Raw genomic sequence first — 115,343 nt, 5'->3', positions numbered from 1 at the left:
TTCACTTACAAACCGGTAGTGAAAGTTGGCTGAAAAATGACTGAGCATATTAACATTCAGCATTTGATTAAAGGTATGCTGAGGTACACCTGTTAATAAATTTCCAGAGAAGTCTTCCTCTTCTTTGCGGTAATCTTCAAAAGTAAAATCATAGAAATTGTAGCTTGTTCTGGTGGAAATCTGATTAATCATAGATCCGCCTTTCAACCAAACTACATTAGCTCCCCACTCTGTTCCGAACTGTGCTGTTTCACCTGCATTCTGAAAAAGCACTACTCCATTAGAATCGGTTCTGGTGGTAATAGTTTCCTGCAAAGCTGAATAAAAAACAGTTGCATCAAGCTGTACCTTGTTGCTATATAATTTATGCCCCAGCTCAAGAGTCCTTCCTCTTTCTGCCTGTAATTCTCTGTTAATACTTCCTTCGTTGGTTCTGATTTCATCTAGTGTAGGGCTTGAAAAACCTTCGCTTACAGAAGCAAAAGTCATGTTCTGCGCATTCCACTGATATTGAACCGCCAACCTTGGAATTATTTCATTATCAAACTGCCTTTCAAACTCAAATGGTGCCGCAAAAGCATTTATATTCCTGTTTACATTATAGGTGAGTAAATTACTGCTTAAACCTAGAGTAACCTTCCACTGGTAATAAGAAAGCTGGCTTTGTAGAAAGAAAAACTTCCTGTCAATTCTCAGTTCATCTGAAAATCGAATAGTATCTTTTTCTCCATCCTTGTTACCGAAATTCTCAGCCAGATTATCAGCAAACTGCCATTCAAAACCTGCATCCAATTGTAGCGCTGTATTTTGCCAATTCACCTCGTAAGTCCATTGGTTTCTTATCGCTAATTCTTTGTTAATATCTTCTTTGTAATCAAGAATAAAAGGGTTTTTGAAATCCGTATAAGTAAAACCAACGTGAGTTGTTTGGCTAAGCTGAGAAGTAAAAAAAGAAGTATAGCCGGCACCTGCCAATAAGGTCTTCTGATCGATAGAGGCATTTTGGGCAGCGCTTCCCGGCCGCGCTTGTCGAGGGTTTTCATCAAATTGCTCCTTATTTAACCCTCCGGGGATTTCATAATACAAGTCGCTTAACAACACATGTAAATCAAGTTGATTATTATCATTTATTTGATAGCGCCCTGATAATTGGTATACCTGCCTGTCTAAAGCATTATGGTCACGGTATCCTTCTGCTTGTTGATGATCTAATGCGTAAAATCCAGTCCACTTGTCTTTCTTTAACTGACCATTTATTTTCGCATGAAACTGCTCAAAACTGCCTGCGCCAATTCCTATTTTCAGCTTCTCCTTAGTTTCAAGAGGAAAATTCTTTAACTGGATCACACCACCAAGTCCTGCGCCAAATAAACTACCAGCAGGTCCTTTTAAGATTTCCACTTCCTGCATTTGCGTATTGCTCAATAAATTTAAAGCAGTAGATCCATTCGCTTCTGTAAAAGGAATTCCATTCCAATATACTTTCACATCTCGCACACCAAATGGCGATCGTATTGAACTCCCTCTAATACTCACTCTGTAACTTGCCACGGCACGTTGCTCTAAGTTAACTCCTGGAAGGCTGTTCCATGCCATTACGGGATTGACCGGAGAGTAATTGTCCATTTCCTTCGGGCTTAAATGTGCAATGGGTGCAGACTGTCTATTAATTTGCTCTCCTCTATCGAAACCTGTTACAGTTACTGTTTTTAAAATCGAATCATTTCTGATGCCTTCCTCCTGAGCAAACAGTTCATAATTAAAAATTGTAAAGGAGGTTATTAAGAGTAAAGCTTTGAACATAATTTTAAATAAAATTGTAGAATCTATTTTTAAGGAAGATGTTTTTGAAAAATGGCCAAAAAAGCCTCTACATCATAATTTGTATTATAAACATGAGGTGAAACCCTAATTGATCTTCCTCTGGCCGACACATAAATTTTATGAAGCTTCAGGTCTGTAATCAGCCTTTCTATATCAATTTGCTCAGGCAAATAAATTCCTACCAAGTGGGAAGCAATATTTTCCGGCTTTTCAGCTGGAATGCCATTTACCTCAAGGCATGTAAAAAGAGGTTGCATTAATTGCTTGCAATACTGCTGGATATTTTCAGGTTTCCATTCCAAAATTTGCTCAATAGCAGCTTTCAACATCGGCAAAGTAATAAAGTTGCTAAACTCTCCCACGTTGTACCTACCCGCACCGGGCGAATATTCTTCAGGGTACTTTGTTAAAGTAGAAAAATCAGACGCATCATTACGGTTCATCCACGATTCTTCAATTGGCTTCCCAATGTTGAAACGTTCCGAATAATACGCTAAGCCAGAAGAATAAGGTCCCATTAGCCACTTATAGCCGGCACATATTAACGCATCAATATTAAATTGAGCCACATCCATGGGTAAAGCACCTACAGACTGTGTGCCATCTACAATAAAAATTGTATCTGTTTCTCTACACTTCGCCCCAATAGCTTCTAAATTAAATAAGGTGCCATCCATCCAATGAACGGATGACATCACCAGTAAAGCTGTATCTTTATTAATGGCTTCAATAATTTGATCATTCCATTTTTCTGTTCGTCCCTGCCGCTCTTTAGAGGGAAATAGTACTTTTAACTCCGCATTATTTTCATTGCACCATCTTTGCAATGTCAGGTGAGCACTCGGAAATTCCTCAGACACCACCAATGCATGCTGACCTTTGCCGCATGACACATTAGAAATGGCTGACATTAATCCATAAGATGCAGAAGGAATAACTGCTATTTGCGCTGCAGACCCATTAATCAACTTACCAAAAAGTGACTTCAACTCTTCGGCAGGCTCAAAGAAATCGGATTCCTGTATAGTGAGAGGATTGCTTTTTCGTTGCACAGCGGCAGTACCTGCAGCCCTTACACTAATCAGGTTAGGAGACATATATGCACCATTGAGGTAGTGAATATCCTCAGGCAGCTCAAAAAGATGTTTTTGATCAATCATGTACAAAATATATTGCTAGAGTAGTATGTACTTGAAAGATAGCAAAAAGTTAAGCTGATAGAATTATATTATTGAATTGCCGCTAAAATTTGTGAGTTGAGTACCCTTTAAAAATTCACTCAAAATGAAGAATGTTAGTTACTTCTCCAGCACATAAAATAAATCAAGGCTTTCTTTAGGGTCTTCATGAACAGAGTAGTCTGCCACGGAGATGGATTTTACTAATTTTGTATCCTGCTTATCCAGATTATTTCGATTTACCCTGTTCAAAAACTCATAAGGTATCCTCAGTAAAGATGCAGGCAGTCTGTACTGGAGGTTTAGAATATCGTACTTAGTGATTTTTTTAACTGCCTCCCGGTTTTGCTCATGGTAGGTCATAATTTTATCGTTCCCTGCTATTCCATTTGCCTCCACTTTAGAGAAAATAGATTTACAAAGATCAATTAGCTCATCAGCAAAATACTCTCTTACATGCCAGGGGTTTCTGGTAAGAGTCATTTTCTTGTTGGGTGTACTTATAATTGCTTTACCTCCCGGCTTAAGCACTCTATGGATTTCCTTTAAAAAGGCTTTGTCATCCTTAATGTGTTCTATCACTTGAAAAGACACTACAGTATCAAAAGAATTATCTTCTAATCCTGAAAAAGGAGGAATTACCATTGCCTTAAATGTAGCCTGAGGATACTTCTCCTGTAAGTCATCCGTTAAGCTTTTATACTTATCAATTCCCGTGTAATGGTCCGATGTTTTTACCAGTATTTCCAACCCGCGGCCTGTACCACACCCTACTTCCAAAAGTTTACCACTTATTAATGGCTGAGCATACACATAGGCTGCCAATAATCGCTGATGTATCGGGTTGTCTGAGGCAATAGAATCAGAAGTGATTTCGGTTGTAGAGTGTTTTGACATGGTTGATTTAAAATTTACCCAACTTTAAGGGCTTTTTTTATAGACTCAAAAAAAGATGCTTTAGGAGTTTCTTCTTTTGTTTCAGCAAAAATAGTATCATGAAAGGTAAGGTCCTTTTCCTCTTTATTTGTATAAAACGAAGCTGAAAAAACTTTTCTGTCGGCCGTATCCGGGCATTCAAGCGGTTTAGTATAGCCGTAGTAAGAAGTATCTTTTACTTCAAAAATTAAGGCTCTGTTAAATCTGCAGGAAACTGCCTTTTTACATTTTGACACACAGCCATTCCACATTTCCAATGCCCCATTCCACTCTGCCTTCCACACGGGTGAAAGAAAAAGCTGAAAGTTCAATCTGCGCTGCACATCTTTTACAGGGTGAATATTGAAGTCAATATGCACATCCTCAAAAGAGCCTTTCTTTCCCTTTTGAATCCCCACTCCATAGGCATCATCGGTAATAAAAGTATCTTTTATACCTGTTACCTCTTCAATAAATTTTGAAAAATAAGGCTTTGCGATCTCCTTTTTTAATTGTGAGAAGATTTCAGGATATAAATCAAACCGATCTCCCTCCAACTTATTTTCATGCTGATCTTTTTTATGTTTATTAAAAAGTTCATCAGCAGGAAAAGACTGACTCAACTTTTCAGCAAGGTCCTCTGTCAAAAAATCATCTATCATCACATGGTGATAGGGCTTTGACAGCTTGTATTCTTCTTTATATAAATTAACTTGTTCCTTAGTAAAATGCTTACTCTGAATAAATTCCATAGAGGAAATTAAATTTTAATGGCACAAATATACACTACTCATTCCGGCGAACATGAAAAAAATTGAATAAATTAATCATGCTTTTTAAAATTTATACAATACTTCGATAAATCGCTGTTTACACCGCATTAGCAGGTAGATTAGGTGCTAACAATTTAAAATGAAAAAAGTGCTCAAAACCTGTATTTATCTCCTGATTGTTTATCAAATTGTAAGTTTTTTCCAGAAATTCCATTATTAGAGTAATCTAAAGCAATATAATTGCTGAATAACCATCAGAATCAACGATAGATAATTACTTTTGCAAAGGGAAACTAAATCCTAAAACCACAATAAAGCATTTTACCATGGCAGCATTTCAAAAGCGAGATTTTAATCAATCCAATAAAGCATCTGAAAAAGATTTTATTTTTGGTACCCGTGCTGTAATGGAAGCTATCAATTCAGGAAAAGAACTTGATAGTATTTTTATTCAGAAAGATATACATAATGAGCTAATCAGTGAGTTGATTGAGCTTTGCATTAAATTAAAAATACCATTTACAAAAGCTCCTGTTGAAAAACTGAACCGTACCACCAGAAAAAACCATCAAGGGGTAATCGCTTTCTTATCTGCTGTTAGCTATGCTTCCCTGGACAATATTATAAATGAATGCTTTAGCAAAGGTAAAGACCCTCTTATTTTGATGCTTGACAGGGTGACTGACGTGCGTAACTTTGGAGCTATTGCCAGATCAGCAGAGTGTGCCGGAGTGGATGCTATCGTTATTCCTTTTAAAGGCAGCGCGCAGGTAAATTCCGATGCTGTAAAAACTTCGGCAGGAGCATTACATCATATTCCTGTTTGTCGGGAAAATAGTCTACAAACCACTGTGGAATACCTTCAAAAAAGTGGATTGCAGGTAGTAGCTTGTACAGAAAAAGGCAAGGATCTGATTTATGATGTCCCCCTGAACCAGCCTGTTGCCATTATTATGGGTTCTGAAGAAGATGGCATTAGTAATGAGCTACTGCGCACTGCTGACTACCTGGCGAAAATACCTATGAAAGGAAAAATAGCCTCCCTTAATGTTTCAGTTTCAGCCGGGTTGGTAGTTTTTGAGGCAATTAGGCAACGTTTACAATAATATTTCAGTTGATTTTCAGCTTCACTTTAGGTTTGCCTGTAGTGGCTTCTTCTGATTCTTTTGCTTTAGGATCAGGCAAACTCATCTGTTCGTCCAAAATCTGTTCGTTGATTACTCTGTTTCGCAATTGTGCTGCATAGGCCTGGCCCTTTTTTTCCCCATAATCAACATATGCTTTTCCGGCCCACTCCTGTGCAGCATATAAATCCCCAATTACTTCATAACCTAATGCGATGTTATAGGCCATTCTGCCCATCAGCTTGCCATCACTACTGTTGTTGATCCCCATTTTCCAACTGCTAATTGCCTCTTCCCACTGATTTACCTCTGCCTGACGCGCACCTTTACTCATATAAACATTTTTCTTAGGCTTAGCATAATAGCTTCTGGATAAGTAAACAGGCATTGGAGCAATTTTACCTGCGTAAGTCCCTCCAATAGCAGAGCCTAAGTATTTTGTAGCCTGCGACTTTTGCACTAAACTGGCCACTGCATCTCTGATGCTGGTACCTGTGGCTTCCCACGTTCTGTTTTGCGTATATACATCCTGATCAATAATAGCTCTTTCTTCAGGGTAATAAAGGCGAATTCCTATTCTGGCTGAACCTACACCCTCCGCAAAAAATTCTGTAAACTCTTCCTCTATCTCTTTGCCATCAGCATTCTTCACCTTTCTGGTTTTCTTCCTCTTGCCGTTGGTTACAATGAAATTAGTGTCAAATAATTCCACAGCCAGCAAAGCATCCACTCCATATTTTCTTGTTAAATTATTTACTTCTCTCCAATCTAACGGATCAGGGAATGATCCTAATATGGAATTAGCTTTAAGCTTTTCAGAGGCCAGTTTCACCTCATATCTGGGTGAATTCCTTAAATTATTCTGAAGAGAACTAAAAAGTGCCATCACCCCATCACGATCTTCATTGATTCCTTCTCCCGACAGAACGCCTTCAATAATTCCTAATGTTTGCCTCTGCTGCAAAGACCTGTCCACCATTACAATAGACTGAACACTATTGGGTACATTAATTTCTGCAGGCCGCATTGTACTAATTGAGACAGATTTCATACAACCTGAGAAAAGAATTAGTGTCACAAAGAAAATCCCCCTTCTTATTATCATCTTTTTGATTAGCTTCGTTAATTAACTCAAATGTTAAGGTGATAATAGCTCACTTCACATCTGAAATTTTATTAAATTTATAAAAATCCCACAATTTTACTCTATGTCTTTGGTCAATTTTTTTCAGCCTGAAAATGTTACTATTCAGAAAGTACATTATGCAGGCTTAATATTTGACGTCCTCAGGTTAGACAAAATTCATTTAAGTGCTTCAGGAAATAAATTTTTTAAGCTTAAATACAACCTCCAGAAAGCCCAGAATGAGCAAAAAAAAATGGTATTGACTTTTGGAGGTGCTTTTTCTAACCATATTATATCAACAGCATGTGCAGCCAATGCTTGCGGGTTTTCATCTGTAGGAATAATCAGGGGAGAAGAGGTGGAAAACCCTACACTCAGTGCTGCAAAAGCACAAGGAATGCACTTAAAATTTGTTAGCAGAGGACAATTTAGGGATAAAAATGACGCTGACTTCATTCAGCAATTGAAGGAGGAATTTGGCGATTTTTATTTAATCCCTGAAGGTGGGACCAACGACCTGGCCATAAAAGGAACGCAGGAAATATCCAGTCTTATTCCTGAAGAATATGATTTAATAGGTGTATCTGTGGGCACAGGTGGCACAATGGCCGGTTTAGTTCATTCAAAAAGAGAACATCAGCAAATACTTGGTTTTTCTGCTTTAAAAGGAAACTGGATAGAGCAAGAAATGCTTGAAATGGCAGCCACTCATGAAGGATGGCAGATTCATCAGGACTTATTTTTTGGCGGATATGCCAGATGGAAACCAGAACTAATAGAGTTGATTAATGACTTTTACCAAAAAACCGGAATTCCCCTTGATCCTATTTATAATGGAAAGATGATTTATGGATTACTGAGTGCCTGGAAATCAGGCCAGATTTCTCCTGACCATAATATTTTAGCTATTCACACAGGAGGATTACAGGGTATTGCAGGTTTCAATGCGAGATTTGGAAACATCATTGAAATCTAATACCATCAGGTTCAATGTGGTGCTGTCTCTCTATCTCTTCAAAAGATGCTTTCCTTACCGAAATAATCTGACCTTTAAAGAACAAATCATTTCCTGCCAAAGGATGATTAAAATCTACTATGATATACTTTTTAGTTTTATCAATAATTTTTCCACTTTGTGCTTCTTCCGCATTTTCATATCGGATGAACTCGCCAACCTGAAGTGTTTCCTTTGTATAACCTTCCTTTTCCAGGAATTTATCTATAGAAATTTCTTTTATGAGTGATTCATCTTTCTTGCCATAAGCAAAATCAGCTGGTAAGCGAAAGGCAAAGTTATCGTGGTTACTCTTTCCCATTAAATGTTCCTCGAAATAAGGTAGCATTTTACCAGCACCAATAAGAAACCGTAAAGGATAATCCTGGCCTGAATAATCAACCAGCACACCGTTTTCATCATCTTTTCTTACGTGATAAGAAAGTGTAACTACCGTGTTTTTCTGAATCTCCATAGTAATACTAACTAAAGTGATAATCTGATGTTTGAAAAACCAAGGATTTGTAGCTCTCAAAGAAATATGCGCTATTTCCTCTTGAAGTTAAGCATCTTACCTAAAATCACGCCTTTATTCTCCTTCACCACCAAGTCTTCATCACTTACTCTTTTCACTCCTTCAATGGTGAAAAATGCCTTCGGATTATAAGTTTTGATTGTCGGAATCAGGGAAGGAAGTACCTCACGCTTAACTACGGTAAAGATAATATTTACCTTACCATCATTCCCTGTAGCATCTATATTGGAGTACCGATAGTTATTGCTTTTTAAGTATTCGATTAATTCAACAGCAGGCCTACCTGTAATTACCCGAACTACTACCCTGCCTAATGCCAGCTTTTCTTCAATAAACATGCCCACAAAAGTACCTGTAGCAAAACCACCTGCATAAGCTATATAGCTAATAGGGTTATCAATGTGCTTAATGATTTGTCCTATAGCCAAGAGCCAGATCAGGGCCTCAAAAAAACCTAATACGGGAGCTACTGATTTTTTACCCTGCAATACAAATATTACCCTTATAGTAGCAATTGAAACATCTGCTACCCGGGCAAAAAATATGAGAAGAGGTAATACTACAAATGAAAAAACTTCAGGAGAGACTCCAACATTTTGAAAAAAATCCATCTAAAAAAATTTACTATCCAAACAAATAGCTCACCACCTCAGACAAACGAGAGCAAGCTTTAATTTCAATGTTATATTTTGACTGATCAATACCTTTTAAGCTAAACCTGGAAACTATTATTACTTCAAAACCTAATTTCTCAGCTTCCGCTATCCTATTATCGATCCGGTTAACGGCTCTTATTTCGCCACCCAAGCCTACTTCTCCCGCCATACAAGCTTTAGAGGATACCGAAATCTCTTCAAGAGAAGAAATTATAGCCACACATACTGCTAAATCAATTGCAGGGTCTTCCACTCTTATTCCTCCGGCAATATTCAAAAACACATCCTGAATGCCTAGCCTAAATCCTCCTCTTTTTTCCAGAACGGCTAGCAACATATTTAGCCGTTTACTATCAAAGCCTGTAGCACTTCTTTGCGGTGTGCCATAAGTAGCTGTGCTAACCAAAGCCTGAATTTCAATTAATAATGGTCTGTTTCCTTCCAGCGTTGCACCAATGGCAGTTCCGCTTACATCGCCTTCTTTTTGGCTGATCAAAATCTCAGAAGGGTTGCTTACTTGTCGTAGTCCATTATTCAGCATTTCATAAATACCCAATTCATTGGTGGAGCCGAATCGGTTTTTGGTTGTCCTCAAAATTCTGTAGGAAAGATGCCTGTCCCCCTCAAATTGAAGTACTGCATCTACCATATGCTCCAAAACTTTAGGCCCGGCAATGGCTCCATCCTTAGTAATATGACCAATGAGGAAAACCGGTATTTTATTTTCTTTAGCAAAGCGCATTAACTCTGCGGTACATTCTTTCACCTGGCCCACACTTCCGGCCGCTGATTCCATTTTAGGGGAAGTGAGTGTCTGAATAGAATCAATCACTAAAATATCAGGATCCAATTCCTTTACCTCTTTAAAAATATCTGTTGTTGCTGTTTCTGTCAGGATAAAACAGTTTTCAGAACTGTGTTCCATCCTATCTGCCCGCATTTTAATTTGCTGTGCGCTTTCCTCACCACTTACATAGAGCACCCTTTTATGGGAAAGATTGAGTGCTATTTGCAACATCAGAGTTGATTTTCCAATTCCTGGTTCGCCACCAATTAAAACTAATGAACCTGGCACAATGCCTCCTCCTAAAACACGGTTCAGTTCTCCATCAGGCACAATAATTCTGGCTTCCTTAGAAGCTTCCACTTCCTGAATGGCTATTGGCTTATTGACAGTGTGTCTTGAAGAAATATAACCTGAGGCAGATTTTTCTTTTTGTACCACTTCCTCCACAAAAGTATTCCACTCGCCACAAGCAGGGCATTTACCCACCCATTTTGGTGATTCCGCACCGCAATTCTGACAGAAGTATAATGTTTTAGTTTTAGCCATGTCCTGTTAAAAATTTAAAGTTAAGGCTTTTTTATGGAGCTGTTTAAAGAAGAGAGAGTTAAATATTAAGAGAAAGTATTAATGATGAATCTTGATAGGCTAACCTTCTATTTCAGCCTCCATCTTCTTCAAAGCGCTAATAAATTCCTCCATAAATAATTTTCTCTTTGTGGCATTCAATAAGCCTAGTGATAGAAACGGATTCAAATCTTCTAATTCCACCAAAAGGAGGGAGCCATCTTTTTGCCTGCAAGCATCTACTCTCATGATCCCTCGTTTCATATTATTCCATTGAATAAATTGTTCAGCGAAGCTTAAATCCTCCTTGGTAGACTCATACTCTACTAATTCCCATCGTTTTTCTTTAATAGGGGCATGCAGCGCATATTGAAAGGAGTTATTGAGGTAGTAAAAGGAGATCTCATATTGAAAGTCGATAAAAGGCTGGATCAGTTTGTCTTGGGGGTTGTTCAGAAATAATTCTTTATGGGTTAAGATTTCCATTCCAATAGAATCTGCTCCATTTCGTAGCTTAACAACATATTGATCAGATACAGGAAATTTAGAAATACCTCCAAAATGCTCAACCGTTGGAATTACGGGATAACTCAACTCATATAAATCCAGTAAATATTGCTTGCCTCTCATGTCTGCTTTTCCATCAAAGGAATTAAAAGTACGCAAGTTCTTTTCCTGAGCAATTCCCATAAATCGATCGAAATACTCCTGGTAAGCACTCACTGGCCCTGTATTTCTGAAAACAATCAAATCTGTATGTTCAGAAAGGGCAATTGCCTGCTGTGGGTGACCAATGAGTACATTAAAATGCTCCTTTAATTGAGAAGTTATAAATAAATCCTCTTCATAATACTTTCTGCCTTTAGCCTGGTAATAAAGATCTGTGAGGTAAAGTAATGTATGCATTTACACGGTAAGTGAAAAGTAGAATGAAAACTTAAGCTAAAATAGATTGAATGTCCTCCTGGGTTAAGTTTTTCATAAAGTTTTCTTCAGTGCTTATCAGGTCTCTGGCAAGATTCACTTTCCGCTCCTGCAATGCCAAAATTTTCTCTTCTACCGTATTTTTAGTAATGAATTTATAGGTAAACACTTGTTGTTTCTGACCTATCCTGTGCGCTCTGTCTACTGCCTGCTGCTCAATAGCCGGGTTCCACCACGGATCCAAGAGGAATACATAATCGGCAGCAGTTAAATTTAAACCCAACCCACCTGCTTTTAAGGAAATAAGGAACACAGGAATATTGTCATTATCCTGAAAAAGTCTTACTTGTTTTTCCCTGTCTTTTGTACTACCATCCAGATAAGCAAATTTTATTCTGCTCCGTTCCATATAGTCTTTCATCAAGCTCAAATGCTTCACAAACTGACTAAATATTAACACCTTATGCCCCTTGGAGATGATGGAGCTTAGCATATGAGTTACATCTTCCATTTTGCCGGAATCTCCTTTATATTCCTTATCCACCATTTTAGGATGATTGGCAATTTGCCTCAGTTGCGTAAGGCCCTGAAGAAGCACCATTTGAGATTTTCTTATTCCATTTTGTTCAATATGCTCCAGAATTTTATCTCTGTAGAAAGATTTTACCTCCTCGTATTTATCTTCCTGCATGGTTGTCATAGTGGCATAATGGATTTTCTCAATTTTATCCGGGAGTTCTGTGGCCACCTGTGATTTATGCCTCCGAAGAATAAAGGGTTTTATGAGTGTGGCTAATTTCTGAGATTTCGTTTCATCCTGCTTCTTTTCAATAGGCACTACAAATTCATCTTTGAAAAACTTTTTGTTCCCCAGCAACCCAGGGTTCACAAATGACATCTGCGACCATAAATCCATTGTGCTGTTTTCAACAGGAGTACCGGTCAGTACTAACCTTCTGCGAGATTTTAATTTTTTAACAGCCTTTGCAATATTAGAATCCGGATTTTTAATGGCTTGAGATTCATCCAGAATAATAAAATTGAAATAATAATCAGAGAGCACATCAATGTCCAGTCGGGTAATGCCATAGGAAGTAAGTATCAGATCATAATTCTCAAACTGACTGGCATCTTTTACACGGTTAGTACCTGTATAAATAAAAATCCTCAAATCAGGAGTAAACTTGGCTGCTTCATTCATCCAGTTATAAATTAATGAAGTAGGCATAATCAGTAAATTTGCATTCACTCTTCCCTCTTCCTTTTCTGACTGGAGCATAGCTAAAGTCTGCACAGTTTTACCCAAGCCCATGTCATCAGCAAGGCATCCCCCAAAATTATATTTATTAAGGAATTGGAGCCAATTAAAACCTGCCCTTTGGTAAGGCCTTAGCTCTCCATTAAATGCTTCCGGCAGAGGATGGTCATCAATCTGGTCAAAATCTCTGAGTTTCGCCAGCTTTCTATCCATTTGTACAGAGGCCAGCTCACTATTCTCAAGATCCTGAACCAAAGCCAGGTGATGCTTCTTGATTTTCATTTTATCATCAGCACCTTTTTCCATAAAGCTGAAAAGTTCTGAATAGTCCTCAAACCAGTGGGAAGGAATAACCGCATACTGATTATTAGGTAATTTAAACTCAGTTTGTTTATTATTTATATGCTCTCTTAATTCCTTAAATGAAATCTGATAATCACCAAACATGATTACCGCGTTAATATCAAACCAATCTATCCCCTCAGAAATATCTATTGAAATAGAAGACTGCCCAAGGAAATACTGCTTTGCATTGCTCGCTTTATCCTGTTCTACCTGAATGCCATTTTCCTTCAGCCAATCTGTATTTTTTGAAAGCCAGCTAAAGGCCTGAGACTTGGGAAGAGTTAATTTACCTTTAAGAATATTTAAGCCACGACTCACCATGGCATCCCGCAAACTCTTTTCTTTTACTATATTTCTAACTAAACGCTTAAATAAAAACTGACCATCCTCCTTCTCTACTTTAACCGAAACTGATTGATCAGTACCCAATAAAAAAGTGTGCTCACCATATTTAAATTTAAGTTCAATCAATAACTTCCCCTCTTCCCTCACCTCTTTTTTATCTTCTTCAAAAAGGCTTAAAGAAGCACTTGAAGTAGCTAATTCAGAAATTTTTAATAAGGGGTTAGGCTCTTCCCTTATAGTTTTAATTTTAAATCCTTTTGCAAAAACATCGAATGAGGCTACTAGAGGAGCTACAAATTTCCTGAAATACTGATCCTCAACTTTTTCAGGTATAGCAATGAAATATTTGTTCAGAAATGGCTTAAGTTTTTTACCATCCGGGTTTTTAGCAAATGAATAAAGTTTCTGATTTACAACCATGTAAGCAGGCTCATGGCAAACTAAATACGCCCCTTTGTATTGAAAATCTACCTTTTCCCCTTCATGTTTAATTGTAGGGAAATAATGCGTGTTATCTTCATTTTTAACAAAATGAAAAAGTACTGTGGCCTTTTCTTTCTGAATGTGGATTTGGCGCCATGCAGGCTCACCATCATTCCCCATTTCAAAAAGCATTTTATCGGTCAGCTTGGACAAAATTTTCGCCCTTCTTCTCTCTAAATATCTCTGTATTTCCTCCTGAAGTAGCTGATTGCCTTTTTCAGGGTGGTAAACTTTATCAAAAAACTCAGCTGTTTTAACCTTGGTTTTATAGAATTTTCGTGCAATGGCATCCTGCTGAATAGAATCCATCATTTCTATTAGTTCATAATCTACCTCATCCAATCCTTTCGCAAACTCTTTAGCATTTTTGGAAGAAATATTCTGGTGGGCAAAAGTAAGCTCTCCCCTGCTGTTTTTCTGTACAACAAATGATTCAAATATATAGCCTAAAAACTCATGTTCAAATAATGAATAAATTATCTGGAAAGGTTGAGTAGTAAATACCTTCATAGCTGAAAACTTGTCTTCTCTTCAGTTTAGTGATCCATTTAAAAAAATCAAGTTTGAAATTTAGTAAATAACTCGTTATTTTTTGTGAAAAAACTGAAAAATCTATAATCTGTGCACTTCTAAAGACTTTACTGCCACTGATGCTGGCTTAAATGAGGCTAGCATAGTAATCAGAATAATGCTGCCCATTGTGAAAATAAAATCTGAAAGGAGCATTTTTACCGGATAAGCTTCCTGCACAGCCGAAGCCATTCCCATTGAAACCAAGCCATACTGTTGTTGAAGAAAGCAAATAATGAGTCCCAGTGCTGCGCCTACTATTGCTCCGGAGAATGAAATAATAGAACCTTCCACCAGAAATATCTTCCGGATGATTTGTTTCGAAGCCCCCATAGCATAAAGAATACTTACATCTCGTTTCTTATCAAGTGCCAGCATGGTAAGAGAGAAAAAGATATTAAAAGAGGCTACTGCCAAAATAAATGTGAAAGTAAGGTAAACGAACAGCTTTTCAATTTTTATAGCCTGTAACAGGGAGGCGTGTTGTTCGTCAGAATTAAGAATTTCGAACGTCTCTCCGAACTGTGCCACCATCTGTTCCTGCACTTTTTCTACTTCCTTATTTTCATCAAGGTTAACTTCAATAGCTGTCAGCTTACCCTTTTTACCAATTAATTTTTCCGCAAACCGAAGGGGCACAAAAATATATTTCTCATCATATTGTTTTTCAATAGCAAAAACCCCGGCTGGCATAAGAATACCTGAATTGTACATGCTTGATGGGTTGGTAACACCGGGCTTTATATTTTTTGGGTAGTAAAATTGAAGTGCTAAAAAATCATTTCTGGGGTTTATGGCCAGGTCATAGCGAATTCCCCTGCCCACTATTGCAAAGTTCTGCTCCTTTTCCTGCAATTTTATTTGCCCTTCAGTAATGTAATCCTCCAGTTTGTTATGTTGGATAAACTCAGGGCTTACACCCTTCATTCTCACCACCGTTTCTCCGTCATTGTACCTCACCAACACGTTATCTTCCATTACACGTGTAATGCTTTCCACCCCTTCAATGGCCAAAAGCTGTTGCGCCATTTCTTCCTCATAATCAAAAAACTTCCCCTCCTTTAGTGAGATCTGAAGGTCTGCATCAAAAGACCTGTATAAGGATCTGATCAGATCTTCCAGACCATTGAAAACAGATAGCACTATAATTAAGGACATAGTACCAATAGCCACGCCAACCATAGAAATAATGGAAAGTACGTTGATAAAGCTTTTCTTTTTTTTAGAGAAAAAGTACCTCTTGGCTATAAAGTAAGAAAGATTTTTCAAAAGGAAGGGTTAGTATTAATTGTCTTCTTTTTCTTCATCATCAGCTGGCGGAATATCCAGTTTTGATAAAATAGATTCTATCCTGTTTGCCTGATCAAGAGTTTCATCTAAATAAAAAACCAGCTCGGGTACTATTCTCACCTGTTTACCTATTCTATTACCTAAATGCTTTCTGATTTCACTTTTCTTCAGTTGTATTTCCTCCATAGTTGCCTTAGGATTCTCTGCAAGCATTAAGCTTAAGTATACTTTTGCCAAGCCTAAATCCGGTGACATCTCCACTTCTGTTATAGTAATAAAGGTTTTACCGAAGGCATTTCCCATATCTTTTTGGAATATTTCCCCCAGATCCTTCTGAATTAATCTAGAAAATTTCTGCTGTCTTGTTCCTGCTGCCATAATATTCATTCTTTTCACTACAAATATGCACGATATTTTATACAATTTGTGCTTTATACTCTAATTTAGCATTTGTAGTTTAACTTAAAAACTTAATTAATTGATTGGCTTTTTCCGAATAAATGACCCCTATCGCCTGATTGTACTTTTTTTGGCAGTAGTTCTTATTCGTTTACCCTATTTTATATCTTCTGAGCCTCTGCAATATGAGCTCAACTGGATGCTGATAGGAGAAACGCTGAACCAGGGAAATATTTTATATATAGATTTATTTGAACCCATTGCCCCACTGGCGGCATGGGTGTATAGCGCCATCGATTTTGTTTTTGGGCGCTCAATTCTGGCTTATCAAATTTTGGCTACTCTTCTGATGGGTTATCAGTTTGTGTTATTCAATAACATCATGTATAAAAATAAAGCTTATAACGAAAATTCGTATGTTCCGGCTTTTGTATATGCTTTATTGATGCAAGTGTTTTTTGATTTTTTCACGTTGTCTCCGGTATTAATCAGCATGACCTTTATTTTGCTGGTGCTTGATAATATTTACCTTAGAATTGAAAATAAGCTGGATGACCTCACTATTTTTAAAACAGGTTTTTTTATGGGATTGGCAGTGTTGTTTTACCTGCCCTCCATTGTGTTTGTGATAGCTACCATTTTATCTTTTATCCTTCTTACAGGACTAATATTCAGACGTTACCTGATGTTCCTGTATGGATTCATGTTACCAATAGCAGTTGTAGCTTTATATTATTTTTGGCATAATGCCTTGGGCGAGATGCTTTATCAATGGATTCTTTTTACTTTAATTCACGATAAAGAAAATGTGCTTGGACTGACCTCTCTGTCTTTAATTATAGGAATTCCTACTCTTGTTTTTGTGGCATCATTATATAAGACTTTCACCATCTCCCGCTTTACAAATTACCAGGTACGTGTTCAGCAGGTTATGTTTATGATGTTTATTGCCGCCTGGTCTGTCTGGATTTTATCTGATGTAAAAGCACCTTATCAGCTAATAGTATTTATTCCCTTTATGGCTTTTTTCATCGCCCATTTTTTATTACAAATCAAAGGCAGGTTTTTAGCTAATATCTTTACCCTTCTGTTTACTGCTAGCCTACTGGTAATTAATTATTCTCTTTTCTATCAAAATTTTTATATCCACAAATGGGGAAATTACGGCACACTAAAAATATATGAAAGCTTATATGATCAAGAGGTAAAAGGCAAAAACATACTGGTATTAGGTGAAGGAAAATCCATTTATAATGATGCTGCCAGCGTAGCTACCAAATTCTACAACTGGCCGTTAAGTAAGAAAGTCTGGACTGAAACGGATAACCCTCAGCAATTAGCCATGATTTATGATGACTTAATAGCGAATGAGCCGGAAACCATCATTGATTTGGATGGAGTGGCCGAAGAGGTTTTAAACAAGCTTCCGGGAATAAGAAAAAAATACAGGAAGACAAACGCAAAGGTGTATGTTTTAAATAATGAAGAATAGATGCAAAGATAATTCACCTCTAGTTCAAGCATCCTCCTCGTGCAATCAACTTAATACCCCAGATGCTTTTTTAACCTGTAATCCAACTTGTTAGCCTGGCAACCTATATTAACAAGGAATTTTGTTCACTCTTCTTTCATGTCTACCTCCTTCAAAGTGTTCTTTTAGAAAAGCAAGGGTAATAGTTTCTGCATCTTCGTAGCTAATAAAGCGTGCGGGGAGACATAAAATATTAGCATTATTGTGCTGACGGGCTAATGTGGCCAACTCAACTTTCCAGGCGATTGCCGCACGGATTTTCTCGTGTTTATTGGCTGTTATTGCTACACCATTCGCACTTCCACAAATTAGCACACCCATTTCCTGCTCCCCATTTCCCACAGAAGTGGCCAGAGGATGAACATAATCAGGGTAATCAACTGAATCATCATTAAAAGGACCAAAATCTTTTACAGTAAAACCTTTCTCTTCCAAAAATTTTACGAGCTTTTGTTTGTACTCGAAACCTGCATGGTCTCCTCCTATAGCTACTCTCATATTTTAATTTATAATGGATTTATTTAATCAGTTTTAAATATACTTTCAGTCCTGTTAGCTCCGAATGCAACTGCAGACCGTATAGATTCATTAATTACTTTCCCAAAACCTGTCACTTATGCTTTCTTCATGATGATGTGTCATAATCTGTTGCTCACTTTCATCAAACTCAACATTTCTTCTTTGCATTACAATTGAAGCTACTTCCATAGCTTTACTTAACTTGAAAGTAGTAAAACCGGAAGCTCCGCCCCAGGCGAATGATGGAATAAAATTTCTTGGGAAACCACTTCCAAAAACATTGGCGGATACTCCTACCACAGTTCCTGTATTGAACATTGTATTTATGCCCGATTTTGAATGATCTCCCATCATTAATCCACAAAACTGCAAGCCAGTATCCTCAAATTTCTGCTGACCGTAGTCCCAAAGCTTCACGTGAGCATAGTTATTCTTAAGGTTAGATGTATTGGTTGCAGCTCCAAGATTGCACCATTCGCCTATCACTGAATTACCGATAAAACCATCATGTCCTTTGTTTGAATATCCGAAAAAGACAGTATTACTTATCTCACCACCCACTTTACAATAAGGACCTACAGTACTATCTCCCTTAATAATTCCTCTCATACTAAGATGAGCACCTTCGCATAATGCAAAGGGTCCTTTAATAATAGCACCTTCGTTTACAACGGCATTTTTTCCAATGTAAATGGGGCCATCCTCTGCATTTAGAATGGCCGCCTTAATGCTTGCTCCTTCTTCAATAAAGATGTTACTTTCATTATACACAATGGAATGAGGATCATTAATATGCTGAGTATTACGACCAGCTGTAATCAGGTTATAATCTGCTTTAATTTCCTTACCATTAAACTGGAAAATATTCCATTTTTCAGAAATAATAGTGAGCTCGCCATCAAACTCAGCAGCCTCTTGCAGCTTTTCAGAAACATTAAAAAAAGAAATCTCTTCATCCGAAGCATGAGCAGCAATCAATATATTGCCTTTTTTTAAAGTTGCCCCTAACGCTATAGCATTTACTAACTCCGGTGTAGGACAAACCGAACTGTTGATTAAAACATTTTGCTTAGCTAATTTTTGAGGAAACTTTTGCTGAAGGTGGGGTACAGCTATATGTGACAACCCGGTCTTAAGATACTTTTCCCATTTCTCGCGGATAGTGAGGATACCTACTCTTATTTCCGCTATAGGACGAGTAAATGTAAATGGTTTAAGCTTATTACGAGTTTCAGCCTGTTCAATTAGCAGATAGTTCATAGGTACAAAAATAAAAAAGTCTCTTGGATATGACTATCCAAGAGACTTTTAAAATGAATTTTAAACAAAAAAAATTATTTCTTTTTGTACTTCTGGTTAAATTTCTCAACACGACCAGCAGTATCCAAGAAGATTTTCTTACCAGTATAGAACGGGTGAGATGCAGAACTAACTTCGATTTTCACAACCGGATATTCTTTACCATCTTCCATTGTTATTGTCTCCTCTGAAGTCATTGTAGACTTAGTTAAGAATTTTGTATCTGCCTGAGTATCCCAGAAAACAATGTCTCTATACTCCGGATGAATGTCTTTTTTCATGATATTGTTAATTAAAAGTTCTTGATTTCCAACCAATTTCTTACCCTTTTTGAAAGGGAATGCAAAAATAGCAGATCAATTCTATCTTTCCAAATAGATGATGAAATAAGAATCAGGCACACAATGCTTTAAAGACAAATTTAAAAAATTAAACCTGTAATCATGGCGCTTGAACGAAGATTTAATAAATAGCCACCAGAATTTAGCGTTCATCTATACTATTGTTTTTATCTTGCTGTCATATTGTACCAATTATGAAATATTTATTCACAGGCTGTCTCTTCTTCTGTACAGTTTTGGCTTACGGACAGGCAGTTAATGCCCCACTCAGCAAAGATTATTACCATCTTATAGAGCGATTAGAGGTGAGGAAAGGTTCATTTTCTGAAAGTTTTCATGCTTCTGTTAAAGCTTATAACAGAAAAGAAATCGGACAGTTTCTTGACAGTCTTTCAACAGAAAATTTCAACAGGAAAGACATATTTAACTATACCTACCTGAAAAATGACAATTGGGAATGGGTAGATAGTATAGACTATAAAAGAGAAAGGGCTTTTTTGAAGCACATTTATAAAACTAACACTGATTTCTTTAATGTAAATACTGATGAGTTTGATCTACATGTAAATCCGGTTTTGGATTTTACGCTTGGCAGAGAGTCAATAAGCGACAGGCAATTATTCATCAATACCCGAGGAGTTGAAATAAGAGGATTGATCAATAAAAAAGTAGGTTTCTATACATTTTTAACAGAAAATCAGGTTCGTTTTCCTCAACATGTTGACAGATACACAGCCATGTTTGATGCGGTTCCGAATGAAGGTTTTTGGAAACCTTATGGAGATGATGAAACCGGAAGAGACTTTTTCACTGCCAGGGGGTATATTTCTTTTCAAGCTACAAAAAACATCAATCTTCAATTTGGACACGATCGCTTTTTCATCGGTAATGGCGAAAGATCCATGATTTTAAGTGATTTTTCTCCGGGTTACCTTTTCCTAAAAGCCGAAACCAATATTTGGAAATTAAATTATACCAATATTTTTGGGCTTCAAACCGCTAATCTGGATAGGTCAGGTAACTCTCTGAGAGGCACCGGAGATAGGTACGACAGAAAGTTTATGTCCTTACACCATTTAAGCTACAATATTACTAAAAACTTAAATGTAGGCATCTTTGAAGCTATCATGTCAGGTGATTCTTCACGAGCACAGAACCCCATTGACATAACTTACCTTAATCCTATAATTTTCTACCGCTCTTTAGAGCAGCAGGATGGCAGCTCAGGAAATGCATTGGTAGGGATGGATTTTCGCTGGATATTCCTGAAACGTTTTTCGATGTACGGCCAATTTGTGTTGGATGAATTCCTGATAGAAAATATTAGAAAAGGCGGCTGGTGGGCCAATAAATATGCACTTCAAGGAGGACTGAAATATTTTAATGCATTTGAAATCCCTAATCTGGATCTGCAGGCAGAATATAACCTCTCCAGACCTTTTATGTATGCCCATGATAATAATTTTACCAACTATGCTAATTATAAGCAGTCATTAGCCCACCCTTTAGGGGCAAATTTCAAAGAGCTTATTGGTATTTTACGCTATCAAATTACACCTAAACTTACTTTTCAAGCAAAAGCTGTATTTGCCGATTTTGGAACTGATACAACAGGAGTTAATTTTGGCGGCAATATATTTAAAGCTAACAACACCCGATACAGATACCCCGACCAGGGAGATTTTGGACATGTAATTGGTCAAGGAGAATCAAATCAGCTTACATACTACCAGTTTTTGCTTACTTTGATGCCAAAATATAATTTATTTATTGAATTAGGTTACACCATGAGAAATCAGGAAAGTGAGTTTGGCAATAACACTTCTGAAAATAATTTTTACAATGCTACGGTAAGGTGGAACATTCCGAGAAGAGAGAATATTTTTTAAGACAACTTCAAATCTGGCTAAATTTATTACAGCTGAAGGTAAAATCTAACCATTTTTACGTAAAAGCGTCTTTATACTCTTAACTTGCGAGCAAATTCAGCTTATTAATTAATGAAGACTTATTTTAGAGTACTTTCTTATGCCAGACCTTTAGGTCTACTGGCTCCTCAATATATCTTATATGTATTTCTACAGGCTATATTCAGTGTGATAAGCCTTGCTGTTTTAGCTCCCGTATTAAATACTCTTTTCCAAACAGAAAAAGCTGAGAAGATACCTGAATCTGCTCCTCATTTTGAGTTTGATATATATTATTTGAAAGATGTATTTGATTATCAATTTGGGCAATTAGTGCAGCAAGACAGATTTGAAGCCCTGCAGTTTGTTTGCCTTCTGCTCGTAATATTTATTTTTCTGGCCAATGTATTTCGTTATTTGGTTGAAGTGATTTCTGCTATTGTAAAGGCGAATGTAATTTCAAATCTGAGAAATGCTCTATTTGATAGGTTAATGAATATGCATATAGGCTATTACACAGAAGAACGAAAAGGTAACATCATGTCAAAAGTAATGAGTGATGTGCAGGAAGTGGAGGGTACTGTAGTAAATAGCTTAAAAGCAGTTATCAAAGAGCCAATAATGATCATTGCTTACTTCACAGGCTTATTTTTCATATCAGTGAAGCTAACCTTAATCACTTTGCTGGTTCTTCCTCTCTCAGGTTTTATTATCTCTTATATCTCTATTAAGCTTAAAAAGAAGGCACAGCAAAGTCAGGAAACTATAGGAAGAATTTCTGATATACTGGAAGAGACCTTGGGCGGCATGCGCATAGTGAAAGCTTTTAATGCAGTAGATTTCTCAAAAAAACGCTTCGGTAAGCAAGTGAAAAATTATGCTACCTTCAACATTAGCATGAGAAAACGCTTTGCTTTAGCTGGCCCAATTTCTGAGTTTTTAGGAGTAACGGTTGTAGCCGGAATTCTCCTTGTAGGTGGCTCTATGATTTTAGAAGGTAACTCTACATTGGATGCAGGGAGCTTCATTACCTTTATTGCCTTATTTTCGCAAGTCCTTAATCCTGCTAAATCACTTTCAACAGCATTCAGTAATGTACAGAGAGGGTTAGCTTCAGCAGATAGGATATTCACTATTCTGGATACAGAACCAGGCATTACAAATAAGCCTGATGCAGCAGAGTTTAAGCATTTTACAGACTCAATAGAATTCAAAGATGTATCTTTTTCTTATGCGAAGGATCCTGTTTTAAATCACATTAACTTAAAAGTGAATAAAGGAGAAATGATTGCTTTAGTAGGACCTTCAGGAGGAGGAAAATCTACTTTAGCTGATCTAATTCCGAGATTTTATGATGTAAATTCCGGGGCTATTTTAGTAGATGGAAAACCCATTCAGGATTTTAAAATTGAAACCCTGAGGAGCAAAATGGGGATTGTAAGCCAGGAGTCCATCCTTTTTAACGATACAATTTTCAACAATATAGCTTTCGGAAAGCCGGAAAGCACGCTGGAGGAAGTGCAGCAGGCAGCAAAAGTGGCGAATGCGCACGAATTTATTACTCAAATGAAGCATGGTTATGATGCTATCATAGGTGATAGAGGCACTAAACTTTCAGGAGGCCAACGTCAGAGAATCAGCATTGCCCGGGCCATTCTGAAAAATCCTGACATCCTCATTTTAGATGAAGCCACCTCAGCACTTGATTCCGAATCTGAAAAATTAGTACAGGAAGCACTATCCAATCTAATGAAGAATCGTACTTCTATAGTAATAGCGCATCGCTTAAGTACTATTCAGGAAGCTGATAGAATTTATGTGATGCAAAATGGTGAAATAATAGAAACTGGCACACATCAATCGCTGGTAGAAAAGCAAGGAGTATACAATAAGTTGATTGAAATACAGTCAGTATCCTGATTGCTAATTATTTTTCTATATTTGTTTTATTCAAAATCCATTAAAATAGTCACCCGTAATGAAGACTTTTAAAATTATTGTTTACTCCGCCCTTCTGATTTTTCATCTATCAGCCATCATCCTCATTTCAGTGGGAAAAAATGACCTTAACTTTTTGTTAGATCTCTTTAAAAGAATGGATTTAATGATGTATGGTGCCTATTTTGGATTTTTATTGTTCTTAATAGTTTTGGTATTCGAATGGAAACATCAAAAACATTTGGAAAAGGTAGAAAAAAACCATTCAAAAGAAATCAACGAATTAAAAGCAAAGCTTTACGACCAAAAAGAAACTACCTCTTCCTCCATACCTCCTAAAAACAATCCCCCTGCTAAAGATTTACCTTCCTCAACAAAAAGTGATGGGGATGACAATCAACTAAAAAGCTGACAATTATTAATTTGCATCAATGACATCAACCATAAAACAAGAGTTAGTAGAAGCAAAAAATGTTTTAGATAGCTTTATTAATAATGAAGCTAATCTGAATGCTATAGAAAATGCTGTAGCAACCATTACAGATTCCCTCAAAAACGGAGGAAAAGTGATAAGCTGCGGTAATGGCGGATCCCATTGTGATGCCATGCATTTTGCTGAAGAATTGAGTGGCAGATACCGGGATGACCGGCCCGCCATGGCTGCTATTGCTATTTCTGATGCAAGCCACATCACCTGCGTAGGAAACGACTATGGGTTTCAGTACATCTTCAGCCGAGGAGTAGAAGCTCTCGGTAAAACTGACGATGTATTATTGGCGATTTCAACCAGTGGCAATTCCGCAAATATTATTGAAGCCGCTAAATCAGCAAAGAAAGCAGGTATGAAAGTGATAGGCCTAACCGGAAAGAATGGCGGTGAGTTAGCAGAGCTTTGCGATGTGGAAATCAGGGTAGCTCACCAGGGTTATGCAGACAGAATTCAGGAAGTACACATAAAAATAATCCATATTCTTATTTTACATATAGAAAAACAAATGGCTTATGCTAGCTAAAACTTATGGAAGCTCAGTTTACGGAGTGGATGCCAGTGTAATTACTATTGAAGTAAATGTAAGTCAGGGTGCAAAATTTAATATGGTGGGCTTGCCGGATAATGCCATCAAAGAAAGTGAGCACCGTGTGGATGCCGCCATAAAGTACAGCGGTTTCCGAATGCCTCGCCAAAAAACAGTGGTGAATCTTGCTCCTGCAGATGTTAAGAAGGAAGGATCTGCCTATGATTTGCCAATAGCTCTGGGGATTCTGGTGAGTTCAAACCAGATTTTCAGCGAAACTTTAGGGCAATATATGATTATGGGAGAGTTAGCTCTGGATGGCCAGCTAAGACCAATAAAAGGAGTACTTCCTATTGCCATTGAAGCACGAAAACAAGGTTTTAAAGGTTTTATCCTGCCAAAAGAGAATGCTGCTGAAGCAGCAATTGTTAATAACCTTGAAGTTTTAGGGGTAGAAAATCTGAGAGAAGCTATTGATATACTAGAAGGGAATTCATCTATTGAACCACTTTCTATTGATACCCGAGATATTTTCTTTACTAACCTGAACGATTATGACGCTGACTTTGCTGATGTACAGGGGCAGGAAAATATTAAACGTGCTCTAGAAATAGCCGCTGCCGGGGGACATAATGTGATTATGATTGGTCCACCAGGGGCAGGAAAAACAATGCTGGCAAAAAGATTACCCTCTATTTTACCTCCTCTTAGTTTGCCTGAGGCATTGGAAACTACTAAAATTCATTCTGTAGCCGGCAGATTGGGCCCCGATGCTTCACTAATTGCTACAAGGCCATACAGAAGCCCTCATCATACGATTTCTGATGTAGCTTTAGTAGGAGGAGGAGGTCTGCCTCAACCGGGAGAAATTTCGTTGGCTCATAATGGTGTTTTATTTCTGGATGAATTACCAGAGTTCAAAAGAACCGTGTTGGAAGTAATGAGGCAGCCTCTTGAAGAAAGACGAGTGACAATTTCCCGCGCTAAAGTTTCTGTAGATTTTCCTGCCAACTTTATGCTAATGGCCAGTATGAACCCATGTCCGTGTGGCTATTATAACCATCCTGAAAAGGAATGTGTTTGCCCTCCGGGAGCAGTTCAACGCTATCTCAATAAGGTGAGTGGTCCTTTGCTGGACAGGATAGATTTGCATGTAGAAGTGACGCCTGTGTCATTTGAACAGATGACTGCTGACAGAAAAGCGGAAAGTAGCGACATTATTCGCGAAAGAGTAATTGCTGCCAGAGCTATACAGGAGGAGCGCTTTAAGAAGCATCCTGAAATTCATTCCAATGCTCTAATGCCATCTCAGATGGTAAAAGAATTATGTGTGATAAATACTGCCGGTAAAGCCTTATTAAAAAATGCAATGGAAAAGCTAGGTTTATCCGCCCGTGCTTATGATAGAATTCTCAAGGTGTCTCGTACTATAGCAGATTTAGCTAATAGTGAGGACATTAAAATTGAACACCTGGCCGAAGCTATTCAATACCGTAGCCTGGACAGAGAAGGCTGGGCGGGATAGTAATTTCAATGCCTTACTTTTATCAATATTTAAAGTATATTGAAATAATTTCTTATTACTGAAGTTTATAACAGTTAATTACTTAAATATTATGTTGAAGCATTTTCTGTTAGCATCCGTCTTACTGTCCTTTAATTTTTACCTGAATGCGCAGGAGCTTAGCTATGACATTACTGTGGCAGGAAAAAATGTTGGAAGCATGCTGGTTACCCAAAAAAAGCTTGCTGAAGGAAAAACTTATTACTCTGCAGTTTCAGAAGTGGAGTATTCACTTTTCAGAACAACCAATTTAGTATTCCTCTATGAGGCAATCTACCAAGATGGAACGCTTCAGAATGCGTATTTTATTCACAAAAAAAATGGAGAGAAAGAAGAAGAGGCTAAATTGGAGAGAATTGGTATGCAGTCAGCTTACCTCGGCAACAAAGATGGAGAAAAAGAGAAAATCGATGGCTTGTTAAACACAAGTATGCTTCAGCTATATTTCTCGAAGCCTAAACAAAGAGATGCGGTCTTTTCAGAAAGATTTCTGGATTATGTTAAGATTGCAAAACTTCCGGACGAAAACAGGTATATGTTTGAAATACCTAATGGTGATAAAAGTATTTATGATTATAATGAGCAAGGTATTTGTACAAAAATAACGATTGATTCTTCCTTTTTGAAGTTTGAAATCACATTAAAGACTGAGGGGGAAAAATAACTTAAAAGTGGTGCCTAAGCCGGGTGTACTTTCCACTTTCACATCTCCTCCTAAAATACTCATCTGACTTTTTACCAAAAACAACCCCAGCCCTTTACCTTCAATATGGGGATGAAATCGCTTGTACATACCAAAAAGCTGATTTCCATATTTGTCCAAATTTATTCCAACACCATTATCCCTTACTGATACCAAAAGATTCTCCTCCAGCCTTTCGGTTTTTATCTCAATATATGAGTGATCTCCTGGAGCTTTGTATTTAATTGCATTTGAAATAAGGTTATAAAGTATGCTTTCTATGTAAGTAGGGTTACTTTTAATCTCTGTAAATGCTTTTGTATTTAATAGTATCTCAATCTTACTGACAGCTATAGAATTTTTTAATATTCTTTTTACCTGATTTACTTTTTCCTCAATATTTACCCATTCAAGCTCAACATCTGCAGCACTCCTCAGCTGAATGATAGCATTCATATCCTTAATTACTGCATCCAGGCTATTTCCCTCTTCCTTAATTTTGGAAAGGATCATCATCCACTCCTGTTTATCAGTATCAGGACTAAGTTCAAGCAGATTGGTAAGCCCAAGGAGCCTGGCGACAGGTGCCCGTAAATTGTGAGCCGTCATAAAAGCATATTGCTCCAACTGTTGCACATTTTGAGCAAGTTCCTGATTACTTTGTTGTAAATCATTTGTTCTGGTGGCCACCTGGTTTTCCAGGTCATCATTATATTTTCTTAAAAGAATATTTTGCTGCTCTATAATAGTTTGCGCTTCAGTCAGTTTTTCATTCTTCGCATTCAGTTCCTCATTTTGTTGGAGTACTTCATCCTGCTTTTGCTTTAACTCCTGCGTTCGCTCTTGAATTCTATGTTCAAGGTCATCGTTTTGAAGTTGGATTAACTCCTGACTGCGAGTCATTATATCCAAAACATTTTTTTGCGCTTTTTTCTTATCCACCTCCAACAATCTGTATTTATATCCGAAGGAGATGGATAGAAGAATAACTTCACTTACAGCTCCAAACTCAAGCACATGAGTCGTCATGAAATTAACAGGAAGGAAGCCAAGGTTTCTGAGCGTGTAAAGCAGAATTCCTATTAAATACAATGCCCAGGCCATAGTGAAAATTTCAGCTACTTTAACGCCTTTTCTCCAAAATAGTATTCCATTGGCAAGAAGATAAACACAGTTAAAAGCAAGGGTATAATTTGCTATAACCAGGCTGATTTCATAATCCAGCACAAAAGCCAGGACTATAATAATGAGCCCCATAAATCGCATCACTTTAAAACCAATATGATAGCCTCTCGAGTTTTTATTAGACTCCAAAAACCTGATAGCAAATAAGTTGCCTGAGAATATCCAAAAGCCTATGCCGAAAATAATCACGTGGTTAGCCCACCAGGGATTATTTGGCCACAAATACTGGAAAGCATGTCCGTTAAGTGCCGAAAGTGAAAATAAATTTCCCGCAATAATTCCTATATAATACAAATAGCTTAAGCTTCTTGCTGCAAAAGCCAGGAATAAGTTATAAAGAAACATGACAATCATAATCCCATAAAAAATCCCATACAGTAGCTCTTCTTGTAAATCAGCTGCAAAAAAGCCCTCCTTAGGTGCTATTTTTATAGGAAGAATAATAGATCCTTTATTTCTTATCCTAAGATAGACTGTAGTGATTTTTCTAGGAGCGGGCTGGATAGGAAATACAAAGTTTTTATGATCTATTTCTCTTTCACTAAACGGTATTCTGTCCCCTGCAAACATTTCCCCCCATCTGTCTCCATCCTGATAAAAATAGAATATGGAATCTAAGGTCGGGAATGCTATTTCTAACATATAAGGCACGCTTTCACTATGCTCTAATTCCACATTAATCTTAAGCCAGAGGCTTATATCCTGTAATCCAAAACTGAGTACATCCTGGTTTCCCCTTTCAAATTGTTTCTGATATTGTTCTGATAAGATTTCCTGAAAGGAAACTTGATGAGTATAATCTTTAAAAATTAATATATCCTGACCAATCTCTTCATATTTCTGCCCTGCCAGTACCTTTAGTACCGGCTCCCTGGCTGCCGTGGAATGGGCTAAAAAACCTATAAATAGTAAGACAACAGAAAAGATTCTGATCAAGGCTCTCATTAATTTTGTGTAAAAAGTATAACGATGAAAGCTACATAATTAAACTCACAGCCACAATTTAAAAATAAAGTAAAGAGCATAAAAAAGCTCCATATAGGAGCTTTTGATAAACTTTTATTTTAAATATTCTTCTGCCAAATTGCTCTTAGCCTTTTAGCTTCGGCACTGGCATCTTCATCAATAGTGAACATGTGCTCTTTTACCTCTTCTTTGGCTATGATCTTTGCTTTAATCTCTTTCTCCTCATCTCCTCTTAATACAGTAAGATCATATTCATAACCGATGGGCTGTTGAGACAAAGTGCCAATCACCATTCTGGCATTTTGCAAGCTCACTTCTGTACCGTTAACTTTTAGAAAAATATCGTTAGCTTTTACTCCCATCCCACTCAAAGAGTCTGTTGGCTCAGTAATAATTATTTTGCCTTCAGGGGCAGCCAGTCCATAACCTAAACTTGGCACCATTTTACCTGTCTTTTCTTTTCGCTTATAATCAATCCCTATTTTTTTATAATACTCTTTAACAGGCAAAGGATTTGCATTTTTAATGTATTTATCAAAGAAATCAGCAATCTCAGGATAAGTCATCTCAACAAAAATGTCGAAAAATTTATCTTCCGGAAATGCATTATCCGGACCATATTTTTTAGAAAGTTCATTTACCACTTCTCTAAGTCCACGCTTCCCGTCAGAAAGCTCTAAAAGTCTGATGTCTAACAATCCTGCCACAAGTGCTCCTCTCATGTAAATATTACCGTATTGTTCCTGACCTTCTGGAGTATAAGAGGTTAAACTTAACTTACTTAAGCTGTAGGCTGAATCATAGCGACCATCCACATATAATTTTTGTTGCAGCTCATTGAACAGATCCTTCAATTCAATCATTCCACCTCTCAGTTGCATCATGTCGGATGCCCATTCAGTAACACCCTCATACATCCATAAGTGTTCGGAAGGGGTTGGCTCAATAAAATTAAATTGCTCAATTATTTCACTATGAATATTCAGCGGGGTAATAATATGAAAAAATTCATGTGCGGCTGTGCTGGTAATTCTTGCAGCCAGCTGAGGAGTCCATGGCTCTTCAGCATAAATATATTCAGAGCTATAGGAATGTTCCCAGGCACCCCAGGTTTCATCTTCAAAATGAAAAAGGAAAGTATATCTATCCACAGGAAATTCCACTACAAAGGCATCTGCTGCTTTTAGCATTTCCTCCATGGCTCCTAACAGATCCTCTGAAGTGATCATATCAGTTTTAGAATAAGTATAAACATCAATGTTTGTACCTCCTAAATCCGTATTAGCTTTGGTTAATCTACCCAATAAAATAGGGGAATCAACAATGTGGTCGTAGTTATCTGCTATGTATAAGCCTTCAGCATTCTTAGTTAATGCAGTACCTACTTTCCAGTCAGCAGGGTATTGCAGTTTAATGCTTAATGGAGCGGATTGCATTCCTGAAAAATATCCAAAAACAGTTTGCCCATTAATCAACACGTTGTCATCCTCTATAGAGGAACCGCACATTTTATAAATAGTATTTTCTTCTACTTCAGTGTCCCATGTTTCAGCTATTTCATAGGTAATGGTTTTTACCTTTTTCACCTTTTTAGCATCCACAATCTTAAATTGATTGGTGGCAATTTGTTCAGTTTCTATTTCTCTGCCCTTCTTATCAAAAGCTTTGAAGCTTCTCACAAAGCGTCCCATATCCATTACCTGATAAGTTCCCGGAGCAGTTGCAGCAAATTGATAAATGTTATTTTCTTCACCTAATTTCGTGTCAATTGTAAGGCTTACTTTAAAAGTATCTCCTTCCCTGTTGTTCAGGTTAACAGTATAAGCCAAATCCTGTGCCAGTAGTCCACTGCCAATAAAAAGGAGACTTATAAAAAAAATAGTTCTTTTCAACATCATTATTCTGTTTAGTTTTTACAAATATAGCAGCCAATCCCTTTAAATAAAGTACCATTTACATAATTCTGTATTCATTAAAACAATAGTAATTCAAACTTTCTCTCATTACTGATCCTTGAAAAATTTATATCACGCTTTTATGCTGTAAAACAATGTTCTAATTTTACCCAATGGAAAAAATGGAATGGATTAAACTCTTGAATCCTGACAGGTTAGGTCAGTCGGGTAAAAATGCACAATCAAGCGCCCGCTCATTTTTTGAGCAGGATTACGATAGAATCATCTTTTCTCATCCATTCAGAAGACTTCAGGACAAGACCCAGGTAGTACCTCTCCCTGAAGAAGATTTTGTACACACACGTCTGACCCATAGTTTAGAGGTAAGTAGTGTAGGGCGCTCTTTAGGAAAAAAAGTAGGAGAAGTGATTACTGAAAAATATCCTGAATTAAAGGAAGCAGGTTTTTCAGCATTTGATTTTGGAGCTATTGTGGCTGCTGCTTCACTATCACATGATATAGGCAACCCTCCATTCGGACACTCAGGGGAAGATGCTATTTCCGATTTTTTTGAGAAAAGCACTATTGGTAAAACCATTAAAGCACAGGTAAGTGAGGCTGAATGGAAGGATTTAACCAATTTTGAAGGAAATGCGCAGGGTTTCCGCCTGCTGAACAGACCTGATAACCAAGGGATAAAACTTACCCTAAGTACATTAGCTGCTTTTACCAAATACCCCAGACCCTCTCTTATCAGCGAAAGAGACAAAAGCAGAAGAAGCCAGAAAAAATATGGCTTCTTTCAGAGCGAAAAAGACATATTTACTGAATTGGCAGAAGCTGTAGGACTTTTGCGCTTATCAGATTCAGAAGCCATCTATTCACGTCATCCTTTAACCTTTTTGGTGGAAGCCGCTGATGATATTTGCTATCATATTATTGACCTGGAGGATGGATGCAGGCTAGGCTGGGTGCCTTTTGAACAGGCCAGAGATTTACTGGCAGAAATTCTGGGGGAAAGCTATATGCCTGAAAAACTGGAAAAAACGAAAGGTAAAAACGAAAAAATAGGGTATTTGCGTGCCCTGGCTATCAATGCTTTAATTGAACAATGCGTAAATATTTTTAAAGAAAATGAAGCTGAAATACTAAGCGGTCAGTTCGATACAGCATTAATGGACTTAGTACCTTCTAAAAAAGTGCTAAGAGATATTATAGCCGTATCAGTTCAAAAAATATATCGCTCTCGCCTGGTGCTGGAAACGGAAGCTGTAGGCCATGTGGTTTTGGAGGGTTTGCTCAGTTCATTTTTAGAAGCCGCGATTGCGCAAAAGGGAAAAGAAGATTCCGGGCAGAAAGATTTGACAGTTTTCAGATTATTGCCTGAAGCATATCAGGAAATGATTACAGAAACCGGAAGCTTCTATGAAATCAGTATGATATGTATAGATTATATTAGTGGAATGACTGACAGATATGCCATAACATTATACAGAAAATTAAAAGGAATTAGCCTACCCGGTTAATTCAATTTGTCTAAACTGAAACGAGCCAGACAAAATATCCGGCTCGTTTCAATCTTAAGTTTTAAAGCAACCTATAATATCTCAGATTCAATAGAGAACTCTACTTCATCTTTCATAATCATTTTTTGCTTACCATAAATCCTGTACTTTGATAATGTGCTTTTACCATCTACATTCTCAAAAGCCATTTCCAGATTTCTTTCAGATGTGTAGAGTGCATTGTCCTCATTATAGCGTGCTTCCAATTTTTTAAGTGTGCTATCGCTTCCAAAATAAACATGCAAAAACTCAATTCCTAAGGATTGCTTATCTGCCGTATAACTCCATATTTTGGAGTCATCAAGTGTTTTTTCCACTGCTTCATACTCACCCCTCAAATTAGGTTTGTTAATATTAGCTAGTTTAAACACTTCCAACTCATTCACCCAGCCCAGGGAATCAAAGTTAATAGTATCTCTTTCGGACTGGCCGTCAATTGATATTTGCTTTGCCAACAAAGGATCTTTTTGGCGTAGTTGCTCAATCTGCTCATCAACGAGTGCCTCTACATCAAAATAAGTATTAATCGGTTTCTCTTTTACAGACTCTACACAAGAAGTGAGCAAGAAAAAGAAACTAGCAAGAAAAACCAATGAACTATATTTCATGTGTATATATTTTAGCTTTTTACTTATCACATGCAATCAGAAAGATCGGAGTTGCTACCATGCCCAGGGTTATTATATTTATCCTCGGTTGGAGCCTCTCCTTAATCATGCTGATTTCATGTATATATAATTTATTCGTACCAGTGAAAAAGACATTTCACGTGCTTATAATTTCTAACTTCTCTAATTATAAAAGTTCTAATTGTACTTTAATTGATCAGTATATCTCCTGTCATTTCTTTAGGAACTTCAATTCCTATCATTTTAAGAATAGTAGGGGCTAAATCTCCTAACTTACCATCTTTAATTTGTCCGCTAAAAGTATCATCAACTAAAATACAGGGCACAAGGTTTGTAGTATGTGCTGTATTTGGTGTTCCATCTTCGTTAATCATGAAGTCGGAATTACCATGGTCAGCAATAATTATAGTGGCATAATTATTCTCCAAAGCAACATCAACAACTGCTTTTGCACATTTATCCACAGTTTCGCAGGCTTTTACTGCTGCGTCAAAATCTCCGGTATGCCCCACCATATCAGGATTAGCAAAATTTAAACAGACAAAATCAGCTTCCTGTTTTTTCAGCTCCGGAATGATGGCATCCCTGATATCTGCAGCGCTCATTTCAGGCTGTAAATCATAAGTGGCCACTTTAGGAGAAGGGCACATAATTCTTTTTTCTCCATCAAATTCTTTTTCCCGACCTCCAGAAAAGAAAAACGTTACGTGCGGATACTTCTCAGTTTCTGCAATCCTTATTTGCTTCTTTCCATTTTTTTCAAGCACTTCACCTAAGGTATTAGTAAGGTTGTCTTTTTCAAATAACACCTTAACACCTTTAAAGCTATCATCATACTTAGTCATTGTAATATAATATAGATCTAAAGGATGCATATTCTGCTCAGGGAATGCTTTTTGCGTAAGGGCCTGAGTAATTTCCCTTCCTCTGTCAGTACGGAAGTTGAAGCAAATCACCACATCTTCAGGTTCAATTTTCGCTACAGGGTTTCCTGAATAATCCAGCTGAATAATAGGCTTTAAAAATTCATCTGTAATGCCTCTGTCATAGGATTTCTGAATTCCTTTTAGCACATCCTTTTTGCCATCACCTTCTGATTTCAGCATGGCATCATAAGCCACTTTAACTCTTTCCCAACGGTTATCCCTGTCCATAGCATAGTATCTTCCAGTAATACTTGCTAATTTACCGGTGGTTTGTTTACAATGATCAATTACTTCTTTTATGAATTTTTTCCCGCTTTTAGGGTCCGTATCCCGTCCATCGGTAAAAGCATGTACAAAAACATCTTTTAACCCGGCATCATTTGCCAAACTAAGCAATCCTTTTAAATGATCTATGTGTGAATGCACCCCTCCATCTGAAACAAGACCTATAAAATGAAGCTTTTTCCTCGAAGATCTGGCATATTCAATGGCATCTCTAAATACTTTGTTATCTTTTAAGGATCCGTCTTTAATTGCTTTACTAATTTTTACAAGATCCTGATAAACTACACGGCCGGCCCCTAAATTCATGTGCCCCACCTCAGAGTTACCCATTTGGCCATCAGGTAATCCTACTGCCTCGCCAGAAGCCTGAAGTTTACTGTTTCTGAACCGGGTATAGAGGCTATCCATAAATGGTGTGTTGGCCTTATCAACTGCTGATACTTCTTTATTGGTAGCTATGCCCCAACCATCCAATATCATTAAAATTACTTTATTCTTCATGTTTAAAATGTTAGTTGTAGGGTTCTGGTTTATTTTATATTTATATTTAAACTTTTAGTTTCACTAAAAAAATTTTACTTTCAAGAGAAATCGTTGTTTTTAACAGAGCGAACAACAAAACTACGAAAACAGAATTCACTTTAGTAATTAAAACTTAAAGATAATAATTTCCATTGGCTTTGTAAGTCGGTTTGGTTTATGTTAATTTGATTGGAAATTTGATAATATGCTATTAATGGCACAATTTTAGCATGAATGGATGAAAATGATGAATTTCAATAAAATAATGAAGCAGCATCTTATCAAGCTTATATGCTTACTTATATTTTCAGTATTTTTTCTTACTGGAGAAGCTAAAGCGCAAAGTTTATTTAGTAATGTCCGTTCCGCATTAAAAGCCGGGAGCTCAAAAGAATTGGCGAAATATTTTCACGATACTATAGAACTCAACATTAATGGGGAATCTGATAATTACAGTAACGTACATGCAGAAATTTACTTAAAGGATTTTTTTAAAAAGTACGAACCTGTAGATTTTGAATACATCCATCAAGGTAGCTCAAATGAAGGTTTACAATATGCCATTGGCAGTTACAGCTATGCAGGAGGTAATTTCAAGCTGCTAATTCGTACAAAAAGTTTTAAAGGCGTGGATAAAATTTACATTCTTGATTTCGTGAAAGAGTAAATACAAAATCTGTAATCTTTGCCTATTTACATCTCTATTATGGCTATTTCTGAAACCACTTTTTCACTTTCATAACTTTTTCTATAGTCCTATACATTCACTGTGTGAACTTTGAGCCGAAATCAATGCTGTAGTACTTCATTTAATTTTTATGGAGGAAATCCGGCATTTTTTAATAGCGCTTTCTGGAATTAACACCTCTAACATTATACTATACTTATACTACAAACGCTTGCCCGAAACTTCGTAGTTTTTTCATTGGTATGGCAAAAAAAAGGTTTGTTGATAAAATGACTGCCTTTGATTTTATTTTAGCCATAATGATTACCTCTTCGCTGCCTACTACTAAAGAAAAATAATTTTTGGAGATTCTAGCTGCCAGGTTTAGGTTTCTATTTGTTCTCCTCCATAAGTTTATATCTCAGTTAAATAGAAAATCTGCCAGAAATGCTAAATTTTTCAAAGGAGAAGAACGAATTCTACTTAGAAATGAAATAATAGATTGAAATCAGATGAAGAAGGGTGATTTAAGTGAACAGGATCTGATACAGGCGCTACGCTTACATGCCAATACTGATCAGATCGAAAAAGTTAAAATTGCCATAATGGAAAGAAAGGGAGACATCAGCTTTTGTAATTAAAATAGCGTAAAAGCTCACAAAAACTCATTTTTGCTTAAAAACAAGCAACATCCAAAAAAAGGGCTCCGTTAAAAACAGTAAGCATTATCAGTAACTTTTATCCTCGCTTTTTCAAATCTTCTAAAACATGAATCAATTTTTAGACAGAGTTTATTATCAAAATACTGTTCAGGAGTATCTTATAGCATTAGGTTCTATTTTAATTGGCATTGTACTGGTTAAGCTGTTTAAGAGGTTTCTATTAAAAAGGCTAAAGGCCCTTACAAAAAAAACAACCACCAATATTGATGATTTCATAGTAGATAGCATTGAGAAGTTTGGCATTCCTGCTATTTATGTTTTCATTGTTTATGGTGTTATTGTTTCACTCACGCTTACAGAAAAAGTAGAAAATATACTTTCCGTTGCGATAACTGTAGTGATCACCTACCTCCTGATCAGGTTTTTCTCTGCCTCTATCATACGCATGTTAAGAAGCTATGTAGGCGGGCAGGAAAATGGGGAGGAAAAATTAAAACAAATTGGAGGCCTCATTATTATCATTCATGCAATTATCTGGATGGTTGGCTTGCTCTTCTTCTTTGACAATTTGGGGTATGATGTAACAGCAGTAGTAGCTGGATTAGGTATTGGAGGTATTGCTATTGCTCTGGCGGCCCAAAATATTCTTGGTGATCTGTTTAACTACTTTGTTATATTTTTCGACAGGCCTTTTGAGGTAGGTGATTTCCTGATTATTGATGATAAGCTGGGCTCCGTGGAGTATATTGGTGTTAAAACTACAAGAATCAGAAGTCTGTCAGGAGAGCAACTAATATTTTCTAATAGTGATCTTACTAAATCAAGAATTCGCAACTACAAAAGAATGGAGCGAAGAAGAGTGGTTTTTAAAATTGGAGTAGTATACCAAACTTCATGCGAAAAACTTAAGCAAATTCCTGACCTTCTTCGCAGCCTTGTGGAAGAGCAAGCAGATGTAACTTTTGACCGGTCCCACTTTCAGCAGTATGGTGATTCCAGCCTGGATTTCGAAATTGTATATTATGTAAACGCAGCAGATTACAATAAATACATGGATATTCAACAAGCCATCAACTTTAGAATATTTGAAGAATTTGAGAAAATGGATATTACTATTGCCTACCCAACAAGAACTTTGTATTTGGTAAATGAAAGAGAAAAAGAAGAGAAGGAAGAGTCTGAATTAACAAACTAAGACTATTATTATCTACATGATTCTTTCTATACAAAAATGTCCATATAGAAACACTTTTGTTCGCGAATGAACAGAAGTGTTTCTCTGAAATGCCTCAGGCATGATTTATCCTTGATCGAAGCTACTGGCACAACAATTGAGCCTCCCACAGAAAAATAACATTTGAAGAAAATTAATTTTCCTTTTTTTGCAACTTAAGCAAGCAGACCTACATCCTTTGAAGTGATAATCGGATGGTTAATACTTTAATTACATCCTTTTTCTTCATTTATTGATATTAGACTGGCTCAAAACTATGTTTCGATATTTTTTCACTACTTTGCTAATACTGCTTGCAGCAAGTGGCGCTTTTGCACATTCAAATGATAGCATTCCTCGTAAAAGTATTACCATTAAAAAGGTGACTTCTGCTCCAAAAATTGATGGTATTTTGGATGATGAGGCATGGCAAGATGCCCCCATTGCCACAGATTTTATTGAAAGAAACCCTACCAATGGAAGACCCATTCCTGATAGCCTTCGCACAGAAGTAAAAATTGTTTATGATGACCTGGGCATCTATTTTGGTGCTACCATGAATGATCCTTACCCGGATAAAATCATGAAAGAACTTACTCAGCGGGATAATATAGGGGCAGATGATTTCTTTTTTATTTTGCTAAATGGCTATAACGACAGGCAACAAAGTATGCAGTTTATAGTGACTGCTGCGGGCGTACAGTACGATGCTAAAATGACCAATGGAGACGAGGATAATTCATGGAATGCTGTTTGGTATAGCGAAGTAAAAATTAATGACGACAACTGGGTAGCTGAAATTTTCATCCCATATTTTGAGCTCCGCTTCCCCAAAAAGGACATTCAGGAATGGGGCTTAAACATGGAGCGTGAATTTTACAGAACCAGAACACGATATAGCTGGAGCCATGTTGATAACACCAAAGGTTCATATTCCATTTATGATGGAGAAGTTTACGGTATAGAGAATATTAAAACTCCTACCCGCCTTTCATTTCAACCCTACATTTCCTCTTACATTAATAATTATGACGGGAAAACTGATGTAAAGGTGAATGGAGGAATGGATCTAAAATATGGAATTAATGATGCCTTTACACTGGACATGGTGCTAATTCCCGATTTTGGGCAGGCAGGTTTTGATGAAAACGTGCTAAACTTATCTGCTTTTGAGGTGCAGTTTGATGAACAAAGGCCATTTTTTACGGAAGGGACAGAATTATTTTCAAAAGGAAATCTATTTTACTCCAGAAGAGTAGGAGGCGCACCAGTTGGTAATGTAAGTATTTCAGAAAGTGAAGAAATACTTTACTTCCCCTCCTCCGTGAGTTTAATAAACGCAGCTAAAGTTTCAGGAAGAACTGATAAAGGCTTAGGAATTGGCTTTTTTAATGCCATAACCGAGAATACTTATGCAGACATACGAAACATAGAAACAAGCGAAACACGAAAGGAGCTGGTTGAACCGCTAACAAACTACAATATACTTGTTCTGGACCAGCGTTTTGGAGATAATTCTTCTGTATCGTTTGTGAATACGAATACCACCAGAAAAGGAGATTTCAGGGATGCAAATGCTTCAGGTGCTTATCTTTCTCTCACAAATAAAAACAACACATGGAACTATAGGGCAAGTGCTGAAGGCAGCTGGGTGCTTGATGAAAATACGCAGTTTGGAATAGAAGCACAGACCGGTCTTGCTAAAATAAGTGGGAAAAACAGGGTGGAAGCAGGCATTGATTTAAGAACACTCGATTATAATATCAACGACCTGGGCTATTCAAGTGTAACTAATTATGTAAGATATTTTGGTTATTATGGCTACCGCTTATTACAGCCCAAAGGTTTTCTAAATAATATGTACCTTAACTTTAACTTAAGGCATGAAAGAAGGCTGGAACCAGACCTCTTCAGTTCCAATGAGTTCAACTTTAACTCAAGCTTTACCACTAAAAACTTTTTCAATTTTGGAGGAGGATTTGAAACTACCTTTAACGGCATAAATGATATTTATGAACCCAGAGTAAATGGAAGACATGTTAAAGTGCCCGGATATTATGATCAATGGCTGTGGTTTTCTACAGATTTTCGTAAAAAACTAGCTATTGAAGTAGTAGCTGACTGGTATCAATATTATGAAAAAGGCAGAAGGCTTGTGGTATTGGAAGCAAGGCCTAATTATAGAATCTCCAACCAGCTTAATTTAAACTTCGAAACAAATTATACCATTTCCGGCAAAGAGCAGGGCTTTGTTGATTTTGATGAATCGGAAATTATCTTCGGACAGCGGACAAGAACTACCATTGTTAATTCTTTAGGAGGAAATTACATATTTAATAATAAGGCATCCTTAAACCTGGCTTTTCGGCACTATTTTTCAGAAGCTGATTATACCAAATTTTATGAGCTTGAAAATAATGGAGAACTTACTGTAAGACCTGAGCATGAGAACATCTACAATGTAACTTACAACACATGGAATTTAGACCTTCGATTCTCCTGGTGGTTTGCCCCGGGTAGTCAAATGACAATTTTGTATAGAAATGCAATGGATAGCTTTATTGAAAAAACTGACCAGCATTTTGATGAGAACTTCAACTACCTTTTCAATAGTCCTCAGCTTAATACACTATCATTGCGCATCAGTTATTTTCTTAACTACAACAGAATAAGAAATCAAATCAGTACGTTTTCCACCTTAAATAAAGAAAGAAGAGATAGGAAAATGGCTATGAAAGGGATGGAACAGTGAGGTGAATATTAAAAGTACAATTACGAAAACTCAAAAGAATGAAATTTCCCATATTGATTATTTTTTATGTATGCTTTATCAATATCTCATTATCTCAGCATACTAAAAAGCAATATCTGGCACAAAAACCACCTGGCCTTAAGCCTGAAATATTTGCTCCTCACCTTGTTTCAAAAGACAATAGAAGTGAATTTGGTTCTGTTTTCTCAGCTGACGGGCTGGAATTTTTCTACGCTATTGATGAGGGGGGAAAAGCAGAAATACATTATTCAGTCTATGAAAAAGATGAATGGACTGCTCCAACAGCTATTATATCACATCCTGTATATAGTTTTAATGATCCATTTCTCTCAGTTGATGGGCAAAAGCTTTTTTATATTTCAGACAGGTCTATTGATGGATCTGGAAATAAAAAAGACTATGATATTTGGTATTCCAACCGGGAAGGCGATGGATGGTCTGAGCCTATCAATACAGGCAGCCATATTAACACTACTTTTAACGAGTACTATATTTCCTTTGCAGAGGATGGCAGCATGTACTTTTCCTCAAATGCTCAGGCAGATAAAGGAAAAAATCACGATTTCGATATTTATAAAGCCGAGTGGAAAGAGAGTGAGTTTCAGAAACCAGTTAAATTAAGTGATTATATTAATACTAAAGCATATGAGGCTGATGTCTTTGTAGCACCTGATGAATCTTATTTAATATTTTCAGCGGCAAGGAAAAAAGGTTTAGGAAGAGGGGATCTGTATATTAGTTTTAAGAGTGCAAATGGAGAGTGGTCAAAAGCAAGTAATATGGGGCCACTTGTTAATACAGAAGGCCATGAACTCTGCCCTTTTGTAACCAAAGATGGAAAATATTTCTTCTTTACCAGTAATCAGGATATTTATTGGGTAGATGCATCGTTATTAGAAGCTTTCAGATAAGGCAAAGCAGTGCCTCCAGACTTGAAATCCAGCAAATAAAATAACATCTTTAACATTCGTAGCTGATAACCCGATATAAACAATGCGTATTTTTGTAATCTTTTTACTCCTCGCCACATTTTTATTAAATACAATCTCAGCTCAAACAAATGTGGCTATTACCATTGATGATGTTCCCAACGTTAGGCAGTATCAAAAAGACAAACTCCACCCTCTTCTGTTGCATAAGCTTGATTCCTTGAACGTCCCCATTGCAATATTCATCAATTATAGCAAACTGGAGCAAAATAAGGAGATAGACAAAAACAAGCAGCTACTTTCAGCGTGGTTGCAAAGAGAGTATGTTACAGCTGCCAATCATACCTTTAGTCACTCACGCTATTCTGATGTGGGTTTTGAGTCGTTCAAAAAAGATATTGAGAAAGGAGAAGCCTTCAGAGAAGGGACTGAACTGAAAAAAGATCCGAAATACTTTCGATTTCCTTTTAACGATTTAGGAAAAGACTCTCTGCAACATAAAAAAATCAAAACGTACTTGAAGGAACAGGGCTTTACCATTGCTCCTCACACTGTGGAAAGCTCGGACTGGATGTTCAGCTATTTGTATGAACATTACTTAAAATCCGGTGAAATGGACAAAGCCAAAGAAGTAGCCGCTGCTTATGTGGTGAAAACGATCCAGTATTTTGACTTCTTTGACTCCCTGGCAGAAACTCAGTATAATAGAAAAATCAATCAAATTTATCTCTGCCACGATAACCAATTGAATGCTGATTACCTGCCCGGAATTATTCAATTACTAAAGGAAAAAAACTATTCATTCATCAGTCTGGAAGAAGCACTGAAAGACCCTATCTATCATCAAGAAGATAATTATTATCAAAAATGGGGCGTTTCCTGGCTCTACCGATGGATGAAAAACCCTAAAGAAAGAAGTGTAGCTATGAAGCAAGAGCCAGATATCATGGAATATTACAAGGTTTATGAAAAGTTAGTGAATGAATAACTTAAAAGGTCAAATTTTACCCACGCAATCAAGTGAAAGAATTAGTTCATTAGATTTTTTGAGAGGAGTAGCCATTCTGGGAATTCTACTCATCAACATCGAATCATTCTCTTATCCCAACCCCTGGAGTTCCTATAGCTATGGTTTTAGCTCATCACTTGATCATACAACAAGATTTTGGATTTATTTTCTGGCTCAAGGGAAATTCTTCAGCATGTTTACTCTCCTCTTTGGTGTGGGGTTTTGCATATTTTTAGAGAGACTTGAAAAGAAAAATTTAGGGCTGAAAGCAATGGACATTTATTCCAGAAGATTGCTCTGGCTCTTTATTATAGGTGTTCTTCATGCCTATTTTGTTTGGGATGGGGATGTACTTTACCATTATGCTATTTGCGGGTTTCTGCTGATACCATTTAGGTCATTCAAAGTGAAGTCTCTTATTTTAGTGCTTATAATTCCTGTCGGATTTTTGCTTTTTAATTCATTTCAGAGCACAGTTTCAACAAAAAGTCAATACAATGCTTACAAAAAATCTCTACTGGTTGAGAAGAACTTAAGGTCGGAAGAGGATACTAAAAACATTGAAAAGTGGGAAAACAGAACCAAAAAAGGAGTCGCAGATCAGTCTGAGATAGTAAATCATAGAAGCTCCTATTTATCCAGTATATCTGAAAATTCTAATCATACAAAAGTTCATAAGGGAGAGGTGCTCTATACTGGGATACTTTACCGAACCATTATTATGATGCTATTGGGAATTATTCTGTACAGAATGGGCATATTTCAAAATTATCACTCAGTTCGTTTTTACTGGCCAGCCACACTGGTCATTCTTGCTATAGCTTTAATAATAAACTATTTCCGCTACTATCACTGGACCTTTGAGTATTTCAACCCTGTCAGAAATATATGGGTTAGCTTTCTATTTACCTTCCCAAAAGAAATATTGGGGTTAGCTTATATCCTGCTTTTTAATGGTATTTATCAGAAATTTCTACAGCGTTTCAGCTTTAAGCCTCTTTCAAAATTGGGCAAAATGGCTTTAACTAATTACCTTTTGCAAAGTATTATTTGTGGCTTCATATTCTATGGATATGGCTTTAATCAGTTTAATGTTCATTCCAGAACAGAACTACTTATTTTTATTCCATTTATATGGATTTTCCTGATAGTATTTAGTTGGCTGTGGATGAAGCATTTCCAATATGGCCCTTTAGAGTATGTTTGGAGAAAACTTACCTACAGAAACTTTAATTGATTGCTTAGATTTTTGGGCCATCTCTAACACTATCTGCCTTAAATTATGAATATATTCCCTGTTATTGATTCTACACTTTCTGCCAGCCATATTGCTCAGTTTATTAAAGATAAATATGAAATTTCAGGAGATGTTGATGCCCGTTTATTCAGAACAGGTATCAATCACAGTTATATCATTACCTGCCAATCAGCAAAATATGTCTTCAGGGTGTACAGCTACAACTGACGAAGCAAATTAGAAATACAGGAAGAAATTCGTTTGTTAGAATTATTAAAAGAAAATAACATTTCTGTTTCCTACCCTATTCAAGATGCAAAAGCGCAATACCTCCAGGAACTTCATGCACCTGAGGGGAATAGATTTGCTCTACTTTTCTCTTATGCTGAAGGCGAAAAAGCAAGATTCTTTTCAGAGGAAACCAGCTTCAACATTGGGAAGTTGATGGCAAAAATTCATCAGGTAACAGAAAACTTGAAGGTAAACCGAATTACTTATAATGCTCATTCTTTAACTGCCATTCCTTATCAACATGCGCTCAGGTTTTTTAAAGAGACGAATGAGGAAATGCAGTTTATAAAACGGGCCGGAAAAGAAATAGAAAAAATCTTTAGCCTTATCAATACAGAAAAAATAAGAACCGGGGTGGTTCATCTTGACATTTGGTACGACAACATGCACATTAATAGCGAGTCAGAGATGACTATTTTTGATTTCGATTTCTGTGGAAATGGATGGTTACTAAACGATATAGCTTATTTCTTAATGCAAATGTTTCATGTAGAGCCCGATAAAAAAGATTTCGAAAGGAAGAAAGAGGCTTTTCTCAATGGCTATGAAAGCATATTAAAAATACCTGATGAGGAAAAAAGCCTTTTTGCTTACTCAGGCTTAAGCATCTGGATTTTCTACCTGGGAATCCAATCTCAACGTTTCGATAATTGGTCCAATGTTTTCCTCAGTGAGAATTACTTAAAGAGGTTTATGGGTATGGCTAAAGATTGGCTGAAGTACCATCAAATTGAGATTTAACTCAACCTCGAGTGAGATTACTTTCCAGTACCTACTTCTAAACTTCCTCAAATCCTATAGGGAAACTGTAGTTTGAGTAATAGAGAACTACTTCCACTCATCAAATTTTTCATAAAGAATATTGCCACAATCGGATAAAGGTTTTAAAAAAGTTATTTTTACATAACAGCCTTTATTATTCTATTTGAAAGTTTTTGCCTCCATATCGCTATTCATCATCCTTTTTGCCCCGGGCTTAATCACCTATTCCTGGCTTAGCCATCAGAAAAGGGCCGTGAAGCATGAAGTGAAGTGGAAAATGATAGCAGGCATGGATAAAAATGAACTTGTTTTGCTGAAATTTACCAGCGAAGAAGCAAAGGTTTTAAAATGGGAACATGCCAAAGAATTTGAGTACCAAAATGAAATGTATGATGTGGTGGAACAACAAACTATTGGAGACACTACTTACTATTGGTGCTGGTGGGATCATGAAGAAACAGCACTGAACAAGCAACTTTCTCTTTTAGTCGTAAAAGCTTTAAACAATATTCCTGAAAGACAAGAACAAGAAGAATGGCTCTCTAACTATTTTAAATCTCTCTATCTCCTCAATCCTTCAAGTTGGAACTTTAATAGCACAGGACTCACTGAGCACAAGAGCTCAGTTTATTTTCTTATTAATTACTTCACTTATATACCTCTTCCCACTCCTCCTCCGGAAAACAGGTAACTCTATCATTTACTAACTCACATCACTTGCATAATGCATTGTGAGAGCATATTTACGCCCAGCCGGGCTAGTTTATTTACTTAGAATTATCACATGAAAAAATTTTTATTGATGTGGTGGTTGTTGGCTATGCCTTTTATTGCCCTTTCGCAAACAATTACCATAAAAGATCAGGAAAGCAATCTGCCTATTGAGCAGGTGATGCTGATCAGTAAACATCCAGGAGCCTTTGCCACGACCAATTCAGTGGGAAAGGTTGATATTTCAGCTTTCAAAGGTGCTGAAATCATAGAAGTAAGACAATTGAGCTACAAACCTTTACTAATTAGTTATGATGCCATTGAGGCTAAAGGCTTTATTCTATATATGGAAAGATCAAATTTCAATTTAGATGAAGTAATCGTATCTGCTACTCGCTGGAGGCAAACTACTGGCAATATTCCCGCCAAAGTAGTTTCAATTTCGCCTAAGGAAGTGGCTTTACAGAATCCGCAAACTGCAGCTGATATGTTAAATATTTCAGGAAAAGTGTATGTACAAAAAAGCCAGCAAGGGGGAGGAAGCCCTATGATTAGAGGTTTTGCCACCAACAGGTTACTCTATACTATTGATGGTGTACGTATGAACACAGCTATTTTCAGAGGAGGAAACATTCAAAATGTAATCTCGCTGGATCCTTTTGCAGTTGAAAGCACTGAAGTGCTTTTTGGGCCTGGATCTGTAATTTATGGAAGTGATGCCATCGGAGGTGTAATGAGTTTCCGTACACTTACTCCACATTTTTCAGTAGATGAAAATCCGGCAATTAATGGACATGCGGCTGTCCGATACTCTTCAGCCAACAATGAAAAAACAGGTCATGTTGATGTTAACGTAGGTTGGAAAAAGTGGGCACTTACCACAAGTGTAAGCAGGTGGGACTATGATGATTTAAGGCAGGGAAAGTTTGGGCCGGAAGACTACCTGAAAACTTACAAAGTAGAGCGCATTGATGACACTGATCGCATGATTGAACTTGATGATCAACTATTACAGGTTCCATCAGCCTACTCGCAGACCAACTTTATGCAAAAGGTAAGGTTTAAGCCTTCTGAAAAATGGGATTTTGAATATGGCTTTCATTTTTCGGAAACTTCCCCTTATGGAAGGTACGACAGACATAACAGAATGCGGAATGGCATGCCGCGCTATGCTGAGTGGAACTATGGGCCTCAAAAATGGGTAATGAACAACCTGAGTATTACTCATTCTGACAATAATCCCGCATTTGATCAAATGACTATCCGCTTGGCCCAACAGTCTTTTGAGGAGAGCAGAATTAGCAGGAATTTTAATGCCGAAATGCGGGAAACAAGAACGGAAGAAGTAGAAGCTTATTCTATTAACGTAGATTTTCTGAAAGATTTCGGTAGAAAAAATACACTTTTTTATGGTGTAGAATACATCCTGAATGATGTTACTTCAACCGGGGTGGATGAAAACATAGTTAGCGGAAACCAATCTGCGGGCCCAACGCGGTATTCACAAGCCCACTGGAATTCCATTGGTATTTATGTGAACAATGAATGGAAGGTTTTTGAAAAAATAACAGTGCAGAGCGGGCTCCGGTATAACCAGTTTATTTTAAATGCGGACTTCAGAGACAACCTGGATTTTTATCCTCTTCCTTTTGCAGAAGCAGAGATCAATAATGGTGCTTTAACAGGAAGTATAGGTGCAGTTTACAGGCCAACTAACACCTGGGTAATCAGTACTAATTTTGGTACAGCTTTCCGCTCACCCAATGTGGATGATATCGGCAAAGTGTTTGATTCCGAACAAGGTGCTGTTACAGTACCCAACCCTGAACTAAAAGCTGAATATGCTTATAATGTTGATGCGGGAATTGCAAAAGTATTTGGAGATGTGGCAAAAGTGGACATAACGGGGTACTATACTCTGTTGAACAATGCATTGGTCAGAAGAAATTTTCAACTTAACGGAAGAGATAGCATTTTGTATGATGGTGTGCAAAGCCAGGTGCAGGCTATTCAAAATGCTGCTATGGCCAGAGTATATGGAATTCAGGCAGGGCTTGAATTGAAATTTCCCGGAGGATTTAACTTTAGCTCTGACATGAATTACCAGGTGGGCGAAGAAGAATTGGATGATGGATCTACAAGCCCTAGCAGGCATGCGGCTCCTCTATTTGGAACTTCCCGATTAGGTTACAAATACAAAAAGCTCCAACTGCTAGCATATGCCAACTACCAGGGAGAGCGCTCGTATGAGGATTTAGCTGTGGAAGAGCAGGGAAAGGATGAGATTTATGCCAAAGATGAAAACGGCAATAATTACTCACCATCATGGCATACCCTCAACTTTAAGGCAATGTATGCCATTGACCAAATGTTTTCTGTAAATGTTGGCATTGAGAATATTAGCGATCAGCGTTACAGACCTTACAGTTCCGGTATTTCTGCTCCAGGAAGAAATTTTATTGTTTCCTTAAGTGCAAAGTTTTAAAACAGAGGAAGTTCTCCCTAAAAAGAGTATTCTGAAGGAGAACTTTCATTTTCTTAACTATCAGAAATAGCTAAAATTTACACGATAGCTCAGCTTTTATTGGTAATTTTATCAATCAATTTATTACAACTGGTAAGATCAAATAATAACAGCATTTCCGCTAAGAGCGGGACAAGCTATGTCAAAAATGATGATCTGTTTAAATTGTCAATTATTCTTCAATCGCAATCAGGATATACCTCATGAATCACGAACAAACTGCTATTAAAACCACTTATTTTAGCATTGCAGGAAATACGTTGCTCGCTCTAATAAAAGGTTTGGCAGGTATATTCGGTAATTCCTACGCGCTGATAGCAGATGCCATTGAGTCTACCACCGATATTTTTGCTTCTATTTTAGTGCTTTTTGGTCTAAAATACGCCAAAAGACCGGCAGATGAGAATCATCCTTACGGCCATGGAAAAATTGAGCCAATTATCACTTTCGTAGTAGCTGCTTTTTTAGTGGTTTCTGCCACCATCATTGCTTATGAAAGCATTTTAAATATTCAAACTCCTCATAAAGTACCCGAACCCTGGACATTATTTGTTTTGGGAGGCATTATCCTGTGGAAGGAAATCTCGTACCGCGTAGTAATTAAGAGAAGCAAAGAGACCAACAGCTCATCCTTAAAGGCAGATGCCTGGCACCATAGAAGTGATGCTGTCACCTCAGTGACTGCTTTTGTAGGTATTTCTATTGCGTTATACTTTGGAAAAGGCTTTGAAACGGCTGATGACTGGGCTGCCTTATTAGCAGCTTTTTTCATATTGTACAATAGCTACCTGATTTTACGCCCTGCCCTTGGGGAAATGATGGATGAACACTTGTATGATGACTTGATTGAAGATGTGAGAGCCGTTTCAGCTAGAGTGGATGGCATTGTGGATACAGAAAAATGCTTCGTACGAAAATCCGGCATGAAATACCACATTGATTTGCATGCCATAGTAGATGGGCAAATTACAGTGAAAGAGGGCCACGATTTAGCACACAAATTACAGGATACGCTAAAAGATGAAATACCTGGTTTGGGCCATGTCCTCATCCATATTGAACCGGATCATTATGATCATGAGAAAGAGTAAAAGTATTCCACTCTCTTCTGATCTAAATTTCTCCTTAAATGCTACTTTCAGAGAGTAAAACTCATCCCGTCAACCGCCAATTGGAGGTCGACACCCTTCTCTTTCCCTGAAGAGAAAGGAAAAGTAAAAGCAATCAGTATCAAATTAGTAATCGTTCCACCATAATAAACTAAAAGAAGAATATCAATTTTTACGAGATTTCTCCCCTCTATTTTTTAAAGAGAGGGGAAGATTTGTCGAAGACAAATTAGGGGTGAGCTTTAAGAATTAAGCATACTAGCTATTTAAAACATATTGTTAAATAATAGCAAAAAGAAAGACATTAAAGTCAATAAAGCTCCAATGCTAAAACCCTTTTTAAACACTAAATAACCCTTCTCTCCATCAAATGACACCTACATGACACCACCGTGTCGTAAGAAAGACCACAGTTTTCAGGGAAATTTGTAATTTAACAAATCGGAAAATTATGGAAAATCAAAGCATTGCCAAAAACTTAGTATACCATCGCAAACTAAAAGGCTTCTCTCAGGAAAAGCTGTCTGAAACAACGGGCGTTACAGTTCGCACTATTCAAAGGATTGAGAAAGGAGATGTGAATCCTCATCTTGAAACTATAAAGCTGCTTGCAGATGGGTTACAAATTCAGACGGATGACCTGCTGGTTCTGGAAAACCCAAAAGAAGAAAGCCTGCAAATGAAGTGGCTCCTGATTATGCATGGTGTGCCTATTATTGGTTTAATGATTCCGTTCTTCAATATTTTGGTTTCCATCTTTTTATGGATTCATAAAAGAGAAGACAATGCCATTTACGACAGGCATGGAAGAGCCATTATCAACTTTCAAATAACGGTGACGCTTTTATATGCCTTATCTTTTGTGGCGCTTCTTACTGTGGAAGGATGGGGATTTCTGTTCTTCATCAGCGTAATTCCTTTTAGCCTGATAGTAATGCTTACTAATATAGCGTATGTGCTGAAAGCCCAGAAGTGCTTCTACCCTTTGGCAATTCCTGTATTCAGAAATAAAAGAGCAATTGTTACAGGCATAGGCATCCTTTTCTTCGCCTTTTCAATTACAAGCTGCCAAAACAGTACCGAATTAGGTATTTCAAGGTTAGACGGAAGCACTATTACCACCGATTCGCTCACCAGCAAAATCAACCAACTGATGACTGATGCCCATGTGCACGGACTGGCCATCACAATTTTTGACAACAATGAAATCAGCTATCAGAAAGCTTTTGGTTACGCAAATGCTGAAACCAAGGACAGTCTGAAGCTAAATGATGGATTTTATGGCGCTTCTTTCAGCAAGGCTGTTTTTGGTTACTTAGTGGCACAATTGGCTGAAGAAGGAATACTGGATTTAAACAAACCGCTTCAGGAATATTATGAGGTGTCCATTCCGGAAATACAATTTGAAAAGGAATGGAGAGGTTTTCATGAGCTGGAGGGCGATTTACGCTATGAGGAAATCACAGCAAGAATGTGTATGTCCCACAGCACAGGTTTTCCTAATTGGAGATGGGTAAGCCGGGCAGGAGAATTCACTCCTGAAGGTAAACTTTTCATTGAATTTGATCCCGGAACACAATATAGTTACTCAGGTGAAGGAATGTTTTTGCTGCAATATGCCATAGAACACATCACTGGCAAAGGGCTGGAGGAACTGGCCAGAGAAAGGATTTTTGATCCACTACATATGGACATGACCAGCTACCTCTGGCAAGAAAGGTTTAAGAATAAGTACTGCAATGGACACACCAAAAAAGGTGAAATCATCCCGAAAGATAGTGCAGATGAGGCTGGTGCGCCAGGTTCCATGGAAACCACCATGCCGGATTATGCTCGGTTTGTGCAGCATATTCTTACACTTTCAAAAAACAAATCGAAAGTAACTGAGCTAATGTTTGAACCCAATATAGAAATTCATACTAAAGAGCAGTTTGGAGCACTTTCTTTGGAACCCAGCAATGAATTTGATGAAGTAGGCTTAAATTACGGACTCGGCTGGGGTTTATTGCAGTCACCTTACGGTTTTGGCGCTTTTAAAGAAGGTCATGGGGATGGCTTTCAGCACTACTCCATTATTTTCCCTGAAACAGGAAAAGGAGTGGTAATTATGACCAATTCGGACAATGGCGAAAGCATTTTTAAAGAACTGTTGGAACTCACTATTAAAGATGTGTATACTCCCTGGAAATGGCAGAATTATATTCCTTATGATTATGCAGGAGGATGATAGCTATTAAGTAGAGGCGTTGAGGATTTCTTTAAGATACCAGCGCCTGTTTCTTTGTTGAAATTTATAATCAATTCTGATACCGTTATCAATCCCTCGCAGCTTGATTATTGCTTCTGACCCGTTCACATGCATGGTCTGAGAATAGGCATCAACATCTCTCGTTTCTATATTAGCAGTATCAAGGAGGTTTGTATGCTGCCATTCTTCTTTTGATATTGTTTGAATCTCTTCCCGATCTTCAATATCAAGTAGTATAATCTTCAAGGGAAAATCTACTCTTATCAATTGAAACTCTTCTTTGGCACAGAATTCTCTTAAAAAGGACTCAAAGTTAATATCTAAGTTGACAGCTGACATTGAATCAGTATTAGATAGCTTAGTTTGTTCTCCGATAATATCGTTCGATACTTCCGCAGTGTGAATATCAGTATTCTTAGAAGAGCAACTCATTAGGAAAAATGTGATAAGAAGGAAGTGAAATTGTTTCATGGTTTAGGTTAATTTTCATGATAAGAATGTGTAGACTGGGGCACATCAAAGCTCTAAACTGCAAAACCTCCACATATTTTCTTAAATGTAATCATTCTCAACTTTAGTACATTCTGCCCAATGGCTATAATTATTATTGTGGATAGTCATTATTCCAGAAAATCTGAAATTTTATCTTCAATGTAAGAGATTGAAATCCTAAAAACTTCCATTTCTTCTCTAGTTACCTTTTTAGCATGAGCATCAGATCTATATTTATTTATAATAGTCATTTTATTGTTGAAGTCATCTTTATCGGATCCGAAGATGTTTTTAAATATTTCGTAATATTTGATTATTATCTTTCTAATATCTTCAAAATATATTTCAGATTTATTAGAGTCAAATAAATCAGCATATTTGAGTCCTTGGTAACTAGTCTTTCTAGGATCTCCTAGAACGCTAAGAAATATTTGAGTAGCTTCACTTTTACCTTTTACAGCTAAAAGTTGAGTTCTGACAATTTTTCTAAGCTTTAATTCAATTCGGTTTCTTCTTTCTGATATTTCTTTTCTTCTGTCTTCACTTGAATCTAAGGCTTTCTCATATTTATGGCGATTTAAAAGATAGTCTTTGACAGCCTCAATTCTAAAGGAATAACTTCCATTAATTTTATCTAAAATTTTATACCCAATTAAGTGATTAGTAAATTCTGGAGATAATTCTGCTAACTCGTTGAAGGTATCGAGATCATCTAAGGCTATATATTTTAGCATATCAAATTCACTTTGATAATATTCTTTCAGCACATTTAGAATCATATCAATATAATGTGCATTCTCCAAATTGAACTTTTTTACCGCTTGATTATAAATAGTTCTATCAACTCTAATCGGTCTAGTTTCTGAGCATATTTTATTAATAATACTACATACATGCCTAATTAAAAACGGATGACCACCGAAGTCCTCTGTGAGTTTCGCAAAAATGGTTTCATCAAATTTTAGTCCCATTATTCTACCAAGCTTTCTCACCATTTCCCTAGTTTGGGGAACATCGAAGTTTGGAACATATTCAAAGTATATCTGGTTAAAAATTGGATTGTCCTTACCATTAATGGATGATTTTTCTAGGCACATTGGATTGGTACCGATTATCAAATAAGAAAATAGCTTATTATGTTTTTGGAAGGTAGATCGTATTGTCTGCCAGAAAAACACAAAATCTAATTCTTTTGTCCAATGTTCTGTTGGTGCAGTCCCAAAAGTGATATTTTCGATTTCATCGAAAACGACTAGGCAGGAAGAACTTTTACTAATTATTTTAAAGTGCTTTAATGCTTCTTCGAAATATATTGGAGCATCAGTTTCTGTATATTCAGCTTCTCTCCTTTTTTTATACTTTAAAGTATTCTGTTCATATAATTGATCAATAACATACCATAAAGCTTTATTCCAGTTTCTCTTATGTAAAGCAGGATTTTGACAATCTATAAAGCAGAATCGTTCGTTTATAGTATCTAAAATTCTTTTGATACCAAAAACTATTGATGTTTTCCCAGTTTTTCTTAATCCGAAAATTGCTGAATTTTCATTTGACCGATGTCTATTAACAAGTTTATGGACAAGATCATTTCTCCCAAAAAAGTATAAATCTTTTTTTAATGGTGATTCAAAGGCAAATAAATCTCTTGTGTAGAAGTGAGATTTAAACCTGTTTCTAATTAAATAGGAATCTGGATTGTCAAGTAATTCCTCGAAGTGGAACGGTACTATTAATTGTGATTCTTGATCATTTTTTACTAGGTCATTAATCCTTCCCACAATACTTTCATCCTTACTTATAATGACAGCACAAAGTTTTTCTAGTCTTAAGTTTTGATATCTTTTTTCGATGAAACTTATGGCATCTAAAGACCGCGTCTCAAATGTGGAATAATTACTAAAAATTACAATTATCTCTAATTCAATATTAAACAGTTCTTTATAATTATCTGGCGGTTTAATTAGAAAGTATTTATATTCACTTGTTGTTCCTAAATTAAAAATTCCTCCGCCATTGGTCACATACCATTCACCTGCAAATTTTGCTATGATTTTTTTCTCCTCTTCATCAAAGTGGTCAAATTTAGTCTGTGGATTATATCCTGGGTAAGTCTTCTCTTTTGTTCTTTCCATAATCTATATAATTATTATATACAATTTTGACACTATCTCATTTATACCCATAAAATAAACCCTCCCCTCATCAAATCCTATTCATTCATCGAAAAGCACAGAAAAATACCCAAGCTTGGGTATAACATTTAGCTGAAAAAGGCTGTGTTAAGCAGAAAACTTAATATGTCAACTTGTTAAAGCATTAAAAAGCGTTCCCGGGCTAGATGGAAGGTCTCCCGGTTCAATTTTACCTGTCCCGGGTCAGTTAGCTGGCTTCCAGGGTAAATTGGTACCGCTCCCGGGAGAAGAAGAACCCTTCCCGGATGAATTTAGTAGGCTCCTGACTCCCGGGGAGCCTTCAAATCCTGGCAGGAAGCGTCACAAGTGCTCCGGGAAGCACAAAGTTTTCCAGGAAGGCATCCTACCTACCCAAGGCCTGTGGCTCACAGGCCTTTTAGCCAATGTTCTGTGAGCCACAGAACATGGAAACCAAAGGGACATGTGTTCAATTTCATATAGAATTTGCCAATGTCTGTTCCTTTAAAAGGTAACGTGCTTTTGGAGAAAAGATGCGGTGCTTTTCTACCACTATGTTTCTAGTCCTGGTTTGCAACGAAGACTCCTTAATCATAGCATTTGCAATGCATTAATACCTCCTCAGTTTCTATGCATTACCAAGGCCTGTGACTCACGGGCCTATCGGAAATGTTCTGTGAGCCACAGAACAGGGAAAAAAGAGAGGTTTAAATTCAACAGGACCATTTAAAAGTATCTTTAATTAAGCACTAATTTGATCTATCATTAGCGTTAATTATAATTACTCCCACCATTCCTTATTTTCTTCATCTCGAGCTTTTTCTATTTCTTCTCTGGTTGCATTCATGCCATAACCTTTTGAAGTTTCAAAAGACCTCCAGCCATTAGCGTAATATTTTTCATTTACACTAAATTCTCCAGCACCATTATCAAGATCACCGGAATCGGGAATTCTATAGTCACCCCAGTTACAAGTATAGTTTTTCCCTGAAGAATAGCTAGACCAAACACCTTGAAATTGATTGTTTAGGAAACCATCTGCACTTAAATATATGGAGCTATAATAAATATTATCATTAATTATCATGAACTCAGTTTCGAATTTCCCATAAAATTTCCCAGTTCCTGCTTTAGAATTATCTTCAAATAAAATATAAGTACCTTTCAAAATCCCTTGCTCAATAGAGTCAATTTCTTTGAAATCATAAATAGAGGCTTTACTAATTTTTAATGAACCCATTATCTCGCTTATATTATCTTTTAACTTATTCTTGCCGTAGACTAGATATTCATTTGGGTTTTGCTGATTCTTTATTACGGAAATAAAATGAACATAAAATCTTTGGTATTTATCTCCAAAAAAACCAATAGGTTCCATCTTTTTTACCTTCAAGCCTGAATACAGATCGATTATAGAGTCTGTTTGCCAGAGGTTTGCGAAGTTGTACATACTAACATTTAAATCTCTGGTTTGGGAAAAAGAGTTAAAACTAATAATTGATAAGCTTATAGCTAAAAGTATATGTTTCATATAAAAAATATTTGTGGTAACAATCTCAATATTAATTATTTGATTTTATAATCCTTCTCTCAACGATACTTTTTTCCTCACTCAAAAGCAAATGTCTGACATCTCTAGTCTTCGTTTGCAACGAAGACTCCTTAATCATAGCATTTGCAATGTAATAATACCCTCCTCAGCTTCTATGCATTACTCAAGAAGCTAAAACGAGATGATTTAGAAAATTCTCGTTGCGCCATCGGCATTCCTTCGGGACTAACGAGCATTAGTAAAAACATGTGAAATACACACCATCACTGCTCCCAAGGCCTGTGGCTCACAGGCCTTTTAGCCAATGTTCTGTGAGTCACAGAACATGGAAACCAAAGGGACATTTGTTCAATTTCATATAGAATTTGCCAATGCCTGTACCTTAAAAGGTAACGTGCTTTTGGAGAAAAGATGCAGTGCTTTTCTACCACTATGTTTCTAGTCCTCCTTTGCAACTAGGATTCCTTAACTTCAGCATTTGCAATGCAATAATGCCTGCATAACAGTAAGTCACAAAATAGTGCCCAACGTCAAGGCTAGCCATCATGCCGAGCCTGGTAGCGATTGCCTTTCAATTTACGATATTCTTTCGTTGGAGTGATAAATAATCGCACTTGGTTTTTTGCCCGTTTGGGGCCAGTCTGATGTTGGTACCCGTCTTCACCCCATTTAAAGCACCTCATGTTCCAAAAGTATTTCCCCATACTGATTGTTCGTCTTTCATTGCTGGTTTCCTCTTCATCAGTTGAATCGTTTCTCTAATTTTTGATTTATAATGGCTTCCTCTGCATAAAGGGTCGGGGCCTACTAAATCAACTCACGATTTTCGGATTTTTCCAATGCTACAATTCCTGTTCGACAACAATAATTGTACCTATATCTCACATTTCTTTAATAAAAAAGCGAAAACCATTTCGACTGAATAAAATAAATATGAAAATAATATTTGGGGAAAATATTATTTATATATTTGCATACCAAACGGTCGGTTTATAATTGAAATAATGACAGAAACAAAAGAGCATATAATTAAAGTGGCAACAGTTCTCTTCTTAGGAAGAGGTTTTAAGGAAGTGACCATGAAACAACTTGTAGAAAGTGCAGGAATTTCTAAAGGAGCATTTTACCACTATTTCACAAGCAAAGAGCAGGTGTTTGAAGAAGTGGTTATGAGTTTTTTCAATTCAATGAAGATTGATGATTATGATGATCTTTCTACAACTTCCTTAAAGGAATTCTATACCAATTGGGTCAGGAATATTAGTGAAGGAAATAATAAAAAAGGACCCGGTGACAAGGACAATACCGACTTTAACCAAAATCATTACTATCTAATATTTGATGCCTTACGATTGATTCCCAATTTTCAGAAAGTCATTGATGAAGAAATAAATAAAGAAACTGAAGCCTGGGTAAAAATTATAGATATATCAAAAAGTAATAATGAAATAACCTCAACCCTTAAAAGTACTGACATTGCCAAGCTGTTCATGTACTTGTCTGATGGGCTAACCACAAACCTGATGTTCTTAAATAAGATTTCTACTATAAGAATAGAATCCTTAAAAGTATGGGATAATATCTACAGTCTTCTTCGGAAGAATTAATTCCTAATGCGAATCAAGAGCTAATAAACATTGCAAAGGAAGTTGCTGCTAGTGGATAAACATCAGTTTCTAACAAAAAGAGTATTAAATAAAAAGATAAAAATGTCAAAGAAAACAGTATTAATTTCAGGAGCAAGTATTGCGGGTTTAACAATGGCGTATTGGATGAATCGCAATAACTATGACGTAACAGTAGTTGAGCTGAGTGCTGCACCACGAATGGGGGGAACTCCTATTGACGTACGTGGAGATGCATTGGACACAGCGCAACGTATGGGTATAATTGAGGCGTTAAAAGCAGCCAGATTACCAACAATGGGTATGGAATTCTTAAACCCCAATGGAGAAATAGAAGCGACTATGATGGGTGACGAAATATCCATAAGGCCCGGAGAAGACATTGAAATAAGGAGAGATGATTTGGTAAAAATAATTTATGCCCTTATACCCGAAAATGTCGAATTTAAGTTTAGCAATCAGATTGTTTCAGTATCTCAAAACGAAGAATGCGTTTCGGTTACATTTAAAGATGGAACAAAGTGCAACTACGATTTTCTAATTGGTGCTGACGGATTACATTCTGGTGTTCGAAGATTAGTTTTTGGACCCGAAGAACAGTTTACCAATTTCATGAATTTTTATTTTACGATTATGCAGGTTGACGAAAAATTCGGGAAATTGAACACTGGACAGGTGTATAATGTACCCAATAAAATGGGAACTGTTTATTTTTATAATAGAGGATTCGCTGATGCACTTCTAGCGTTCAAATCTTCTGAAAAAATAAATTATGATTTTAGAGATACTGAGGCGCAAAAAAAGATTGTGTTAGATGCTTTCAAAGATGAGGAGTGGAAGATTCCCGCAATTTTAGAACGAATTAAAGATGCCGATAATTTCTATTTTGACCAGGGCTGCCAAATAAAAATGCCAAAATGGACGAATGGTAGAGTGGCACTAATTGGCGATGCTGGTTATGCACCCGCATTTCCGACTGGCATGGGTATTACGCTTGCTATGCAGGGTGCAACGACATTGGCAGATGCTATGGCAGACAATTCAGATTACAAAACTGCCTTTGAAAAATACAATGAAAATTTTAGACCAACAGTTGATTCTTTACAAGCGACTGTCTATCGAGGAATTTCATTTTTGATACCTGAGTCACAAGAGGCAATAGATGCAAGAAATAAAGCTTTGAAGTAAAATAGCCAACATTGTATTCACTAAAAACTAATTGAAAAGGCAAAAGAAAAATTATGTACCTGCGATTTATCAATAAGAGAAATTATGACTCCCTCTACATAAAGGAAAGAACACTATAATCCTGCCGGGAGGAAGCACAAGTACCCCGGGAAGCACAAAGTTTTCCCGGGAGGCTATCCCCTCCTACCCAAGGCCTATGGCTCACAGGCCATTCGAGAATGTTCTGTGAGCACAGAACATGAAATGATAAATTTCTCTTCAATGTCTGACATTTTAAAGCGGCTATCAGCTGAAAAAGATGCTTTGGTTTTGGAAAAAGGTAAAGACTTCTGGAGAAAAGATGTGGTGCTTTTCTACCACTATGTTTCTAGTCCTGGTTTGCAAACAGGACTCCTTAATTTCAGCATTTGCAATGCAATAATACCCTCCTCAGTTTCTATGCATTACTTAAGAAGTTAAAACGAGATGATTTAGAAAATCTTCCTTGCGCCATCGGCTCCCCTCTGGGCAAACGAGAGTTAGTCATCCCAAGGCCTGTGGCTCACAGGCCTTTTAGCCAATGTTCTGTGAGTCACAGAACATGGAAAGATAAAGCTCGCCTCTACTGCCCAACATTTTAAAGAAAAACTAGTCTGTCCAATCAATTAAATTCCGTCACAAACGTATTTTCAATACCCCAATTTTTATTGGGAACTGCAGAGGTGGTTATAATTAACTCACCTCCATTCACTATATCTTCGTGCCGGAGCCAGTTTTGATTGAGTTCCTTCCCATTTAAAGTGGCTGACTGGATATAAAAATGATCCTTATCATAATTCTCAACCACAATTTCAAACTTCTTATCGTTAGGAAAATGGATGCTTACTTTTTCAAAGATAGGAGCCGTTAAGTAATACACCGGAGTGCCAATATTTGCCGGTGACATCCCCATGCTGCGGAGTACAAACCAGGAAGACATTGTTCCTGCATCATCATCCATTGTTCTGAGATATGCTTTTGGCTGGTTCTGATAAATGCGACCTACATAAGGGTCAATGCCTTTACTGTTGTTATTAAAATAATTCTGAACCACAGTATCTAACATGATATTCCGAAATAGTTTTTGAGATTTCCACGGTTGGCTGGTCGCATTGTATAGCCCGGGAACCTGCAAATCCGGCTGATTGGCATGGTTGTAATTATTTTCTTCAAAAAACTGATCCAGTTCTTTAATGAATTGGGCTTCACCTCCAATTAAGTTTTTAAGCCCCTGGATGTCATAAGGAACAAACCAGCGATATTGCCTGATTGTACCCTGGTATAATCCTCTGGCTTGCATTCTATCAACATCATCTCTGCTGAGATCAGCAAAATCTTTTTCCCAATAATTTTTATACTCCAGCGCTTTATTACGGTATTGTGTTGCAAGTTGATCATCTTTCAAAATACTCATGATTTTAGATGCCGCATACAGGTCGTAAGATGATTCTAGCGCTTTATCCGGTGAGTTAAAATTGAGCCTGTTTACCTCAGCAATGATAGAGTCTTTAATAGAAAGGAGATCTAATGAATAATTTTTTTCATACGCATCCAGCAATACAGCAATTGCATGTTCTGTTCTAACAGTTGGGGAAGGTTCATGCTTAGTGGCCCAATCCTTTTTTCCATAGCGGTAAAGATTTGCAATAGACTTTACTATTCCTTTGTACTTTTCCGGGTACAGTAAAGAAAGCATCGGTAATTGTTCCCTGTAATTGTCCCAAATAGCCCAACCATGGTATACGGTAAAATCTGCCTTTTTAGTGGAACCATCTATAGCAGCATACATACTGTCTCCTTCACTTATTTTATAGGGAGCCTGTAAACCTCTATATAAAAGAGAATAGAACAAATTCTCCCTTTCAGTTTCTCCCTGAACTGTTACACGTGAGAAAAGTGAATTCCAAGCTTGATCTGATGCTCTTTTTACACTATCAATATTCGAATCTTTAAGCTTTTCCTCTGCATATTTTACGCCTACAGATGAAAAGCCCACTTTAACCTCGGTGCTTTTGGAGTCAGCTTTCAGAGAAACATAATACTGATGTTCATTTAACTTTTCAAAGGCGTTAAAATTAGAAAATTGTAATGCATAGTATATTCTGTAAATCCCTCCATGACAGGTCGTATAGGTGTCTATCCAGCCTGAAATTTTATTTTCTTCAATTGTATGTGTTTCAGCAATAAACCTGTTGGACAAAGCAAAGGAAAGGTCGATAAACAGCCCTTTATCAGCAATATCTTTCGGATAAGTATAATATTCTACACCAAAATTATCAAGCACACTCATTGAGGCCGTTATCCCATTATCAAAAGAAACCTCATAATAGCCAGGCGAGGCATACTGTTTTGATTTCAACAAGGTTGTTTCTACGTTTTTATTGAGTATCGGCTTAATTAGTATATTTCCACCACTACCGGTACAGCCCACCCCTTCTAAGTGAGTATGGGTAAATCCGTCAAATTCCTTAGCGTAATACTCATAGCCTGTATGGGTATGCACAGTGGTTTGCGGGCCTATACTTAACATGCTGAATGGAGAACTGGCTGAGGGAGACATTTGACCATGATCGCCCGAGGTGCCCAAAAATACATTTACCTTGCTGCCCAAATCATCTAATCTATTACTAGAAGTTGTAGCTTCTTGATTCTTCTTAGACTGAGTGCATTGACTAAATGATAAGGCAATGCAAATGCACACGAAGTTTAAGAGGATATTTACACGGGTAACAGATAGCAGGATTCCAGTGGCTGGATGTGTTTTTTTCATTTTAATGTATTTTAGATAGTGCCTTTCAGGCAATTATATCGGATTTGGATGTTGTTGATAAATATTAAAGGTAAAAGTATGAGCAATGCATACAGCGATTCCACTTTCAATTTAAAACTCCTAACATAAAGTCTTCCCGCTTTAAATCATATCCGCTCATCAAAAAAAGGGTAAAAAACACCTACTCATGGGGATTTGGATAAGCATTAAAAGTTTGTAATGGACGTAGTTCAGTATTTTGTGGCAGTAGCTGGCAATGTGCGGCTGTATGGGTTGCCGGTATTCAGCGTAAATGCAGTAAGGGGAGCAACTCAGCCAAGGAAGTTTCTTCAAAGGATATTGCTGATTTGAAGATGGCTGTTTTGCCTGACAAGTATAACGAGTACCCGAATAAAAATTAAGAAGTTGAACCAGAAGAAGGTATTGAAAGGTACAATGAAATATGAGGGTAATCAGATGCCATAAATTTCCTAAAGTTGATTATGACTATTCCAATTAAAAAACACCTGCATTTACCTACTAAAATACAGGTGTTTATGATTTAATTGTTTCAATGAATACTGCTCAACTCGCAGTTTCTCTCTCGTTAGTAAATTTACTAACGAAATCGCCCCGTAGCACCTCCAACTTCAGTATTTACATAACCACCACCCTGCGTAATATCTGGTTTCAATAAAATTGCTCTATGGCCTCTCACTCTATTGCCCTGATCATATAGCCATACCACCACCACTGCCCTTGCGGTGTTATAGTATTTAAATTCAGGAGCTACAACTTCAAAAACCCCTCTTTCATCAGGTTCAGAAACATTATACTTGTCAGGTCTATCATTGTGTCCATAGGTGCCTTCATTCTCAAGAAAAAAAGTCGTCCACTTCTCACAGCCAGAGGTCAGCTTTTCATCATGAGTCAATGGCTTCACATTTGGAAACTGATCTTTAGGAATGCTTTCCTGCCAGCCATTTCCATTAGTAAATACCTCGCCATCTTTATATACATTTTTGAGTTCCAGATAAAGGTTAGTTTCAGTTACAGGATCTATTCTATCCAGGTATCTACCTTTTGGGTAAAGAATTTCCAAAGTGGGTTCTATTACCTCTATCACATATTTGTCCCACTCTTCTTCTCCTCCTGCTAATGCTTTTCTGGCCAAGTTAACCTCTGCAATAAAAGCTTCACCGTTAGATAGTTCTTCTTCCTTCTCTATTTGGTCATCTACTGGGTTTGCATTCTCATCATCTTTACATCCTGAAAAAAGGAAAATCAATAAAAAAGAGTAAAGGATAAAATTTCTCATTTGCTGTATGTTTTGGTAAAAATTCTGTTAAATAAAAATAGCCTCAAAATTAGAAATAAAGCCATTGGACTTATTAAAAGAAAACCGACAAGTCCTATAAAAAATCCGACAAGCTGAAAAATTACATTACTGGGATTTTCAACATGAGGCACAGACACATTTTACCCTTAAAAATACCCTGAAACCAATTACCTCTCATCAATAGCTTAAGCTCTTTTTTAAGCTGTAAATGAAATTGACACTAATAATCAGGAAAAGTGAGATGCCAATCTGAAAAATCCTTTTGAGTATAGATGGATTTAGCATATCATTTGACATGGAAAGACCGGAAGCCCACCAACTCAATAGTACAGCAAAGCCCAGTACTGCCAGACAGCCAATAAATAATGGCAGAAAGCGTAATTTTACAGAAGGCACTTTCTTTTCCTCCAATGCAATTCTACTCATCAGCTGATCGGTAAAATCATCCGAGGTGTGCACTACACTTTTTTGTATAATATTTCTTGCTTCTTCTTCCTTCATAACAATTGTTTAATGTCTTCCCCTAATATTCGCGTCAGTTGCTCATGCATATTTTTTCTACCTCTATGCAAATTCACTTTAATCTTCGATTCACTAAAGCCAGTCACCTTTTTGGTTTCTGCAATACTGAACTCACATAAATAATATAACCTTAAAACCAATGCCTCCTCAGATTTAAGCCTGTCCAGTGCAGCTTTCACAAATTTTTCCTGATCGGCTGCCTTCATAAAATTATCTTCCTTGGAAGCAGGTTGATGATAAATTTCATCCACCTCCTCAATCTGGGTAAAATATTGATGCTTTCGCAGAGCTGAAAAGGCAGTGTTCACCACAATGCGATACAGCCAAGTGGAAAAGGCGGCTTTCCCTGAAAACTGATGGAGCTTATTGTAAACTTTCACAAAAGCATCCTGCAGCACATCCTGAGCCGCATCATAATCTTTAATAATGGAGCAGGTCAGAGAAAGAGATACATCCTTGTATTCCTGCACCAACTGGCGGAAAGCCGATGCATCTCCTTCTATTGCCTTCTTTACCAGTTCAATATCAGAAGAGCTTTTATTCACCCTCCTGTTTTCTGCGGATAAAGTGTGCGCCTACCAAGCCCGTTCCTCCAAATATGAGAATCGTTGCCCATATCAGCAAATCCATCGCATCTTCAGACAAATCCATGGCAGTAAAGATGGAAGAAAAGCCCAATCCCACTCCCAGACCTAAGATAATACAGCCTAATTCCAGGTATTTGAACCTATTTTTGGGTAACTGATAAGCTTCTCCTTTTTGAATAAGCTCCTTCTTAATCAGAAAATTAAATTTTGATAATATAAAGACAATGAGCACGATGAGGGTGACTAATGAAGCCCCTATTACGATGGCAATAATTGATTCTGAATCCATAACTTTTGATATTTTACGGTGTAAAGTAAGTTTAAAATTGCTTTCCCAGAAGCTTAAAGTTTTCTAAAAAACCCTGCATATTATCTGAATTAGTGAAAAATACTATTCCATACTCCTCTTCCGGTATAATCATGCAGTAAGACTGGAAATCATGATTATTGCCTGTGTGCATGTGCATCATTCCTTTTTGATGTGGTTTTTGAGCCATGCCCAATCCCCAGCCAGTCTGTCCTATCTGCAACTTAATTGGGTTATCTTCTTTAAAATGATTATGCTCTTTGAACATTTCTTTGAAATACTTTTCTTCCAAACCTTCTTCTTTAATTAAAGCTAGAAGAAATTTAGCATAATCCTTCGCATTACTATGCAGACTGTAGGCTGCTCCAAATGATTTTCCGAACAATTCTTTGTCTGTAATAGCTCCCTTTTCATGTCCCATCGCCTTATGTGTTTTTATATAATCGTTTCCAGTAAAGGAGCTATGCTGAAGGCCTAAAGGAACTGCTACTTCATCCAGATAAACCTGGTTTAAACCATCTTCCCAACCAACTTCGTTTAGCTGGCCAATCACAGCTGCCAGGTACTGATAGGCCTCACCGGAATAAGAAAAATTTGTTCCTGGTTTATATGAAATAGTAATCAATTGATCATTGGACCAGTTAGGAAAGCCCGTACTATGGGAAAGAATCATTCTTGGAGTGATGAGTTTATACCACTCCTGCGAAGCAGAATCTATTCCCGGATGGGGTAAATATTCATACATAGGTTTGTCAAGATCGAGCAAACCTTTTTGCACCATCTTCATGGTAAAATAAGCAAAAACTGGCTTTGATAATGAAGCTGCTTCAAATAGGCTCTCTTCTGTTAAAGGCTCACCGGTATCAACATTGGCCACTCCCAGGGCCCTATGGTATACAATTTTGGCATCATTTATTATAGCAATAGAGAGGCCCGGCATATCCAGAGAGTCCATCAGATGGGTCAGCCTGGCATCAAGTATTGTAGAAGAAATTGTTTTATCGTTTAACCCTTTAATTTTTTGACTTCCATTTTGAGCAAAGGCACTGCAAAAACAAAGAAAAAGCAGTCCGGTAATTATTTTCGATTTTATATATTTCATTTCTTTTCATTTAAATTTTACAAAGATTTTGCTGATCAACGGGCATTGGACTCCACCCGAAAGGAAAAGGTTACAAACTATTTTCAGCAGAGTAAAACCTATAGAAGAAACAGGAAAAAGAAAGATACTGGAGGGGTTTAAATTTTTTGCCTAAACTCTGCCTCTAAACATTGTCTGCAGAGAGGATACATTAATTTATCTCATTTTTATGATGGAAGAGAAATTATTTTCTTTTATCGCTTGAACCTTTCTAAACATTTAAATTATTGCTTTAAATCAGATCTTATATAAGGTGCCGCCTTATATCAGTTATTCTTACAAAATTTATCTGAAATGAATTACTATTGACCTTCAGATTTAAAAAATAGACTTCTTAATCCTTTTTATTCCTTTTCTATAGGCTTTTAGGCTGGCAGTATTTCCATCAGTAACATTTACACGCTGCTCCCCTTCTTCTTCGTCAATAATCAAGGGGTTGATATTAACTTTCACTGTAAAAGAGCGGTTATCTGATGGTTGCTCCAGATCGGTTACAGTAAATAAAGCAGATGCAGTATTTGTCTCCTGGTTCCTGTTGTACGGTTCTTCGTAGCGGTTTAGCTCATTGTTTGTATAAAACCCATAGGAGTCTCCTGTCTTATTATTCAATAATTTTACATCTAATAAATAACGAACGTTTAGTGTCTCCTTTATCTTCTTTTTCGTTTCTTCCGATAGTTTTGTGGCATGGATGGAATCATATAGCAAACCTTCTTTCAATAAAATATACTCTTCTTCCGGAAGGTAAACGGTAAATAAGTCATCACTTAATTTTTCTCTGGTCTCAGCTGCAAGTTGCATGGCCTGATTACTACTAAAGCCCTGCATACTTGTAATAAGCATCCTGTTTCCAGACTGAATTACAGGCTTACCTGAATGATGACTAATTTTTGTATTGGTACAAGATGCTGTAATTGCAACAAAAAGTAAGAAAAGTATATATCTCATATTTAAAAGAATTAAGAAAGTACCCGAAGTCAATTGAAGGTTCCTCAATTTTTTTTAGTTAATAATCAGAAAGGAAATAAAGTCTTTTATTCAACATCTTTGAAAATTGAAGCAAAAGTGAAAGAGTTCATCTTTATTAATAAGTCTAACGGTAATACACCTTTTAAATTTCTTTCAACATAAATAATAGTTATCTCCAAATTATTTATGGTAGATTTTTCTGCTCCAAGAAATGATAATAGAAGATAAAACCTCTATTAATTTGATAATTCTTCATCTTAATGATGGATGCCTTTTTGTTTTTCCTTTCAGCTTTATAAAAGTTAAATCAGAATAATTCGTTTCTACTTTTTCTACACTCTCTCCTTTTAAAAACATTGGTATTATTTTATCAAATGTTTCCCTTTCCCACATGGCCTGCTCGTGGCCTGCATTTTTAACTTCTACATGTAAAGCATTATTAAAACCTTTCATCGTTTCCGTCACTTGTTCAGCAGGTGTCCTGCAGTCCAGCTCACCCGTTATAAAAAGGGTAGGGATATTGGTTACAATCGGTATACTTGGATCAAATGATAGTTTATTTGAAACCCAATGATCTTTTGCAGCGGAAAAGGGGAAGTTAACTATATTTCCAAAAACACTTGCTTTTGCTTCTTTTTCAATAAGATCCCATCGACTTTCATCTACACCGGAAGCCAATTGTTGATTAAGACCATTGCCCGATACAGCTAAAGCAAATACTACTCTTTTCTGTAAAAACCACTTCAGAATGGTATAATCACCCTGATCTATACTGTAGAGTAATCTTGGTATTGCAGGTATATCATTATAATCATCAATATCCAACCTCAAAATAAGTGACAGGCCAAACGAACCCACTTTAAGATGTATCTTCTTCCCAGTGACAGGATTTTTTATGACCACTACAGCAGGTTTTTTTTCTAGTTTCTTCATTACCCTATGGAGAAGTGCTTTAAAATCAGGAATGCTTTGAGATAATTTTTCATCTTCTCTAATCATCCCTGCAAGTTTATCAATTTGATTATCAAGATACCTTGGATAATTAAATGCCTGATCGGGGGCATCAGCTCCGGCAAAGATGGCTTTCTCTATCTGTTCAGGAAAGAGCTTTATCATAGTCATTCCGATATGAGACCCGAAACTAAACCCGAAAATAGAATAACGTTCTATTTCTAAAGCCCCCATCAGCTGATTAATATCCCAGGCATATTCTTCGATATTATACCCTGTCACGTCAACATTTCTCTCATCAAATATTATAAGAGATGACTTTATCATCTTCTCATAATGAGCGTAAGCTTCATGTTCTGAAACAAAGAAGTCTTCCGGTAACTCCTCAGTATAGATGTAGGTAAGTGCCTCGTCATTATTACCACGCCTGTCGACAAAGATCAAGTCCCCCAAATCGAGCAATTCTATCCAATCTTTAAGCACTGCCGGGTTTTCAGCCTGCCAGGTACTACTGCCACCTCCTCCTTCTATAAAGACCAGAGGAGCTGTCGGATTTTTTGAAAGACTTTTGAGGCGAACATATTTAAATTTAATTAACCTGCTTAAAGTATCCTTTCTGTTTTCAGGAACCTCTAAATAACCAATCTCTCCATTTATATCAATATTTTCATCAGTCTTAAATATTCTCATTTTCCGGTCAATGATACGAGCCTGTCCGTAAAGTGTAATACTAAAAATTACACCTGTAATTGTTAATAAAATTTTAGTTTTCATATTGCTTTGATTTTTTTTTCAAAGCTGGCAGGTAAAAAACTGAAGAAAAAATGAAGCAAGTTCCAGAAAGCAATATGGGACTTAATTGCTCTGTAACTTTAAGTATTCTGAGGGTGTCATTCCTGTTTCATTTTTGAAAATACGATAGAATGAAGTTTTTGAGCTAAAACCAACTGCTTGACCCAAGCCAAGAATGGAGTACTTTCTATTTTCCTGTTTAACACATTCTTCCTTAAATGCAGCAATACGGTATTGATTTATCAAATCGCTAAAGCTCGTTTCCAGTGTTTCATTTATTAATGAGGAAACAGTATTAATTGGCCAGCCCAAATGGCCCGCAAATTTTGCTACTGTCAAAGTTTGGTCTTTGTAAAACTCGTTTCTAGTTAGGGCATCAAGCAACTGGTTCTTTTTATGAATTAATGCACTAATAGAAAATTTAAACTTACTTACTTTGATCATGTACTTATTTATTCGCTCAGCATACTTTAGCAAATACAAATACCCCATAACAAAAATCCATAAGGAAATAACTATGCCGAGACTATTGTACACCCAAGCAGAATTATCATCTAATTGATCAACAAAAATTAAAGAAATTATAATAACTACCATTAAAAAACCGATCACAAATATCCATGATATTACCAGTGCAGATAACCACTTTCTAACTTCAGCATAGTCCCTCAAAACAAATTTAGTTTCCTTAGACTCTCTATAGATAAGATAGGTATAGATAGAAAATTGGATAAGACTCAAGAGTGATCCATAAAGTGCAAAAGTTTGTATCAATGAGATATTAGCATAAGCCCAATCTATGTTCTCACTTATGTATAAAAAAACTGCGGTATAAAGTAATCCATCAAAAAGTAATGAGGGCAAAAAGTGTAGAAAATCTTTAAAACTAAATTTTCTCTGCGGATTTTTAATATGGAGTATGTGCAAGTAGGCTAATGGACCATAAGTTAATCCAAAATCCATTGGTACCGGAAATCTGACATTGAAAGCATGAATTGAAGATTCCAACACTGTATGCAATAAAGAAATAGAGAAAAGAAAGATAAGAATAGCAAAATAAGTGTTTGGCTTTATGTTGGATCGGGTGAGAAAAATTAATATCGTTAATAGCAATCCTTGAAATACCATTAAAAGGAAATAAAAATTGGGGGAATCAAGTGAAGTATCAAGCATCATCTATAGAATTAATGTTGTTAGTACATTTTACCAAAATTCTATTTCAAAATAAGACTATTTTTTTTAACTACCGATACCCATTTTATTGAAGGTCCCAAAATACGAAAACAGTAGATAAATCAATGCAAAACATTGGGCGATATTTTGAATTTATTTATTAAAAAAGGACTGTTTTGGGAGCCTGTAATACTGATAAGAAAATGAACTCTAGAAGGCCAAGAACAAAAGCAAGAATAATAACCATTTCGGTAAATCTTTTCCTAAAAAACCATGTTATTCTAATGATTACAAAGTAAATTTATACCAAAATATCTGACACCTATGGAGGATCTTCTTGCTGCCCGCTCTCAAATGGCTCTGTCTCTGGGCTTTCATATAATTTTCGCTTGTATTGGCATGGTAATGCCTTTTTTTATGGCTACTTCGCACTACAAATATCTGAAAACTGGCGACCTCCATCAGAAAAACTTAACCAAAGCGTGGAGTAAAGGAGTGGCTATTTTCTTCGTGACCGGAGCTGTTTCCGGCACTATGCTGTCCTTCGAGCTAGGCTTACTTTGGCCCGAATTTATGGAGCATGCAGGACCTATTTTTGGGATGCCATTTTCACTGGAAGGCACCGCCTTTTTTATTGAAGCCATTGCCCTGGGTTTCTTCCTGTATGGTTGGGACAAATTCAATAAATGGTTCCACTGGTTTACCGGAATTGTGGTAGGCGTAAGTGGATTGGCTTCCGGTATTTTAGTGGTTGCTGCCAATGCCTGGATGAACAGCCCGGCAGGTTTTGATTATGTAGATGGAAAGTACATCAATATTGATCCTGTTGCGGCTATGTTTAATGACGCATGGTTTACGCAGTCTCTCCACATGACGCTGGCGGCATTTGCTGCCATAGGTTTTGCAGTAGCCGGCATTCACGCACTCATGTTGCTCAAAAATAAGAATAAGCAATTCCACTGGAAAGCTTTTAAAATTGCTATAGTTTATGGAGGAATTGCCGCATTGCTACAACCTCTTTCCGGTGATTTATCGGCTAAAGATATTGCTGAAAGGCAGCCCGCTAAGTTAGCGGCCATGGAAGCTCATTTTGAAACTTCTAAAAGTGCGCCCTTATTAATTGGAGGCTTGCCCAATGAAGACACCAAAGAAGTAGATTATGCGATTAAAATCCCCGGTGCTTTGAGCTTTTTAGCCCATGGCGATTTTGAAGCAGAGGTAATTGGCCTGGATCAAATACCTGAAGAAGATCAGCCACCTGTTTTGATTACACATATTGCCTTTCAGGTGATGGTAGGTTTGGGGATGATCATGATGGCACTCAGTTTACTCTACTTTTTCTCCCACTGGAAAAATAAAAATTGGCAAACGAAAAGATGGTATCTCTGGCTTTTTGTGTTAGCCACTCCTCTAGGTTTTATTGCTCTGGAAGCCGGCTGGACGGTGACAGAAGTAGGCCGACAGCCCTGGATAATTAATGGTTTTATGCGAACAAAAGATGCCGTTACGCCTATGCCAGGCATTTTCTACTCGTTTCTTATTTTTACTGCTGTATATGTCTCCTTGTCTTTTATAGTCACCTTTTTGTTATACAGGCAAATCAAAGCTGTGCCTACAACTTATGAAGAAGGCAAAGACCAGAAAAAAGCATTAACCCCTCAATAAATACTGATATGTTATATGTAGTAATAATATTTCTTTGCTTAGCCATTTTGCTCTACCTTTTATTAGGAGGAGCCGACTTTGGAGCCGGTATTGTGGAATTAATTACCCCGGTAAAGCTACGAGAGAAGATGCGCACCATTGCTTATGAAACCATCGGCCCCATTTGGGAAGCCAACCACATGTGGCTGATCATCACAATCGTAATTCTTTTCGTGGGCTTTCCTACGATATATACTGTACTCTCAGTACACTTGCATATTCCTTTATTACTGATGCTTTTGGGTATTATCGGCAGGGGAACTGCTTTTATTTTCAGGCATTATGATGCTGTAAAGGATGATATGCAGCGTATTTATAATATCATTTTTACCTATTCCAGCTTTATCACTCCTCTATTCCTGGGAATAATTGCAGGCTCAATGATTGCAGGGGAAATTGACACTAATGCAACTACTTTTTATAGTGGATATATTCAGCCATGGTTCAACTATTTCCCTATTTCTGTAGGTCTTTTTACAGTATCAATTTGCGGATTTCTGGCGGCCGTATTTTTGATGGGAGAAGCGGCCGACAAAGAAATTAAAGCAGCTTTCACCAGACAGGCAAAAGTATTAAATATAGCTACTGTAATTGCCGGAGGCATTGTATTTCTGGCTGCTGAAATTGAAGGTATATCACTCATGAGAGAATTGGTGACAAATCCTTTTACGCTTGTTATTTTACTTTTAGCGACCGCTTCGCTTGTATTGCTATGGTATTTTCTTGGGAAAAACAAGAAAGTGCTGACAAGGTTAATAGCAGGTTTCCAAATCAGCATGATCCTCTTTGCTGTTGGACTGCACTACTTCCCTGATTTTATCATCTTAAAAGGAGGTAATAACCTCTCTTTATACAATAGTGCTGCTATGGGTAAGCCTATTATCACATTGGGCTGGGCCCTATTGATCGGAGGAGTTTTTATCATTCCCTCATTAGTATATTTGATTTATAGTTTCCAAAGGAATAGATCAGTGAGTTAGGTCATGATGGGGTGTTTTTAAAGAATTGTATTAACGCAATAGTCACATAAATCAAATCTCATTATAATAGCTAAAAGAAAGAAAAGAAACTTTCAAGTTGAAGTGGCATGATTAGAAAAGCAAAGAACCATGCATCTTTTTAAGGACTAAATTCCCTCTACCAAAACCGTAAAAGAACTACGCTTTTATCAGATATTGGCTTCCTTTCAGCTAACCGAAAGTAGCATAACTCGTAGGGAGTAGTAGTATCATCATCAACTTTTGTATGTGTTTTTCACCCAGTGCCAGTTTTATTGCGGGAGCATCCTTATTAGCAGTTGGAGCAGGTTCTGTAAAATATGCAAAAGAGCCTCAGCAGAATTTTTTAGCCGTAATACCCATATTATTTGCTACGCAACAATTTTTTGAGGGCTTTCTTTGGCTATCGTATATTAACAGTGACTTTTCTGAGCTGCAGACTTCCTCGATGTACGGCTTCCTACTATTCGCTCAGGTAATATGGCCTACCTGGGTACCTTTATCTGTGTGGAGTTTAGAAGAAAACAACAAGAAAAAGAAAGTGCAAACCATATTTCTTTGGATGGGAATACTTGTCTCTTCCTACCTTACTTTTTGTCTTTTATCTTTCCCGGTAAGTGCGGCAATAGTAAACGGACATATTCAATACAATTTAGATTTTCCGCATACTGAAATTTACCTGTTTTCCATTATGTATTTTATTCCGATTGTAATTTCACCATTTTTCTCATCAGTAAAATACATGAAAATACTAGGTGCTTTGGTGTTCGTTTCCTTTCTTATCACCTCTATTTTCTTCAACAAAAACCTGATCTCAGTCTGGTGTTTTTTTGCAGCTGCTATTAGCGTAGTAATACTTTTAATTGTGAGAAGCTTGGGGAAAGTAGAAGGTTAGTTTTAAGAGAATTGTGTTTTCACTCTCCTCCTACCACAACAGTCCATGGCCTCACAGTCCACTCTTTGATGAGTCCATTTTTCACGTACGGATCGTTTTTGGCAAAATCTTCTGCTATTTTGGGGCTATCGGCTTTGAAAATGAGTGCCGCCCCATCGGCCGGTTCAGCAAAGGCTCCGGCCATAATGATATCGCCTTTTTCATGCGCTTCTTTCGCTAGCTTTAGGTGTTCTGAACGATAGGGAGCTCTTTTCTCCACATAATTTTCAATGGTTTTATAAAATAGGATGTAGTAGTTCATTTTTAGTTTCTTTATTTTTTAAAACAAGTAATTTAATGATTCCTGACAGTATATCTATAACAAATACCTAACAAACCTGAAACCAGGTAGTTTATGTCGTATTTCACCCGCATATTGTCGGCTTTACACATCTCCCTCAGTTACGCAAATCCGTATATTTGACAAAAAGAAACTAAACATTTCAAAGCCATGGAAACTACAAAAGCCATCATTGTTACAACCGAAGTAAAAGCCTCTCTTAACCAGGTTTGGGCTAGCTGGACACAGCCAGAACACATCACTCAATGGAATAATGCCTCTGATGATTGGCATACGCCCTCTGCTGAAAACGATTTAAAAAAGGGTGGTACTTTTAAATACAATATGGCTGCTAAAGACGGAAGCGCAGCTTTTGATCTCGAAGGAAAATATGATCAGATAATCGAGCATCAATTGATTGAGTACACCTTGGCTGACAGTAGAAAGGTGAAGATTACTTTCGAGAAAAATAATGATGCTATTCGGGTAACTGAAGTATTTGAACCTGAGTCAGAAAATTCCGAAGAGTTACAAAGAGAAGGCTGGCAGGCTATTCTGGATAATTTTAAAAAGTATACTGAATCGCTCAATAAGTTTGATAAACTCCATTATGAAATTCACATTGATGCATCTCCGAAAAAGGTATACCTTACGATGCTGGAAGATAAGCCTTACAGAGAATGGACTTCTTTTTTCAATCCCGGATCTCATTTTAAAGGTAGCTGGGAAAAAGGTGCTAAGATTTTATTTTTAGGCTCTGATGAGGAAGGAAATGAAGGTGGTATGGTAAGCAAAATAAAAGAAAACATTCCGAATCACTTTGTCAGTATTGAGCACTTGGGCCTGTTGGGTAATGGAGAGGAAATTACATCAGGACCTGAGGTGGAGCCTTGGGCAGGAGCATTAGAAAATTACACCTTTGAAAGCAATAATGGTGGCACTTTACTTAAAATAGAAACCGAAACCAATCAGGAATATTTATCATATTTTGATGAAACGTGGCCTAAAGCATTAAAAAAGCTGAAAGAAATTTGTGAAAACAAATAGACTACCATGTGAAAATATTCGGCATCAAAACTTCAGGGTTCTTAGCTGGAACCCTCAAATTACATTAATCATTTAATTTAGAATAGCTCTTACATCCGAATAACATTATATTTGCTCCTATAATGGAAAGAGTGAGTGAAAATAGTTTAATTAAATCTTTAATCGGTTTTTTTCAACAAACCTATCCATTCTATTATACGAAGTCTAATTCCTGGAAATACTTTCTACTCATTTTCCTTATTGCATTTTCGTTCAACTTTATTTTTGAGCCTTTTAATGTGAACCGGGGCGAGCATAAAATGAGCTATTTCTGGATATGCTTCTTACATACTTTTATACCTTCTCTCATTGCTTTAATATATTTTTCCCTGCTCGATTACTTCTCAAAAAGCTATCGGACATGGACAGTTGGCAATGAATTCATACATATTCTAATAGTATTGTTAGTGATTGGAATAGAAAACTTTCTAATACGAGACATAATCTATAATAACCCTAATAACTGGAGCTATGCTTATTTTTTTGAAGAAATCAGAAATACATTTTTAGTAGGATTCTTGATTATAGTGCTGATCATACCTATTAATTATAATTTCCAACTCCGAAAAAACAATGAAGCGGCCCTACAAGTGAAAGAATCAGGAAGTAAAGCCAACGATAAAAATTCAACGCAACTTATTCAAGCCCAGGTGAAAGCTGATGAATTTAAACTCGTTCTTGACGATTTAATTGCGGTACGGAGTGATGGTAACTATTCAGAGTTTTTTATTCAATCAGAAAAAGAGCCCGTTAAACTGTTAAAAAGAATTTCCCTGAAAGAGTTAGAAATGCAGTTAACAGATTTTCCTGAAATTCTGAAGACCCACAGAGGTTGGCTGGTCAACTTAAATACTGTTGTACAAACCCAGGGAAATGCAGGAGGTTATCAATTAACATTATCCGGTCTATCGATAAAAGTACCGGTTTCCAGAAGCTTAATTCCAAACTTTAATGAAAGGATGACCTCTTTAAGTAACTCACCTTTGTCATCTGTCACAAATGCTTGTCAGCCATAACAAGCTACTTTTCTCAGCTGCACCAGTCAAATATATTTGCTGCTCACAAAATTTGAAACTATGCGTAGATATGATTTAGACTGGCTCAGAGTGATTGTCTTTGGCCTACTTATTTTTTACCATGTAGGAATGTTCTTTGTCCCATGGGGGTGGCACATTAAAAACAATGTTCTTTATGAAGACCTCACCTGGCCCATGCGCTTTCTTAACCAATGGCGCTTGCCTATTCTCTTTGTCATATCCGGCATGGGTTCCTTTTATGCCCTCAATAAAAGAAACGGATTTCAATTTATGGGTGAGCGTATTAAAAGGTTATTAATTCCTCTTATATTCGGTATGGCAGTAATAGTTCCGGTGCAAGTGTATGCAGAAAGGGTATATAAAGGTGAGTTTCAGGGAGGATATTTTGACTTCTGGCCTCAACTGGCATTCATAGGAGTATATCCGGAAGGTAATATCAGTTGGCATCACTTATGGTTTTTGCCTTATCTGTTGGTGTTTTCCCTCATCCTCACTCCCATCTTTGTATATTTAAAAAGAAACCCTGAGGCTGCCTTTATAAAGTTTACAAATAGAATTATTGCCAAGCCATTGGGTTTATACCTTTTTCTGTTACCTCTATATTTAATTGAATCACTGGTGGAGCCTTTTTTCCCTTCTACTCATGATCTGTTGAACGATTGGTTTAACTTCTCAAACTTTATTACACTATTTTTCTTCGGTTTTCTACTGATGACGGTAAAGGATACTTTCTGGAAGGTGGTTCAGCAAAGAAGAAGGGCTTACTTGTATTGCGGCCTGATTGGATTTACACTGATGATCGGCTTAAGGATAATTTGGGAAGATTCTGTATTAATCCACTTTATAGAGGCCGGATTTATGGTATTTAACTTCTGGTCGTGGATATTGGCTATATTTGGCTACGCAGCAACTTACCTCAATAAACCCGGTAAACGATTGAGCTATTGTAATGAGGCAGTTTATCCTTTTTATATTCTTCATCAGTCAGTAACTATAGCTATAGGCCTCTATTTATACGATCTCAATTGGGGATTTTGGGCAAAAGCAAGTATTTTAGTAATTGGCACTTTCGGAGGCTGTTGGATCCTGTACGAACTGGTAATAAGAAGAGTAAGAGTATTTCGCCTTCTTTTTGGTTTAAAATCAGAAAAAAAGACAAAATTGCCACAGCAACCCGGCAAAATATCAACAATTACATGAGGTCATACTTTCAATCCTTTAATATACTTAGTGAAAAAGAGCTTCAATTATTGAATGATTTAACCACTTACCGAACACTAAAGAAAGGAGCTTTCCTTATCCGGGAAGGTGATATTTCAAAAGAGGTGGTTTTTATCCGATCAGGAATTTTGCGCTCTTTTTTTACCAAACCTAATGGAGAAGAAATAACCTATTGTCTCACATTCGGAAACAATTTGATGACAGCGCTTTCAAGTTTGCTGGAAGGAAAGCCTACGCATGAAAACATTCAGGCCCTTACCACTTTAGAGCTGGAAGTAGTCAAAAAAGAAGATTTATTTGCCTTGAGTGAACAGTACTTTGGGTGGATGAAAATTTTTAAAGTACTGGTGGCCCAACAATACCTGGAATTAGAGCAGCGTATGCTGGATTTACAAAGGCTTGATGCCAAATCGCGCTATGAAAAATTGATTCAGGACAGAAAAGAGTTAGTCCAACACATTCCTTTAAAACACCTGGCTTCCTTTCTCAATGTAACTCCCCGGCACCTAAGCAGATTAAGAGCGGAAATTTCTTAAGTAAATTTTTAATTTGTAGACAAATGTCCTCGTTCCTTAATGGCTTCCCCTGCTACTTTTGATGAAAAGAAAACAATCAAAAAGGCATTTTTATGAAAATACTTATCATCAACGGACACCCGGACAAGGAGAGCTTCAATTTTGCCCTGGCTGAAGCCTATAAAAAAGGAGCACTATCTTCAGGAGCAGAAATACGGGAAATTTCAATCCGAGACTTACAGTTTGAGCCTAATCTACAGTTTGGTTACAGAAAGCGAACCGAGCTGGAACCTGACTTGCTGGAGGCGCAAAGCAAGATTAAATGGGCTGATCATTTAGTATGGGTATATCCTGTTTGGTGGGGCTCTCTTCCTGCTATTATGAAAGGCTTTATTGACCGAACCCTATTGCCGGGTTTTGCTTTCCAAAAGAGAGAAGATTCCCTATGGTGGGACAAATACCTGACAGGCAAAACTGCCAGAATTATTAGCACAATGGATCAACCTGCCTGGTATTATAGATTAATTTATAGGCAGCCAAGCAATTATGCTATGAAAAAAACAATTCTAGAATTTTGCGGTATAAAACCAGTCAGGATAACCAATATTGGCCCCATAAGGCATTCAAAAACTACTTTTAGGGATAAGTGGCTCAGAAAAGTTGAGCGATTAGGACAACGTAATAAGTAATCACATTAAAATCCTTTATTGCAGTTTTTTGGAAAATTGGCTATATTAATAGCTTAAAATCACCTAATTATGAGCAAGGAGTCTGATTGGAAAGAAGAGTTAGATTTTTTACGAAATCTTATACAACAAACAGAACTTCAAAAAACTAAAAAATGGGGAGGCGAAGTGTATACTATTAACGGTGGGAACGTGCTCTCCATTTCTGCTTTCAAAAATTATGTCAGCCTTTGGTTTTTCAATGGAGTATTTCTGAAAGATCCTTATAAAGTGTTAGGCAACGCTCAGGAAAGCAAAACCAAAGCGCTTCGGCATTGGCAATTTACTTCAACCAGCGAAATGGATGAGCAGAAGATTAATGAATATATTCAGGAGGCAATTGCAAATGAAAAGAAAGGATTAAAGTGGAAGCCTGAAAAGTCAGGCAAACTTTTAATCCCTACGGCACTGAATGATGCATTCAATGCAGATGAAAAACTCAAGACAGCATTTTCTGAATTAACCCCTTTTAAGCAAAAGGAATATGCTGAGTATATTGGAACGGCCAAAAGAGCGCAGACCCAACTTGATCGGATTAAAAAAATTACTCCTTTGATTTTAGAGGGGCAAGGGTTGAATGACAGGTATCGATGAGTTTATTTTTTAAAATGTTATACAGATTCTTTAGTTAAATATTCTTATTTTCATCAAATGACAGGCGGATTAGGTTTTACCAGAGCAGCAAAAGATAGTTATGATAGTAACAGAGCTTTAAGAAATAAAAAGTCTCCTTTTCAAACTGCTAAAAATAATCAATTTATTAAAGCTCCGAAACTCAAATTTAAAGAGGCTTCAAAAGAAGAAATTGATGCATTTAAGCATAGTTTTCTAAAAAAGAAAAAGCGATCTGATAGGATCGCACTTATAGGATTTGTCGTTTTTACTTCATTTTTTCTGTTTTTAATATGGTATTGGCTCTTCAGCTAAGGTTCAACGCTTTAATCGATCTTATTCCAATCACCTGATAGCAATCTATTACTTCCAAATCCCCCTCAAATCAAACTTAAATACTTGAGTGTAAGAGTAATTGAATGCTTGAAATGAGGATTGTTTTAGCTTAAAGAACATCTTTATTAGCCTTTCAAGTTGGACATTTCAAATCAGCCTTGTAGAAAATCAGCATACCACTTGCCGGATGATTTCACAACCCTTTCTTGTGTTTTATGATCATTATGCACAATACCAAACCTGGGCAGATAGCCTTCAGCCCATTCAAAATTATCAGTAAAAGTCCATATGAAATAACCTTCTACCGGAAGACCATCCCTTTTAGCTTTCAGAACCTGTTCCAGTACCCTTTTTAAATAAGCAGTACGCTCCGGGTCATTTACTTCTCCATTAGCCAAAGTATCCTTAAATGCGGTCCCACTTTCGGTAATTAGGATTTTCTTTATCTCTGGATAGGAAGAAAATTGTTTTAGCATATGGTAAACAGACTCAGGATACACCTCCCACCCCATCTGATTAGTAAGTACGTTTCTCTTTTCTGCTTTTACAATATTGGCCCAAAGTAGTGGTGTAAAAAGAGAGAACTTTACCTTTTCCCGTGTGTAATTCTGAAGACCTATATAATCAAAGTCAAATTTCATGAGGCGGTCATCTCCCGGCTGTATATATTTTTCCAAACGATTCAAAAGCTTCAGGTCACGAAAAGGATACCCCCTGCCAAGAGCAGGCTCTAAAAAAAGACGGTTTAAAAGGGCATCTATTTTACGTGCCGCGTGATGGTCTCTTTCACTATTTGCATAAGGTTCAATATGTGAACAGGAAAATGTAGTCCCTATATTCGCATCAGTACAGAACTCCCTAACCACCTTTCCTCCTATCCCCTGGCAAAGCGTAGCATGATGTACAGCAGGAATAAAAGCAGAAATACCCTTTTGGCCAGGCGCATGGATGCCCAGAAAATATCCTCCCCCTGTAAAAACCATAGGCTCGTTCAGTACCATCCAATTCTTTACACGGTCACCAAGTTTTTTAACAACAACCTGAGAATACTCCTCAAACCAATAGATTATATTACGATTTGTCCAACCACCTTTTTCCTGCAGTGCCTGAGGTAAATCCCAATGATAAAGAGTAACCCAAGGAGTAATACCTCTTTTCATAGACTCATCCACAAGCCTGTCATAATAATCTAGACCTTTGGAATTAACCTGACCAACGCCTTGAGGCATAATTCTGCTCCAACTGATGGAAAAGCGGAAATTCGGAATACTCATAGAAGCCATGAGGTCTAAATCAGAGCGAAATCGATTGTAAAAGTCACATGCTATTTCCGCATGGTGTCCACCGAAAATCTTACCTTTTTGATGAGTGAAATCATCCCAGATTGATAAACCTTTACCATCTTGCTTCCAAGCTCCTTCTACCTGAAAGGCAGCATTGGAAACACCCCAATGAAAATCCGAACCAAAAGCAGCTTTTGAAAAAAAGGAATTGTTTTCTTCCTTACTATAACTCATAAAAAAATTAGGCGGGTTTAAACTGAAATTCCTGGTTTTCTATCTCGAAGACTACTGAATCTTTCGGAACGTAAGCTTCCAGCAGTTCATTCAAAATGGCTTCTGTTTGGTTAGGATAAGATACTTTAATATATGCATCGGAGGCGACCCAGTGTTTAATATGAGGAATAAATTTCTTTTTTAAAGAGTGGGCCACTGGAACCCCCATTTTCAGAAGAGCTGCCGCATTGCACTGTTGTTCAAATTGGCCTTTCATAGGTATCACCATTAATTTTTTCTCAAGGAAAAGCGCCTCAGAAGGAGTTTCAAAGCCGGCACCACAAAGCACCCCTGTGCTGGAAACCATACTTGAAATAAAATCTTCATTATTGACTGGCCTTACCCTTACATTATCAGAAACAAATGGTTTTTTATTATGCTTTGAAAATACATCCCACTGCACATCAGGTATTTTAGATAAGATTTTTACCAGGTGTTTATCTGAATAGGAAGGCAAATAAACAGTATAATGAGGCTCCTTTGTAACCTCCATATTACGGACTTGCTGGCGAATAACAGGAGTAAATATATTTGTTCCAAAAGAGTGGAAGTGAAAACCATAGGCAGCGGTAGCCGGAGCATAATATTTTAATATCAAGTAACCCAAAAGATCCTTTTTGGCAGGTCGGGGAGCTCCTTTTGCTATAACTGCCGTCTGATGGCTTAAAGAAACACAGGTTTTTCCTTTTAGAAAGCATGCCCAGGCTGAAATGGGTTCAAAGTCATTAATGACTAAATCATAATTTTCTACAGGCACTGATTTAATTTCTCTCCTCAGCCTTCTGAAATCACACTTGTTAAACGTCTCCCAGATATTAACTCCTCCGGATTTGCCGAAAATAAAACTGAGGCCTGAATAGGTGTATTTAACCGGATAATCAAGGTTTACATCAGCCTGTATGCCACTTACCAGTACATCAACCTCTCCCTTTGCTTTTAAAAGAGGAATAATATCCCTCGCACGGCTCAAATGACCATTTCCTGTTCCTTGAATAGCATATAATATTTTCATACTCTCTTTTCTCCTGTTCACTAGTAAATAAAACCTGATTTAATGAGAGGCTTTATGATGGCGCAATGGAGAATACAGGTCTTGAAACTTGTAAAGAAACAAGCGAATTAAAGCATTCTGAAATTTTCTAATCATCTTCTTCATACCTCTTGAATTTTGAATACTTTAAAGGTAATAACGAAATGTGAACTGATTTTTAAGCTACGTTTAAGAGATTATTACTTTTCATTAAGAATTTTATCCATAAATCACACTCACTTAATATGCAGCCGGAGCTAAGACGCTTAGATTATCCCAAATTAATATTGCTATTTAGTTAATTACGTCAAATTCAATAAAGCCCACTCTTAAATTAATACCGAAAATCTCTATCCTTAAACACAAACTATTATAATTTTTTAACAGGTTATGCTATCCAAAAAGAATGAATTATCAGAATATTAAAATATTTTATTTTGTATTTATCTGTATAAGTAATTGATTTAATAAAAATAAATATTAAATTCATGTTTTATAATTACCAATGTACCTATTGGAAGTAAACCAAATTTTTATAAAGGACACTAAATCTTATCAGAGCAAACCAATTGCAAATTTTTTTAAATAATTCTCGCAATCGATTTCGTTAAAATACAAAAGATATAGGAGTTCAAAAGGAATTGACATAACGGAATATTTTAATTTTTTTAATAATGAAATACATTTTTGTTAAATTTTTTACACTCTGAAATCCAAAAAAATTTACCCATTAAAACAATCGATTGCAGACATCGGAAATACCGATTAGATATCATCAAATACATAGATCATTACAAAAATTTGAGATAAAATAATTAACAACCAATACTAATTTAAATATGCAAAATCATGAAACAACTTAAACTACTAATTTTACGCTCAACATTTTTATTTGTAGCGTTAGTCATTCCTGATCTCCTGTATTCGCAGGCCCAACAAGTAAAAGGAACCGTAAAAGAAGCTGATACAGGCGAAGGACTCCCCGGAGTAAATGTACTTTCTAAGCTGAGTAATAATGGAGCAGTCACTGATATTGATGGTAATTTCAATATTACTGTTTCCCCGGGAGATACACTTGTATTTTCATTTGTGGGATACATTACAGAACAAGTACCTGTAAGAAACCAAACAACAATTAATTTATCATTAAGGGAAGATATCAAAGCGCTTTCCGAATTAGTAGTTGTAGGTTATGGTAGCCAGGAACGCGCAAGGGTTACAGGAGCTATATCTTCAGTTAATTCTGAAGAAATTCAGGAACAACCTGTGGCTTCCTTGGATCAGGCTTTACAGGGCCGAGCAGCAGGTATTAACGTAGCCAACTCTGGTTCTCCGGGTGTTAGCCCATTAGTAAGAATCCGTGGCATGGGTACTGTAGGAGATAATAATCCGCTCTACGTAATTGATGGGATGCCTGCAGGCGGTCTGAATGAGATCAATCCAAATGATATCGAATCCATTGAAATCCTCAAAGATGCTTCCGCGGCAGCTATCTATGGTTCAAGAGCTGCAAATGGTGTTATAATGGTGACTACTAAAAAAGGGAAAAGAGGTAAAACACAAATTAATTTAAATTCTTATGCCGGAGTGCAGACTGCCTGGAGACAGTTAGACCTACTAAATAGAGAGCAATATCTGGCTTATGGAAGGGACCTGTTAGGAGATGAGATTCCTTTGCGTTTTGATGATCTTGGTAGATTTGCCGATGTAGATACTGATTGGCAAGACGCCATGTTTAGAACTGCACCCATTCAGGACTATAATTTATCTGTTAGTGGTGGGGGAGAAAATGCAGTTTTTAACATAAGCGGTGGATACTTTAATCAGGAAGGTATTATGGTAGGGACAGGTTTTGAGAGATATTCATTTCGCGCAAATAGTGAATTTAACTTAGGCAAATTTAAAGTGGGACAAAACCTCACACTGGCATATTCAAACCGAAACAATGAGCCTTATAGCAGTGGGCGTTCTCAGATTGAACATATGATTAAAATGATACCGTATATTCCGGTTTATGATGACACCAGAGTTGGCGGATTTGGTGGTGCTGAAACCAATGAATTAGATGGGTCAGATCCGGAAAATCCAGTATTAAATGCTTCTTTGCAAAGAAATATTGACCAGAATATGAAAATGTTGGGTACTGCTTATGTCAACTATGAAATTATTGACGGACTTAATTATAAATTTTTAGTCGGCTTAGACATGAATTTTGGCTATAATGATCAATTCATACCTGTTTACAATTCACCAGGACAGTACCAATATAACGCCCTTGCACAATTGGATCAGACAAGGAGTGACTTTATTTCTCCATTATTTTCAAATCAGTTATCATATAACAAAGATTTTGGCAATCATCATATTGATGCAATAGCTGTGGTAGAAAGACAAACTTATACCTCCAGAATAATGAATGCTACTGGCCAAACAGAGCTGACAAGTGCAATTGATGTATTAGGCATTGGAGAAAGCCCTACTATTGGGGGCACACGAAATGAATATGCTTTAATCTCTTATTTAGGAAGGGTGAATTATGACTACAATGGAAAATATCTATTTGGAGCATCAATTAGAAGAGATGGCGGGTCCAGATTTGGTACAGAAAAATGGGGAACATTCCCTTCTGTATCAGCAGGGTGGAGAATCAGTGAAGAGGAATTTCTCAGAAATATAAGCTCAATAACTGAGCTTAAACTTAGAGGTAGCTGGGGACAAGTAGGTAATGATAAAATAGGTGATTATACTTATGAATTAACACTTGCCGGACAGCAGTTTTATACTCTGGATGGGCAACTTGTTCCCGGTATAACTGCACGGGCTATGGCCAACCCTAATGTAAAATGGGAAACTACTACTATGACAAATATTGGTTTGGACATGGGTTTCCTTAGAAATAAACTTACTGCCAGTGTAGAATACTTCAATAATGAAACCAACGACATGCTGCTACCCGTGCCAATTCCACCATCTAAGGGTTATGATGTAGCGCCCACTGCCAACGTAGGAACAGTGGTGAATAAAGGTTTTGAACTGACTGCTAACTATAATGAAATGTCTGGTGAATTTCAATGGAATATAGGAGGTAATATTTCTTTTATAAAAAATGAGTTAACTTCTCTGGGAATTGGTAATTCCGTTGCAGGCTCAGGTTTTATTACGACTGGAAACCCCGTTACCTGGACTGAAGAGGGTCAGCCAATTGCTTTCTTTTATGGATGGCAGACGGACGGCATTTTTCAAAACGAAACTGAAGTAGAGGAACATGCATTTCAGGCAGAAAACACTGCCCCCGGAGACATCAGGTTTAAAGATATTAATGGAGATGATGAAATTACTGCAGCCGACAGAGTAAATATAGGTCATTTTTTACCTGATTTTTCTTATGGTATAAATGCTTCTGCCAATTATAAGAACTTTGACCTTAGCATGTTCTTTCAAGGTGTTCAGGGAAATGAAATACTGAATACAAATCGGTATCACCTGGAAGGTATGACGCGTTTATTTAACTCAAGTACTGTAGTATTAGACCGCTGGACAGGTCCAGGTACCAGCAACACAGTGCCAAGAGCTATTGTAGGAGACCCGAATGCTAATTCGAGAATTTCTGACCGGTTTGTTGAAGATGGTTCTTATCTGAGACTTAAAAATTTAACTATAGGATATACACTACCAAGTAGCTTGTTCAGTAGAAATGGAGACGGGTTTATCCAGAGAATAAGAATTTACGCTACTTCTCAAAACCTGCTTACTTTCACTGATTATACAGGTTACGATCCTGAAATAGGGGTAAGAACAGATTTAGGAAACCAGGGAGGTCAAACACAAACTCTTAATTCAGGAGTAGACTTTGGGCAATATCCACAACCAAGAACTTTCATCGGTGGTATTCAAATAGGTTTTTAATTTAAAAAAATAAAGAAAATGAAACTACGTAATATATTAAAGCCATTTATTTTACTCCCAGTGGTTTTCTCTTCTTGTAATGAAGACTTGCTGGAAAAAAATAATCCTAATCAGATAGCTATTAATAACTTTTTCGAAACTGAAGCGCAACTTCAGGCTACTGTAAATGCTATTTATTCTGCTTTACAGGCTAGTGACCTTTACGGTAGGGAATATTTTTTCCTTCATGATATGTTGGCAGATGAAAATGATCCGACTGGCGGACTTGAAGCTCCCAGAAGGGCATTGTTACAATATGACATCAATGATGGTAATTTTATAATTACTTCTACCTGGAGAGGTTTTTACAGGGTAATTAACAGGGCTAACCTGGTAATTGCTAATGCTGATAAAGTACCTGAATTACAAATTTCTGAGGAGTCGAGAAATCGATTAATAGCTGAAGCTAAGTTTTTAAGAGCCTGGGCATATTTTGAACTGGTAAGCTTATGGGGAGATGTGCCATTGTTAACAGAGCCTGCTGAGGAAACAGAAGGGGATCCAAGAGCGCCTGAAAGTGATGTTTATGCATTAATATTTGAAGACTTAACATTTGCTGAACAAAATTTAAAAGTGAAATCAGCTTACCCCGATTCTGAGTTAGGTAGGGCAACAAAAGGCAGTGCCCAGGCACTGGCTGGAAAAATAAGGTTATTCAGAGGTGAGTATGAACTAGCTAAAACTGAATTGCAAAAAGTGATTACTTCATCTGAATATATGCTTGTACCACGTTACCTTGATAACTTTGAGGAAGGCAATGAAAATAACCAAGAGTCCATCTTTGAAGTACAGTTTACAACAGCGCATGGGGTTGGAAACCCTTGGTCACCTGATGGAGATGGCATTGATGAAGTTACTTTCAGAGGACAGGAATACCCACCTGTAACTGGCTGGAACAATGTTAACCCTCGTCCGGACTTAATTTCTGCATTTGAAGCCGGAGACCCTAGGCTTGACTACAACTTCTATCAAGATGGGGATACTTATAATAACGCTACAGATACAATGGAAATAAGCAGACCAGGATGGAGAAAATACTCTAATGCTTATCAGCGACCTTCTGAAGACTTATATTCTGGTATAAACTTCAGAGTTATTCGCTATGCTGATGTACTTTTAATGATGGCTGAAGCCGAAAATGAAGTGGGAACTACTGGTAATGCCGTAGATTATGTAAATGAGGTAAGAGCAAGAGCAGATGTAGACATGCCAGCTTTAGATGACCCTGGTAACAAAGATGACATGTTTGATATTATTGTGCGTGAAAGAAGAGTAGAGCTAGCTTGTGAGCAAATAAGAAATCGTGACCTTAGAAGATGGCATAGAGAAGGTAAACTGGATATATCAGAGCGAATTCCTAATTGGCAGCCCAGACATATTTTAATGCCAATACCAATTACTGAAGTAGATAATAACACAGCTATTACCACTAATAATGGTTACTAATACGAAGTAATTGATTTTTTTTAAAGAGGCCGTCTTAAAAAGATGGCCTCTATTTTTAGCTCAAATATTATTTCACTATTATCTTGTTGTGATTGAAAGCTAAATAGTAACAGTAAATTTCCTACCTTACTCTCTATTAATAGCTTCTAATAGTTTTTATCAAGTATTTTTTTTTACAACAAAAAGGTCTTTTAAGAGAAAGCCTATTTGATTATTATGAACTATAGATTTTACACTCCCTACTATATTTTCTTAATCCTCTTTTTAGGATGCAACACCTCGCAAGAAAATGCCCCCCAACTATTTAAGCTATTGTCACCATCAGTCACTGGTGTGGATTTTAATAATAGCCTTGAGGAAGATGATTCATTAAATATACTCGACTTTGATTATATGTATAATGGAGGAGGTGTGGCAATAGGGGATTTTAATAATGACAGCCTTCCCGATATTTTTTTTACAGGCAATAAAGTATCCTCCCGTCTTTACTTAAACAAAGGAGAGATGCAATTTGAAGATGTTACAGCAGCTTCAGGCTTAACTACAACACAATGGGCTGAAGGGGTAAGCCTCGTTGATCTTAATAACGATAACCTTTTAGATATTTATATTTCTACTTCAAGCGGATACAAAAACATTCCCAATTCGAACCTACTGTTTATCAACAAAGGCTTTTCTAAAGATGGCATTCCAATATTTGAAGAAAAAGCAAAGGCATACGGAATAGCCGACAGTAGTTATAATACACAGTCTGCTTTTTTTGACTATGACGGAGACGGAGATTTAGATTTGTATGTACTTTCCAATGCCATGGAGGGTGGGGAAAGAACCAAAACCCGTCCCCGAAAGCTGCAAGGAGAAGGAATGAGTACTGATAAACTTTACCGTAATAACGGAGATGGCACATTCACAAATGTTTCGAAAGAAGCAGGAATTCTTATAGAAGGGTATGGATTAGGTCTCGCTATAAGTGATATCAATAAAGATGGATGGCCGGATATTTATGTAGCCAACGATTTTATAACCAATGACATCCTGTATATTAATAATGGGGACGGAACTTTTACAAATAGAATAAAAGAGATGCTGAAACATCAAAGCATGTTTGGCATGGGAACCGATGTAGCAGATTATAATAATGATGGAATGGTGGATATATTAGTATTGGACATGATGCCTGATAAAAATCCTCGTCAAAAATCTATGTTCCCCAATATTAATCATGACAAATATATCCGAAGCCTGGCTTTAGGGTATGAGCCGCAATTTATACGCAATACACTTCAGCTTAACAATGGTAAAATAAATAACGGATTAAATTCATTTAGCGAAATAGGACAAATAGCAGGGATTTATAAAACTGACTGGAGTTGGGCTCCTTTATTTGCTGATTTTGATAATGATGGGCTAAAAGATCTCTTCATTTCCAACGGATATGGAAAAGATGTAACAGATATGGATTTTGTGTCTTATAGCAATTCTATGATGCAATTTGGCACTCCTGAAACTAAAAAAGCTAAAGCAATGGAGGAAATGGAGAAGCTAACAGATGTTAAGATCCCTAATTTCATTTTCAAAAATAATGGGGATTTAACATTTTCCGACAAGTCACAGGAGTGGGGATTTGTACAACCCTCCCTTTCTAACGGTGCTGCCTACGCAGATCTTGATGGAGATGGAGATTTAGATTTAGTGATAAATAATGTAAATCAACCTGCTTTTATTTACCAAAACAATTCAGAAAAACTCAAGAATAAAGACTCGAATACCAGGAACTATTTGAAGATAGATTTAAAAGGAGACTCTGTTAATCTGCAAGGGATAGGAAGTAAAATTACTTTGAAATATAATAACGAAAATACTTTGGAACAGCAGTACTACGAACACTTCCTCACCAGAGGATATAAATCTACTGTTGACAACAACGTGCACTTTGGGCTGGGAGATGTTGAAAATATTGATTCATTAGAAATACTTTGGCCTAATGGAAACCATGAATTATTGCTTAATGTAAAACCTAATCAGTTGCTGGTGCTAGATTATAAAAATTCACTTCCTCTAACCGAAAAAGAGAAGCCCATTTTAAAGCTACTTTTTGAAGAATCTTCAGGACTTACTCACATTAAACACAAGCAGTCAACAACAGAATTTATCGATTTTAAGATTCAGCCACTCATTCCGCAAAGGCAGTCAGAAAATGGACCTGGTATTGCTGTAGGGGATATAAATGGAGATGGTTTGGAAGATTTTTATATAGGTGGTAGTTCCCTTGAAAATGGCTCATTTTTTCTTCAACAAAACCAGGGAACTTTCAAAAAACAGGAATTTGCAGGAGAAACTGGCTTTGACGATATGGGAGCACTATTCTTTGATGCAGATGCTGATGGAGATTTAGATTTATATGTAGTGAGTGGTGGAAGTAGATATCCAGAAGGAAATGACGCATATCAGGACAGACTATATATAAATGATGCGCATGGTAACTTTACACGAAATATGGAAGCCCTCCCAAAAATGTTAAGTAGCGGATCAGTAGTGACTGCTGCTGACTTTGATAGCGATGGGGATTTAGATCTTTTTATAGGAGGACGCGTTGTGCCCCACAGTTATCCGCTACCACCAAAAAGCTATATTCTAAGAAATGATGGAGGTACCTTTACCGATGTCACAAAAGAGGTATGTCCGGAATTAGCTAATATTGGGATGGTGACCGATGCGCTATGGAGTGATTTTGATAGTGACGGACATGTAGACCTGGTTATCACTGGCGAGTGGATGCCTATCACTATCCTTCAGCAACAAAGAAGAGAGGGAAAAGATATTATTTTCAACAATATCACGAAAGAAGCTGGCTTAAAGAATACTTCAGGTTGGTGGAATAGTTTAGCCGCAGGTGATTTTGATAACGATGGCGATATAGATTACATAGCTGGCAACTTAGGTCTTAACTCAAAATATAAGGCCTCCGAAAAAGAGCCCGTATCGCTCTATACTAAAGATTTTGATAATAATGGAAGTATAGATCCCATTATGTTCCACTACATTCTGGGAGAAAACTACCCGGCTCACCCGAGGGATGTTCTCATAAGTCAGCTTTCATATATGAAAGGAAGATTCCAGCGTTACGCCACCTATGGAAAAACAACTTTTGATGATTTCTTTGCTGAAGGTGAACTGGATAATAGCTATGTATTAAAAAGTTATGAATTTAAAACCTCATACATTGAAAATTTGGGCAATAATAAATTCAATATTAAAGCACTACCTATTGAGGCACAGATGGCTCCGATATATGGAATCCTCCCAAAGGATTTTAACAATGACGGAAATCCCGATTTGCTAATGGTTGGAAATTCTTATGCCCCTGAACCTCAAACTGGCAGATATGACGCTTCTATTGGAAAGCTTCTGTTAGGTGATGGAGAAGGGGATTTTAGGCCGGTTGAAGTTTCTGAAAGTGGTTTTTTTGTTAATGGAAATGCCAAAGCTCTGGCTGAAATAACACTTGAAAATGGGGAACCATTATTTTTGATAAGTCAGCATGATGACAGCCTTAAGGTTTATAAGTCAACTGGAAACATCTCTGAAAATATTTATCACCCTGAACCAACTGATCAGAAGGCTACAATCTTCACTAAAGATGGTCAAAAACTACAGCATGAATTTTATTATGGCTCGTCCTATTTAGGGCAAAAATCCCGGTTGCTGCACTTAAATAAAGAAGTTGATTCAATTATTGTTTTCGACTATGCTGGAAAAAGCAGGAAATATGTTTTCCCGAGAGGTCATATTTCAGAAAACAGTATCAAAAAATAATGGTAATGTAATGAAGGAGCCTAATCAAGCTCCTTCACCACTTTTTTCAAGTTACCTGAAATGGTAACTAACCACTTCAACTGGTCGGAGATCAACCTTGCTTCCTGCAGATTTTTTCTAAAATCCGGATGAATAGGTCTTGTTTCCTCCTCATCTAATTCTTTAGTTCTAATTGCAACAAGCTTATTGAATTTTTCTTCCAGATGCTCGTAAGCCTCCTCCAGTCTTTCGGTAGCAATTCCTTCAGTAATCTCTTTATTTAAAAGTGTTTGGATGGCCTGCCGCAAATTATTATCGATGGTATCAATCACTATTTCGACATCCTTAGAAATTTCGTGGCGCTTATTATTTAATATAAATGTGCCCAAGGCTGCTATAGCGGCCAAAAAAGTATGGTTCAAGCCTACTATTTCATAAATTTTTCCTACCTGCTGCTGTTGTGATTTGGGCTCCTGGCTCATTCGCTGAAATGCAGCATTTAGGTTACCCATTTCAAGAAATGCTTCCTTTCGAGCTAGTTTGTAAGCAGTATTACTTTCCGATTTGTGGTAGTAATTATTTATTTCTGCAAGGTATTTTCTGTTCGCTCTTAGCGCCTGAACCATCACCGATTTGATATTGGTGTGCTCCCACGCTGGCCACAAAAATGAAATGGAAAGCATAGCTATCACTGCTCCTGTTAAGGTATCCACTACTCTATATTGAATTACCTCAAACGCATCCGGGTTAATGAGCGCATAAATGAATACAATACTGGTTGTTACAAAAACAGAAGAGGTTCTGTAGTTTCGCTGAATAAAACTAAGAGCCAGTAATAATGAGATGATAGAAAGGCCGGAATACACATAGGTATTTTGCGTAATCAGCACCACAACAGCAGCTATTCCGGCACCAATTAAAGTGCCATACAGTCTATGTTTAGAGCGTTCTTTGGTGAGTGTGTAACCCGGCCTCATAATCACTACAATGGTCAGCAAAATCCAGTAAGCATTCTGAATGGAGAAAATTAACCCAATGCTAAATCCCGCAAGCATAGCAATAGTTAACCTCGCAGAATGTTTGAAAATAGGAGATTTGAAATTAAAATTCTCTCGCAAAATATTAATATCATAATCCTGCTGTGTGATAAATTGCTTTCCCTCTTTGCTTTTTAACCCTACCTTTTGCCTATCTTCCAGATCTTGAAATACTCGCTCAATGGATTGCAGTTTTTGAAGCTGCTGTTCCTCATAATCCAACAGGTTATGTAGTAACAAAGCTCCTTCTCTGGCTTCCGGTAGCTTCACTTCTTGTACATAAAGCTGAATACCTGCCCTGCATTCATTAATCTGCTTTGTAAAATCACTTACTTCAGGCAATTTTATTCCTTTATGTAGAGCATCACCTGCTTTTTCCAGCCTATCGGATAAATTAAAAATTAGTTGGATAAAAGGCTCAACTACATGAGGCTTGCCTTTGAAGATTTTGCTTATTTGCTCATAATTGGCAGGGTTGGCCATAGATAACTCCAGAATATCAATCAATTCTATGAAAATAAGCAATTGCTTTCTTTTAAAATTAGAAAACCCAAAGCTCTGTCTCTCATTTAGTAAAAGCTCCCTTAAAGATTCATGAATCGTATTAATATTAACCTGCAGATCATACAATGATTCCTTTAATTGAGTATGACCCTGATTTTCCATCGCTAGTTTACCTCTCACCTTAATATATTCAGCAGTGAGTGAAAGACATTCCGCCAGGCCGTTTCTGATTTGTCTCTTTTGTAAAATGGGATGAAAAGTAACCGAAAGCAGCAATGACCATACACCACCCAAACTTATAAATAGTGCATGAATGATAATTTCAAAACCAGTTTGCTTATGCGCAAAACTAAGAACTATAGCCAATAAGCCTGCGAAAGAAATAAGAGAGGCTCTAAAACCGTAAACTGAAATATAGGAAATCCCGAATACCAAAGCTCCTAATACAGGAATGAGAATGTAAAGATTTGCAGCTGCATAAGTGATAATAATTGTAGCTAAAGTGGAGATTAATGTTGCCGTTAGAATACCAATGCTTTTATGTTTTCTGCTACCGGGCACATCGCTACTTGAAGTAAGAAACATACCGATAGCAATACTCAGGCAGTAAGGCAACTGATTAATTTGCACTCCAATAATTATGGGAGCCACCACACCAAATGTTACAATAATGGATTTAAGGAAATCCTGACTCCGAAGAAATTTGATGGTAGAAGATAAGGCTGCACCTGGCATTTTGCTAAAATAAGAATTTATTAATGTTTATGTCTCGTTGATAAACTTTTAAACTGAGTTTTTTAATTGCGCGAAGACTCACAAAAATCTTTAACGAGTAACGAATATTTAGTTAAACAGCGTTTCAAAATTAGTAAGGCTGAATTAGATCTCAATCCTGATTGCTCTTAAACAAGATGATTTTTCATCAAAAAAAAATACCCAGATATAGAATATACCCAATCTATTTTTTGAAAATCCGTTTAGGTATTGAAACTATATCCAGATGCCTGATTTTTCCGACTTACTTATGCCTGTAGCCATAGCTATTATTATGCTTGGCATAGGGCTTACGCTAAAATTTAAAGATTTTGCGCGTGTTTTTATTAAACCCAAAGCTATTTTAACAGGTTTAGCCTGCCAATTGTTGTTATTTCCCATCTTAGCCTTCATCGTTATTTACTTTTGGCCAATCGCACCTGTTTATAAAGTAGGAGTCATACTCATTGCTTCGGTACCGGGGGGCACTGCTTCAAACCTGATAACACATATGTTAAAAGGTAGAGTAGCTTTATCAGTCTCCATGACTTCATTTAACAGCTTTGCCATTATTTTTACAATTCCCCTGTTTGTAAGCCTTGCACTTTCTGTCTTTTTAGGAAAAGATACTGAAATTGCACTAAATTTTATTGACACCTTTAGAGAGATACTTCTTACAGTAATTATCCCGGTTATTATTGGTATTTTAATTAATGAATATACTCCAAAATCATTTACTGATAAACTTAGGGGACCATCCAGATACGTGCTCCCTCTTTTATTAATTGTAATTGTGGCTTATGCAATGTTCTCCGGTGATGGCGGAAATGCTAAATTAATATTGAAAGACTGGCATTTAGTCTTTCCGCTTTTGGTGATCAATTTTTTGGGAATGTTAATCGGATTTTTCACCTCAAAAGCCATCGGCATTAAACATGATGCTAATTTCACCATTGCCATTGAGGTAGGCCTGCAAAATTCTGCTTTAGCTATTTATATTGCCTCTCATATATTGCGAAGTGATGCAATGGAGGTAATGGCTGTGCTGTATGGATCATTCTCATTCTTTACTACCTTACTGATAGGCTTTCTATTGAAAAAATACTCCCCTGATAAGAAGCAAGCGGTAAAAAAAATCAATGAATCTTTTAATTGATCAGATTTTCAACCTATTTTACGGATGCTAATTAACAAATAATTATGATCAAATCAGTTGCTGTTTTCTGCGGCTCCAGTGCAGGCAATGATCCTATGTACTATGCTGAGGCCTATAAACTGGGGAGAATATTGGCTAAAAATGAAATTCGCCTCATATATGGTGGTGCAAGGGTAGGCTTAATGGGAGCAGTGGCAGATGGAGCTCTATCTTTAGGTGGTAAAGTAATTGGTGTTCTTCCGCATTTTCTCAGTGGAAAAGAAATAGCACATGCAGACTTAACAGAGTTAATTATAGTGGATACAATGCATGAGCGAAAGCTTAAAATGCATGATCTGTCTGACGGATTTATTGCTTTGCCCGGTGGTTTCGGCACATTGGAAGAATTATTTGAAATTCTTACCTGGGGACAATTAGGTTTGCATCAACATCCTGTAGCAATTCTTAACTGTAATGGATTTTATGATTTTCTTCAGCAACAATTAGCTACTATGGTTTCCAATGGGTTATTGAAGGAAGAAAATGCTGAGATGGTTCTCATGAGTACAAGCATTGAAGATATTTTAGAAAAAATGAATGGGTATAAAGCGCCTGCTACTCCTAAATGGATTACTAAAGATAAAACCTGATATTATTCAATACTAAAAGTGATTTCATAATATTCCTGCTCACTCACCTTGGACAATTTTTCCAAATCTCTGTCGAAAGGACGGTTGAAATTATTACCTGCTAAATCTTCTGCTTTTGAAGCTACACGAAGCACATAGCTTCCATCACTCCACACATTTTCAGGCTTAAAATGGATGGAAGTGTCAGAAACGAAAGTATATTTTCCTGATATTTTTTCACCGTTATTTAAAATCTCCATAAAATGCTGGGTAGAGTAATCCATAGGCTCTTTTATATCAATCTTTACTGGGTTTGTGGTTTCTTTTTCCGGAGCATGTATAATCCAGTTTCTGATGCCCGGGATTTCTTCATCTCTTTTTATTACTTTGAAAGCTTTTACAAATTCCTGATTCAATGTAGAGCCGTTCGCAGCTTTTAGGCCTTTATTAACTTGTAAATGATAAGTATTTCCTGCTTTTAGAACTGCTCCAAACTTTTTATTGGGACCAAGGTCTCGTTTCACCCTTCCGGGATCAATCCAAACAGTTAATAATGTCCTATCAGCATTCCATAGCTCCGGTTGTAAAGGAATAAGTGCATTTTCTATTGGTTTTCCCTCTTCTAGTAACTGCAAATATTTATACACATGACCACTAGCCATTGGCTGATCAAATTGAATGTAAAATTTCAGGAAATTCTCAGGGAGTAATTCAGCAAGAGGATATACTCTTTGAACTTCCGGAGCTTTAATTTCTCTGTCAGGACTAAAAGTAAAGAGTAACTTCTGGCCATTAAAAACCTGGTAAGTAGTTCCTATAGAGAACGGGAAATAAGGGGTGAAGCAAGTGTTGGTATCAATAATAACAGAGCCGGCTATTTTCTGTGCTTTACCCAAAAGCCGAACGTTCAGATGGGGAATCTCCTGCTCACTAATGACAATTGAAGTAGCTTCCTCTCCCTTCCATTCAAGGTAAAAATCATACTCCTGAGCTTGAATTGTGGAAATCCAAAAGCTCAGGAATAGAAAAACAAGTATTTTATAACCACCTGTCATTGGAAGTCCATAAAGTAAGGTTGCCATCTGCCTTTCTTTGCAACATCACGAACCTTTGGTCATCCAGCTTTTCCAGCTGTTGTACATTTACAAATGGAAGCGCAATAAAGTCAACGCCTGCTGTGCCTGATCTTTCTTCTACAGGCTCAGTTAAAGAACCATTAAAGTCAGCAACATTAGAAAGTTTGATTTTCATCACAGCCCTCGCTGAATTAGCCATCAATAAATAGGATTCATTATCCTTTTCCATAATAATCATATCTAATGGTGTATTCCAGTTACCTAATTCAGCCACTGTTCTCCCTTTTACGTGCTGTCCGGGCTTCAAATCAGAAGTAGGAAATACCACTAAAGGTGTACAGGTGTAGCTGGCGACAATGTAATCTTTTCCATCCAGTTTTGTTGTGGTAAATGATTTTACAGGAGAGTCTGTCTCATATCTTCCATGAGCTGCATGGTAAATTTCCAAAGAAGACATCTGCTCATTTTTATTGAAAGGAAAAGGAATGGAGCGAAATGTAGAGCCAAATTCCTGATTAGATAAGCCGGTAAGCATTACCTGCCCATCGGAATAGTTTAAATCTGAAATAGCCCACATTCTCAATGAACGACCTCTTCCATCTTTTGCATCTGCAGCAACCGCTTTATCCAATGCCTGGCCCGAATAGGAAATATTAGTCATATCTACAGGCTCAAAATTGTCATTGTTGGTTAATTTTAATAAAGCGGGTTTCCCACTGGAGTGAGTTATTGCAACGTAAATATTTTTAGAAATAGGGTTAATTGCGATATCATTGATAGTGATATTTTCAACCGTAGTTCCCATTAATGCAGCAATTTTTTCATCGAAGCGCTCTATGTTATAATCTGGCTTATCACTACTTACCGCTTCATCTTGAGTATCCAATGCATACACCATTGCATTTTTGCTGTCACCTACAAATAAAATCCCTTCAGGGCCAAAGCTTAAAGCATTAATCGACTTAATTTCAGGATTACCTTTTACAAAACCGGACTTTAAAGTTTTTTCAGCAAACAAGGCTGATGCAAAACAGAGTCCTACAAACAGGGTTAATAATTTTTTTCTCATCACTATCTAAGTTGGTTTAATGATTAAAACTACCTTTCGAACAAAAGGTTTAAACCCCTATGAAATAGCTAGTTAATAAAATCAGTAACCTGAGTAACCTATCGTTTTAGTCCTTTTTACTGATAGTTCTACAATTACACCGTATGTTACAGAAGAAATATAATTTTATTTGAGAACCTCCTAACTTGCCAGCTTTCAACAGAACACGTATATTCAGCAAAAGAACTATGCTTTAATATGCCTTCTCAGAAAAAATACCTGAAACTGCTTGCAGAGAAGTACCCCAACCAACTATCGGCTTCCTCTAAAATTGTTTCACTAAGCTCTATTTTAAATTTAACCAAAGGGGCAGAGATATTTCTGAGCGATATTCACGGTGAAAATGAAGCCTTTCAACATGTAATGCGAAATGGCTCAGGGGTAATTAAGCAAAAAATTAAAGAGCTTTTTCAAGAAGAGCTTTCCCATGAGGACTTAGGACAATTGGCTACCTTAATCTATTATCCGGAAGAAAAACTTCCTTTGCTAAAGAAAGCCCTTGAAAACGTCAGCATTTTCTATAAAGCCACCATTTTTAGGTTAATTCAACTCACAAGGGAGTTCGCGTCTATTTATGCAACAGGAAAATTACAGTCGCTACTTCCGAAAGGCTTTGGAGAAATCATTGCTGAATTGGTAGCTGAGCGTGATTTAGGAGAGGAAAATGACTATTACGAACACCTTATTGAAAGTATTATAGAAATTGAACAGGCAGATGAGCTGATCATTCAGCTTTCACTTTTCATTCAGAAGCTGGCTATCCATAAAATTCATATTATTGGTGATGTGTATGACAGGGGCCCAGGAGCAGAAATTATTATGGATGAGCTGATGAACCATTATTCGGTTGACTTTCAATGGGGCAACCACGACATTGTATGGATGGGCGCGGCTTGTGGCTCTGAAGCTTGTATAGCCAATGTGCTGAGGCTATCTCTTCGCTACGCAAACACAAATACCCTTGAAAGAGGCTATGGCATTAATTTACTTCCGCTGGCTTCTTTTGCACTCGAATATTATAAGAATGATGAAAGTATCATTTTCAACCCCAAGGTGGCTCCGGACGAAATTCACAGCAGCTCAGAAGAATGGCTGAACCGTTTAATGCATAAAGCTATTTCCATCATTCAATTTAAGCTGGAGCATCAGTTAGTAGCCCGCAGGCCTGAATTTGGCATGCATGAGCGACTTTTCATGTCAGATATTGATTTAGAAAACTATACCGTTAAAATTGAAGGTGCAACCTATCCTTTAAAAGACAGGTATTTCCCCACACTAGAAGGAGAATACCTTACTGAATTACATCCTGAAGAACGTTTCCTGATGGATAAGTTGGTAGAATCATTTCAAAAGAGCACAAGGCTTCAAGCTCATGTAAAATTTCTTTTTGAAAAAGGCAGCATGTACAAAGTCACTAATAAGAACTTACTTTATCATGGTTGCATTCCCCTTAATAACAATGGCTTTTTGAAAAAAGTGAGAATGGGTAATGAGCTTTTTAAAGGTAAAGCATTAATGGATTACTTTGATAAGCAGGTGCAATTGGCTTTTGCCGCCAGAAACGAGTCTGCTGAAAAACAAAAAGGAGTGGATATTCTTTGGTATTTGTGGGCAGGCCCCGACTCTCCTATTTTCGGAAAACACAAAATGGCCACCTTTGAGCGATACTTTATTGATGATGAAAGCATTCAGGAGGAACACAAAAATTATTATTACAATTACAGAGATAATGCCGAAACCTGTGAAATGATTTTGAAAGAGTTTGGTTTGCCTGCCGATGCTGTAATCCTTAACGGGCATGTACCGGTATCAGTAAAACAAGGTGAAAGCCCAATAAAAGGCAATGGAAGATTGGTCGTAATTGATGGTGGTTTTTCCAAAGCTTACCAGGGCCAAACCGGTATTGCAGGATTTACGCTGATGCACAATTGCTATGGACGCCAACTGATAGCTCATGAAGCCTTTGAAAGTCAAAAAGTAGCCATAGCTCAGGAAAAAGACATTGCTTATAGTGAAGTTTTCCTCTCTCAGTCTGAAACCAAACAACGTATCCGCGATGTAGATGATGGAAAAAACATAAAGGAACGTATTAATGACCTCAAAGAGCTACTGGAAGCTTACAGAAATGGAGAATTGAAAGAGAAGACGGTGTGAATTATATATTGTTTACAAAACCTTCTAACTTTGAAAAAAATTAACCTTTGTATTTAATTATTAGTCCTAATTACATCAACTTAACCATCTATTTTTTAAAACTTACTTACTTTTTACCTGAATGACAAAATCTCATTTTTCACTGATTTCACTTCTATTATTTGTTTTAATTTCCTGCCAAACCTCTAAACCCTTTAACAGTACATCAAACCAGGAAATGATTCCTGATGAAGCACCTCTTCACACTCTCTTTCTTATGGGCGATGCAGGTTTACCAAAAACTAATCCTCTTGAGCCATCCTTAGCATTGCTCCAGGCTAAATTGCAGGGTTCAAATGCCGAAAACACATCAGTAGTTTTTTTGGGAGATAATATTTATGATGCAGGACTACATCCGGAAGAGCATCCTCACAGGAAAGTTGAGGAGAAACGGATTAATGCCCAGTTAGATATTTTAAAAAAATTTAACGGTCGTATCATCTTTTTACCAGGGAATCACGATTGGCAAAGATGGGGTAAACAAGGGAATGAATTTGTGCAAAGGCAGGAAAAATATGTTGAATCTTACCTGAATAAGGGTAATACTTTTTTACCTGATGGCGGGTGCCCTGGTCCCGTAGAGATCGAATTGAATGAGCATCTTGTTTGGCTTATTTTAGATACCCAATGGTGGCTTCATGGCTATGGAAAGCCGCGAGGAGCAAAAGATGGGTGCACTGTGGCTACAAAAGAGGAGTATCTGAAGCAATTGGAGGATGTTCTGGCTAAAAATCAACAAAAACAGATTATTGTTTCAGCCCATCATCCGCTCTATTCCAACGGAACCCATGGGGGTTATTTTCCTTTGAAAGATCATATTTTTCCCCTTACCCATTTAAAGCCTTATCTATACATTCCTTTACCAGTAATCGGAAGTTTATTCCCGCTTTATCGCAAACACATTGGTCATATTCAGGATATTCCACATCCTGAATACCAGGAAATGGTGAAAGCCTTGTCTGACAGATTTAACCAGTACGAAAACGTGGTCTACACTGCCGGGCACGATCACACATTGCAATATCAAAAAGAAAAGAATATTCACCATATCATCAGTGGCTCAGGAACAAAAGAGGACTATTTCAAGCGAGATGATACAATCATATTTGGGCAGTCGGCAAGAGGTTTTGCGCAACTTAACTATTATGAAGATGGCAGCTTGTGGCTCCAGTTCTTGGTTCCTGCTTCTGATAATAAAGAAGGAAAGATTACATATAGTGGGAAGTTGAAGTAAGCGTTAATAAGTTTAAAATATACTAAATAAAAAAGGAGCCTTTCAGCTCCTTTTCCTATACTCAATTTATTTTTAAGATGTTAATTACTCCACTGTAACACTCTTAGCCAAATTTCTTGGCTGATCTACGTTACAATTTCTCATTACTGCAATATGGTAAGAGAGTAATTGTAATGGAATGGTTGCTACCATAGGCATTAAAGCATCATGTGTACCAGGAACCTCAATTGTGTGGTCAACCATACCCGGAATTAAAGAGTCTCCTTCGGAAACAATAGCAATAACTTTTCCTTTTCTGGCCTTTACTTCCTGTATATTGGACACTATTTTATCATAAGAGCTATCCCGCGTAGCAATAACCACTACAGGCATCTCCTCATCTATTAAAGCAATAGGTCCGTGCTTCATCTCAGCAGCAGGATAGCCTTCCGCATGGATATAGGAAATCTCTTTGAGCTTTAAAGCTCCTTCCAAAGCAACCGGGAAGTTGTATCCTCTGCCTAAATAAAGACAGTTTCTGGAGTCTTTAAATAAAGCTGCAATTTTCTTTACCTGATCATCAGTTTTTAAAGCCTTTTCCACTTTAGCCGGAATACTTTCCAATTCTGCTAAAAATGATCTGTAACGCTGCTCTGCCATAGTGCCTTTTCGATGAGCTACACGCAAAGCAATCATTGTCAATACCGTCAACTGAGCTGTAAAAGCTTTAGTGCTGGCCACCCCAATTTCCGGGCCGGCATGGGTATAAACTCCTTCATGCGATACCCTTGAAATAGAAGAGCCTACAACATTACATACTCCCAGTACAATCGCCCCTTTCGATTTAGCCAACTCCATAGCAGCCAAAGTATCAGCTGTTTCACCGGATTGAGAAATGGCTATTACTATATCTCCTTCTCTGATAATAGGGTTTCTGTACCTGAATTCAGAAGCATACTCCACCTCAACAGGGATTCTGCAGAATTCTTCAAAAATATACTCTGCCACTAAGCCTGCATGCCAGGAAGTTCCACATGCCACTATCACAATTCGCTCTGCATTAGTGAGAGCATTAGCATACTCCCTGATGCCCCCTAACACTAACTGACCATTATTGGCAATTAATCTTCCCCTGAAACAATCTTTTATAGACTTGGGTTGTTCAAAAATTTCTTTTAACATGAAATGTTCAAAACCACCTTTTTCAATGGCTTCCAATTCCATATCCACCTTTTGAATATAAGGTGTCATTTTAACATCCTTAGTATCTCTTATCGTTAGCTCACTATCTTTAATTACAGCTATTTCGTAGTCATTTACATAAACTACTTCATTAGTATACTCAACTATAGGCGTAGCATCTGAAGCAATAAAAAATTCATTTCGACCTACTCCAATAACCATCGGACTGCCTTTTCTTGCAGCAATCAGTTGATTTGGCTTTTCCTTTGAAAGAATAACAATAGCATAAGCACCTACCACTTTAGTAAGGGCCAATCTTACTGCTTCCTCAAGTGTACCGTCATTGTTATTATAAATATCTTCAATGAAGTTAATAAACACTTCAGAATCAGTTTCACTTTTAAAAGTGTAGCCTTTTCCTTCAAGGTCTTTTTTAAGGGCAGCGTAGTTTTCAATGATACCATTATGGATAATGGCTAAATTTCCACTTTGAGAAAAATGAGGATGCGCATTTACATCATTAGGCTCACCGTGAGTAGCCCATCTTGTATGCCCCATACCCACTGTGCTCTTTAAATCCTCTCCCTTTATAAAATCTTCCAGCTCACTTACTTTGCCTTTCTTTTTATAAACGTTGAGGCCTCCGTCCATCAATGCTATTCCTGCACTGTCATACCCTCTGTATTCAAGTCTTTTAAGACCTTTGATAATTACATCTGATGCTTTTTGATGCCCAATGTAGGCTACAATTCCACACATAATTTTTTACTTAAATGTAGTATAATAAACTTTTAATTTAACATCTCCTTTATCCACCAACAAATTGTTAAAGCTACCTGCTGATATAATTGGTGTATCCACAAATGGAGTAGGATTTCTTCTAATAAACTGCCCTGTCAAGATAATATCGTTTCCTGAATCCCAAAATGTAGGAGTATCATATATCTCCTGAAGGAAAAAACTAATATCTGCAACTATTCTATTATCATCCGCTACATACGTTAAGTTGGTAGGAGAAGAAGCCACTTGCTGATTGGCAATACCTCCTGAACTACTAAAATTAGCCTGAATTGCCCAAAAATCTTCAGAAATTTTGAGAATACGGTCTTCATCTCCTACAATGTATGGAACAAGTATCGATGGGGGAGATTTCTGAACTGTAACACTGTTTTCAGTCTGTAAAGTTTCATCTTGTATTACAAGCTCTGCTTTATTTATCAGCATAAAATCTACAGTATCTATAAAACTCAAATACTGTTGAAAGTCAAATCGCGGAAAAATACCTAAAAAACTATTAAAAAAGATTTTCTCAGGGTTAGTTAAATCAAAGGATTTATTGCCAGAATAATCAGAAGGGATTAAGGCACCTGGCTGATAATCCACATTAGTAAAACTGGCACCGGTTAAATTAAATGTAACACTTGAAACCGTGTCTTCATCAGTAAATACCAATTCAAAATAAGATTCGCCTGAGGCAATATTCAGACCCATTATATTATTAACATCACCTTCAGCTTGTATTTTAAAACCTTTAAGAAGCTGTGCAACTTCCAGGTTCGTTAAATCATCATTCTTTACTGCATTAAACATAGTATTCCCAAATGAAGCTGTAAGAGGAATATAATGAGTTAAGGTATCAGTAGGTCTTACTACAAAGGAGGTATCTACAGAAACTTTTCCATTCCCTGATACTGGAATATCATCATTAACGGTATAGTTCTTTGCTTCAATAGTATCTGCAAGTTGGCTTAAAACAAAAGTTTGAGGGGCAGTAAACTCATCTCCGTAAAAATAGTTGAAATTCATATACAAGCGCGCTCTCACCAGTTGAGAAGTTGCATCAATATTATTTCTCTCTGTAGTACTATTAGTTAAGGAAACACCAAAATAGCCTGAAGCATCTATCTGCCCAATTTGTGGGTCATTATAATGCCCTATATAAACTCTTCCTACAGACCCGCTTACATTATTGGAACTTACAATTACGGAATCAAATGCTGAATGCTTAACAGGTAAATCAAATTCAACAAATCTTAAGTCTGTATTATTACCCCCCGGCACCAAATCTCCGGTTACTTCAATGGGCTCTTCACAAGATTGGAAAATTAGGGCCAGTAGAACTACTGGCCCGAGGAATATTGCTGGCTTAACCTGCCAATTCTGTATATAAATTGAAATAGGATTCTGTAAACCCTTCACCTTTTTCAATGGTATCAACTTTTTTATCTTCATCAAATGTTGAAAATAATTCATCCAGATTTTCTTTAAACTCATCTCCTGCTTTTATAACTGCGTCCGCATACTGTGCCCCGATTTTGATAAACCCTTCAAAATCCGCTGATTCCAGATTAGATAACATGCTATCATCAATATCAAGCATTTTAACCTTATCCAGTAAATCTGTCCCAAATTTATGAGAGAATTCCGTATTATACACAGTAAATACAGATTTTGCATCTTTAAATATTGGATCGTTCTTATAAGTAGTCTTAAGGTACATTGGGATCAGACTTGTCATCCAATCATTACAATGCACTACATCGGGTGCCCAACCTAATTTTCTTACGGTTTCTAACGCACCTTTACAGAAGAAAATTGCTCTTTCATCATTATCAGCATAAAAATTATTCTCCTTATCATGGAATACAGTTTTACGCTGAAAATAATCTTCATTGTCAATAAAATATACCTGCAATTTCGCATTCGGGATAGAAGCCACCTTTATTATTAAAGGTTTTTCTTCTTCTCCTACAGAAATATTGATCCCGGATAAACGTACTACTTCGTGTAGTCTGTTTTTCCTTTCATTGATTAGACCAAAGCGCGGAACTAAAATACGAATTTCCATTCCTCTCTCCTGCATGGCCTGAGGGAGCTTTCGTACAAAATCTGCGACTTCTGATGTTTTTAAAAATGGATTAATTTCGTTGGCTACGTAGAGAATTCGAAGCTTTGACATATGTTTATTGGATTTGATTAATTCATAAACGAAGCACAAAAATACAAAAATTTATGCTATTTCCATTAATTTTTCTCATAAAAAGCTAGTTTTGTTCTCAAACTTTATAATTTAGCGCATTTTTTATGATAATTTGCGATTCCATATCCAGTATACAAAGCGTTATAGCGAAAGAGCGTCAAAATGGCCATTCTATAGCTTTTGTGCCCACAATGGGCGCGCTACATCAAGGCCATTTAAACCTTATAAAAGCAGCACAAAAAAAAGCTGACAAGGTAGTTTGCAGTATTTATGTAAACCCTACTCAGTTTAATAACAGTGATGACCTCATTAATTACCCCAGGTTGCTGGAAGAGGACATTAAAAAGCTGGAAACTGTAAATTGCGATATACTCTTTACTCCTTCCGATGAAGTAATGTATCAAAAAACCTCTACCCTCAAATTCAACTTTGGTGAGTTAGACCAGGTACTTGAAGGGGCATTCCGACCTAACCATTTCAGCGGGGTAGCATTGGTTGTATCAAAACTATTTCATATTGTACAGCCTGATTATGCATTTTTCGGCCAAAAAGATTTACAGCAATTAACCATCATAAAAAAATTAGTGCAGGAATTGCTTTTCAATGTACAAATCGAATCTGTTCCTATACAAAGAGAGCCAGATGGCCTGGCTATGTCCTCCAGGAACGGAAGGTTAAATCCTCTTGAAAGACAGGAAGCTGTAATCTTCTTCGAATGCCTTTCCAATGCCAGGAAAATATTGTTAGAAAACCACGACAGGCAAGCTACTATTTCCAATGTTCAGCAAGCTTTTCAGCACCATTCTGCCAAGCTTGAATACTTTGATATTGTGGATGATTCAGACCTGAAACCCAGACATGAGAACTACTTAAGGCCAGATACCGTTCTGTGCATAGCAGGCTACATAGGAAATGTGAGATTAATAGATAACATGTATTTAATTTCATAACTTTGCGGCCAAATTGAAAACAAATTTTATGTTAATTGAGTCTTTAAAATCAAAAATTCATAGAGTAAAGGTCACTCAGGCTGAACTGCACTACGTTGGAAGCATTACCATAGATGAAGATTTAATGGAAGCGGCTAATATTATAGAGAATGAAAAGGTGCAAATTGTTAATGTAAACAACGGTGAGCGCATTGAAACTTATGTTATAAAAGGAGAAAGAGGAAGTGGCATGGTTTGCCTGAACGGCCCTGCGGCTAGAAAAGTGCAGGTAGGAGATATCATCATTATTATTAGCTACGCTCACCTGGATTTTGAAGAGGCTAAAACTTTCAAGCCAACTCTTATATTTCCTAACGCCCACAATAAACTAAACTAATCAATTGAGAAAAGGGATTAAATCTTTCCTAAAGTATACTATCTCTTTGGCGGTAGCAATACTGCTATTTTGGTACCTTTATAAAGATATCAACTTCTCCGAAATGCTTGAAAGATTTAGGCATGTTGATTTGAGATGGGTTTATTTATCTATATTCCTTGCCATTTTTAGCCATTTTTTAAGAGCAGTAAGATGGAATATGCTTTTGGAGCCCATGGGCTTTCAGTTAAAGGCATCCCGTACTTTTTTAGCGGTAATGGTAGGCTACTTAGCTAATTTTATTGTTCCGCGCATGGGAGAAATCTCTCGGTGCGGTATTTTGCAGAAAACAGATGAAGTACCTATTAGTAAAGGAATAGGTAGTGTGGTAACTGAAAGGATTATAGATGTGCTCTGCCTTTTAACAGTAGTCATTTTTACTCTTGCTCTTGAATTTGACCGGATAAGCCAATTCTTTTACAGTTTAGTTGCAGAAAAAACTGAGGGAATAGGAAATAATTATATAAGCCTGATCGCTATCTTCAGTTTTCTTTTTCTAGTCATCGTCTTCCTTTTCTTTTTTCTCAGAAGAAATCATGAGCGTTTTCAGAAGAATCTCCTTTATAATAAAATAGTGGTTTTTTTAAGGCAGATGGTGGAAGGTATAACTTCAATCAGACATTTAAAAAGCCCTACTCGTTTTTGGATCACCACTCTATTCATCTGGATTCTTTATTATTTAATGACATATGTGGTCATTTTTAGCCTGGAAGAAACTGAAAGTTTGTCAGTAGTGGCAGGATTTACTATGCTGGTATTAGGCGGACTAGGTATGGCAGCACCTGTACAAGGTGGAATTGGGGCTTTTCATTATTTAATGAGTGCAGGTTTGTTATTGTATGGTGTGCCTGAGGATGACGGCATATTTTTTGCTTTTCTTTTGCATACAACCAATTCACTGGCTATTATGGTCATAGGAATTATATCCTTTTTTATAAGTATGATTATTCCCAAAAGACAGGCCAAAACTGATTATGTCAACAGCTGATAAAATTTTAGTAGACTCTAAACTGCTTCTGCAAATTGAAAAATGGAAAGAAGGAGGTGAAACTATTGTTTTTACCAACGGCTGCTTTGACTTATTACACCTTGGACATGTAGACTACCTGGAAAAAGCAGCTGAAAAAGGAACAAAATTAATTGTTGCCATTAATACGGACTCTTCCGTTAAAAAGCTGAAAGGACCTAACAGACCAGTGAATAATGAATACGCCAGAGCAAGGTTGTTGGCTGCACTATCATTCGTTGATGCAGTTACTTTCTTTTCTGAAGACACACCTGAAAATATTATCAGTACACTATTGCCAGATGTTTTGATAAAAGGAAGTGACTATACGATAAGCAACATAGTGGGAGCAGATATCGTATTGCGCAATGGTGGTAAAGTAGAAACGATCGACTTAGTAGCTGGATATTCTACAACTAGTATTATCAATCAATTTAAATAAATAAGGAGGGTTAATAAAATGGTTATCCTAATAATTGTAATAGGTTTTGCAATTGTAAGTTTTGCAGTTCAAAGACGACTGAAGAATAAATTTAAAAAGTATTCTCAGATTGCACTCAGTTCTCAGCTTTCCGGAAAGGAAGCTGCAGAGAAAATGTTAAGAGACAATGGAATCTATGATGTGAAAGTAATGTCTGTAGAAGGTCAATTAACAGACCACTACAATCCGGCAAACAAAACAGTAAATTTAAGTCCTGAAGTTTATGGTATGCGCTCAGCAGCTGCTGTTGCTATCGCTGCGCATGAGGTAGGACATGCTGTTCAGCATGCTAAAGCCTATGCTTTTCTTGAGATGAGGTCAGCTTTAGTGCCCATTCAGAATGTAAGTGCTAAAATCATGAATTTTATATTTATGGCTATGATCTTTGGTGCTTTTCTATTGCCACAGTTTATAAATTATCAGCTTGCATTAATGGTTATAATAGGCTGTTATACAGTTTTTACATTATTTGCTTTTATCACTTTACCGGTAGAGTTCGATGCCAGTAAAAGAGGTTTGGCATGGATGACTGCTTCAGGAGTAGTCAACAGCAGAGAGCACGAGATGGCAAAAGATGCCTTAAAATGGGCTGCCATGACATATGTTGTTGCGGCAATAGCTTCATTAGTCACTTTATTATATTATATCATGATGTTTTTAGGCAACCGCGATTAATGGATTTTTCCTATCTTTGCGAAACGTTTGAGGAGACAACCTGTTTCTAGTACAATTTAAAAATACGTAACAAATGAATTTTCAACTTACAGAAGAGCATTTAGCCGTACAGGCAGCTGCCAGAGATTTTGCACAAAACGAATTATTGCCAGGGGTTATCGAAAGAGATACTAAAGAAATTTTTCCTGCAGAGCAAATCAAGAAAATGGGGGAATTAGGCTTTATGGGAATGATGGTAGACCCAAAGTACAACGGTGGCGGAATGGATACCATTTCTTATGTGCTGGCAATGGAGGAAATCTCTAAAATTGATGCTTCTGCTTCTGTTTGCATGTCAGTTAATAACTCTTTGGTGTGCTGGGGACTTGATAAATACGGTACCGAGGCACAAAAAGAAAAATATTTAACCAGATTGGCAACCGGGGAAATCATTGGTGCGTTCTGTTTATCTGAACCAGAAGCAGGGTCTGATGCCACTTCTCAAAGAACTACTGCTGAAGACAAAGGAGATCATTATTTAATTAACGGAACCAAAAACTGGATTACAAACGGTAACAGTGCTTCTGTATATTTAGTAATTGCGCATACCGATAAAGAAAAAGGACATAAAGGAATTAATGCCTTTATTGTTGAAAAAGACATGGAAGGCTTTACTGTCGGTAAGAAAGAAGAAAAAATGGGAATCAGGGGATCTGACACGCATTCTCTGATGTTTCAGGATGTAAAAGTACCTAAGGAAAACAGGATTGGGGAAGATGGCTTCGGCTTTAATTTTGCAATGGCTACCTTAAATGGTGGCAGAATCGGAATTGCATCTCAAGCCTTAGGAATTGCTTCAGGTGCGTATGAACTGGCTTTGAAATATTCAAAAGAAAGAAAAGCCTTTGGTAAGGAAATTAGCCAACATCAGGGTATTGCCTTTAAATTAGCTGACATGGCAACTCAAATTGAAGCTGCCAGATTACTTTGCTTAAAAGCTGCCTGGTTAAAAGACACCAAGCAAGACTTTTCACAGGCTGGAGCTATGGCAAAACTTTATGCTTCACAAGTTGCAATGGATACTACGGTGGAAGCCGTTCAGGTGCATGGTGGCTATGGTTATGTGAAAGAATACCATGTTGAAAGGCTAATGAGGGATGCAAAAATTACGCAGATTTATGAGGGTACTTCGGAAATACAAAAAATTGTAATATCCCGTAGTATTTTAAAATAAGATAATACCAAATTGATCGTTATAATGCATAATCTTAGAATAAATAGGATTATGCATTTTAATTTTATTTGATATAAAACTATTTTTACTTAGATTCGTACAAGAATTTTTTAATTATATTTTACTTTTCATAGTTTATCCATTCATAAAACAAGATAATGGAAGATTACAACAAAATTATTGAGTCTCTTGGTGTTAAGTTTGTTAAAGCCAAGAATATAAAAATCCTCAAACCTGTAACTGTTAACAATCTGTATGAGGTTGAAAATAAGTTGATTTTAGTAAATAAAGGTGAGGTACTGGTAGGTGAGGATAAAGCATTAGCCAAAGAAGGCGATTTCGCCTTTATTCCCGGAGGCAAGGCACAACAAATTACCTACGGAAGGGGCAGCCAGATAGCTACCGTAGCCAATGATAACTTCATTACTAATAAAGGTGAGTTTTTTCATTCTATTAGTCATGATGAATTATTAAGCGAAGGTGGCGATAGCTTTAGCTACATCTCTTTCGAAGCGAAAGTATTCGATTCAGTAAACTTTTTCGCTTCTCTGGACATTCCTTCATTTGTTTTTCAAAACGACACTGTGAAGTCTATTCATGATAGAATTTTTCATGAAATTAAAATGAATGAGCCCGGCTCTGAAAGAATGGTGAAGGTACTTACAGAGCATTTATTGATTGAGGTTTTCCGTCATATTGTAAGAAACAAACTTTTTGTTGAGCAACTTGCCACTAATAGTACCTACTTTAAAGACCCAAGATTAATTGATATATTCAATTACATTAATGAGCATTTAGGAGGAGATCTTTCAAATAAGAAATTAGCTGAAGTAGCCAATGTATCTGAAGATTATGTAGGACAGTACTTTAAAATGCTAACCGGTATTAATCCGCAGGATTACATTGAATACCAAAGAATGGAAGAGGCTGTAACCTTGCTGAGAACAAGCAAGAAAAGCATCAGAGATATAGGTCAGGAAGTAGGCTATAAAGATACGGCTTATTTCTGCAGAAGATTTAAAATGATGTTTGGTATACCAGCCGGAAAAATGAGAAGAAGAGAATCTTTAATGAACGTTTAATTGTTCATTAAGAAGCGTTTTTGCTTCTGTTATTTCAATTAGCAATTCAGGATTTTTCTCTATTGCATTTCCAACAACAATAACATCAGCGCCTGATTTCCAGGCGCTTTTTGCTTTCTGGACTGTATTAATTCCACCACCTACAATCAAAGGTATATCAATAGCCCTTTTTACAGAAGCAATCATTCTATCGGAGATCATATATTCTGCTCCACTTCCGGCATCCATATAAATAAGTTGTTGGCCTAAAAGCTCTCCTGCTATAGCAGTGCTCATGGCTATATCATATTTGTCATGAGGAATAGGATTTGTGTTGCTCATATAAGAGACAGAAGTTTTGTTACCTCCATCAACTAACATATAGCCCGTTGGCCAAACCTCTATCTTACTCCTCTTTAAAATTGGAGCAGAAAGCACATGTTGACCTATTAATAAATCAGCATTCCTTCCTGAAATTAATGAGAGGTACAGAATTGCATCAGCCTGCAAATCTATATATTGGTTATTGCCCGGGAATAGCACTACAGGAATTTCTGTTTGCGCCTTAATGTGGGAAATGCATGGCCCAAGGAAATCTGATAAAATCAAACTTCCTCCTACCATAAAATAGTCTACTTTGTTTTCAATTGCAGTATGGATTATTCGCTGCAGTTCTAACAAATTCTGCACTTTATCAGGATCAATCAACAATGCAAAAGACTTTTTCCCTTCAGTAGCAGAGCTATTTAACCTATTAATTATCTTCTTTGTGTTGTTCTGAGGCATTTGTTTTTGGACTTTCCAGCTGGTGTAGAAATGCTAATATTTTATCTTTGGCGATAGCAAGTAACAAGCCTCCCATCTCTGCTTTTATTAAATCAAACATACTTAAAGAACCGCTATCTTCTTTAATTACAATAGTTCTTGGTCCTTTACCATCATCATCCCCCTCATACATTCCCTGGTAAACTTTACCTTTTACTTTAGGTCGAGATGACTTAGCAGAGCTTTTTCTTTTAGTAAAAAGCCTAACTAGTTGATAGGCTACCAAAGCACCTCCGGCAATCATTAGTGCCGTTTTTCCAATCTCCTGTGCTTTATCGGTATATTCCTGAAGTTGATGAGAAATACTCTCTTCGTATTCTTTCTTCTGCTGCATTAAACGCCTTTGCTCGCTCATTTTAATATTTTTAATTAGCTCCTCTTTTTAATTTCAGATTTAAACTTGTCAATTAAACGCTCACTATCTTTTAAAAGGAAAAATATAACAGTTATTATTAAATATAGCAAAGCTACTGCTCCAAAACCATAAACAAGGCTTTCGAATAGATCTGAGAGATAAAAAGCTACGGTAATGCTTGCAAAGATAAGAAAGATTGAGAGGCTTAATAATAAAAAAATCAAAGGCAAAACCTTGGCCATACCTTCTGCTACTTTATCCTGCACCTCATTTTTAATTATATTTACTCTCACCTCAATAAGGTGCTGGATATTTTCGATCAACTTATCTACTCCTAACAAACCTAGTAATTTATTTTTCACACTATTGATATTTATTAATCTTTAATTACGTAAAATTTTCGGAGGATGTTAAATTTACGATGAATTAAAAAAAGAAATAAATGCAGATAATTGCAGATGCGGGGGCCAGTAAAACAGATTGGCGTTGGATTTCAGAAAATGGCGTGGTAGGCCAGGCTAAAACCAAAGGCATTAACGCTTACCATATTTCAAAAAGTGAATTACTTTCACTTTTAGTTACTGAGCTGAATATTTCATTAACAGAGGCTGATACCCGGGTTTATTTCTATGGAGCAGGTTGTGGAAGCATTGCCAATAAAGAAAAAGTAAAAACAGCGCTCTCAGAATTTTTTAAAACAGACAAGGTAGAAGTACAACATGATTTGCTGGCTGCTGCCAGGGCTACTTGCCTTAACCAGCCTGGAGTTGTTTGCATATTAGGAACAGGAGCTAATGCCTGCGTGTTTGATGGTGAGCAAATTACTGAGGAAATGGTTTCTTTAGGATATGTGCTAGGCGATGAAGGGAGTGGCTCCTACATCGGCAAGAAGTTAATAAAGGCATATCTGGAAAATGAGCTTCCTGAAGCGCTGCACAATAACTTCGCCCTAAGCTTCCCGGATGCCAACAAAGACACTGTAAATTATAATATTTATCAACAGCCCGAGGCTAAAAGGTATCTTGCCGGTTTTTTTCGGTTTGCTATGGATAACATTGAGAATAAGTACATAGTAGAGCTTCTTATTAATTCCTTTCAGCAGTTTCTCAATAAATCTATCCTAAAGTTTAATATTCAACAAAATGTACCTATCCACTTTGTTGGCGGAGTAGCTTACAATTCTGTAAACATTCTCAGAACGCTGCTCCAAAAAAACAATTTAATTGCAGGAAAATTCCTGGAGAGCCCTATTGCAGGCCTTACCCTATACCATGAAAAAAAATTACTATGAACCTCACTGAATCCGATTCTCATTATAATAACCTGGAAAATTTATCAATAGCTGAAGTTATTGAAGGGATTAATAAAGAAGACCAATCTGTGGCTATGGCCGTAAATAAAGCCCTTCCTCAAATAATTGAACTGGTATCTCACCTGGTGCCAAAAATGAAGGTCGGTGGACGCATATTTTACATAGGTGCAGGCACAAGTGGCCGACTGGGAATATTGGATGCTTCCGAATGCCCCCCTACTTTTGGAGTTTCACCTGAAAAGGTAATCGGAATTATTGCCGGGGGAGATGGTGCTATCAGAAATGCAGTGGAATTTGCTGAAGATGACGAAAAACAGGCCTGGAAAGATCTTCAAAAGTATTCCGTCAATCCTAACGATTGTATAATAGGAATAGCAGCTTCCGGGAGAACCCCCTACGTAATTGGTGGTTTAAATGAAGCAAGAAAAAATAAGGTCTCCACCGGGTGCATAACCTGTAACCCTGGTTCAGAATTGTCAAAATCTGCAGATTTCCCTATAGAAGTACCTGTAGGACCAGAATTTATTACTGGCAGCACAAGAATGAAAGCAGGTACCGCACAAAAAATGGTTTTGAATATGATCTCCACGACAGCCATGATTCAGCTGGGACACATAAAAGGCAATAAGATGGTGGACATGCAGTTGAGCAATGAGAAATTAGTAGATCGTGGTACAAAAATGATCGTGAATGAACTCTCGCTTGACTATGAGCAGGCAAAGGAATTATTGCTTCAACAAGGGTCTGTCCGTAAAGCAATTGACTTCTTCAGGGGAAGAAAAATCTCCTAAGACAAAACTTTTTTCTCCCAATCAGGATTGATATTAAAGAGGCAAACAACCCTTATTTAATAATTAATTGTGATCCTAAAGTTGGCTTATGCACCAAATAGAACCTTATTACAGTTGGTTAAAGTTTTATGATTCCTCAACAGACGAACTTTCACCTTTCCATGGTAAAGAATATAATTACGAACTTTATACGGATACTATCTATGGATATTATATTGACCCTGCATGGGATGCCATCGGGTCAGAAACGCTCTACATAAAAATTCTTTATGCTGATTATGACAATGGTTACGCTGTAATTGAAATGATAGGAGAATGGAATGATGCCCTCCATAATGACATCATGCACTTCAAAAGAAATATTATTGAGCACATGATTCTGCAAGGCTTGCACAAATTTATTTTAATAGGTGAAAACATACTTAACTTCCATGGTTCTGACGACTGCTACTATGAAGAATGGTTTGAGGAACTAGAAGATGGCTGGATAGTAGCTGTAAATTTCAGGGAGTTTGTCACCGATGAGTGGAAAAACTTCAACGTGGACTATTACATCAATTTTGGTGGCCAATTTGACCATATGAACTGGCGAACTCAAAAACCAGGTGATTTTTGTGAAAGAATTGAAAGTGCAGTCACCAAAAGGCTGGGCTTATAATTTATTCATTAAATGGTATAACCATTGCCATTTTGTGAACGAGGTAATTTTTACCTGATTTTAATTCAACACATTTTATCCTGGTGCGCCTATTTTCTAATTTTTGAAATACTTTGTTTTCCAACTTAAATTTATCGCCTTCCAACTCCATTAAACTGACCTCATGAGGGTGAGCAAAGTTATCCTGCTTTTGCAGAGCTTGCGCCAATTTAATATCTGACAGAGAAGCGGCTTTAGGGTTTCGCATATAACTATTTAATGCTTTAAGTACTTCAGCAGGAAAAATCTGTGAAGTCTGAAAGGGAAGCATGATCTTCTGAAAAGCAAGCTTCCATTCATTTCCGTGAGGCAGCACGCTATTTTTATGCACGGTGTACACTCTATGATGCGCTACTTCGTGCACATAAGTAATCAAAAAAGCGTAGGGATTAAGGTTTTCATTAACTGTGATAATGGCTAAATCATCAGAAGGTTTTTTTCGAAAATCTCCAAGCTTAGTAGCTCTTGCTTTAGACACCACAAATCTAAAAGGGTGTTCTTTCCACAAGGAAAAGGCTAAATCAACGGCATGTTCAGGAACAAACCTTTGCAGACGCTTATAAATATTTTGTTCGTAAAAGTCCAAGTAAAGAGTTGAAATTTGAATGCAAAAATGACAAAAACGAAGCTGATTAAAAAAATTAGGGTTGATAAAAATAATTCATTTCAAATCTAAGCCAAGTTTTGTAATTTTCAGTTATAAAGTGTAGCTTCATAGCCCTTATCGAAAATCGTCCGAAAAAAGCCGCAGGCATGTATTGCGGCATAGTTTCGTCATATTTTGAGCTTGGGGAAAGATAATGACAGCAAACAATCATAAGCTTTTATAACCTTAAATTAAGATTCAGATGATCCAAATAATACCTTCAATCGCCATTAAAGACGGAAAGATAATTCGCCTGGAAGGCGCTGATATTAACAGTGCAAAAGTGTATGGTGATAGCCCGGTAGACGTTGCAAAGAGGTTGGAAGATCATGGAATTAAAGTAGTGCACTTAGTAGACCTGGATGGTGCCCACAGAGGTTCTCCTGTAAACTATCATATTCTTGAAACCTTAAGTGGACATACAAACCTTGAACTTGATTTTACTGGTGGTATACACACCGATGGAGACATCAGTAAAGCTTATGAATATGGGGCAGATTATATTACTGCCGCTAGTGTTGCAGTGGAAAGAAAAGAGCTTTTTGCCTCTTGGATTGTGTCGTACGGAAGAGAGAAAATAACTTTAGGAGCTGATGCATTGAACGGTAAAATAGCTTACAATGGATGGATGCAAAATACAGACATTGATATTTTGGATCACATAGGTTATTTCTACGATAGAGGTCTGAAATATGTAAAAACTACCGATATCAGCAAGGAAGGCTCATTAGCTGGCCCTGCTTTTGAATTGTATGAGTCAATTATCAAGAAATTTCCTGAAATCTGCGTGTTGGCCAGTGGTGGTGTTCGCAATATAGATGACATCAGGAAACTTAATGATATGGGAGTTTTTGCTGTTATTTTTGGTAAAGCCTACTATGAAGGAAACATCAAACTTGAGGATTTAAAGGAGTTTTTAGTAAAGTAAATAAAAGAGCAATTATTTCTTTGTAAGAATTACCCTTTTATTCTCCTGTCTTCTTATCTCGTCAAAGAAAGATTTAAAATTATCAAAATCCTCAGCAGGGAAAACCCCTTTAGTAGGTGAAAAAGCTCTTGAACAAATAAACCCTTGTTCAGAAGTAGAGTAGCTTATATTATACCGGCCAAAATCTGAAACAATAGATTTGCCTTCAGGCAAATTTTCATAAGTATAGCCTTCCGGTAAAATAAATTCGACTTCATACTCATAAAACGAGTTGATAGTGTAAGCTTCCCTTAAAACCGAACTGTTTAAAAGTATAGAAATATTTATTAATTTTAAACAGTAGTTATGAAGAAGAGTAAATTTTCACCACAACAAATCGCACGGATTTTAAAGGAATTCGATAAC

Annotated in this window: 100 protein-coding genes (1 of these 100 running past the window's edge); 55 read left to right on the top strand and 45 right to left on the bottom strand. The window is 37.0% G+C overall.

The window, feature by feature from the left end; all coding sequences use genetic code 11:
• The 4 genes from IEV85_RS11885 to IEV85_RS11870 all read right to left on the bottom strand — a co-directional run.
• Nucleotides 1-1,803: the 5' portion of a TonB-dependent receptor family protein gene (locus tag IEV85_RS11885; protein WP_188463568.1), read on the bottom strand. Its footprint begins 234 nt before the window's first position; 1,803 of the gene's 2,037 nt are visible here — the first part of the coding sequence; it begins with the start codon at nt 1,801-1,803; its stop codon lies beyond the left edge, outside the window.
• A gap of 29 nt (nt 1,804-1,832) precedes the next feature.
• The gene (locus IEV85_RS11880) at nt 1,833-2,984 is read right to left on the bottom strand and encodes an aminotransferase class V-fold PLP-dependent enzyme (protein ID WP_188463566.1); all 1,152 of its coding nucleotides are present in this window, start codon (nt 2,982-2,984) and stop codon (nt 1,833-1,835) included.
• A gap of 138 nt (nt 2,985-3,122) precedes the next feature.
• Nucleotides 3,123-3,899, bottom strand: a complete 777-nt coding sequence (locus IEV85_RS11875) for a class I SAM-dependent methyltransferase (protein ID WP_188463564.1) — start codon at nt 3,897-3,899, stop codon at nt 3,123-3,125.
• A 14-nt stretch (nt 3,900-3,913) separates the two neighbouring features.
• The gene (locus tag IEV85_RS11870; RefSeq protein WP_188463562.1) at nt 3,914-4,669 is read right to left on the bottom strand and encodes a 2OG-Fe(II) oxygenase; all 756 of its coding nucleotides are present in this window, start codon (nt 4,667-4,669) and stop codon (nt 3,914-3,916) included.
• 347 nt (nt 4,670-5,016) lie between these two features.
• On the opposite strand from IEV85_RS11870, the gene rlmB reads away from it, so the two are divergent.
• Nucleotides 5,017-5,796: a 23S rRNA (guanosine(2251)-2'-O)-methyltransferase RlmB gene (gene rlmB / locus IEV85_RS11865; protein WP_188463560.1), complete on the top strand. Its 780-nt coding sequence runs from the start codon at nt 5,017-5,019 to the stop codon at nt 5,794-5,796.
• A gap of 4 nt (nt 5,797-5,800) precedes the next feature.
• Here rlmB and IEV85_RS11860 read toward each other — a convergent pair whose 3' ends face one another.
• Nucleotides 5,801-6,919 (bottom strand): DUF6340 family protein, encoded by a 1,119-nt coding sequence (locus IEV85_RS11860; RefSeq protein ID WP_188463558.1) that lies wholly within the window; start codon nt 6,917-6,919, stop codon nt 5,801-5,803.
• A 103-nt stretch (nt 6,920-7,022) separates the two neighbouring features.
• On the opposite strand from IEV85_RS11860, the gene IEV85_RS11855 reads away from it, so the two are divergent.
• Entirely contained in the window at nt 7,023-7,916 is an 894-nt protein-coding gene (locus tag IEV85_RS11855; protein ID WP_188463556.1) for a 1-aminocyclopropane-1-carboxylate deaminase/D-cysteine desulfhydrase, read from the top strand.
• Here IEV85_RS11855 and IEV85_RS11850 read toward each other — a convergent pair.
• From IEV85_RS11850 to rbfA, 7 genes are all read right to left on the bottom strand, one after another.
• Entirely contained in the window at nt 7,903-8,409 is a 507-nt protein-coding gene (locus IEV85_RS11850) for an FKBP-type peptidyl-prolyl cis-trans isomerase (RefSeq protein ID WP_188463554.1), read from the bottom strand. The two genes, IEV85_RS11855 and IEV85_RS11850, sit on opposite strands and share 14 nt — an antisense overlap.
• A 71-nt stretch (nt 8,410-8,480) precedes the next feature.
• The gene (locus IEV85_RS11845; protein ID WP_188463552.1) at nt 8,481-9,080 is read right to left on the bottom strand and encodes a DUF2179 domain-containing protein; all 600 of its coding nucleotides are present in this window, start codon (nt 9,078-9,080) and stop codon (nt 8,481-8,483) included.
• A 13-nt stretch (nt 9,081-9,093) separates the two neighbouring features.
• Entirely contained in the window at nt 9,094-10,458 is a 1,365-nt protein-coding gene (radA, locus tag IEV85_RS11840) for a DNA repair protein RadA (protein WP_188463550.1), read from the bottom strand.
• A gap of 99 nt (nt 10,459-10,557) precedes the next feature.
• Nucleotides 10,558-11,382 (bottom strand): hypothetical protein, encoded by an 825-nt coding sequence (locus tag IEV85_RS11835; RefSeq protein ID WP_188463548.1) that lies wholly within the window; start codon nt 11,380-11,382, stop codon nt 10,558-10,560.
• Between the two features lie 31 nt (nt 11,383-11,413).
• Nucleotides 11,414-14,341 (bottom strand): DEAD/DEAH box helicase, encoded by a 2,928-nt coding sequence (locus IEV85_RS11830; protein WP_188463546.1) that lies wholly within the window; start codon nt 14,339-14,341, stop codon nt 11,414-11,416.
• A gap of 102 nt (nt 14,342-14,443) precedes the next feature.
• Nucleotides 14,444-15,670 (bottom strand): ABC transporter permease, encoded by a 1,227-nt coding sequence (locus IEV85_RS11825; RefSeq protein ID WP_229712578.1) that lies wholly within the window; start codon nt 15,668-15,670, stop codon nt 14,444-14,446.
• 15 nt (nt 15,671-15,685) lie between these two features.
• Nucleotides 15,686-16,069 carry a 30S ribosome-binding factor RbfA gene (gene rbfA / locus IEV85_RS11820; RefSeq protein ID WP_188463544.1) on the bottom strand — a complete coding sequence of 128 codons (384 nt, stop codon included), beginning with the start codon at nt 16,067-16,069 and terminating at the stop codon, nt 15,686-15,688.
• A 100-nt stretch (nt 16,070-16,169) separates the two neighbouring features.
• Here rbfA and IEV85_RS11815 point away from each other — a divergent pair, with 100 nt between their 5' ends.
• Nucleotides 16,170-17,582, top strand: coding sequence for a hypothetical protein (locus IEV85_RS11815; RefSeq protein ID WP_188463542.1), 1,413 nt, complete (start codon nt 16,170-16,172; stop codon nt 17,580-17,582).
• Between the two features lie 108 nt (nt 17,583-17,690).
• Here IEV85_RS11815 and rpiB read toward each other — a convergent pair whose 3' ends face one another.
• The 3 genes from rpiB to IEV85_RS11800 form a co-directional block, all read right to left on the bottom strand.
• Nucleotides 17,691-18,119 carry a ribose 5-phosphate isomerase B gene (rpiB, locus tag IEV85_RS11810; protein WP_188463540.1) on the bottom strand — a complete coding sequence of 143 codons (429 nt, stop codon included), beginning with the start codon at nt 18,117-18,119 and terminating at the stop codon, nt 17,691-17,693.
• A gap of 90 nt (nt 18,120-18,209) precedes the next feature.
• Nucleotides 18,210-19,400: a GlmU family protein gene (locus IEV85_RS11805; RefSeq protein ID WP_188463537.1), complete on the bottom strand. Its 1,191-nt coding sequence runs from the start codon at nt 19,398-19,400 to the stop codon at nt 18,210-18,212.
• Between the two features lie 74 nt (nt 19,401-19,474).
• Nucleotides 19,475-19,720 carry a type B 50S ribosomal protein L31 gene (locus IEV85_RS11800; protein ID WP_188463535.1) on the bottom strand — a complete coding sequence of 82 codons (246 nt, stop codon included), beginning with the start codon at nt 19,718-19,720 and terminating at the stop codon, nt 19,475-19,477.
• Between the two features lie 254 nt (nt 19,721-19,974).
• Between IEV85_RS11800 and IEV85_RS11795 the strand changes: the two genes are divergently transcribed.
• The 6 genes from IEV85_RS11795 to IEV85_RS11770 all read left to right on the top strand — a co-directional run bounded on the left by IEV85_RS11795 (nt 19,975) and on the right by IEV85_RS11770 (nt 26,869).
• Entirely contained in the window at nt 19,975-21,669 is a 1,695-nt protein-coding gene (locus tag IEV85_RS11795) for a capsule assembly Wzi family protein (protein WP_188463533.1), read from the top strand.
• Between the two features lie 111 nt (nt 21,670-21,780).
• A complete protein-coding gene (locus IEV85_RS11790; RefSeq protein WP_188463531.1) occupies nt 21,781-23,607 on the top strand; it encodes an ABC transporter ATP-binding protein in 1,827 nt (608 codons plus the stop codon).
• A gap of 58 nt (nt 23,608-23,665) precedes the next feature.
• Nucleotides 23,666-24,037 carry a hypothetical protein gene (locus tag IEV85_RS11785; RefSeq protein ID WP_188463529.1) on the top strand — a complete coding sequence of 124 codons (372 nt, stop codon included), beginning with the start codon at nt 23,666-23,668 and terminating at the stop codon, nt 24,035-24,037.
• Nucleotides 24,038-24,056: 19 nt separating this feature from the next.
• Nucleotides 24,057-24,638, top strand: coding sequence for a D-sedoheptulose 7-phosphate isomerase (lpcA, locus tag IEV85_RS11780; protein ID WP_188463526.1), 582 nt, complete (start codon nt 24,057-24,059; stop codon nt 24,636-24,638).
• Nucleotides 24,628-26,166: a YifB family Mg chelatase-like AAA ATPase gene (locus tag IEV85_RS11775; RefSeq protein ID WP_188463524.1), complete on the top strand. Its 1,539-nt coding sequence runs from the start codon at nt 24,628-24,630 to the stop codon at nt 26,164-26,166. The genes lpcA and IEV85_RS11775 overlap by 11 nt, the downstream gene beginning before the upstream one ends.
• A gap of 91 nt (nt 26,167-26,257) precedes the next feature.
• Nucleotides 26,258-26,869: a DUF6134 family protein gene (locus tag IEV85_RS11770; protein ID WP_188463522.1), complete on the top strand. Its 612-nt coding sequence runs from the start codon at nt 26,258-26,260 to the stop codon at nt 26,867-26,869.
• Here the strand turns inward: IEV85_RS11770 and IEV85_RS11765 are convergent.
• Both IEV85_RS11765 and IEV85_RS11760 read right to left on the bottom strand, forming a co-directional pair.
• The gene (locus tag IEV85_RS11765) at nt 26,846-29,017 is read right to left on the bottom strand and encodes a sensor histidine kinase (RefSeq protein WP_188463520.1); all 2,172 of its coding nucleotides are present in this window, start codon (nt 29,015-29,017) and stop codon (nt 26,846-26,848) included. The genes IEV85_RS11770 and IEV85_RS11765 overlap by 24 nt on opposite strands.
• A gap of 119 nt (nt 29,018-29,136) precedes the next feature.
• On the bottom strand, nt 29,137-30,936 hold the full coding sequence (locus IEV85_RS11760; protein ID WP_229712577.1) for a M61 family metallopeptidase: 1,800 nt from the start codon (nt 30,934-30,936) through the stop codon (nt 29,137-29,139).
• A gap of 179 nt (nt 30,937-31,115) precedes the next feature.
• On the opposite strand from IEV85_RS11760, the gene IEV85_RS11755 reads away from it, so the two are divergent.
• Nucleotides 31,116-32,459 carry a deoxyguanosinetriphosphate triphosphohydrolase gene (locus tag IEV85_RS11755; protein ID WP_188463901.1) on the top strand — a complete coding sequence of 448 codons (1,344 nt, stop codon included), beginning with the start codon at nt 31,116-31,118 and terminating at the stop codon, nt 32,457-32,459.
• Between the two features lie 71 nt (nt 32,460-32,530).
• Here the strand turns inward: IEV85_RS11755 and IEV85_RS11750 are convergent, their stop codons facing one another.
• Nucleotides 32,531-33,106, bottom strand: coding sequence for a hypothetical protein (locus IEV85_RS11750; protein ID WP_188463518.1), 576 nt, complete (start codon nt 33,104-33,106; stop codon nt 32,531-32,533).
• Between the two features lie 209 nt (nt 33,107-33,315).
• Nucleotides 33,316-34,839, bottom strand: a complete 1,524-nt coding sequence (gene gpmI, locus IEV85_RS11745) for a 2,3-bisphosphoglycerate-independent phosphoglycerate mutase (RefSeq protein WP_188463516.1) — start codon at nt 34,837-34,839, stop codon at nt 33,316-33,318.
• Between the two features lie 286 nt (nt 34,840-35,125).
• Between gpmI and IEV85_RS11740 the strand changes: the two genes are divergently transcribed.
• From IEV85_RS11740 to IEV85_RS11690, 13 genes are all read left to right on the top strand, one after another.
• Entirely contained in the window at nt 35,126-35,527 is a 402-nt protein-coding gene (locus IEV85_RS11740; RefSeq protein ID WP_188463514.1) for a DUF4783 domain-containing protein, read from the top strand.
• A gap of 512 nt (nt 35,528-36,039) precedes the next feature.
• Nucleotides 36,040-36,168 (top strand): DUF421 domain-containing protein, encoded by a 129-nt coding sequence (locus tag IEV85_RS25090; protein WP_262892147.1) that lies wholly within the window; start codon nt 36,040-36,042, stop codon nt 36,166-36,168.
• 127 nt (nt 36,169-36,295) lie between these two features.
• Nucleotides 36,296-37,384 (top strand): mechanosensitive ion channel family protein, encoded by a 1,089-nt coding sequence (locus tag IEV85_RS11735; protein WP_188463512.1) that lies wholly within the window; start codon nt 36,296-36,298, stop codon nt 37,382-37,384.
• A 295-nt stretch (nt 37,385-37,679) separates the two neighbouring features.
• On the top strand, nt 37,680-40,154 hold the full coding sequence (locus IEV85_RS11730) for a DUF5916 domain-containing protein (RefSeq protein WP_188463510.1): 2,475 nt from the start codon (nt 37,680-37,682) through the stop codon (nt 40,152-40,154).
• A 38-nt stretch (nt 40,155-40,192) separates the two neighbouring features.
• On the top strand, nt 40,193-41,086 hold the full coding sequence (locus IEV85_RS11725) for a TolB-like translocation protein (RefSeq protein ID WP_188463508.1): 894 nt from the start codon (nt 40,193-40,195) through the stop codon (nt 41,084-41,086).
• Nucleotides 41,087-41,168: 82 nt separating this feature from the next.
• Nucleotides 41,169-42,092, top strand: coding sequence for a polysaccharide deacetylase family protein (locus tag IEV85_RS11720; RefSeq protein WP_188463506.1), 924 nt, complete (start codon nt 41,169-41,171; stop codon nt 42,090-42,092).
• Nucleotides 42,085-43,350, top strand: coding sequence for a DUF418 domain-containing protein (locus tag IEV85_RS11715; RefSeq protein WP_188463504.1), 1,266 nt, complete (start codon nt 42,085-42,087; stop codon nt 43,348-43,350). Before IEV85_RS11720 ends, IEV85_RS11715 begins: the two co-directional genes overlap by 8 nt.
• Nucleotides 43,351-43,395: 45 nt before the next feature.
• The gene (locus tag IEV85_RS24885; protein ID WP_229712576.1) at nt 43,396-43,578 is read left to right on the top strand and encodes a hypothetical protein; all 183 of its coding nucleotides are present in this window, start codon (nt 43,396-43,398) and stop codon (nt 43,576-43,578) included.
• Nucleotides 43,579-43,593: 15 nt separating this feature from the next.
• Nucleotides 43,594-44,382: a phosphotransferase gene (locus tag IEV85_RS11710; RefSeq protein ID WP_262892148.1), complete on the top strand. Its 789-nt coding sequence runs from the start codon at nt 43,594-43,596 to the stop codon at nt 44,380-44,382.
• Between the two features lie 184 nt (nt 44,383-44,566).
• Nucleotides 44,567-45,094: a hypothetical protein gene (locus IEV85_RS11705; RefSeq protein ID WP_188463502.1), complete on the top strand. Its 528-nt coding sequence runs from the start codon at nt 44,567-44,569 to the stop codon at nt 45,092-45,094.
• Between the two features lie 93 nt (nt 45,095-45,187).
• Complete coding sequence (locus IEV85_RS11700; RefSeq protein WP_188463500.1) at nt 45,188-47,599, top strand: TonB-dependent receptor domain-containing protein; 2,412 nt, start codon at nt 45,188-45,190, stop codon at nt 47,597-47,599.
• Nucleotides 47,600-47,841: 242 nt separating this feature from the next.
• Nucleotides 47,842-48,729 (top strand): cation diffusion facilitator family transporter, encoded by an 888-nt coding sequence (locus IEV85_RS11695; protein ID WP_188463498.1) that lies wholly within the window; start codon nt 47,842-47,844, stop codon nt 48,727-48,729.
• 469 nt (nt 48,730-49,198) lie between these two features.
• Nucleotides 49,199-50,974 carry a serine hydrolase gene (locus IEV85_RS11690; protein ID WP_188463496.1) on the top strand — a complete coding sequence of 592 codons (1,776 nt, stop codon included), beginning with the start codon at nt 49,199-49,201 and terminating at the stop codon, nt 50,972-50,974.
• A gap of 6 nt (nt 50,975-50,980) precedes the next feature.
• On the opposite strand, the gene IEV85_RS11685 is transcribed toward IEV85_RS11690, so the two are convergent.
• The 3 genes from IEV85_RS11685 to IEV85_RS11675 form a co-directional block, all read right to left on the bottom strand.
• Entirely contained in the window at nt 50,981-51,466 is a 486-nt protein-coding gene (locus tag IEV85_RS11685) for a DUF4348 domain-containing protein (RefSeq protein ID WP_188463494.1), read from the bottom strand.
• Between the two features lie 149 nt (nt 51,467-51,615).
• Nucleotides 51,616-53,622: an ATP-binding protein gene (locus IEV85_RS11680; RefSeq protein ID WP_188463492.1), complete on the bottom strand. Its 2,007-nt coding sequence runs from the start codon at nt 53,620-53,622 to the stop codon at nt 51,616-51,618.
• Between the two features lie 799 nt (nt 53,623-54,421).
• On the bottom strand, nt 54,422-55,171 hold the full coding sequence (locus IEV85_RS11675) for a hypothetical protein (protein WP_188463490.1): 750 nt from the start codon (nt 55,169-55,171) through the stop codon (nt 54,422-54,424).
• Between the two features lie 1,025 nt (nt 55,172-56,196).
• On the opposite strand from IEV85_RS11675, the gene IEV85_RS11670 reads away from it, so the two are divergent.
• From IEV85_RS11670 to IEV85_RS11660, 3 genes are all read left to right on the top strand, one after another.
• Nucleotides 56,197-56,799, top strand: coding sequence for a TetR/AcrR family transcriptional regulator (locus IEV85_RS11670; RefSeq protein ID WP_188463489.1), 603 nt, complete (start codon nt 56,197-56,199; stop codon nt 56,797-56,799).
• A gap of 102 nt (nt 56,800-56,901) precedes the next feature.
• Entirely contained in the window at nt 56,902-58,005 is a 1,104-nt protein-coding gene (locus IEV85_RS11665) for an FAD-dependent monooxygenase (protein ID WP_188463486.1), read from the top strand.
• Nucleotides 58,006-58,266: 261 nt separating this feature from the next.
• Nucleotides 58,267-58,464 (top strand): hypothetical protein, encoded by a 198-nt coding sequence (locus IEV85_RS11660; protein ID WP_188463484.1) that lies wholly within the window; start codon nt 58,267-58,269, stop codon nt 58,462-58,464.
• Nucleotides 58,465-58,645: 181 nt separating this feature from the next.
• Here IEV85_RS11660 and IEV85_RS11655 read toward each other — a convergent pair whose 3' ends face one another.
• Nucleotides 58,646-60,793 carry a glycoside hydrolase domain-containing protein gene (locus tag IEV85_RS11655; protein ID WP_188463482.1) on the bottom strand — a complete coding sequence of 716 codons (2,148 nt, stop codon included), beginning with the start codon at nt 60,791-60,793 and terminating at the stop codon, nt 58,646-58,648.
• 219 nt (nt 60,794-61,012) lie between these two features.
• Between IEV85_RS11655 and IEV85_RS25085 the strand changes: the two genes are divergently transcribed.
• Nucleotides 61,013-61,144, top strand: coding sequence for a hypothetical protein (locus IEV85_RS25085; RefSeq protein WP_262892146.1), 132 nt, complete (start codon nt 61,013-61,015; stop codon nt 61,142-61,144).
• A 247-nt stretch (nt 61,145-61,391) separates the two neighbouring features.
• On the opposite strand, the gene IEV85_RS11650 is transcribed toward IEV85_RS25085, so the two are convergent.
• From IEV85_RS11650 to IEV85_RS11615, 8 genes are all read right to left on the bottom strand, one after another.
• Nucleotides 61,392-62,090 carry a CAP domain-containing protein gene (locus tag IEV85_RS11650; protein WP_188463476.1) on the bottom strand — a complete coding sequence of 233 codons (699 nt, stop codon included), beginning with the start codon at nt 62,088-62,090 and terminating at the stop codon, nt 61,392-61,394.
• Nucleotides 62,091-62,288: 198 nt separating this feature from the next.
• The gene (locus IEV85_RS11645) at nt 62,289-62,612 is read right to left on the bottom strand and encodes a hypothetical protein (protein WP_188463474.1); all 324 of its coding nucleotides are present in this window, start codon (nt 62,610-62,612) and stop codon (nt 62,289-62,291) included.
• On the bottom strand, nt 62,609-63,178 hold the full coding sequence (locus IEV85_RS11640; protein ID WP_188463472.1) for an RNA polymerase sigma factor: 570 nt from the start codon (nt 63,176-63,178) through the stop codon (nt 62,609-62,611). The genes IEV85_RS11645 and IEV85_RS11640 overlap by 4 nt, the downstream gene beginning before the upstream one ends.
• A complete protein-coding gene (locus tag IEV85_RS11635; protein WP_188463470.1) occupies nt 63,171-63,509 on the bottom strand; it encodes a hypothetical protein in 339 nt (112 codons plus the stop codon). The genes IEV85_RS11640 and IEV85_RS11635 overlap by 8 nt, the downstream gene beginning before the upstream one ends.
• Before the next feature lie 31 nt (nt 63,510-63,540).
• On the bottom strand, nt 63,541-64,629 hold the full coding sequence (locus tag IEV85_RS11630) for a serine hydrolase (protein WP_188463468.1): 1,089 nt from the start codon (nt 64,627-64,629) through the stop codon (nt 63,541-63,543).
• Between the two features lie 357 nt (nt 64,630-64,986).
• Nucleotides 64,987-65,616 carry a hypothetical protein gene (locus IEV85_RS11625; RefSeq protein WP_188463466.1) on the bottom strand — a complete coding sequence of 210 codons (630 nt, stop codon included), beginning with the start codon at nt 65,614-65,616 and terminating at the stop codon, nt 64,987-64,989.
• A 273-nt stretch (nt 65,617-65,889) separates the two neighbouring features.
• Nucleotides 65,890-67,362 carry an alpha/beta hydrolase gene (locus IEV85_RS11620; RefSeq protein ID WP_188463464.1) on the bottom strand — a complete coding sequence of 491 codons (1,473 nt, stop codon included), beginning with the start codon at nt 67,360-67,362 and terminating at the stop codon, nt 65,890-65,892.
• An 81-nt stretch (nt 67,363-67,443) separates the two neighbouring features.
• The gene (locus IEV85_RS11615) at nt 67,444-68,343 is read right to left on the bottom strand and encodes a helix-turn-helix domain-containing protein (protein ID WP_188463462.1); all 900 of its coding nucleotides are present in this window, start codon (nt 68,341-68,343) and stop codon (nt 67,444-67,446) included.
• Nucleotides 68,344-68,877: 534 nt separating this feature from the next.
• Here IEV85_RS11615 and IEV85_RS11610 point away from each other — a divergent pair.
• The 3 genes from IEV85_RS11610 (at nt 68,878) to IEV85_RS11600 (ending at nt 72,150) form a co-directional block, all read left to right on the top strand.
• On the top strand, nt 68,878-70,218 hold the full coding sequence (locus IEV85_RS11610) for a cytochrome ubiquinol oxidase subunit I (RefSeq protein WP_188463460.1): 1,341 nt from the start codon (nt 68,878-68,880) through the stop codon (nt 70,216-70,218).
• An 8-nt stretch (nt 70,219-70,226) separates the two neighbouring features.
• Nucleotides 70,227-71,237: a cytochrome d ubiquinol oxidase subunit II gene (locus IEV85_RS11605; protein WP_188463458.1), complete on the top strand. Its 1,011-nt coding sequence runs from the start codon at nt 70,227-70,229 to the stop codon at nt 71,235-71,237.
• A 265-nt stretch (nt 71,238-71,502) separates the two neighbouring features.
• On the top strand, nt 71,503-72,150 hold the full coding sequence (locus tag IEV85_RS11600) for a DUF6629 family protein (RefSeq protein ID WP_188463456.1): 648 nt from the start codon (nt 71,503-71,505) through the stop codon (nt 72,148-72,150).
• Nucleotides 72,151-72,169: 19 nt separating this feature from the next.
• On the opposite strand, the gene IEV85_RS11595 is transcribed toward IEV85_RS11600, so the two are convergent.
• Nucleotides 72,170-72,451: a YciI-like protein gene (locus IEV85_RS11595; RefSeq protein ID WP_188463454.1), complete on the bottom strand. Its 282-nt coding sequence runs from the start codon at nt 72,449-72,451 to the stop codon at nt 72,170-72,172.
• Nucleotides 72,452-72,640: 189 nt separating this feature from the next.
• On the opposite strand from IEV85_RS11595, the gene IEV85_RS11590 reads away from it, so the two are divergent.
• The 7 genes from IEV85_RS11590 to IEV85_RS11560 all read left to right on the top strand — a co-directional run bounded on the left by IEV85_RS11590 (nt 72,641) and on the right by IEV85_RS11560 (nt 77,980).
• Complete coding sequence (locus IEV85_RS11590) at nt 72,641-73,516, top strand: SRPBCC family protein (RefSeq protein WP_188463452.1); 876 nt, start codon at nt 72,641-72,643, stop codon at nt 73,514-73,516.
• A gap of 122 nt (nt 73,517-73,638) precedes the next feature.
• Nucleotides 73,639-74,571 carry a LytTR family DNA-binding domain-containing protein gene (locus IEV85_RS11585; RefSeq protein WP_188463450.1) on the top strand — a complete coding sequence of 311 codons (933 nt, stop codon included), beginning with the start codon at nt 73,639-73,641 and terminating at the stop codon, nt 74,569-74,571.
• Nucleotides 74,572-74,631: 60 nt separating this feature from the next.
• Complete coding sequence (locus IEV85_RS11580) at nt 74,632-75,792, top strand: acyltransferase family protein (protein WP_188463448.1); 1,161 nt, start codon at nt 74,632-74,634, stop codon at nt 75,790-75,792.
• On the top strand, nt 75,789-76,349 hold the full coding sequence (locus IEV85_RS11575) for a Crp/Fnr family transcriptional regulator (protein WP_188463446.1): 561 nt from the start codon (nt 75,789-75,791) through the stop codon (nt 76,347-76,349). Before IEV85_RS11580 ends, IEV85_RS11575 begins: the two co-directional genes overlap by 4 nt.
• A gap of 92 nt (nt 76,350-76,441) precedes the next feature.
• Nucleotides 76,442-77,017, top strand: coding sequence for an NAD(P)H-dependent oxidoreductase (locus IEV85_RS11570; RefSeq protein WP_188463444.1), 576 nt, complete (start codon nt 76,442-76,444; stop codon nt 77,015-77,017).
• 69 nt (nt 77,018-77,086) lie between these two features.
• Nucleotides 77,087-77,647, top strand: coding sequence for a YdeI/OmpD-associated family protein (locus IEV85_RS11565; protein WP_188463442.1), 561 nt, complete (start codon nt 77,087-77,089; stop codon nt 77,645-77,647).
• A 57-nt stretch (nt 77,648-77,704) separates the two neighbouring features.
• Complete coding sequence (locus IEV85_RS11560; protein WP_188463440.1) at nt 77,705-77,980, top strand: hypothetical protein; 276 nt, start codon at nt 77,705-77,707, stop codon at nt 77,978-77,980.
• Between the two features lie 173 nt (nt 77,981-78,153).
• On the opposite strand, the gene IEV85_RS11555 is transcribed toward IEV85_RS11560, so the two are convergent.
• Both IEV85_RS11555 and IEV85_RS11550 read right to left on the bottom strand, forming a co-directional pair.
• Nucleotides 78,154-79,518 (bottom strand): GH1 family beta-glucosidase, encoded by a 1,365-nt coding sequence (locus IEV85_RS11555; RefSeq protein ID WP_188463437.1) that lies wholly within the window; start codon nt 79,516-79,518, stop codon nt 78,154-78,156.
• A 7-nt stretch (nt 79,519-79,525) separates the two neighbouring features.
• Complete coding sequence (locus IEV85_RS11550) at nt 79,526-80,569, bottom strand: glycosyltransferase family protein (RefSeq protein ID WP_188463435.1); 1,044 nt, start codon at nt 80,567-80,569, stop codon at nt 79,526-79,528.
• 867 nt (nt 80,570-81,436) lie between these two features.
• On the opposite strand from IEV85_RS11550, the gene IEV85_RS11545 reads away from it, so the two are divergent.
• From IEV85_RS11545 to IEV85_RS11535, 3 genes are all read left to right on the top strand, one after another.
• Nucleotides 81,437-84,493: a SusC/RagA family TonB-linked outer membrane protein gene (locus tag IEV85_RS11545; protein WP_188463433.1), complete on the top strand. Its 3,057-nt coding sequence runs from the start codon at nt 81,437-81,439 to the stop codon at nt 84,491-84,493.
• 18 nt (nt 84,494-84,511) lie between these two features.
• A complete protein-coding gene (locus tag IEV85_RS11540; RefSeq protein ID WP_188463431.1) occupies nt 84,512-85,978 on the top strand; it encodes a RagB/SusD family nutrient uptake outer membrane protein in 1,467 nt (488 codons plus the stop codon).
• Nucleotides 85,979-86,194: 216 nt separating this feature from the next.
• On the top strand, nt 86,195-89,794 hold the full coding sequence (locus tag IEV85_RS11535; RefSeq protein WP_188463429.1) for an FG-GAP-like repeat-containing protein: 3,600 nt from the start codon (nt 86,195-86,197) through the stop codon (nt 89,792-89,794).
• 20 nt (nt 89,795-89,814) lie between these two features.
• Here the strand turns inward: IEV85_RS11535 and IEV85_RS11530 are convergent, their stop codons facing one another.
• Nucleotides 89,815-92,049: an FUSC family protein gene (locus IEV85_RS11530; protein ID WP_188463427.1), complete on the bottom strand. Its 2,235-nt coding sequence runs from the start codon at nt 92,047-92,049 to the stop codon at nt 89,815-89,817.
• A 265-nt stretch (nt 92,050-92,314) separates the two neighbouring features.
• Between IEV85_RS11530 and IEV85_RS11525 the strand changes: the two genes are divergently transcribed.
• Both IEV85_RS11525 and IEV85_RS11520 read left to right on the top strand, forming a co-directional pair.
• Nucleotides 92,315-93,223 carry a bile acid:sodium symporter gene (locus tag IEV85_RS11525; RefSeq protein WP_188463425.1) on the top strand — a complete coding sequence of 303 codons (909 nt, stop codon included), beginning with the start codon at nt 92,315-92,317 and terminating at the stop codon, nt 93,221-93,223.
• 44 nt (nt 93,224-93,267) lie between these two features.
• Nucleotides 93,268-93,852, top strand: a complete 585-nt coding sequence (locus IEV85_RS11520; RefSeq protein ID WP_345259654.1) for an LOG family protein — start codon at nt 93,268-93,270, stop codon at nt 93,850-93,852.
• Nucleotides 93,853-93,854: 2 nt separating this feature from the next.
• Here the strand turns inward: IEV85_RS11520 and IEV85_RS11515 are convergent, their stop codons facing one another.
• Together IEV85_RS11515 and IEV85_RS11510 are read right to left on the bottom strand one after the other, a co-directional pair.
• Nucleotides 93,855-94,913, bottom strand: coding sequence for an Ig-like domain-containing protein (locus IEV85_RS11515; RefSeq protein ID WP_188463423.1), 1,059 nt, complete (start codon nt 94,911-94,913; stop codon nt 93,855-93,857).
• Nucleotides 94,870-95,976 carry a hypothetical protein gene (locus tag IEV85_RS11510; RefSeq protein WP_188463421.1) on the bottom strand — a complete coding sequence of 369 codons (1,107 nt, stop codon included), beginning with the start codon at nt 95,974-95,976 and terminating at the stop codon, nt 94,870-94,872. The genes IEV85_RS11515 and IEV85_RS11510 overlap by 44 nt, the downstream gene beginning before the upstream one ends.
• 237 nt (nt 95,977-96,213) lie before the next feature.
• Between IEV85_RS11510 and IEV85_RS11505 the strand changes: the two genes are divergently transcribed.
• On the top strand, nt 96,214-98,169 hold the full coding sequence (locus IEV85_RS11505) for a fructose-1,6-bisphosphatase (RefSeq protein WP_188463419.1): 1,956 nt from the start codon (nt 96,214-96,216) through the stop codon (nt 98,167-98,169).
• 121 nt (nt 98,170-98,290) lie between these two features.
• Nucleotides 98,291-99,442 (top strand): metallophosphoesterase, encoded by a 1,152-nt coding sequence (locus tag IEV85_RS11500; RefSeq protein WP_188463417.1) that lies wholly within the window; start codon nt 98,291-98,293, stop codon nt 99,440-99,442.
• A gap of 84 nt (nt 99,443-99,526) precedes the next feature.
• Here IEV85_RS11500 and glmS read toward each other — a convergent pair whose 3' ends face one another.
• From glmS to IEV85_RS11485, 3 genes are read right to left on the bottom strand one after another with little or no spacing between them, the layout of a single operon-like run.
• On the bottom strand, nt 99,527-101,362 hold the full coding sequence (glmS, locus tag IEV85_RS11495; protein ID WP_188463415.1) for a glutamine--fructose-6-phosphate transaminase (isomerizing): 1,836 nt from the start codon (nt 101,360-101,362) through the stop codon (nt 99,527-99,529).
• A gap of 6 nt (nt 101,363-101,368) precedes the next feature.
• Nucleotides 101,369-102,811, bottom strand: a complete 1,443-nt coding sequence (locus tag IEV85_RS11490; RefSeq protein ID WP_188463413.1) for a DUF4270 family protein — start codon at nt 102,809-102,811, stop codon at nt 101,369-101,371.
• A complete protein-coding gene (locus tag IEV85_RS11485; protein ID WP_188463411.1) occupies nt 102,750-103,562 on the bottom strand; it encodes a glycogen/starch synthase in 813 nt (270 codons plus the stop codon). The genes IEV85_RS11490 and IEV85_RS11485 overlap by 62 nt, the downstream gene beginning before the upstream one ends.
• Before the next feature lie 125 nt (nt 103,563-103,687).
• Between IEV85_RS11485 and panC the strand changes: the two genes are divergently transcribed.
• From panC to IEV85_RS11450, 7 genes are all read left to right on the top strand, one after another.
• Nucleotides 103,688-104,533 (top strand): pantoate--beta-alanine ligase, encoded by an 846-nt coding sequence (gene panC, locus IEV85_RS11480; RefSeq protein ID WP_188463409.1) that lies wholly within the window; start codon nt 103,688-103,690, stop codon nt 104,531-104,533.
• 28 nt (nt 104,534-104,561) lie between these two features.
• Entirely contained in the window at nt 104,562-104,909 is a 348-nt protein-coding gene (gene panD / locus IEV85_RS11475; RefSeq protein WP_188463407.1) for an aspartate 1-decarboxylase, read from the top strand.
• A 4-nt stretch (nt 104,910-104,913) separates the two neighbouring features.
• Nucleotides 104,914-105,936: a flippase-like domain-containing protein gene (locus IEV85_RS11470; protein WP_188463405.1), complete on the top strand. Its 1,023-nt coding sequence runs from the start codon at nt 104,914-104,916 to the stop codon at nt 105,934-105,936.
• The gene (gene rfaE2, locus IEV85_RS11465; RefSeq protein ID WP_188463403.1) at nt 105,923-106,396 is read left to right on the top strand and encodes a D-glycero-beta-D-manno-heptose 1-phosphate adenylyltransferase; all 474 of its coding nucleotides are present in this window, start codon (nt 105,923-105,925) and stop codon (nt 106,394-106,396) included. Before IEV85_RS11470 ends, rfaE2 begins: the two co-directional genes overlap by 14 nt.
• Before the next feature lie 18 nt (nt 106,397-106,414).
• Complete coding sequence (locus IEV85_RS11460) at nt 106,415-107,110, top strand: zinc metallopeptidase (protein ID WP_188463401.1); 696 nt, start codon at nt 106,415-106,417, stop codon at nt 107,108-107,110.
• A 73-nt stretch (nt 107,111-107,183) separates the two neighbouring features.
• Nucleotides 107,184-108,323: an acyl-CoA dehydrogenase gene (locus IEV85_RS11455; RefSeq protein ID WP_188463399.1), complete on the top strand. Its 1,140-nt coding sequence runs from the start codon at nt 107,184-107,186 to the stop codon at nt 108,321-108,323.
• Nucleotides 108,324-108,481: 158 nt separating this feature from the next.
• Nucleotides 108,482-109,405: a helix-turn-helix domain-containing protein gene (locus tag IEV85_RS11450; RefSeq protein WP_188463397.1), complete on the top strand. Its 924-nt coding sequence runs from the start codon at nt 108,482-108,484 to the stop codon at nt 109,403-109,405.
• On the opposite strand, the gene IEV85_RS11445 is transcribed toward IEV85_RS11450, so the two are convergent.
• Genes IEV85_RS11445 through IEV85_RS11435 form a run of 3 tightly spaced genes read right to left on the bottom strand, consistent with a single transcriptional unit; the run spans nt 109,391 to nt 110,926 of the window.
• Nucleotides 109,391-110,170 (bottom strand): phosphoglycerol geranylgeranyltransferase, encoded by a 780-nt coding sequence (locus IEV85_RS11445; RefSeq protein WP_188463395.1) that lies wholly within the window; start codon nt 110,168-110,170, stop codon nt 109,391-109,393. The two genes, IEV85_RS11450 and IEV85_RS11445, sit on opposite strands and share 15 nt — an antisense overlap.
• Entirely contained in the window at nt 110,139-110,564 is a 426-nt protein-coding gene (locus IEV85_RS11440) for a hypothetical protein (protein WP_188463393.1), read from the bottom strand. Before IEV85_RS11440 ends, IEV85_RS11445 begins: the two co-directional genes overlap by 32 nt.
• A gap of 14 nt (nt 110,565-110,578) precedes the next feature.
• The gene (locus IEV85_RS11435) at nt 110,579-110,926 is read right to left on the bottom strand and encodes a phage holin family protein (protein WP_188463391.1); all 348 of its coding nucleotides are present in this window, start codon (nt 110,924-110,926) and stop codon (nt 110,579-110,581) included.
• An 80-nt stretch (nt 110,927-111,006) separates the two neighbouring features.
• Between IEV85_RS11435 and IEV85_RS11430 the strand changes: the two genes are divergently transcribed.
• The 3 genes from IEV85_RS11430 (at nt 111,007) to IEV85_RS11420 (ending at nt 113,325) form a co-directional block, all read left to right on the top strand.
• The gene (locus tag IEV85_RS11430; protein ID WP_188463389.1) at nt 111,007-111,855 is read left to right on the top strand and encodes a BadF/BadG/BcrA/BcrD ATPase family protein; all 849 of its coding nucleotides are present in this window, start codon (nt 111,007-111,009) and stop codon (nt 111,853-111,855) included.
• Entirely contained in the window at nt 111,852-112,667 is an 816-nt protein-coding gene (gene murQ / locus IEV85_RS11425; protein ID WP_188463387.1) for an N-acetylmuramic acid 6-phosphate etherase, read from the top strand. The genes IEV85_RS11430 and murQ overlap by 4 nt, the downstream gene beginning before the upstream one ends.
• A gap of 88 nt (nt 112,668-112,755) precedes the next feature.
• On the top strand, nt 112,756-113,325 hold the full coding sequence (locus tag IEV85_RS11420) for a hypothetical protein (protein ID WP_188463385.1): 570 nt from the start codon (nt 112,756-112,758) through the stop codon (nt 113,323-113,325).
• A 1-nt stretch (nt 113,326) separates the two neighbouring features.
• On the opposite strand, the gene IEV85_RS11415 is transcribed toward IEV85_RS11420, so the two are convergent.
• Nucleotides 113,327-113,950, bottom strand: a complete 624-nt coding sequence (locus IEV85_RS11415) for a transcription elongation protein SprT (RefSeq protein ID WP_188463383.1) — start codon at nt 113,948-113,950, stop codon at nt 113,327-113,329.
• A 262-nt stretch (nt 113,951-114,212) separates the two neighbouring features.
• Here IEV85_RS11415 and IEV85_RS11410 point away from each other — a divergent pair, with 262 nt between their 5' ends.
• Complete coding sequence (locus IEV85_RS11410; protein ID WP_188463381.1) at nt 114,213-114,938, top strand: 1-(5-phosphoribosyl)-5-[(5-phosphoribosylamino)methylideneamino]imidazole-4-carboxamide isomerase; 726 nt, start codon at nt 114,213-114,215, stop codon at nt 114,936-114,938.
• A gap of 12 nt (nt 114,939-114,950) precedes the next feature.
• Here IEV85_RS11410 and IEV85_RS11405 read toward each other — a convergent pair whose 3' ends face one another.
• A complete protein-coding gene (locus tag IEV85_RS11405) occupies nt 114,951-115,214 on the bottom strand; it encodes a DUF3858 domain-containing protein (RefSeq protein WP_488212631.1) in 264 nt (87 codons plus the stop codon).
• Between the last annotated feature and the right edge of the window lie 129 nt (nt 115,215-115,343).

It is taken from the genome of Marivirga lumbricoides, assembly GCF_014636295.1.
GTDB classification, from domain to species: Bacteria; Bacteroidota; Bacteroidia; order Cytophagales; family Cyclobacteriaceae; genus Marivirga; species Marivirga lumbricoides.
Note: the sequence above shows the minus strand (reverse complement) of the source record. Positions and strands in the feature narration are given on the sequence as shown.

Bases quoted from the DNA above. Each gene is read 5' to 3' on its own strand.
- IEV85_RS11880 (WP_188463566.1), bottom strand. From the start codon at position 2,984: ATGATTGATCAAAAACATCTTTTTGAGCTGCCTGAGGATATTCACTAC.
- IEV85_RS11875 (WP_188463564.1), bottom strand. From the start codon at position 3,899: ATGTCAAAACACTCTACAACCGAAATCACTTCTGATTCTATTGCCTCA.
- IEV85_RS11870 (WP_188463562.1), bottom strand. From the start codon at position 4,669: ATGGAATTTATTCAGAGTAAGCATTTTACTAAGGAACAAGTTAATTTA.
- rlmB (WP_188463560.1), top strand. From the start codon at position 5,017: ATGGCAGCATTTCAAAAGCGAGATTTTAATCAATCCAATAAAGCATCT.
- IEV85_RS11860 (WP_188463558.1), bottom strand. From the start codon at position 6,919: ATGATAATAAGAAGGGGGATTTTCTTTGTGACACTAATTCTTTTCTCA.
- IEV85_RS11855 (WP_188463556.1), top strand. From the start codon at position 7,023: ATGTCTTTGGTCAATTTTTTTCAGCCTGAAAATGTTACTATTCAGAAA.
- IEV85_RS11850 (WP_188463554.1), bottom strand. From the start codon at position 8,409: ATGGAGATTCAGAAAAACACGGTAGTTACACTTTCTTATCACGTAAGA.
- IEV85_RS11845 (WP_188463552.1), bottom strand. From the start codon at position 9,080: ATGGATTTTTTTCAAAATGTTGGAGTCTCTCCTGAAGTTTTTTCATTT.
- radA (WP_188463550.1), bottom strand. From the start codon at position 10,458: ATGGCTAAAACTAAAACATTATACTTCTGTCAGAATTGCGGTGCGGAA.
- IEV85_RS11835 (WP_188463548.1), bottom strand. From the start codon at position 11,382: ATGCATACATTACTTTACCTCACAGATCTTTATTACCAGGCTAAAGGC.
- IEV85_RS11830 (WP_188463546.1), bottom strand. From the start codon at position 14,341: ATGAAGGTATTTACTACTCAACCTTTCCAGATAATTTATTCATTATTT.
- rbfA (WP_188463544.1), bottom strand. From the start codon at position 16,069: ATGGCAGCAGGAACAAGACAGCAGAAATTTTCTAGATTAATTCAGAAG.
- rpiB (WP_188463540.1), bottom strand. From the start codon at position 18,119: ATGAGAGTAGCTATAGGAGGAGACCATGCAGGTTTCGAGTACAAACAA.
- IEV85_RS11805 (WP_188463537.1), bottom strand. From the start codon at position 19,400: ATGAACTATCTGCTAATTGAACAGGCTGAAACTCGTAATAAGCTTAAA.
- IEV85_RS11800 (WP_188463535.1), bottom strand. From the start codon at position 19,720: ATGAAAAAAGACATTCATCCGGAGTATAGAGACATTGTTTTCTGGGAT.
- IEV85_RS11795 (WP_188463533.1), top strand. From the start codon at position 19,975: ATGAAATATTTATTCACAGGCTGTCTCTTCTTCTGTACAGTTTTGGCT.
- IEV85_RS11790 (WP_188463531.1), top strand. From the start codon at position 21,781: ATGAAGACTTATTTTAGAGTACTTTCTTATGCCAGACCTTTAGGTCTA.
- IEV85_RS11785 (WP_188463529.1), top strand. From the start codon at position 23,666: ATGAAGACTTTTAAAATTATTGTTTACTCCGCCCTTCTGATTTTTCAT.
- lpcA (WP_188463526.1), top strand. From the start codon at position 24,057: ATGACATCAACCATAAAACAAGAGTTAGTAGAAGCAAAAAATGTTTTA.
- IEV85_RS11775 (WP_188463524.1), top strand. From the start codon at position 24,628: ATGCTAGCTAAAACTTATGGAAGCTCAGTTTACGGAGTGGATGCCAGT.
- IEV85_RS11770 (WP_188463522.1), top strand. From the start codon at position 26,258: ATGTTGAAGCATTTTCTGTTAGCATCCGTCTTACTGTCCTTTAATTTT.
- IEV85_RS11765 (WP_188463520.1), bottom strand. From the start codon at position 29,017: ATGAGAGCCTTGATCAGAATCTTTTCTGTTGTCTTACTATTTATAGGT.
- IEV85_RS11760 (WP_229712577.1), bottom strand. From the start codon at position 30,936: ATGATGTTGAAAAGAACTATTTTTTTTATAAGTCTCCTTTTTATTGGC.
- IEV85_RS11755 (WP_188463901.1), top strand. From the start codon at position 31,116: ATGGAATGGATTAAACTCTTGAATCCTGACAGGTTAGGTCAGTCGGGT.
- IEV85_RS11750 (WP_188463518.1), bottom strand. From the start codon at position 33,106: ATGAAATATAGTTCATTGGTTTTTCTTGCTAGTTTCTTTTTCTTGCTC.
- gpmI (WP_188463516.1), bottom strand. From the start codon at position 34,839: ATGAAGAATAAAGTAATTTTAATGATATTGGATGGTTGGGGCATAGCT.
- IEV85_RS11740 (WP_188463514.1), top strand. From the start codon at position 35,126: ATGAAGCAGCATCTTATCAAGCTTATATGCTTACTTATATTTTCAGTA.
- IEV85_RS25090 (WP_262892147.1), top strand. From the start codon at position 36,040: ATGAAGAAGGGTGATTTAAGTGAACAGGATCTGATACAGGCGCTACGC.
- IEV85_RS11735 (WP_188463512.1), top strand. From the start codon at position 36,296: ATGAATCAATTTTTAGACAGAGTTTATTATCAAAATACTGTTCAGGAG.
- IEV85_RS11730 (WP_188463510.1), top strand. From the start codon at position 37,680: ATGTTTCGATATTTTTTCACTACTTTGCTAATACTGCTTGCAGCAAGT.
- IEV85_RS11725 (WP_188463508.1), top strand. From the start codon at position 40,193: ATGAAATTTCCCATATTGATTATTTTTTATGTATGCTTTATCAATATC.
- IEV85_RS11720 (WP_188463506.1), top strand. From the start codon at position 41,169: ATGCGTATTTTTGTAATCTTTTTACTCCTCGCCACATTTTTATTAAAT.
- IEV85_RS11715 (WP_188463504.1), top strand. From the start codon at position 42,085: ATGAATAACTTAAAAGGTCAAATTTTACCCACGCAATCAAGTGAAAGA.
- IEV85_RS24885 (WP_229712576.1), top strand. From the start codon at position 43,396: ATGAATATATTCCCTGTTATTGATTCTACACTTTCTGCCAGCCATATT.
- IEV85_RS11700 (WP_188463500.1), top strand. From the start codon at position 45,188: ATGAAAAAATTTTTATTGATGTGGTGGTTGTTGGCTATGCCTTTTATT.
- IEV85_RS11695 (WP_188463498.1), top strand. From the start codon at position 47,842: ATGAATCACGAACAAACTGCTATTAAAACCACTTATTTTAGCATTGCA.
- IEV85_RS11690 (WP_188463496.1), top strand. From the start codon at position 49,199: ATGGAAAATCAAAGCATTGCCAAAAACTTAGTATACCATCGCAAACTA.
- IEV85_RS11685 (WP_188463494.1), bottom strand. From the start codon at position 51,466: ATGAAACAATTTCACTTCCTTCTTATCACATTTTTCCTAATGAGTTGC.
- IEV85_RS11680 (WP_188463492.1), bottom strand. From the start codon at position 53,622: ATGGAAAGAACAAAAGAGAAGACTTACCCAGGATATAATCCACAGACT.
- IEV85_RS11675 (WP_188463490.1), bottom strand. From the start codon at position 55,171: ATGAAACATATACTTTTAGCTATAAGCTTATCAATTATTAGTTTTAAC.
- IEV85_RS11670 (WP_188463489.1), top strand. From the start codon at position 56,197: ATGACAGAAACAAAAGAGCATATAATTAAAGTGGCAACAGTTCTCTTC.
- IEV85_RS11665 (WP_188463486.1), top strand. From the start codon at position 56,902: ATGTCAAAGAAAACAGTATTAATTTCAGGAGCAAGTATTGCGGGTTTA.
- IEV85_RS11660 (WP_188463484.1), top strand. From the start codon at position 58,267: ATGTCTGACATTTTAAAGCGGCTATCAGCTGAAAAAGATGCTTTGGTT.
- IEV85_RS11655 (WP_188463482.1), bottom strand. From the start codon at position 60,793: ATGAAAAAAACACATCCAGCCACTGGAATCCTGCTATCTGTTACCCGT.
- IEV85_RS25085 (WP_262892146.1), top strand. From the start codon at position 61,013: ATGGACGTAGTTCAGTATTTTGTGGCAGTAGCTGGCAATGTGCGGCTG.
- IEV85_RS11650 (WP_188463476.1), bottom strand. From the start codon at position 62,090: ATGAGAAATTTTATCCTTTACTCTTTTTTATTGATTTTCCTTTTTTCA.
- IEV85_RS11645 (WP_188463474.1), bottom strand. From the start codon at position 62,612: ATGAAGGAAGAAGAAGCAAGAAATATTATACAAAAAAGTGTAGTGCAC.
- IEV85_RS11635 (WP_188463470.1), bottom strand. From the start codon at position 63,509: ATGGATTCAGAATCAATTATTGCCATCGTAATAGGGGCTTCATTAGTC.
- IEV85_RS11630 (WP_188463468.1), bottom strand. From the start codon at position 64,629: ATGAAATATATAAAATCGAAAATAATTACCGGACTGCTTTTTCTTTGT.
- IEV85_RS11625 (WP_188463466.1), bottom strand. From the start codon at position 65,616: ATGAGATATATACTTTTCTTACTTTTTGTTGCAATTACAGCATCTTGT.
- IEV85_RS11620 (WP_188463464.1), bottom strand. From the start codon at position 67,362: ATGAAAACTAAAATTTTATTAACAATTACAGGTGTAATTTTTAGTATT.
- IEV85_RS11615 (WP_188463462.1), bottom strand. From the start codon at position 68,343: ATGGATTTTGGATTAACTTATGGTCCATTAGCCTACTTGCACATACTC.
- IEV85_RS11610 (WP_188463460.1), top strand. From the start codon at position 68,878: ATGGAGGATCTTCTTGCTGCCCGCTCTCAAATGGCTCTGTCTCTGGGC.
- IEV85_RS11605 (WP_188463458.1), top strand. From the start codon at position 70,227: ATGTTATATGTAGTAATAATATTTCTTTGCTTAGCCATTTTGCTCTAC.
- IEV85_RS11600 (WP_188463456.1), top strand. From the start codon at position 71,503: ATGTGTTTTTCACCCAGTGCCAGTTTTATTGCGGGAGCATCCTTATTA.
- IEV85_RS11595 (WP_188463454.1), bottom strand. From the start codon at position 72,451: ATGAACTACTACATCCTATTTTATAAAACCATTGAAAATTATGTGGAG.
- IEV85_RS11590 (WP_188463452.1), top strand. From the start codon at position 72,641: ATGGAAACTACAAAAGCCATCATTGTTACAACCGAAGTAAAAGCCTCT.
- IEV85_RS11585 (WP_188463450.1), top strand. From the start codon at position 73,639: ATGGAAAGAGTGAGTGAAAATAGTTTAATTAAATCTTTAATCGGTTTT.
- IEV85_RS11580 (WP_188463448.1), top strand. From the start codon at position 74,632: ATGCGTAGATATGATTTAGACTGGCTCAGAGTGATTGTCTTTGGCCTA.
- IEV85_RS11575 (WP_188463446.1), top strand. From the start codon at position 75,789: ATGAGGTCATACTTTCAATCCTTTAATATACTTAGTGAAAAAGAGCTT.
- IEV85_RS11570 (WP_188463444.1), top strand. From the start codon at position 76,442: ATGAAAATACTTATCATCAACGGACACCCGGACAAGGAGAGCTTCAAT.
- IEV85_RS11565 (WP_188463442.1), top strand. From the start codon at position 77,087: ATGAGCAAGGAGTCTGATTGGAAAGAAGAGTTAGATTTTTTACGAAAT.
- IEV85_RS11560 (WP_188463440.1), top strand. From the start codon at position 77,705: ATGACAGGCGGATTAGGTTTTACCAGAGCAGCAAAAGATAGTTATGAT.
- IEV85_RS11555 (WP_188463437.1), bottom strand. From the start codon at position 79,518: ATGAGTTATAGTAAGGAAGAAAACAATTCCTTTTTTTCAAAAGCTGCT.
- IEV85_RS11550 (WP_188463435.1), bottom strand. From the start codon at position 80,569: ATGAAAATATTATATGCTATTCAAGGAACAGGAAATGGTCATTTGAGC.
- IEV85_RS11545 (WP_188463433.1), top strand. From the start codon at position 81,437: ATGAAACAACTTAAACTACTAATTTTACGCTCAACATTTTTATTTGTA.
- IEV85_RS11540 (WP_188463431.1), top strand. From the start codon at position 84,512: ATGAAACTACGTAATATATTAAAGCCATTTATTTTACTCCCAGTGGTT.
- IEV85_RS11535 (WP_188463429.1), top strand. From the start codon at position 86,195: ATGAACTATAGATTTTACACTCCCTACTATATTTTCTTAATCCTCTTT.
- IEV85_RS11530 (WP_188463427.1), bottom strand. From the start codon at position 92,049: ATGCCAGGTGCAGCCTTATCTTCTACCATCAAATTTCTTCGGAGTCAG.
- IEV85_RS11525 (WP_188463425.1), top strand. From the start codon at position 92,315: ATGCCTGATTTTTCCGACTTACTTATGCCTGTAGCCATAGCTATTATT.
- IEV85_RS11520 (WP_345259654.1), top strand. From the start codon at position 93,268: ATGATCAAATCAGTTGCTGTTTTCTGCGGCTCCAGTGCAGGCAATGAT.
- IEV85_RS11515 (WP_188463423.1), bottom strand. From the start codon at position 94,913: ATGGCAACCTTACTTTATGGACTTCCAATGACAGGTGGTTATAAAATA.
- IEV85_RS11510 (WP_188463421.1), bottom strand. From the start codon at position 95,976: ATGAGAAAAAAATTATTAACCCTGTTTGTAGGACTCTGTTTTGCATCA.
- IEV85_RS11505 (WP_188463419.1), top strand. From the start codon at position 96,214: ATGCCTTCTCAGAAAAAATACCTGAAACTGCTTGCAGAGAAGTACCCC.
- IEV85_RS11500 (WP_188463417.1), top strand. From the start codon at position 98,291: ATGACAAAATCTCATTTTTCACTGATTTCACTTCTATTATTTGTTTTA.
- glmS (WP_188463415.1), bottom strand. From the start codon at position 101,362: ATGTGTGGAATTGTAGCCTACATTGGGCATCAAAAAGCATCAGATGTA.
- IEV85_RS11485 (WP_188463411.1), bottom strand. From the start codon at position 103,562: ATGTCAAAGCTTCGAATTCTCTACGTAGCCAACGAAATTAATCCATTT.
- panC (WP_188463409.1), top strand. From the start codon at position 103,688: ATGATAATTTGCGATTCCATATCCAGTATACAAAGCGTTATAGCGAAA.
- panD (WP_188463407.1), top strand. From the start codon at position 104,562: ATGTTAATTGAGTCTTTAAAATCAAAAATTCATAGAGTAAAGGTCACT.
- rfaE2 (WP_188463403.1), top strand. From the start codon at position 105,923: ATGTCAACAGCTGATAAAATTTTAGTAGACTCTAAACTGCTTCTGCAA.
- IEV85_RS11460 (WP_188463401.1), top strand. From the start codon at position 106,415: ATGGTTATCCTAATAATTGTAATAGGTTTTGCAATTGTAAGTTTTGCA.
- IEV85_RS11455 (WP_188463399.1), top strand. From the start codon at position 107,184: ATGAATTTTCAACTTACAGAAGAGCATTTAGCCGTACAGGCAGCTGCC.
- IEV85_RS11450 (WP_188463397.1), top strand. From the start codon at position 108,482: ATGGAAGATTACAACAAAATTATTGAGTCTCTTGGTGTTAAGTTTGTT.
- IEV85_RS11445 (WP_188463395.1), bottom strand. From the start codon at position 110,170: ATGCCTCAGAACAACACAAAGAAGATAATTAATAGGTTAAATAGCTCT.
- IEV85_RS11440 (WP_188463393.1), bottom strand. From the start codon at position 110,564: ATGAGCGAGCAAAGGCGTTTAATGCAGCAGAAGAAAGAATACGAAGAG.
- IEV85_RS11430 (WP_188463389.1), top strand. From the start codon at position 111,007: ATGCAGATAATTGCAGATGCGGGGGCCAGTAAAACAGATTGGCGTTGG.
- murQ (WP_188463387.1), top strand. From the start codon at position 111,852: ATGAACCTCACTGAATCCGATTCTCATTATAATAACCTGGAAAATTTA.
- IEV85_RS11420 (WP_188463385.1), top strand. From the start codon at position 112,756: ATGCACCAAATAGAACCTTATTACAGTTGGTTAAAGTTTTATGATTCC.
- IEV85_RS11410 (WP_188463381.1), top strand. From the start codon at position 114,213: ATGATCCAAATAATACCTTCAATCGCCATTAAAGACGGAAAGATAATT.